Origin of the sequence: Pseudomonas sp. Irchel 3F6 (genome assembly GCF_900187595.1) — a bacterium.
Lineage (GTDB): Bacteria > Pseudomonadota > Gammaproteobacteria > Pseudomonadales > Pseudomonadaceae > Aquipseudomonas > Aquipseudomonas siliginis.
Genome location: NZ_FYDP01000001.1, coordinates 1,296,980 through 1,399,751 on the forward strand (window position 1 = coordinate 1,296,980; position 102,772 = coordinate 1,399,751).

Annotated in this window: 93 protein-coding genes and 2 pseudogenes; 49 read left to right on the forward strand and 46 right to left on the reverse strand. The window is 60.3% G+C overall.

The genetic code is table 11. The annotated features are described in order from the left end of the window. Positions 1-6,160, reverse strand: a pseudogene (locus CKW30_RS05585) (filamentous hemagglutinin N-terminal domain-containing protein); the annotation flags it as partial. Positions 6,161-6,185: 25 nt separating this feature from the next. Further along, positions 6,186-7,892, reverse strand: coding sequence for a ShlB/FhaC/HecB family hemolysin secretion/activation protein (locus tag CKW30_RS05590; protein ID WP_095180221.1), 1,707 nt, complete (start codon positions 7,890-7,892; stop codon positions 6,186-6,188). Between the two features lie 223 nt (positions 7,893-8,115). Here CKW30_RS05590 and CKW30_RS05595 point away from each other — a divergent pair, with 223 nt between their 5' ends. Then, entirely contained in the window at positions 8,116-8,934 is an 819-nt protein-coding gene (locus tag CKW30_RS05595; protein ID WP_095180222.1) for an alpha/beta fold hydrolase, read from the forward strand. 115 nt (positions 8,935-9,049) lie between these two features. After that, a complete protein-coding gene (locus CKW30_RS05600) occupies positions 9,050-9,673 on the forward strand; it encodes a glutathione S-transferase family protein (RefSeq protein ID WP_095180223.1) in 624 nt (207 codons plus the stop codon). 12 nt (positions 9,674-9,685) lie between these two features. Here CKW30_RS05600 and CKW30_RS05605 read toward each other — a convergent pair whose 3' ends face one another. Next, positions 9,686-10,564, reverse strand: coding sequence for a LysR family transcriptional regulator (locus tag CKW30_RS05605; protein WP_095180313.1), 879 nt, complete (start codon positions 10,562-10,564; stop codon positions 9,686-9,688). 103 nt (positions 10,565-10,667) lie between these two features. On the opposite strand from CKW30_RS05605, the gene CKW30_RS05610 reads away from it, so the two are divergent. Further along, the gene (locus CKW30_RS05610) at positions 10,668-12,059 is read left to right on the forward strand and encodes an aldehyde dehydrogenase family protein (RefSeq protein WP_095180224.1); all 1,392 of its coding nucleotides are present in this window, start codon (positions 10,668-10,670) and stop codon (positions 12,057-12,059) included. A 252-nt stretch (positions 12,060-12,311) separates the two neighbouring features. Here CKW30_RS05610 and CKW30_RS05615 read toward each other — a convergent pair whose 3' ends face one another. Further along, positions 12,312-13,481: a DUF1624 domain-containing protein gene (locus CKW30_RS05615; RefSeq protein ID WP_095180225.1), complete on the reverse strand. Its 1,170-nt coding sequence runs from the start codon at positions 13,479-13,481 to the stop codon at positions 12,312-12,314. Positions 13,482-13,663: 182 nt separating this feature from the next. Between CKW30_RS05615 and CKW30_RS05620 the strand changes: the two genes are divergently transcribed. Both CKW30_RS05620 and CKW30_RS05625 read left to right on the forward strand, forming a co-directional pair. After that, positions 13,664-14,260, forward strand: coding sequence for a paraquat-inducible protein A (locus CKW30_RS05620; RefSeq protein WP_016775060.1), 597 nt, complete (start codon positions 13,664-13,666; stop codon positions 14,258-14,260). Further along, positions 14,257-14,943: a paraquat-inducible protein A gene (locus CKW30_RS05625; RefSeq protein WP_095180226.1), complete on the forward strand. Its 687-nt coding sequence runs from the start codon at positions 14,257-14,259 to the stop codon at positions 14,941-14,943. The genes CKW30_RS05620 and CKW30_RS05625 overlap by 4 nt, the downstream gene beginning before the upstream one ends. Here the strand turns inward: CKW30_RS05625 and CKW30_RS05630 are convergent. Further along, entirely contained in the window at positions 14,876-17,902 is a 3,027-nt protein-coding gene (locus CKW30_RS05630) for an FAD-binding and (Fe-S)-binding domain-containing protein (RefSeq protein ID WP_095180314.1), read from the reverse strand. The two genes, CKW30_RS05625 and CKW30_RS05630, sit on opposite strands and share 68 nt — an antisense overlap. Positions 17,903-18,059: 157 nt before the next feature. On the opposite strand from CKW30_RS05630, the gene CKW30_RS05635 reads away from it, so the two are divergent. Continuing rightward, a complete protein-coding gene (locus tag CKW30_RS05635; protein WP_095180227.1) occupies positions 18,060-18,944 on the forward strand; it encodes a LysR substrate-binding domain-containing protein in 885 nt (294 codons plus the stop codon). Between the two features lie 102 nt (positions 18,945-19,046). Here CKW30_RS05635 and CKW30_RS05640 read toward each other — a convergent pair whose 3' ends face one another. Then, entirely contained in the window at positions 19,047-20,321 is a 1,275-nt protein-coding gene (locus CKW30_RS05640; protein ID WP_095180228.1) for a glucarate dehydratase family protein, read from the reverse strand. 30 nt (positions 20,322-20,351) lie between these two features. Beyond that, on the reverse strand, positions 20,352-21,719 hold the full coding sequence (locus CKW30_RS05645; protein ID WP_095180229.1) for an MFS transporter: 1,368 nt from the start codon (positions 21,717-21,719) through the stop codon (positions 20,352-20,354). A 119-nt stretch (positions 21,720-21,838) separates the two neighbouring features. Between CKW30_RS05645 and CKW30_RS05650 the strand changes: the two genes are divergently transcribed. Next, positions 21,839-22,738 carry a LysR family transcriptional regulator gene (locus CKW30_RS05650; protein WP_095180230.1) on the forward strand — a complete coding sequence of 300 codons (900 nt, stop codon included), beginning with the start codon at positions 21,839-21,841 and terminating at the stop codon, positions 22,736-22,738. Between the two features lie 140 nt (positions 22,739-22,878). Here the strand turns inward: CKW30_RS05650 and CKW30_RS05655 are convergent, their stop codons facing one another. After that, entirely contained in the window at positions 22,879-23,484 is a 606-nt protein-coding gene (locus tag CKW30_RS05655; RefSeq protein WP_016775068.1) for a DUF6338 family protein, read from the reverse strand. Positions 23,485-23,673: 189 nt separating this feature from the next. Beyond that, positions 23,674-24,009 (reverse strand): hypothetical protein, encoded by a 336-nt coding sequence (locus CKW30_RS05660; RefSeq protein WP_041480781.1) that lies wholly within the window; start codon positions 24,007-24,009, stop codon positions 23,674-23,676. A gap of 184 nt (positions 24,010-24,193) precedes the next feature. On the opposite strand from CKW30_RS05660, the gene CKW30_RS05665 reads away from it, so the two are divergent. Then, complete coding sequence (locus tag CKW30_RS05665) at positions 24,194-24,433, forward strand: hypothetical protein (RefSeq protein ID WP_041480783.1); 240 nt, start codon at positions 24,194-24,196, stop codon at positions 24,431-24,433. A gap of 64 nt (positions 24,434-24,497) precedes the next feature. On the opposite strand, the gene CKW30_RS05670 is transcribed toward CKW30_RS05665, so the two are convergent. Beyond that, positions 24,498-24,695, reverse strand: a complete 198-nt coding sequence (locus tag CKW30_RS05670) for a DUF2188 domain-containing protein (protein WP_095180231.1) — start codon at positions 24,693-24,695, stop codon at positions 24,498-24,500. A gap of 218 nt (positions 24,696-24,913) precedes the next feature. On the opposite strand from CKW30_RS05670, the gene CKW30_RS05675 reads away from it, so the two are divergent. After that, positions 24,914-25,276, forward strand: coding sequence for an NUDIX hydrolase (locus CKW30_RS05675; protein ID WP_095180315.1), 363 nt, complete (start codon positions 24,914-24,916; stop codon positions 25,274-25,276). 3 nt (positions 25,277-25,279) lie between these two features. Here the strand turns inward: CKW30_RS05675 and CKW30_RS05680 are convergent, their stop codons facing one another. Then, complete coding sequence (locus CKW30_RS05680; protein ID WP_016775073.1) at positions 25,280-25,522, reverse strand: DUF1652 domain-containing protein; 243 nt, start codon at positions 25,520-25,522, stop codon at positions 25,280-25,282. A gap of 105 nt (positions 25,523-25,627) precedes the next feature. After that, on the reverse strand, positions 25,628-26,527 hold the full coding sequence (locus CKW30_RS05685) for a polysaccharide deacetylase family protein (protein WP_095180316.1): 900 nt from the start codon (positions 26,525-26,527) through the stop codon (positions 25,628-25,630). 198 nt (positions 26,528-26,725) lie between these two features. Between CKW30_RS05685 and CKW30_RS05690 the strand changes: the two genes are divergently transcribed. Beyond that, entirely contained in the window at positions 26,726-27,406 is a 681-nt protein-coding gene (locus CKW30_RS05690) for an SOS response-associated peptidase (protein WP_041480789.1), read from the forward strand. A gap of 263 nt (positions 27,407-27,669) precedes the next feature. Continuing rightward, complete coding sequence (locus CKW30_RS05695; RefSeq protein ID WP_041480791.1) at positions 27,670-27,942, forward strand: hypothetical protein; 273 nt, start codon at positions 27,670-27,672, stop codon at positions 27,940-27,942. 44 nt (positions 27,943-27,986) lie between these two features. On the opposite strand, the gene CKW30_RS27275 is transcribed toward CKW30_RS05695, so the two are convergent. Next, positions 27,987-28,130 (reverse strand): hypothetical protein, encoded by a 144-nt coding sequence (locus tag CKW30_RS27275; RefSeq protein ID WP_164488351.1) that lies wholly within the window; start codon positions 28,128-28,130, stop codon positions 27,987-27,989. 129 nt (positions 28,131-28,259) lie between these two features. On the opposite strand from CKW30_RS27275, the gene CKW30_RS05700 reads away from it, so the two are divergent. After that, positions 28,260-28,646, forward strand: coding sequence for a DUF2784 domain-containing protein (locus CKW30_RS05700; protein ID WP_041480792.1), 387 nt, complete (start codon positions 28,260-28,262; stop codon positions 28,644-28,646). Here the strand turns inward: CKW30_RS05700 and CKW30_RS05705 are convergent. Next, positions 28,643-29,170, reverse strand: a complete 528-nt coding sequence (locus CKW30_RS05705) for a DUF3087 domain-containing protein (protein ID WP_095180232.1) — start codon at positions 29,168-29,170, stop codon at positions 28,643-28,645. The two genes, CKW30_RS05700 and CKW30_RS05705, sit on opposite strands and share 4 nt — an antisense overlap. 223 nt (positions 29,171-29,393) lie before the next feature. On the opposite strand from CKW30_RS05705, the gene ppnN reads away from it, so the two are divergent. Further along, complete coding sequence (gene ppnN, locus CKW30_RS05710) at positions 29,394-30,767, forward strand: nucleotide 5'-monophosphate nucleosidase PpnN (RefSeq protein ID WP_056789275.1); 1,374 nt, start codon at positions 29,394-29,396, stop codon at positions 30,765-30,767. 202 nt (positions 30,768-30,969) lie between these two features. Here ppnN and CKW30_RS05715 read toward each other — a convergent pair whose 3' ends face one another. Next, positions 30,970-32,373: an FAD/NAD(P)-binding protein gene (locus CKW30_RS05715; protein WP_095180233.1), complete on the reverse strand. Its 1,404-nt coding sequence runs from the start codon at positions 32,371-32,373 to the stop codon at positions 30,970-30,972. Next, on the reverse strand, positions 32,374-32,937 hold the full coding sequence (locus CKW30_RS05720) for a helix-turn-helix domain-containing protein (protein WP_056789270.1): 564 nt from the start codon (positions 32,935-32,937) through the stop codon (positions 32,374-32,376). Positions 32,938-33,022: 85 nt separating this feature from the next. On the opposite strand from CKW30_RS05720, the gene CKW30_RS05725 reads away from it, so the two are divergent. The 7 genes from CKW30_RS05725 (at position 33,023) to CKW30_RS05755 (ending at position 40,186) form a co-directional block, all read left to right on the forward strand. After that, positions 33,023-33,958, forward strand: coding sequence for a DMT family transporter (locus tag CKW30_RS05725; protein ID WP_095180234.1), 936 nt, complete (start codon positions 33,023-33,025; stop codon positions 33,956-33,958). 170 nt (positions 33,959-34,128) lie between these two features. Further along, positions 34,129-37,047 (forward strand): monovalent cation/H+ antiporter subunit A, encoded by a 2,919-nt coding sequence (locus tag CKW30_RS05730; RefSeq protein ID WP_095180235.1) that lies wholly within the window; start codon positions 34,129-34,131, stop codon positions 37,045-37,047. Next, positions 37,047-37,391: a Na+/H+ antiporter subunit C gene (locus CKW30_RS05735; RefSeq protein WP_016775082.1), complete on the forward strand. Its 345-nt coding sequence runs from the start codon at positions 37,047-37,049 to the stop codon at positions 37,389-37,391. The genes CKW30_RS05730 and CKW30_RS05735 overlap by 1 nt, the downstream gene beginning before the upstream one ends. After that, the gene (locus CKW30_RS05740; RefSeq protein ID WP_095180236.1) at positions 37,388-39,067 is read left to right on the forward strand and encodes a monovalent cation/H+ antiporter subunit D; all 1,680 of its coding nucleotides are present in this window, start codon (positions 37,388-37,390) and stop codon (positions 39,065-39,067) included. Before CKW30_RS05735 ends, CKW30_RS05740 begins: the two co-directional genes overlap by 4 nt. Next, positions 39,064-39,552 carry a Na+/H+ antiporter subunit E gene (locus tag CKW30_RS05745; protein WP_041480806.1) on the forward strand — a complete coding sequence of 163 codons (489 nt, stop codon included), beginning with the start codon at positions 39,064-39,066 and terminating at the stop codon, positions 39,550-39,552. Before CKW30_RS05740 ends, CKW30_RS05745 begins: the two co-directional genes overlap by 4 nt. Continuing rightward, a complete protein-coding gene (locus CKW30_RS05750) occupies positions 39,549-39,827 on the forward strand; it encodes a K+/H+ antiporter subunit F (RefSeq protein ID WP_041480807.1) in 279 nt (92 codons plus the stop codon). Before CKW30_RS05745 ends, CKW30_RS05750 begins: the two co-directional genes overlap by 4 nt. Beyond that, on the forward strand, positions 39,824-40,186 hold the full coding sequence (locus CKW30_RS05755) for a Na+/H+ antiporter subunit G (protein WP_095180237.1): 363 nt from the start codon (positions 39,824-39,826) through the stop codon (positions 40,184-40,186). The genes CKW30_RS05750 and CKW30_RS05755 overlap by 4 nt, the downstream gene beginning before the upstream one ends. Before the next feature lie 116 nt (positions 40,187-40,302). On the opposite strand, the gene CKW30_RS05760 is transcribed toward CKW30_RS05755, so the two are convergent. The 4 genes from CKW30_RS05760 to CKW30_RS05775 form a co-directional block, all read right to left on the reverse strand. Next, positions 40,303-40,743, reverse strand: a complete 441-nt coding sequence (locus CKW30_RS05760; protein ID WP_041480810.1) for a DUF3995 domain-containing protein — start codon at positions 40,741-40,743, stop codon at positions 40,303-40,305. Between the two features lie 92 nt (positions 40,744-40,835). Continuing rightward, positions 40,836-41,852 carry an ABC transporter substrate-binding protein gene (locus CKW30_RS05765; RefSeq protein WP_095180238.1) on the reverse strand — a complete coding sequence of 339 codons (1,017 nt, stop codon included), beginning with the start codon at positions 41,850-41,852 and terminating at the stop codon, positions 40,836-40,838. Between the two features lie 125 nt (positions 41,853-41,977). Next, positions 41,978-42,175, reverse strand: a complete 198-nt coding sequence (locus CKW30_RS05770) for a hypothetical protein (protein ID WP_076562405.1) — start codon at positions 42,173-42,175, stop codon at positions 41,978-41,980. Beyond that, on the reverse strand, positions 42,172-42,642 hold the full coding sequence (locus CKW30_RS05775; protein WP_039763128.1) for a hypothetical protein: 471 nt from the start codon (positions 42,640-42,642) through the stop codon (positions 42,172-42,174). Before CKW30_RS05775 ends, CKW30_RS05770 begins: the two co-directional genes overlap by 4 nt. Positions 42,643-43,101: 459 nt before the next feature. Between CKW30_RS05775 and CKW30_RS05780 the strand changes: the two genes are divergently transcribed. Further along, entirely contained in the window at positions 43,102-43,314 is a 213-nt protein-coding gene (locus CKW30_RS05780; RefSeq protein WP_236168680.1) for a hypothetical protein, read from the forward strand. A gap of 49 nt (positions 43,315-43,363) precedes the next feature. After that, a complete protein-coding gene (locus CKW30_RS05785; protein ID WP_056789253.1) occupies positions 43,364-43,603 on the forward strand; it encodes a DUF2789 family protein in 240 nt (79 codons plus the stop codon). 6 nt (positions 43,604-43,609) lie between these two features. Here CKW30_RS05785 and CKW30_RS05790 read toward each other — a convergent pair whose 3' ends face one another. The 3 genes from CKW30_RS05790 to CKW30_RS05800 form a co-directional block, all read right to left on the reverse strand. Beyond that, a complete protein-coding gene (locus CKW30_RS05790) occupies positions 43,610-43,813 on the reverse strand; it encodes a hypothetical protein (protein ID WP_016775093.1) in 204 nt (67 codons plus the stop codon). Positions 43,814-43,922: 109 nt separating this feature from the next. Then, positions 43,923-45,527: a methyl-accepting chemotaxis protein gene (locus tag CKW30_RS05795; RefSeq protein WP_095180317.1), complete on the reverse strand. Its 1,605-nt coding sequence runs from the start codon at positions 45,525-45,527 to the stop codon at positions 43,923-43,925. A 227-nt stretch (positions 45,528-45,754) separates the two neighbouring features. Continuing rightward, the gene (locus tag CKW30_RS05800; protein WP_016775095.1) at positions 45,755-46,159 is read right to left on the reverse strand and encodes a TraR/DksA family transcriptional regulator; all 405 of its coding nucleotides are present in this window, start codon (positions 46,157-46,159) and stop codon (positions 45,755-45,757) included. A 403-nt stretch (positions 46,160-46,562) separates the two neighbouring features. On the opposite strand from CKW30_RS05800, the gene CKW30_RS05805 reads away from it, so the two are divergent. From CKW30_RS05805 to CKW30_RS05815, 3 genes and pseudogenes are all read left to right on the forward strand, one after another. After that, a complete protein-coding gene (locus CKW30_RS05805; RefSeq protein ID WP_095180239.1) occupies positions 46,563-47,471 on the forward strand; it encodes a MurR/RpiR family transcriptional regulator in 909 nt (302 codons plus the stop codon). Between the two features lie 61 nt (positions 47,472-47,532). Further along, positions 47,533-48,138: pseudogene (locus CKW30_RS05810) on the forward strand (glutathione S-transferase). Positions 48,139-48,140: 2 nt separating this feature from the next. After that, entirely contained in the window at positions 48,141-49,244 is a 1,104-nt protein-coding gene (locus CKW30_RS05815) for a DNA alkylation repair protein (protein WP_095180240.1), read from the forward strand. Positions 49,245-49,345: 101 nt separating this feature from the next. Here CKW30_RS05815 and CKW30_RS05820 read toward each other — a convergent pair whose 3' ends face one another. After that, positions 49,346-49,825, reverse strand: coding sequence for a GNAT family N-acetyltransferase (locus tag CKW30_RS05820; RefSeq protein ID WP_056789243.1), 480 nt, complete (start codon positions 49,823-49,825; stop codon positions 49,346-49,348). Positions 49,826-49,859: 34 nt separating this feature from the next. After that, entirely contained in the window at positions 49,860-50,771 is a 912-nt protein-coding gene (locus tag CKW30_RS05825; RefSeq protein ID WP_095180241.1) for a LysR family transcriptional regulator, read from the reverse strand. Positions 50,772-50,904: 133 nt separating this feature from the next. Here CKW30_RS05825 and CKW30_RS05830 point away from each other — a divergent pair, with 133 nt between their 5' ends. Together CKW30_RS05830 and CKW30_RS05835 are read left to right on the forward strand one after the other, a co-directional pair. Then, positions 50,905-52,566 carry a GMC family oxidoreductase gene (locus CKW30_RS05830; protein ID WP_095180242.1) on the forward strand — a complete coding sequence of 554 codons (1,662 nt, stop codon included), beginning with the start codon at positions 50,905-50,907 and terminating at the stop codon, positions 52,564-52,566. 132 nt (positions 52,567-52,698) lie between these two features. Next, entirely contained in the window at positions 52,699-54,321 is a 1,623-nt protein-coding gene (locus tag CKW30_RS05835; RefSeq protein WP_024013261.1) for an MFS transporter, read from the forward strand. 53 nt (positions 54,322-54,374) lie between these two features. On the opposite strand, the gene CKW30_RS05840 is transcribed toward CKW30_RS05835, so the two are convergent. Further along, positions 54,375-54,737 carry a DUF427 domain-containing protein gene (locus tag CKW30_RS05840; protein ID WP_056789235.1) on the reverse strand — a complete coding sequence of 121 codons (363 nt, stop codon included), beginning with the start codon at positions 54,735-54,737 and terminating at the stop codon, positions 54,375-54,377. A gap of 192 nt (positions 54,738-54,929) precedes the next feature. On the opposite strand from CKW30_RS05840, the gene CKW30_RS05845 reads away from it, so the two are divergent. Both CKW30_RS05845 and CKW30_RS05850 read left to right on the forward strand, forming a co-directional pair. Further along, complete coding sequence (locus CKW30_RS05845) at positions 54,930-56,873, forward strand: DNA topoisomerase III (RefSeq protein ID WP_095180243.1); 1,944 nt, start codon at positions 54,930-54,932, stop codon at positions 56,871-56,873. A 542-nt stretch (positions 56,874-57,415) separates the two neighbouring features. After that, positions 57,416-57,745, forward strand: a complete 330-nt coding sequence (locus CKW30_RS05850; protein WP_056789230.1) for a hypothetical protein — start codon at positions 57,416-57,418, stop codon at positions 57,743-57,745. Between the two features lie 253 nt (positions 57,746-57,998). Here the strand turns inward: CKW30_RS05850 and cynR are convergent, their stop codons facing one another. Further along, positions 57,999-58,886: a transcriptional regulator CynR gene (gene cynR, locus CKW30_RS05855; RefSeq protein WP_095180244.1), complete on the reverse strand. Its 888-nt coding sequence runs from the start codon at positions 58,884-58,886 to the stop codon at positions 57,999-58,001. Between the two features lie 122 nt (positions 58,887-59,008). Between cynR and cynS the strand changes: the two genes are divergently transcribed. Both cynS and CKW30_RS05865 read left to right on the forward strand, forming a co-directional pair. After that, positions 59,009-59,476 carry a cyanase gene (gene cynS / locus CKW30_RS05860; RefSeq protein WP_041480833.1) on the forward strand — a complete coding sequence of 156 codons (468 nt, stop codon included), beginning with the start codon at positions 59,009-59,011 and terminating at the stop codon, positions 59,474-59,476. Positions 59,477-59,534: 58 nt separating this feature from the next. Then, a complete protein-coding gene (locus CKW30_RS05865; RefSeq protein WP_095180245.1) occupies positions 59,535-60,194 on the forward strand; it encodes a carbonic anhydrase in 660 nt (219 codons plus the stop codon). 119 nt (positions 60,195-60,313) lie between these two features. Here the strand turns inward: CKW30_RS05865 and CKW30_RS05870 are convergent, their stop codons facing one another. Next, positions 60,314-61,816 (reverse strand): aldehyde dehydrogenase family protein, encoded by a 1,503-nt coding sequence (locus CKW30_RS05870; protein WP_095180246.1) that lies wholly within the window; start codon positions 61,814-61,816, stop codon positions 60,314-60,316. 196 nt (positions 61,817-62,012) lie between these two features. Beyond that, positions 62,013-62,921: a glutaminase B gene (gene glsB, locus CKW30_RS05880; RefSeq protein WP_024013269.1), complete on the reverse strand. Its 909-nt coding sequence runs from the start codon at positions 62,919-62,921 to the stop codon at positions 62,013-62,015. 139 nt (positions 62,922-63,060) lie between these two features. Between glsB and CKW30_RS05885 the strand changes: the two genes are divergently transcribed. After that, on the forward strand, positions 63,061-63,549 hold the full coding sequence (locus tag CKW30_RS05885) for a GFA family protein (RefSeq protein WP_095180247.1): 489 nt from the start codon (positions 63,061-63,063) through the stop codon (positions 63,547-63,549). A 99-nt stretch (positions 63,550-63,648) separates the two neighbouring features. Here the strand turns inward: CKW30_RS05885 and CKW30_RS05890 are convergent, their stop codons facing one another. From CKW30_RS05890 to CKW30_RS05900, 3 genes are all read right to left on the reverse strand, one after another. After that, positions 63,649-64,935, reverse strand: a complete 1,287-nt coding sequence (locus tag CKW30_RS05890; RefSeq protein ID WP_095180248.1) for an ATP-binding protein — start codon at positions 64,933-64,935, stop codon at positions 63,649-63,651. Further along, the gene (locus tag CKW30_RS05895) at positions 64,936-65,643 is read right to left on the reverse strand and encodes a response regulator (protein WP_095180249.1); all 708 of its coding nucleotides are present in this window, start codon (positions 65,641-65,643) and stop codon (positions 64,936-64,938) included. 262 nt (positions 65,644-65,905) lie between these two features. Continuing rightward, complete coding sequence (locus CKW30_RS05900) at positions 65,906-66,514, reverse strand: tRNA-(ms[2]io[6]A)-hydroxylase (RefSeq protein WP_056789213.1); 609 nt, start codon at positions 66,512-66,514, stop codon at positions 65,906-65,908. A 159-nt stretch (positions 66,515-66,673) separates the two neighbouring features. Here CKW30_RS05900 and CKW30_RS05905 point away from each other — a divergent pair, with 159 nt between their 5' ends. Then, entirely contained in the window at positions 66,674-67,537 is an 864-nt protein-coding gene (locus CKW30_RS05905) for a universal stress protein (protein ID WP_095180250.1), read from the forward strand. An 86-nt stretch (positions 67,538-67,623) separates the two neighbouring features. Here CKW30_RS05905 and CKW30_RS05910 read toward each other — a convergent pair whose 3' ends face one another. Then, complete coding sequence (locus tag CKW30_RS05910; RefSeq protein ID WP_024013275.1) at positions 67,624-68,094, reverse strand: DUF1289 domain-containing protein; 471 nt, start codon at positions 68,092-68,094, stop codon at positions 67,624-67,626. 467 nt (positions 68,095-68,561) lie between these two features. Between CKW30_RS05910 and acnB the strand changes: the two genes are divergently transcribed. Continuing rightward, the gene (acnB, locus tag CKW30_RS05915) at positions 68,562-71,171 is read left to right on the forward strand and encodes a bifunctional aconitate hydratase 2/2-methylisocitrate dehydratase (RefSeq protein ID WP_039763151.1); all 2,610 of its coding nucleotides are present in this window, start codon (positions 68,562-68,564) and stop codon (positions 71,169-71,171) included. 192 nt (positions 71,172-71,363) lie between these two features. Here acnB and CKW30_RS05920 read toward each other — a convergent pair whose 3' ends face one another. The 3 genes from CKW30_RS05920 to CKW30_RS05925 all read right to left on the reverse strand — a co-directional run bounded on the left by CKW30_RS05920 (position 71,364) and on the right by CKW30_RS05925 (position 73,313). Next, positions 71,364-72,644: an HAAAP family serine/threonine permease gene (locus CKW30_RS05920; protein WP_095180251.1), complete on the reverse strand. Its 1,281-nt coding sequence runs from the start codon at positions 72,642-72,644 to the stop codon at positions 71,364-71,366. Between the two features lie 254 nt (positions 72,645-72,898). Then, positions 72,899-73,069, reverse strand: a complete 171-nt coding sequence (locus tag CKW30_RS27280) for a hypothetical protein (protein WP_177434191.1) — start codon at positions 73,067-73,069, stop codon at positions 72,899-72,901. 49 nt (positions 73,070-73,118) lie between these two features. Beyond that, positions 73,119-73,313 (reverse strand): hypothetical protein, encoded by a 195-nt coding sequence (locus CKW30_RS05925; protein ID WP_095180252.1) that lies wholly within the window; start codon positions 73,311-73,313, stop codon positions 73,119-73,121. Between the two features lie 248 nt (positions 73,314-73,561). Here CKW30_RS05925 and CKW30_RS05930 point away from each other — a divergent pair, with 248 nt between their 5' ends. From CKW30_RS05930 to CKW30_RS05945, 4 genes are all read left to right on the forward strand, one after another. Next, positions 73,562-73,945, forward strand: a complete 384-nt coding sequence (locus CKW30_RS05930; RefSeq protein WP_095180253.1) for a tautomerase family protein — start codon at positions 73,562-73,564, stop codon at positions 73,943-73,945. 155 nt (positions 73,946-74,100) lie between these two features. Further along, positions 74,101-75,069 (forward strand): 2-hydroxyacid dehydrogenase, encoded by a 969-nt coding sequence (locus CKW30_RS05935; protein ID WP_095180254.1) that lies wholly within the window; start codon positions 74,101-74,103, stop codon positions 75,067-75,069. Between the two features lie 163 nt (positions 75,070-75,232). Further along, entirely contained in the window at positions 75,233-76,300 is a 1,068-nt protein-coding gene (locus CKW30_RS05940; protein ID WP_095180255.1) for a phosphotransferase family protein, read from the forward strand. Between the two features lie 37 nt (positions 76,301-76,337). Next, on the forward strand, positions 76,338-77,105 hold the full coding sequence (locus CKW30_RS05945) for an SDR family oxidoreductase (RefSeq protein WP_041480848.1): 768 nt from the start codon (positions 76,338-76,340) through the stop codon (positions 77,103-77,105). Positions 77,106-78,180: 1,075 nt separating this feature from the next. Here the strand turns inward: CKW30_RS05945 and CKW30_RS05955 are convergent. The 4 genes from CKW30_RS05955 to CKW30_RS05970 all read right to left on the reverse strand — a co-directional run bounded on the left by CKW30_RS05955 (position 78,181) and on the right by CKW30_RS05970 (position 83,180). Beyond that, a complete protein-coding gene (locus CKW30_RS05955; protein ID WP_024013284.1) occupies positions 78,181-78,438 on the reverse strand; it encodes a DUF1652 domain-containing protein in 258 nt (85 codons plus the stop codon). A gap of 139 nt (positions 78,439-78,577) precedes the next feature. Next, positions 78,578-80,074 (reverse strand): helix-turn-helix transcriptional regulator, encoded by a 1,497-nt coding sequence (locus CKW30_RS05960; RefSeq protein WP_095180256.1) that lies wholly within the window; start codon positions 80,072-80,074, stop codon positions 78,578-78,580. Between the two features lie 201 nt (positions 80,075-80,275). Then, positions 80,276-81,559: a Zn-dependent hydrolase gene (locus tag CKW30_RS05965; RefSeq protein WP_095180318.1), complete on the reverse strand. Its 1,284-nt coding sequence runs from the start codon at positions 81,557-81,559 to the stop codon at positions 80,276-80,278. A gap of 136 nt (positions 81,560-81,695) precedes the next feature. Next, on the reverse strand, positions 81,696-83,180 hold the full coding sequence (locus tag CKW30_RS05970; RefSeq protein WP_095180257.1) for an NCS1 family nucleobase:cation symporter-1: 1,485 nt from the start codon (positions 83,178-83,180) through the stop codon (positions 81,696-81,698). 624 nt (positions 83,181-83,804) lie between these two features. Between CKW30_RS05970 and hydA the strand changes: the two genes are divergently transcribed. From hydA to preA, 3 genes are all read left to right on the forward strand, one after another. Beyond that, a complete protein-coding gene (gene hydA, locus CKW30_RS05975; protein ID WP_095180258.1) occupies positions 83,805-85,244 on the forward strand; it encodes a dihydropyrimidinase in 1,440 nt (479 codons plus the stop codon). Between the two features lie 164 nt (positions 85,245-85,408). Further along, positions 85,409-86,776, forward strand: a complete 1,368-nt coding sequence (locus CKW30_RS05980; protein WP_095180259.1) for an NAD(P)-dependent oxidoreductase — start codon at positions 85,409-85,411, stop codon at positions 86,774-86,776. Continuing rightward, positions 86,777-88,051, forward strand: coding sequence for an NAD-dependent dihydropyrimidine dehydrogenase subunit PreA (preA, locus tag CKW30_RS05985; RefSeq protein ID WP_095180260.1), 1,275 nt, complete (start codon positions 86,777-86,779; stop codon positions 88,049-88,051). Positions 88,052-88,252: 201 nt separating this feature from the next. Here preA and CKW30_RS05990 read toward each other — a convergent pair whose 3' ends face one another. Both CKW30_RS05990 and CKW30_RS05995 read right to left on the reverse strand, forming a co-directional pair. Continuing rightward, on the reverse strand, positions 88,253-88,873 hold the full coding sequence (locus CKW30_RS05990) for a TetR/AcrR family transcriptional regulator (RefSeq protein ID WP_024013291.1): 621 nt from the start codon (positions 88,871-88,873) through the stop codon (positions 88,253-88,255). A gap of 90 nt (positions 88,874-88,963) precedes the next feature. Next, a complete protein-coding gene (locus CKW30_RS05995) occupies positions 88,964-89,986 on the reverse strand; it encodes a hypothetical protein (RefSeq protein ID WP_095180261.1) in 1,023 nt (340 codons plus the stop codon). Positions 89,987-90,266: 280 nt separating this feature from the next. Here CKW30_RS05995 and CKW30_RS06000 point away from each other — a divergent pair, with 280 nt between their 5' ends. Beyond that, positions 90,267-90,548: a hypothetical protein gene (locus CKW30_RS06000; RefSeq protein WP_095180262.1), complete on the forward strand. Its 282-nt coding sequence runs from the start codon at positions 90,267-90,269 to the stop codon at positions 90,546-90,548. Between the two features lie 51 nt (positions 90,549-90,599). On the opposite strand, the gene CKW30_RS06005 is transcribed toward CKW30_RS06000, so the two are convergent. After that, positions 90,600-90,806, reverse strand: a complete 207-nt coding sequence (locus CKW30_RS06005; protein ID WP_016775135.1) for a hypothetical protein — start codon at positions 90,804-90,806, stop codon at positions 90,600-90,602. 244 nt (positions 90,807-91,050) lie between these two features. Here CKW30_RS06005 and CKW30_RS06010 point away from each other — a divergent pair, with 244 nt between their 5' ends. The 4 genes from CKW30_RS06010 to paoC all read left to right on the forward strand — a co-directional run bounded on the left by CKW30_RS06010 (position 91,051) and on the right by paoC (position 96,847). Further along, positions 91,051-92,805: an L-lactate permease gene (locus CKW30_RS06010; protein WP_095180263.1), complete on the forward strand. Its 1,755-nt coding sequence runs from the start codon at positions 91,051-91,053 to the stop codon at positions 92,803-92,805. Positions 92,806-93,075: 270 nt separating this feature from the next. After that, positions 93,076-93,699 carry an aldehyde dehydrogenase iron-sulfur subunit PaoA gene (gene paoA / locus CKW30_RS06015; protein WP_095180264.1) on the forward strand — a complete coding sequence of 208 codons (624 nt, stop codon included), beginning with the start codon at positions 93,076-93,078 and terminating at the stop codon, positions 93,697-93,699. Next, positions 93,696-94,652 carry a xanthine dehydrogenase family protein subunit M gene (locus CKW30_RS06020; protein ID WP_095180265.1) on the forward strand — a complete coding sequence of 319 codons (957 nt, stop codon included), beginning with the start codon at positions 93,696-93,698 and terminating at the stop codon, positions 94,650-94,652. The genes paoA and CKW30_RS06020 overlap by 4 nt, the downstream gene beginning before the upstream one ends. Beyond that, positions 94,649-96,847 (forward strand): aldehyde oxidoreductase molybdenum-binding subunit PaoC, encoded by a 2,199-nt coding sequence (gene paoC, locus CKW30_RS06025; protein ID WP_095180266.1) that lies wholly within the window; start codon positions 94,649-94,651, stop codon positions 96,845-96,847. Before CKW30_RS06020 ends, paoC begins: the two co-directional genes overlap by 4 nt. 324 nt (positions 96,848-97,171) lie before the next feature. On the opposite strand, the gene CKW30_RS06030 is transcribed toward paoC, so the two are convergent. Further along, positions 97,172-97,648 (reverse strand): cupin domain-containing protein, encoded by a 477-nt coding sequence (locus CKW30_RS06030; protein ID WP_095180267.1) that lies wholly within the window; start codon positions 97,646-97,648, stop codon positions 97,172-97,174. A gap of 96 nt (positions 97,649-97,744) precedes the next feature. Between CKW30_RS06030 and CKW30_RS06035 the strand changes: the two genes are divergently transcribed. Continuing rightward, entirely contained in the window at positions 97,745-98,638 is an 894-nt protein-coding gene (locus tag CKW30_RS06035; RefSeq protein ID WP_095180268.1) for a LysR family transcriptional regulator, read from the forward strand. 333 nt (positions 98,639-98,971) lie between these two features. Here CKW30_RS06035 and CKW30_RS06045 read toward each other — a convergent pair whose 3' ends face one another. Further along, on the reverse strand, positions 98,972-99,931 hold the full coding sequence (locus CKW30_RS06045; RefSeq protein WP_177434192.1) for an aldo/keto reductase: 960 nt from the start codon (positions 99,929-99,931) through the stop codon (positions 98,972-98,974). Between the two features lie 111 nt (positions 99,932-100,042). On the opposite strand from CKW30_RS06045, the gene CKW30_RS06050 reads away from it, so the two are divergent. Further along, positions 100,043-100,813 (forward strand): alpha/beta hydrolase, encoded by a 771-nt coding sequence (locus CKW30_RS06050; RefSeq protein ID WP_056789165.1) that lies wholly within the window; start codon positions 100,043-100,045, stop codon positions 100,811-100,813. Positions 100,814-100,946: 133 nt separating this feature from the next. Here the strand turns inward: CKW30_RS06050 and CKW30_RS06055 are convergent, their stop codons facing one another. Beyond that, positions 100,947-101,756, reverse strand: coding sequence for an OBAP family protein (locus tag CKW30_RS06055; RefSeq protein ID WP_056789164.1), 810 nt, complete (start codon positions 101,754-101,756; stop codon positions 100,947-100,949). A 439-nt stretch (positions 101,757-102,195) separates the two neighbouring features. Here CKW30_RS06055 and CKW30_RS06065 point away from each other — a divergent pair, with 439 nt between their 5' ends. Next, on the forward strand, positions 102,196-102,624 hold the full coding sequence (locus tag CKW30_RS06065; protein WP_095180270.1) for a nuclear transport factor 2 family protein: 429 nt from the start codon (positions 102,196-102,198) through the stop codon (positions 102,622-102,624). The last annotated feature ends 148 nt before the right edge of the window (positions 102,625-102,772 follow it).

Sequence of the window (102,772 nt, forward strand, 5' to 3'; positions counted from 1 at the left end):
GAGGCTTCATTGCCTGCGCTGATTTTGCTCGCGACCAGTGTGGTGTCACGGCCGGAACTGGTTTTTACGTCGCCGCCGGCGATGAACTCAGCTGCTTTCTGAACAGTGTGGTCATCCTGTTCATGGACACGTTTCTTGCCGTCCTTGCTATGGGTTTCGACGTTGTGTTCATCACCGGCCGAGGACAGGTAGATGTCGCGCTTGGCCTCGGCGGTGAGGTTGCCGGTGGCTTCGGCTGTGCTGGCGATGACGTTGATGTCGCGACCGGCATCGAGCTTCAGGTCGCCGCCGGTTTTCACTGTCGACGCGAGGTTTTCCACGGTGGTGGTAATGACTGAGCGATGGCCGCCATCGAACGATTCGTGGAGTTCGTCTTCGTCGCGTGTCGCCAACAGGTTGATGTCGCGCGCTGCACTCAGGCTGGCGTCACCGCCGCTGCTGATGGCAGACGCGTTGGTCAGATCCTGTCCGGACTTGATGGTCAGGCTGTCGCGGGCGCTGATGATGCCGCCGTCGTCGACGAGGGTGCGCATGCCGTTGCCATCACGCACCGCGATGGCGGTGCGATCGTTGACGATATCGCCCTTGAGTGTCGTCAGTTCGACCTGATTGCCACGGATTTCGCCGGCTAGGGCGTTGCGGATGCTGTCGGTGGCCATGAGTTTGATGCGCTCATCGGCTTCGACCAGACCGCCCTGATAGAGGCTGCCCTTGACGTCGACGGACACGTCGTTGCTGGCCTTCAATGTGCCGACGTTGACCAGATCGCTACCGGCCAGCATTTCCAGATCTCGGCCCTGAATCAGGCTGCCACCGCGCACGTTGCGCGACTCGGCCTGCGCCAGATACAACACCGGCACCAGCACTTTCTGGCCGTCGACGATGCGCTCTTCCATCCAGACAATGTCGTGGGTCAGCGCAGCGACCTGCGCCGAGGTCAGGCTGACGCCGACTGAGAGGTTCAGTTGATTTTTGCTGGCGAGCGCGTTATCCATCAGATAACGAAATTGCTCGTAGTCGTTCTCCAGTCCACCGGCGAGAAAACGCTGGCCGGTCTGGGCCATGACGGCGTCGCTGATCAGCCGCGATTCATAGCGACCGTCACCGAGGCGACGCGCCGCTTCATCGGCGCTGAAGTCGAGCTTGCCGAGCAGGTAGTCGGAGCTCATGAAGGCCGTCGTCTGGGTCAGCTCCGGATTGGTTTCGATCAGATAACGGCTCTGCGGATTGGTGCTTTGCACGAACATGCCGTACGGGCCTTTCGGCAACCGGAAGGTCGAGGAAGCGGTCGGGTCGACTGCGGCGAACGGCACACCTTTGAAGTCCACCGGTGTGAAGCTGATCTGCTTCACGCCATCGGCGTCGACATGCTCGATACGGGTAACGGATCTGGAGGTTTGGGCGACAGCGTCGGTGCTATGTTTGCCCAGGTTGATGTTGATGCCGCCGACCGCGTCAGTCTGGTCGCTGGCCAGGGAACCTGTCAGTTGATCATAAGTGTTGTCGTATAGCGTGCCGTTCTGGATGCTGTTGGTGACGTCGAGCTTGACCTTGCCGCCGGCCTGCATCACCGCAGCGTAAACGGCGTTACCGTTTGCATTCCAGGTGGTGACGTCACTCATCAAAGAGAATCGCGAATCACTGGAGCGACTGATCAGTTCATCGAACCGCGCCTGATCGAAGTTGCCGGCCGCGGCAGCCGCGTTGAACGCCGGAACATCGACGAACTCCATCTTGTCCCAGAGGCTGTTGTCGATACGCCCAGGGGTGCCCCTTTTCACCACTCGCGTCCCCGAACGCGACTCCGCGCCCTGGTTCAGCAGGCTGTCAGCCGTCACGGTCAGGTCGCCGTTGGCGGCCAGCAGGCTGTAACGGTTTTCAACCTGGTTGGCGTGGATGGTGAAGTTCTTGCCTGCCACGAATCGCGCCGCGCGCGAGTCCTTGAGCACCTCGTCGTTGAATTGGGTAGTGATGGTGATGGTGCCGCGCTTCCAGCCATCACCACCATCGCAGTGCTGACCGCACACCCAGCTCAAACTGCCGGACGACTGACCGGAAGTCAGCTCGAACTCGGCTTTGGCGTTTTCGAAGGAGACCGCGTTGATGTCGACGTCACCCTCGCCTTCGATGGTGCCCGACAAGTTGCTGAACAACGCCGCGCGCCCGCCATCGACAGCGTCGAAGCTCATGTTGCCGCGGCTGTAAATATCGCCGTAATAGTTATTCAGGCTGTTGCCGTGCAGCTTCATCGTGCCGCCGCTGAACAGCAGCGTGTCGGCATCGTTGTAGAGACCGTTGGCGGCGGTGAATTCGAGATCGCCTTCGGCGCCGAGGGTACCTTTGTTATTGATCCGTGCCGCCGTCACCGTGAGGTTCTGATTGGCGATCAGGCGACCGAGATTGTCCAGTGTGCCGCGCAAGGTCATCACGGTGTCGCCGCCGCTGACCAGTCGCCCGTCCTGCTGGATCACGTCGTTGGCGCTGATCGTGAGTTTCTGCTGCGCGGAGACTTTGCCGCTGTTGAGCAGATTGCCGCCGAGGGTCAGCGCCAGATCGCCGCCGCTGAGCAATTGTCCGGCATTGTTCAGGTTGGCCACGTTGAGGCTGAGCGCCGAAGCACTGGCGATCCGTTCGCCAGCATTGAGCGTCAGGTTCTGCGCACTGGTGTAGGTCAGCCCGCCGTTCAGTTGCCAGGTACCAACACCGTTGACCGAGCCGACATCCCATACACCATTGCCCACCCCGGTGAGACTGCCCTGGTTGTTGGCCAGTTGGCTCACATCCAGGTCGAAAAGGCCCTGCGCCGCGTGGCGCACATTGCCGCTGAAGTTATTGATTTCGGCACCCGACAGCAGCAGGTCCTGACTGCCGATTTCGATCACGCCGCTCTGGTTGTTCAGATTGCCGGTCAGCTTGATCTGACTCGCAGCGCCACCGAGGGCGCGGAGCTGACCACCGGCGCTGTTATCCAAGCCGTGGGCAGTCAGCTTGAGGCTGTTTGCCGATTCGATCAGGCCGCCCTGATTGAGGACCTGCCCGACGGCTTCGAGCCCCAGCTGATTACCGCTGATCTCGCCGCTGGTGTTGTCCAGGCTGGTACCAGTGAAGATCACCTGATCCTTGCCGAACATTTTGCCGGCGCGGTTGGTCAGGCGCGTTACCGTCAACGTCAGGTCATCGATCAGGCTGGAAATCAGCCCGGCCTTGCCGCTGGCTGCACTGTTGTCGAGGTCGGCACTGGTGATGCTCACCGAGTCGGCTTGCAGCGTGCCGCCCTGGTTTTGCAAATTGCCGTTGTTCAGCGCCAGTTCGGCATGGCTGCCGTTGGCCAGAATCACACCTTGCTGATTGAGCAGTGTTTTGCCAGTAATCTTCAGGCCGTCGCTGCCAGCGATGATCTGCCCGGCAGCGTTGTTGTTGATCCAGACGCTATTGATGTCCAGGCGCTTGCCCTGCAGGGTGCCGCCCCGGTTATCCAGCGAGGTCAGTTGATCAAGGAGCAAGCGCTGTGCGCCAGCATCGACCAGACCGGTGACGTTGCTGAAAACTCCGGCAATGTTGAGGACGACATCGCCGCCATTACCGACGATGCCGCCCTTGTCGTTGTTGCCAAGTTGTTTGGCATTGATGTCGATAGCGTTGCCGAGCAGGACACCGGCGCTGTTTTCGATCTCGTCACCGTCGATGTGCAACTGACCTTCGCTCTGAATCCGGCCCTGTTGATTCAGCAGTTGCGACTGGCTTGGTGCAGTTTGCTTGAGGATCAACCGCGCGCCATCGGCACCTGCGGCCAACAACCCGTTGGCACGGTTATCAAGGCTGGCCGCGTGCAACTCCAGGCCGTCGGCGATCATCCGCCCGCCACGGTTGTCGACGTATCCGTCCTTGGCCACCACCAGCAATTGCCGGGCGGCGACTACACCGCCACGGTTATCGATAGAGCTGGCACGCAGTTCCACATCGCCTTTGATGGATTGCAGACGGCCCAATGCGTTGTTCAAGTGCTGCTGGACGAGGAGCGTCAGTTGCCCGGTTTCGGCGCTGAGCGTGCCGTCGTTGTTGCCGATCAGATTGCGCAGGTTTGCGTCGACGATGCCGCCCAAAAGTTGGCCGCTGGCGTTTTGCAGATCTTGCGCGGTCAGGCTCAGGCGATCGGTCCCCTGGATCAGGCCAAGGCTGTTATCCAGGTCTGCACTGGAACCACGCTGTCATCGGACGAAATCGCGCCTTGCGTATTATCCAGCGTGCCGCGACTGGCCACCTCGAGGGTTTTGCCCGTCAGACTTGCGTTGCGGTTGTTGATGCTCTGCGCAGTGACGGTCAAGCGATCCGAAGTCTGCACCTTGCCGTCGTGGTTATCGAAATCCTGCATCAGCGTCAGATCAGCAGCACCTTTTTCCGCGCTGATCACACCCTTGGCGCTGTTATCGAGGCGAGTGGCCGTGACGAGAATGTCGTCGGCTGCCAGCGTCCCCCCCTGATTGAGCAACTCCCCTCCCGACAGTGCCAGTGTGGTTTTCGCCTGGATCTTGCCCGCGCCGTTATTCAGACGTTCGCGGGCGACAACCTTGGCCTCACCGTCGCTGGCGCCGATCAGGCCGCCGCTGTTGTCCAGTTGACGGGCGTCCACGTCGAGGCGACCGGCGATCACTTTGCCGCCGGTGTTTTTTACCTCCTGAGCATTGAGCTTGAGGCTGCCGCCGGCGATTTCGATACGACCCTGACGGTTGTCGATGCTGTCGACCACCAGTGTTGCCGCTTGCCCATCGGCGAAGCGAATCAGGCCGCTGAGGTTGACGATGGCCGGCGCGCTCACGACTAGACGGGTTTCACCATAAACACGCGCATTCACACCTTGGTTGACCAGGCGCGCCGCGTTCAGAGTGATGTCTTGAGCCTGCACGGTACCGTTCTGGTTCTCGAACGTTGCGGCTGCGCTGGCGGTCAGGGTTCGGCTGGCCAACACGCTGCCACTGTTGCTCACCGAAGCACTGTTGATCGACAGATCACCCTTGACGTTGCGGCTGTTGTCTGCGTTCACCCCGGCTTCAATCACACCAGCGTTGGTCAGCCTGCCGCCGCTGCTCAGGCTGACGCTGTCACGGGCAGCGAGGCTTTGGCGATTGATCAGGTCTTCGGCGGTTTGTACGGTGACCTGCGTACCGGCATAAACCGCGCCCTGGGCATCGAGACTTTTGGCCTTTACATCGACGGCATTACCCGCCGAGACTTTAGCCAGGGTCAGCTGGCCATTGGCGTCGATCCGGATGTCACCGGCGCTGGCGGCAAGATCCCCCGCCAGCTTCACACCAACGCCCTGCTCGGTACCGACCAGTTTGATTGCACCGGCATACATGCCGCCGAGCGCCGAGGAGTCGATGGCCAGTTGTGGTCTGGTGCTGCCGTCATCGGCACGGGTGGTGGCACTGAGCGTGTCGGCGTTGACGTCGTTGCGGCCGGTGGTGATGTTCAGGTTTTTTGCGTGGATCTGTGCATTGATCTGCGCACTGCGAGTAATGATTTCGAAACTGTCGACGTTGCTCGCATCAAGACCGACGCCGTCAATCGACACGCTTCCCTGATCAACCTGAAAGCGCTCCAGGCGACCATTGTCGAGCACCGGCTTACCGGTGGTCAGCGTGACACGTGGCGTGTTGATGAAACCGCAACCGTTGCAACTGATGCCGTAAGGATTGGAAACGATCACCCGTGCCGATTGCCCTGCGACTTCGGTGTAGCCGCGCAACTGGCTCGGGCTGCCGCCATTGACTTCGTTGAGGATGGTTTGTGCCGCTGCGCCACGCAGGTTCGGGTTGCCGAGAATGATCCCGCCCAGTTGCGTCTGTTGCATGCGGTCGGTGGCGTTGTTGAGGATGACGCCTTGCGCACCGACGTTGTAATCGTGGAACTGGTTATGCGACAGGCCACTGCCATTGGGCGCTGCGATGTTGACGATTGGCACGCCATTGCCGGCGCGATCCAGACTGGTGCCGGGGGCACTGACAACGATGCCGTCCGCCTGCGCCCACACCGGTTGCCAGAACATGACGTTCGCCAGCAAAAAGGCCAGACCACGCTTGGGCATGCCGCAGAATTGCTCGCGCTTTTTTACGGCCGCAGAAGGTTGGCTAGCCAGGAAGGCCAGGTGGCGAATGTCCATATCAGAATCTCGAAGCGGGCAAAAATTAAATGAAGAAATCCAGGCGGAAATAGATCGGCGCTTCACGCTCGGTCAGCGCGTCCGGTCGTTCCAGGGAATGCGCGAAAGTCACGCTGGCGGCCACATGCTGACCACGTGCGAACAGCTCCAGCGAGTTGCTCGACATGCGTCCGTGCTGATCGCCGTTGTAGCGATCGCCGCGAATTACGCCTTGGTCGTAACCGAGGCTGGTGCCGTACTCGGCGAACACCGGTTGCAGCCATTCGGCAGTCACCGGGCGGCTCCAGCGCAGGTCGTTGCGCCAGTAACCACCGCTGTCGCCAGACAGCGATTGATCCTTGTAGCCACGGATCGACGCCGAGCCGCCGAGGCTCGTGCGTTGTGGGCTGAACAGCACATCTTCGCTGCGCTGGCCGGTCATCAGGCTGCTGAAGCTGAAGGATTCACCGAGCAATTTGAACGGCTGCAAATAGCTCAGCGTTGCGGTGTATTTGCGGTAGCGTGCGTCCGGCTCGCCAGGACCGGGATCGTGACTGCCCTGCGCATCGAAAGCACCGATGCCCTCCTGCATGCCAGCATCGAAGTTGACGAACGCGCTGCCGACACGACGGCCATGGTTGAAGCCGAATTGCGCTTCGCTGATGCGATTGCTGCTCAGTTTGAGCTTGCTGTCTTCGATGAAGTTGTTGGTGCGCAGGTACGAAAGTCCCGCACTGAGGGAGGTCTTGCTGACCGCGTCGCGATGGATCACGCGCTCGGCGCGCAACTGATGGTTTTCGCTGTCGCCGGTCTGCTTGAAGTTGTAGCCGTTGGCGGCGATCTGCGAGCGGTACTCGCTCTGGCTGTAGGTGTAACTGAACGTCCACCAGCCCCACGGCAGACTGTAATTGAGCATGGCGTTGTTGGAGGTGTGCTGGTGATCGGTCATCGCATCGTGACCGCCGCGCAGGCTCAGTTGGTCGGCCAGACCCAGCGGGCTGTCCCAGTCGAACGACGTGCCCCACTGCTGCTCGCCGGTGCTGCGTTGGCCATCGTTGCTGCGCGACAGGCCGGCGCGCCAAGGTTTCTGCGGCGTGTTGGTGACGCGCACTTCACTGCCGCCGACATTCTGCCCCGGCGCCAGCTCCATTTTGGCCTGGTTGGACGGCAGGCGATTGAGCTGGTCGACCATTTGCTCGATCTCGCGCAGGTTGACCAGTTCACCGCTTTTGCCGGGAAAGGCCATGGCCAGTTCGCGATCCGAGAGCCGGCTGTTTTCTGCGCCTTTCATGCCTTCGAGTTTGCCTTCGACCACCAATACTTTCAGGTGCCCGGCGGACAGATCCTGTTGCGGCAGATACGCACGACTGGTGACCAGACCTTTTTCGATGTAGTGATCGGTGATGACTTTGAGCAGCTCGTTGAGCTGCGGCACGCCGAGGCATTCGCCGATATAAGGCTTGAGCAGCCGCGTCTTCTCACGCTCCGAGAGGCTGTCGGCGCCCTTGAGCTCGATGTCCTTGATGGTGAAGCAGCGCGTATCGACGGGGGTTGTCGGTTGCGCCGGTTTGGCGTCTTTGCCGGGCAGATCCTTGAGTTCTTCGAGGCGCCGCTGCTGCTCTTCGAGCAAGCGGCTCTGACGTTCGCGGATCAGGTCGGTTTCACCAGGAGTGGGCGCGGCCCAGGCAGATTCAAGCGGAGAAAGGCAAAGCAGCGCCAGGCACAACCGCGCCGTGAAGGCGGGTGAAAACATGTTCGATCCCTCGACATAAAAAGTGACATCAAAATAGTGGCGCGATATTAGAGGGCCATCATTTTGACGTCAAACTTAAGTTTGTTCCGCTCATCGGGATTTGCCGCGCTTTCATATGGGTGAAACCAGCACCTGCGTACAAGTGGCGGGCGCGTTTTGCGCGGATAGTGGCCGTTGCCCATTCGGCATCTATTCTTGCCACACACGATCACAAGGAGTTTGCATGAGCACCTTCAAGACCCAAGACGGCACCGAGATCTATTACAAGGACTGGGGCAGCGGCAAGCCCGTGCTGTTCAGCCACGGCTGGCCGCTGGATGCCGACATGTGGGAATACCAGATGGAGTACCTGAGCAGTCGCGGCTACCGCACCATCGCCTTCGACCGCCGTGGTTTCGGTCGCTCGGAGCAGCCGTGGACCGGCTACGACTACGACACCTTCGCCGATGACATCGCCGGTTTGATCAACCATCTGGACTTGCGCGACGTAACCCTGGTCGGCTTCTCCATGGGTGGCGGCGACGTCAGCCGTTACATCGCCCGCCACGGCAGCGAGCGCGTTGCCGGCCTGGTATTGCTCGGTGCGGTCACGCCGCTGTTCGGCAAGAAAGCCGACTTCGCCGACGGCGTCGACAAATCGGTGTTCGACGGCATCAAGGCCGGCCTGCTGAAGGATCGTGCGCAATTCATCGCTGATTTCAACGCGCCGTTCTACGGCACCAATCAGGGCCAGAAAGTCTCTGACGGCGTGCTCACGCAAACCCTGAACATCGCGCTGATGGCCTCGCTCAAGGGCACCGTCGATTGCGTGACCGCGTTCTCGGAAACCGACTTCCGCCCGGACATGGCCAAGATCGACGTGCCGACCCTTGTGATCCATGGTGACGGCGACCAGATCGTGCCGTTCGAAACCACCGGCAAGCAGGCCGCCGCACAAATCAAGGGCGCCGAGTTGAAGGTTTACGCTGGCGCGCCGCACGGTTTCGCCGTGACCCATGCGCAGGCGTTGAATGAGGATCTGCTGGCGTTCCTCAATCGGTAATCCCGCCCGGCAAAAGCCGTAGTCAGATGCTGATGAACCAAGGCCCGCGCAATGCGGGCCTTGTGTTTTGCGCTATGGTATTTTTCTGCGTCCACTACCCGGAGAAGGAAATCCCATGCTGCGACTACTCGGCAAAGCCTCATCGATCAACGTGCGCAAAGTGCTGTGGACCTGTGCTGAACTGGACATCCAATTCGAGCGCGAAGACTGGGGTTCGGGTTTCAAGTCGCCAAACACGCCGGAGTTTCTCGCGCTGAATCCCTGCGCCATGGTGCCGGTGATCCAGGACGGCGATTTCACCTTGTGGGAATCAAACACGATCATTCGTTATCTGGCGACGCGTTACGGCGGCGCGCATTTGTATCCCGCTGAGCCTGTTGCCCGGGCGCGGGTCGATCAGTGGACCGACTGGCAGGCCTCGGAGCTGAATCGCTCGTGGTCGTATCCGCTGATGGCGCTGGTGCGCAAGTCGCCGGACTATCAGGATCGCGATGCCCTGGCCGCCGGCTGCCGGGACTGGACGCGCAACATGCAAATCCTCGATCGCCAACTGGAGAAGACCGGCGCTTACGTCAGTGGCGAGCAGTTTTCCCTGGCGGACATCCCGATCGGGCTGTCGGTCAATCGCTGGTTCGAAACGCCGCTCGATCACGGGGATCTTGCTGCGGTGCGCGCCTATTACGATCGCTTGAATCAGCGCGACGGTTATCGTTTGTACGGGCGCAACGGCACGCCATAAAGACATGCTCGATCAGGCTTGCTCACGCACCACGCCCCGCTCTTCAAGCAAGCGCACGAACATGCTCAAACTGCGCGACACCGTGCCCCGGCGCCACACCAGCCAAGTGGTCAGATAGCGGAAGTCCGCCGCCAGCGGCCAGACGCTGACCGTCGCGCTGCCGGGCATGCTCTGCAGCATCTTGCGCGGCATCAGCGCCAGGCCGGCACCGGCGCTGACGCAGGCGAGCATGCCGTGGTAGGACTCCATTTCGAAGATCTTGCCCGGTACGGCAGCGTCAGTGCTGAACCATTTTTCGAAATGATGCCGGTAAGAACAATTGGAACGGAAGGCGTAGATGTTTTCGCCATTCACGTCCGCCGCACGTTCGACCGGTGAATGATTGAGCGGCGCGATGATGACCATTTCCTCCTCGAACGCCGGCACACCTTCCAGGGCCGGATGCAGTACCGGGCCGTCGACGAATGCAGCGGCGAGACGCCCGGACAGCACACCGTCGATCATCGTCCCCGATGGCCCGGTTGAAAGATCAAGGTCGACCTTCGGGTGCTGCTGGTTGTACGCCGCCAGCAGTTCGGGAATACGCACCGCTGCGGTACTTTCCAGCGAACCCAGAGGGAACGCGCCCTGGGGTTCTTCGCCTGCCACCGTCGCCCGCGCTTCCTGCACCAGATCGAGAATGCGCCGCGTGTATTCGAGAAAACTCCACCCGGCCGGTGACAGGCGCAGACGGCTTTTCTCGCGGATAAACAGATCGACGCCGAGATCCTGCTCAAGCTGCTTGATCCGCGTAGTCAGGTTCGACGGCACGCGGTGGATCTGCGTGGCGGCGGCGCTGATGCTGCCGTGCTCGGCCACGGCCTTGAAGATTTCCAGTTGCACCAAATCCAAAGTCATTCTCCAATCGTGAAGGAAACGCTCTTTATTATTCAGTTTCCAGAAAACTAACGCCACCCTACTCTAGGCCCATCCGACGAACCTACAGGACAACGTCATGAGCCAGATTTCCAGCCAGACCCACGCCATCTCGATCAACCCCGCCACCGGTGAGCAGATCGGGCAATACGCGTTTGAATCCGCCGCTGCCCTTGATGCGGCACTGACTCGCGCTGCCTTCGCTTTCGGCAAGTGGAAGCGCAAGCCGCTGCAGGATCGTTCGCGCCTTTTGACCGCCCTCGCCGGCGCGCTGCGTGAAACCTCAGAAGCGATGGCAACCATGATCACCCAGGAAATGGGCAAGCCGATCGCCCAGGCCCGTGGCGAAATCGAGAAATGCGCCAAGCTCTGCGAGTGGTACGCCGAACACGGTCCGGCCATGCTCGACGCCGAAGCCACCCAGGTTGAAGGCGGCAAGGCGCGTATCGAATACCGTCCGCTGGGGCCGATTCTGGCGGTGATGCCGTGGAATTTCCCGATCTGGCAAGTGCTGCGCGGCGCGGTGCCGACGCTGATCGCTGGCAACACTTACGTGCTCAAGCATGCGCCGAACGTGATGGGCAGCGCTTACCTGTTGCGCGATGCGTTTGTTCGCGCCGGTTTCCCGGATGGCGTGTTTGAAGTGATCAACGTCACCCCGGAAGGCGTTTCCACCGCCATCGCCGATTCACGCATCGCCGCTGTGACGCTGACCGGCAGCGTCCGCGCCGGCATGGCCATCGGCGCTCAGGCCGGTGCGGCATTGAAGAAATGCGTGCTGGAACTCGGCGGCTCCGATCCGTTCATCGTGCTTAATGACGCCGATCTGGATGAGGCGGTGCACGCGGCGGTGGTCGGTCGTTATCAGAACTCCGGCCAGGTCTGCGCTGCTGCGAAACGCTTGATCATCGAACAAGGTGTGGTCGAGGAATTCACCCGCAAGTTCGTTGAAGCGACACGCCAGTTGAAAATGGGCGATCCGCTGAACGCTGACACTTACATCGGGCCGATGGCGCGGTTCGATCTGCGTGATGAACTGGATCAGCAAGTGCGCGACACGTTGGAGGAAGGCGCGACGCTGTTGCTGGGGGGCGGCAAGGTTGAGGGTTCGGGCAACTACTATGAGCCGACGGTACTGGCGGATGTCACCGACCGCATGACTTCGTTCAAGCAAGAGCTGTTCGGCCCGGTCGCTTCGATCATCACCGCCCGCGATTGCGCACACGCCGTGGCCTTGGCCAACGACAGCGATTTCGGCCTGACCGCGACTATCTACACCGCGAACGTGGCGCTGGCTGAGCAACTGACCAGTGAACTGGAAACCGGCGGCGTGTTCATCAACGGCTACTCCGCCAGCGATCCGCGTGTGACCTTCGGCGGCGTGAAAAAAAGCGGCTTCGGTCGTGAGCTGTCGCACTTTGGCGTACGGGAATTCTGCAACGCGCAGACCGTGTGGCTGGATCGTAAATAAGCCGGATGCTGTAAAACCTGTGGGAGCGAGCCTGCTCGCGAAAGCGGTGTATCAAGCGATGAAGATGCCGAATCCACCGGCGCCATCGCTGGCAAGCCAGCTCCCACAAATACTGCGGTGGAAACTGATACAGCAAACACCATAGAACCCTGTGGGAGCTGGCTTGCCAGCGATGGCGGTGCATCAGCCAGCATTTATACCGGCTGATTCACCGCTTTCGTGAGCAAGCTCACTCCCACAAGTCCACGCAATTTACAGATATTTCAGCCAGCTGATGTCCCGCCGCCGCGCTTTCAATGCAGAGAACCAGCGCACTGCCGGGAACAGCACCACGGCAAGAACCACCGCCGCCAGCCACACCGCCGTCACCGTCGAAAAGCCGAAATAGCTGCCCTGATTCAGGCCGAACAGCGCCACGCCAATCAGGTACAACACCTTCAACACATACAAGTGCAGCAGATAGAAAAACATCGGCGCCGAACCGAACACGGTCAGCCAGCCAATCCAGCGGCGACTTTGCACGCGCTCAAAGACGAGCAACAGCAACAGCCCCACGCTCACAGTCAGCGCGATGAACAGCAGCGACGGCGGATATTTGGTGATGTTGAAAAAACTCATCAGTGTCTGCACCAGCGAATCGCTGATCGCCCACGGTTTTTCGCCGTAGCCGTTAATCAAGCGCAGCACCACAAATCCCAGCAATCCACCGCCCCCGGCAATCAGCAAACGACGCTGACGCACCGCCGCATCCATGCCCCGGGCAAACCACGGTCCCAGTGCATAGCCCAGGCCGATTACACCAATCCACGGCAGCAGCGGGTACGAGGTGCGCAGGCGCAGGGTGTCGCTGATCTCGATCCAGCCTCGATCATGCAGAATCGCCCAAGGCACATGCAGCGCCGACTCGACCGGGAAATGCAGCGTATCAAGCAAGTTGTGCCCGGCGATGATCGCCAGGCTCAGCGTCAGCAGCACCGCACGTGGCAACCAGACCAGCAGCGCCAGCGCGATCATGCTCAGGCCGATCGCCCAGATCACTTGCAGGTAGATCACGCTGGGCGGCAACTGGAACGTCCAGGCGAAGTTGACCAAAGTGAATTCCAGCGCCACGAGGAACAATCCGCGCTTGAACAGAAACGCGCTGACATCGGCTTTGCCAGCGTATTTTTCGCCGTAGAGCCATGCCGACAAACCGGTCAGCAAGACAAATACCGGCGCACACAAATGCGCCAATGTGCGGCTGAAAAACAGCGCCGGCTCGGTGCTGGCGATGTCCATCGGATCGGAGACCTGTCGGTGCAAGAGAAAGGTTTCGCGCACGTGATCGAGCAGCATGAACAGGATCACCAGGCCTCGGAGCGCATCAATAGACAGCAGCCGGCCAGTCGTCAATGGGGCAGAACGGGGAAGCACAGGGGTCATGGATCTTTCGCAATCGAGAGGAATAACACCGGACGGCCGCAACGCCGCCCGCAAATTCGCGTTACCTTATAACATCTAAAAAGCAAAACCCAAACAAGTCAGGATCAAGGTTGCCCATCGGCCCCGGCCTTCTATAGTGAACAGGTCCGCCCCGCCGTCGCGGCCCTCCTCGAGCGTTGTCCATGGTCAACACCGAACACCTGATCATTTGCGAGCACTGTGATTGTGTGTACGAGAAAGTCGTGCTCGCCAAACACCAGAAAACCCTGTGCGTGCGCTGCGGTGGCGTGCTGCAGCGCTTCAACGGCCTGACCATCGAGCAGCGTCTGGCGCTGACGTTCACGGCGGCGATGCTGTGGCTGTTCGCCAATTTCTACCCGGTGATGAGCATCAGCCTCAAAGGCATGAAAAACAGCGCGACCCTATGGGATTCGGTGCTCGCGCTGAGCCAGGGGCCGATCACCTTTATCGCCATGGTCGCGGCGATCGCGATCATCATCGCCCCGGCATTTCAGCTGGTGTTGCTGGTCTGGGTGTTGAGTTTTGCCCTCGGCCTGCGTCGGGCACCGGGATTCAACCTGTGCATGCGCTGGCTGGAAACCCTGCGCCCGTGGAGCATGCTCGAAGTGTGTCTGCTGGGGGCGATGGTCGCGGTGTTCAAACTCGCCGGCTTGCTCGATGTACTGCCCGGGATCGGCCTGTTCGCCCTGGCGGTGCTGAGCCTGATGATGATCCGCATTGCCGGCCGGGACATTCGTGAACTGTGGGACATTTTATGAAGCGTCCACCTACCGCCAGCGAACTCAACCTGTGCCTGTGCCACAGCTGTGGCCTGGCCTGTGACATGACCGACGAGCCACACCAGTGCCCGCGCTGTGACTCGCCGTTGCACCGGCGCAAGACCAATTCGCTGGCGCGCACCTGGGCGTACATGCTCGCCGCGCTGGCGTTTTATGTTCCCGCCAATCTGCTGCCGGTGATGAATACGGTGATGCTCGGCAACGGCGCCGACAGCACAATCATGAGCGGCGTGCTGGAGTTCTGGGAAGCCGGGGCGTGGGATATTGCGCTGATCATTTTCATCGCCAGCATCGCGGTGCCGGGGGTCAAATTCGTCGCCCTGACCTTGCTGCTCGTCACCGTGCAGCGCAACAGCGACTGGGCGCGCAAGGAGCGTTCCAAGCTGTATCGCTTCGTCGAGCTGATCGGTTACTGGTCGATGCTCGATGTGCTGGTGGTCGCGCTGGTCGCAGCGCTGGTGAAATTCCAGGCGCTGGGCGATATCGAGCCACGACCGGGCATCCTGTTCTTCGGCCTGGTCGTGGTCTTCACCATGCTCGCGGCGATGAGTTTCGACCCGCGCCTGATTTGGGACAAGGACACCAGCGACACGGTCAGCGACGCAGCGTCTGGAGCAGCACCTGCAACGGATGGCGCAGCGCCTGATCCGACTGGCGCTTGACCTGGCTGCGGCAGGAATAGCCGGTCGCCAACGCCTCGCCCTGCTCCGCCGAAGCCTGCACCTGACGCGCCCACGATTGCTCATAAATGACTGCCGAGGTCTGGCGATTACGTGCTTCGTGGCCGTAAGTACCGGACATGCCGCAGCAACCGATGGCTTGTGTGGCCAGCTTCAGTCCGGCACGTTCGAAGACCTGTTCCCACTGGCGGGTCGCGGCCGGCGCGTTGGTTTTCTCCGTGCAATGGGCGAGCAGACGGAACGCTTTCGGCTGAGCATCAGGCGTCCGTTCTGGCATGACCTTGAGCAACCATTCCTGCACCAGCGCCACTTCAGGACATTCATTCAGGCCCGGTACTTTCAGGTATTCCTGGCGATAGACCAGAGTCATCGCCGGATCCAGCCCCAGCAAAAGCACCCCGGTCTGCGCCAGCGCCTGCAACTGCTCAGCATTACGCAAAGCCGCGCGATTGAACGCCGAGAGAAAGCCCTGCACATGCAGCGGTTTGCCATTGGCGCTGAACGGCGCCAGATACACCTGATAACCCAACCGCGAAATCAGCTCGACCAGATCAGCCAGCAGCGGCGCTTCGAAGTAGCGGGTGAAGGCGTCCTGCACGATAACCACGCTGCGTTCGCGTTGCTCTGGGGTCAGCGCCGACAGCGTTGCAACCGTTGCTGGCTGCACCTGCCAACGGCGCATCGCTGCGTGGAAATCGAAACGGCTGAGCAACGGCACATCGACCATGCCACCGATCCGCGCCAGTGCGCCACGCACCCAGCCAGCGCCCATCAGACCGTTGTACAGCGCCGGAATCCGCGCCATATAGGGAATGGTGTATTCCAGCGAGGCAATCAGGTAATCCCGTGCCGGCCGCAGATAACGACTGTGATACAGCTCGAGAAAACGCGAGCGGAATTCCGGCACGTTGACCTTGACCGGGCACTGCCCCGCGCAGGATTTGCAGGCCAGGCAACCGGCCATGGCGTCATACACTTCATGGGAGAAGTCCGCCGACGGATCGCGGCTGTTGCGCCAGCGCTGCCACAGCGAGCGGAAAAAAGCCGGTTTGCGAATCGCATCCGAGAGCACGTCGACGCCCGCCTCGCCCTGCAACCGCAGCCATTCACGAATCAGCGAAGCGCGGCCCTTGGGCGACTGCGCGCGTTCGCGGGTGGCTTTCCACGACGGGCACATGGCGTCATCGGGATCGAAGTTGTAGCAGGCGCCGTTGCCATTGCAGTGCATGGCCGCGCCGTAGCTTTGCCAGACTTTCTCGTCGATCTGCCGATCCAGCTCGCCGCGCAGGGTCACTTCGTCGATCTTCAGCAATGCCGCGCCGCCGTTGGCCGGCGTGGCGATTTTGCCAGGGTTGAACTGATTGAGCGGGTCGAACGCGGCTTTCAAGGCTTGCAGCGCCGGGTACAACTCGCCGAAGAATGCCGGCGCGTACTCCGAACGCAGGCCCTTTCCATGCTCGCCCCAGAGCAGGCCGCCGTAGCGCTGGGTCAACGCGGCGACGCCATCAGACACCGGGCGTACCAGCGCCGCTTGCTGCGGGTCTTTCATGTCGAGAATCGGCCGCACGTGCAGTACGCCGGCGTCAACATGGCCGAACATACCGTACTGCAAACCGTGGCTGTCGAGCAGCTCGCGCAGCTCGGCGATGTATTCGGCCAAATGCTGCGGCGGCACTGCGGTGTCTTCGACGAAAGGCTGCGGGCGGGCTTCGCCGGCGACGTTGCCGAGCAGGCCCACCGCCCGTTTGCGCATGCCATAGACCTTGTTCACCGCTGCCTGACCGATCGCCAGTGTATGTCCGAGGCGCTCCACGGTGCGGTCGCTTTGCAGATGTTCGAGGAACGCTTCGACGCGGCGCTGCAGGTCTTCGGGATCGTCACCGCAGAACTCGACCAGGTTGATGCCCAGAGTCGGTCGCTCAGGGTTTTCGGGAAAATATTCGGCAACGCCGTGCCAGACGATGTCCTGCATCGCCAGCAGCAAGACTTTCGAATCGACGGTTTCAATCGACAACGGCTTGAGCGCCATCAACGCCCGCGCATCGCGCAAGGCATCCATGAACCCGGCGTAGCGGATGTTGACCAGCATGGTGTGCTTGGGAATCGGCAGCACGTTGAGTCGCGCTTCGACAACGAAGCCCAGCGAGCCTTCAGCGCCACAGAGCACGCTGTTGAGGTTGAAGCGCTGATCGGCCTCGCGCAGATGCGCCAGGTCATAACCGGTCAGGCAGCGGTTGAGATCGGGAAAGCGTGCTTTGATCAGCTCGCCCTGTTCATCAATGATCTGCCGCGCACAACGATAGACTTCGCCGACGCGATCGTCGCGTGCGCACTGCGCTGCAAGCTCATCCTCCGCCAGCGGCAGACCGCGCAAACGCTCGCCGCCGCGCAGGATCATCTCCAGTTCCAGCACATGGTCGCGGGTTTTGCCGTAGGTGCAACTGCCCTGGCCACTGGCGTCGGTGTTGATCATGCCGCCGACCGTGGCGCGGTTCGAGGTCGACAGTTCCGGGGCGAAGAACAGCCCGGCGGATTTCAACGCGGCGTTGAGCTGATCCTTGACCACCCCGGCCTGCACCCGCACCCAGCGCTGTTCGACGTTGATCTCCAGAATGCGGTTCATGTGCCGCGACAGATCGACGACGATGCCATCCGTCAGCGATTGGCCGTTGGTGCCGGTGCCACCGCCACGCGGGGTGATCACCACTTTCTCGTACGCCGGTTCGGCAATCAGCCGTGCGACACGTGCCACATCGTCCGCATCCAGCGGAAACACAGCGGCTTGCGGCAGGCGCTGATAGATCGAGTTGTCGGTCGCGAGCACCACACGGCTGGCGTAATCGGCGCTGATTTCCCCGCGAAAACCGCTGATTTTCAGGGCGGCGAGGAATTGTTGGTAATCGCCGGTCAAGGCTTTGGCGGGCGACAGCTGGGCAATCATCGGTCGGGTTATCTCGGTCAAATCGGGCTGTGTGGCGGTGGACAGTTGTGCGCAACGAATGATTGCGTCAGGCTCCGCCATCTGATTGCGCCCATGTTCATTGCTGGCGAACCCAGGAACAAGCGTAATTTCGACCCGCTATCGATGAGTTTTACGAATGAATCCGCGTACCCTCACGCCGTCCATGTCGCTGCTGCTGGCTTTCGAGGCCGCCGCTCGACACGAGAGCTACACCCGCGCCGCCCATGAACTGTCACTGACGCAGAGCGCGGTCAGCCGCCAGGTACAGATTCTCGAGAAGATGCTCGGCATGCGTCTGTTCAGCCGCGAAGGCCGGCAGGTGGTGCTGACCGATGTCGGGCGCATGTATCAGCGTGAACTCAGCGAAGCCCTCGGGCAGATCCGCAGCGCAACGCTGCAGGCGATGGCGTTTGGTTCGGGCATCCACAGCCTGCGCCTGGCGACGCTGCCGACCTTCGGCTCGAAATGGCTGCTTCCACGGCTTAAGGATTTCTACACGGCGCACCCGGGCATGACCGTGCACCTGCACTCTCGGATCGAAACCATCGACTTCGACACCAGCGAAATCGACGCGGCGATCTGCGTCGGCGGGGGTGAATGGCCAGGCCTGACCGCCCTGCCCCTGCACACCGAAGAACTGGTGGCCATTGCCAGCGCGCAGTTGTCGGCACCTGAACGCGACGAAGCTCAGCAGCACATTGCCGGGCAGTTATTGCTCAACGTCAGCAGCAATGCCCAGGCGTGGGCGGAATGGTTCAGCCATCACCAACTTGCGCATCGCAGCATGCGGATCGGGCCGAGCTTTGAAATGACCTCGCACTTGATCCAGGCGGTACGCGCCAATATCGGTGTTGGCCTGGTGCCGCGAATTCTGGTCGAAGACGAATTGCTCAAGGGCGAATTGCTGCAACTGGGCGAGCCGATTACCAGCCGACGCAGCTATTACCTGGTGTATCCGCCGCGTAATGAGAATCTGCCTTCGTTGAAGGCGTTCAGGGATTGGCTGATTGATACCCTCTGAAGGATCGAGTCGCGGCCATTCGCGAGCAGGCTCGCTCCCACAGGGAAACGTATGTCAAGTGTGGGAGCGAGCCTGCTCGCGAAGAAGCCAGTCGCAACGAACTTAAAACCTCGGCTTGACCGCCCGCCAATCCGCCTTGTACCGCTGCATCTGCCGCACATCATCGCGCTGGCGAATCCCGCACGTCAGGTACTGGTCATGCAGCTTGGCCAGTTGCTCATGGTCCAGTTCCAGCCCCAACCCCGGCGCACGGCTGATCTTCACACAGCCATCGACAATCGGCAGCTTGCCGCCCTTGATCACTTCCTCGTCCGGCTCCTGCCACGGGTAGTGGGTGTCGCAGGCGTAATCCAGATTCGGCACCGCCGCCGCGACGTGCGCCATGGCCATCAGGCTGATGCCCAGGTGCGAGTTGGAATGCATCGACACGCCGAGGCCAAACACATCGCACATTTTCGCCAGCGTCTGCGTATCCCGCAGGCCACCCCAATAATGGTGGTCGGCGAGGACGATTTGCACGCTGTTCTGCGCAACGCTGCGGCGGAACTCGTCGAAATCGGTGACGACCATATTGGTCGCCAAGGGCAGACCGGTGCGCTTGTGCAGTTCGGCCATGCCATCAAGGCCCGGGGTCGGGTCTTCGTAATACTGCAGATCATCGCCGAGCAGTTCGGCCATGCGAATCGCCGTCTCCAGCGACCAGTTGCCGTTCGGATCGATGCGAAGCGGAAATCCCGGAAAGGCTTTCTTCAGTGCCTTGATGCATGCCACCTCATGCTCCGGCGGCAAGGTGCCGGCCTTGAGCTTGATGCTCTTGAAACCGTACGCCTCGATCATCCGCGCTGCCTGCGCGACGATCTGTTGCTCGCTCAGCGCCTCGCCCCAGTTGTCCGGCTTGTAGGGGGAGTCGATATGTTCGGCGTATTTGAAAAACAGGTAGGCGCTGAACGGCACTTCATCGCGGATCGCCCCGCCGAGCAGGTCCACCAGCGGCACGTTCAGGTAGTGCGCCTGCAAATCGAGAAACGCCACTTCGAATGCCGAGTAGGCATTGCTCACCGCTTTGCTGGCGTGGGAACCGGGGGCCAGTTCGGCACCAGCGACGCCGGCGGGTTTATTCGCCGCCACGGTGGCCTGCACGATCGCGCGCAATTGATTGAGGTTGAACGGATCGAGGCCGATCAACTGGCTCTGCAATTGTTGCTGGATGGCCAGCGCCGGGGCATCGCCGTAGCTTTCGCCGAGGCCGATGTAGCCGTTGTCACTTTCAATCTCGATGATCGAGCGCAGGGCAAAGGGTTCGTGGATGCCGCTGGCGTTTAGCAGTGGCGGATCGCGAAAGGCAATCGGGGTGACGCTGACACGGGTGATTTTCAAGATAACGCTCCTGACAGATCAACAATCGATTCAGTGGCTCGCAGCCGGACGAGCCGGCGCCACAACGGCGGCTTCGTCACTTGGCTTTGCCGGGGTTTTATCTTTGGCGCCAGGCGCCGTGCGGGCGAAGAAGATCACCACGGCAGCGATCAGCGATGTCGCCGCCAGGCCATACAGGCCGCCCTCGATGGAGCCGGTGGTTTGTTCAAGGATGCCGAACGCGGTCGGCGCGACGAAGCCGCCAAGGTTGCCGATGGAGTTGATCAGCGCGATCACCGCCGCAGCAATGCGCGCATCCAGATAGCTCTGCGGAATCGGCCAGAACAGCGCCGACGCCGCTTTGAAACCGATGGCGGCGAAGCAGATCGCGACAAAGGCAAACACCGGCCCGCCGGTGGTCGACATGAACATACCGATGGCGGCGATCACCAGGGTCAGCGCGACCCAGGCCTGCTGGAATTTCCACTTGCCGGCCAGCGCCGCGAAGCCGTACATGGCGACAATCGAAATGATCCACGGAATGGAGTTGAGCAGCCCGACCTGGAAATCACCGAGGTTGCCCATCTTCTTGATCATGCTCGGTAGCCAGAAGGTTGCGCCGTAGATGGTCAGGGCAATGGAAAAGTAGATGAAGCAGAACAGCGCGATCTGCCGGTCGGCCAACAGCTTGAACATCGACGGCTTGGCGACTTGTACCGCTTCGCGAGCGCGCTGCTCCTCGGCAATCGCCGCGACCAGCGCTTCACGCTCCTCCTCGCTCAGCCACTTGGCTTGGCGCGGGTGCGATTGCAGCCAGAACCAGACGAAAGCACACAGCACCACCGACGCAGCGCCTTCGATCAGAAACATCCACTGCCAGCCGTGCATGCCCAATCCGCTGATATGCAACAGCGCACCGGACACCGGGCCGGAAATGACCGAGGCAATCGCCGAGCCGCTAAGGAACACCGCCATGGTTTTGCCGCGCTCGGACGCTGGCAGCCATTGGGTGAAGTAGTAAATGATTCCCGGGAAGAACCAGGCCTCAGCCGCGCCAAGAATAAAGCGCAGTACGTAGAAACTGGTTTCGCCCTGAACAAAAGCCATGGCCATGGCCGCAGCGCCCCAGGTAAACATGATCCGCGTCAGCCAGACACGCGCGCCGTAGCGCTGCAACAGCATGTTCGACGGCACTTCGAACAGCGCATAACCGATGAAAAACAGTCCGGCGCCAAGTCCATAAGCCGCTGCGCCAATGCCCAGATCGGTCTCCAGATGACTGCGCACGAAACCGATATTGACCCGGTCGATGTAGTTGACGATGAACATCACCACGAACAGCGGCAGTACGTGGCGTTTGACCTTGGCGGCGGCGCGGGCGAGCACCGTGATGTCCGGCGGACTCTGGAGGGTTTTCAAGGGGCGACTCCCGATCTTGTTTTTTTAGGGATGACTTGAAGCAATGAGCCGATCATGGACGTCGTGCATTGATCCCGTCTAATCTAAACAGGCATTCGATTGATACCTGGATTAGATCAATGTTCGAACTCACCCAACTGCGCTGCTTTACCACGGTCGCCACCGAACTCAACTTCCGCCGCGCCGCCGAGCGTCTGAACATGACGCAGCCGCCGCTGAGCCGGCAGATCCAGTTGCTGGAGCATCACCTTGGCGTCGAGCTGTTCACCCGCAGCACACGCAGCGTTGCGCTGACGTCGGCAGGCCGGGCATTTTTCGTTGAAGCGCAGAATCTGCTGGAGCGCGCCCAGCAAGCAGCGATCACCGCACGCCGGTTTGCCGAGGGCGATATTGGTTCGGTAAACATCGCGTTTGTCGGCAGCGCGGTGTATGAGTTTCTGCCCAAGGTGATCGCCGAAGCGCGACTTAAACAGCCCCAGGTGAAAATCGATCTGGCAGAGATGAACACCTATCAACAGCACGAGGCGTTGCGAGCTCGCCGTATCGACCTGGGCATCGCACGGGCGCCATTGCAGGAACCGGGCTATGCCACCGAATGCCTGGTGCGCGAACCATTTGTGCTGGCAGTGCCGAGCGGGCATCGGTTGGCCAATGCAGCTGAGGTGTCAGTGGTTGATCTGGATAAACAACCGTTCCTGATGTACTCCCATGAAGCCTATCCGCCGTTCAACGAACTGTTGACCGGCACGCTACGCTCAGCGCGGGTGGCGCCGGATTACGTGCAGTGGCTGGGCTCGTCGCTGACGATTCTGGCGCTGGTCAACGCTGGCATGGGTCTGGCGCTGGTACCGCGTTGCGCTACCAGCGTGGTGTTCAGGAATGTGGTGTTTCGCGAGATCGATCTGGGCGAAGGGGTGCAAAGCGAACTGCATCTGATCTGGCGGGAGAACAATGACAACCCGGCGTTCGCGATGTTGCTGGAGGCGATTCGCCGGGCGGTGGTGCAGGGTTGGGGCTGAAAATTATTGTGGCAACCTGTATTTGAGCGGAGGCGGAGCGCTCGGGGCTTTGATCAACGGCTCCTCCAGCGGCTTGCCGTCAGGCCCTGTGAACAGGCGTTCGTATTGCTTTGGCATTGGTCGCGGTGCTCTTGCAGTCGTCATGATGAACCCTCTGATACCGGGCTGAATTCAACCCACTTAACTTGCGCGGAATCTATCAGCAAAATTTCGGCACCAAAAGGAGTCGACTTGCCATCGTCATTGACCCAACGTGGATTCTGCATCACGAACTGGCCGCAACTGGATTCGGACGGCCACTCGACAGGCCAGCCAAACACGCGCCTCTCGTCATGTAAATGCAGGGTTATGAACCGGTCGAATTGGGCAAAGGCGCAGAACCATTCACTGGGGAAAGAAGATTGTTTCGTGACGTTTCGCTTACGTAACCAGCCGTGCAATTTGTCACTCGTAGCCAGGTAACAGGCAAACAATCCCAGCATCAGCGAAAACACAAATGCCCAGAGCGTTTGCGCCCGATCATCCCAGTTTCCTAATGAAAAACCCTTCGAGCCAATCCACAAACAGAGGTTGCCCACCGCCAACACCGCGCCCTGAATCACAAATGTGAATATCAGCGCCTGCACGATCTGGCCGAACGTATCCGGTCGCTTGAATGCCGTAAGTGAATAGAAGATCCAGGTCGATAGAAACCCGGGGATGAGGTACTGCAACAGCGGAATGATGTCCTTGACCAGATCATCCATGATCCGAGGCTCCTTTCAGTCATGCCGAACCCGTCACGGGCCGACATTCAAAGCCTAGTCAAGGATCCTGCTGCGCCTCGCGGGCAACTGTCACAGCTCATTGCGAGCGTTTGACTGGAGTCTCCATCCGATGAAAAAAGGCAGACACCGAACTTCGGTGTCTGCCTTTTTTGAGATCCGGACGCCCGGTTACAGGCAATCACGCACCGATTGGCGCAGCGACCCGGACTTGGCCCACGGCGGCCCCTGATAGAGGGACACTTTGCTGCCGTCCTTGTATTTGACGATATCGAGAATCTCATCCGCCGTGATAATGCTCGGCGCGGTAATCCGGTAGCCGTTGGAAATCGACGTCTGCGAAGTCTTGGCCACGTCTTTCTGCCACAACGGTAACAAACACGCAGCATATTCCTTGGGTGGCTTGTCACTGGTCTTGCTGAGGTTTGGCTCGCCCGGCACCAGCGACGCCGGTAACGAGCACCCCGTCAACAGAGCAAGTGCCAGACTGCCGATCCATACGCGCATGTTGTTTACCTGTGCGGAAAAAAGCTGAATGTACCGTTTAACCGCTTGCACATCCATCGTGGCAACCCGCCGTTACCGGCGTTTGGACAATTTTTCACATCGGTTCAGCCGGGCGTCAGATGACTTGGCCGCATCCGGGGAAATGCGACTACTCTTTTCTTCCGAGAACGTTCAGGAGGTGATCATGCGGCTCAATGAATACGAACACGAACTTCAACGGGATTTGCAAAGCGTGGCGTCGGACCTGAGATGGTCGGCGGTCGATCTCAAGCGCATCGCTGAACAACTGCGTAAATCCGGCAACGAGGCAGACGCCCAGACCGTGTTGCGGTCGTGCGAAATCCTGCAAAGCGACGAAGAGAGATTGCAGATCTATGCCAAGGAGGTAAAAGCCCGGACCATCAGCCGAATCAAGGTGCACTGACAAGCGTTCCAAAGCCACAAATAAGAAGCCCCGGTCAAGACCGGGGCTCTTTCGTTACACAGCCTCAACCGCCATTGTGGCTTTGACCCTGCCGGGAGCGCTTTTTGTAACCGGGAAGCGCCGCCGCATAGGCCATCGCTTCCTCCCTGCTGGTGAATGACGCCAACCGGTCGCCCAGGGTGCAGACCCGCCATGGGCCGTTGTTCACGCTTAGCACGTCATAACCGTTCATGCGCAGCTTGTTCAGCATTGGAATGCTCATAAGCACCTCCATTTCGTCAACGGTGTTTTCGGTGTACGGGCTTACCTTACACCCGCTCCCCGCTGCGGTGTGAACCGGATTCACCGTGGCACATGTCAATTCACTGGCACTTTTTGCTATGCAAATGGCTCCGAATCAAGAAGGAAACTTTAAAACCGCCTGCGGCTCGAATATTGCAGTTTGATTACAGATTTATGACGCACATCAACAGGGCATTCATGAAAGTACGCGCTACCGTCATTTGCGAACAGGATCGGCATATCCTCCTGGTGCGCAAATCCCGCCATCACTGGTCGCTGCCCGGAGGCAAGATCGAGCCCGGGGAAACCCGCGCGGCGGCTGCCGTTCGCGAGCTGGAAGAAGAAACCGGGCTGAATGCCGAGGACGTCCTGTATCTGATGGATCTGCAGGCGGGTAGTACGCGACATCACGTTTATGAGGCGTCGGTGGTCAACCTCGACGATGTGCGCCCGCAGAATGAAATCGTCGATTGCATCTGGTATCCGCTCGATGACCTGCACAATCTTGAAACCAACGACGCGACACGGCGCATCGTGCAGGCCTTTCAACGGCGTTTATAACGATCAGCCGGCGAACGCCCGGCGACCGGCGCTGATTTCCGTGCGCAACTCACCGATGAAATTGGAAATATCGCGAATCGTCACCAGATGTTCGGGAGAAACGCCGTCAAGCAACAACTCGACACGCCCACTGCCCGGCTCATACACCTTGATCCGCAACAGACCTTGTCCGGTCGGTGTGCAATCACACTTGAACGTGGGGAAGCCTGACTCGACGATCCGGCAAATATCGGCAATGGCAAGCATGGGCGGGCGCCTCGCAGGCGGAGAATCGATCCATCGATCATAGACCCACGGTCTGTTAATTGCCCGCTCGGGAATGCCAAGCCGATCACAACTCACTCACGTCATTCAATGCGCATCATGATCCCAGATCCAGTTCCACATACCGGGCAGATTCACCGGCTCAGCGCTTTGCTGAACCGTACGCACCAACGCGGCTTTTTCCAGTGCGGCCTGATCGTCGTAGAACGGCTTGTCGGCGAGTCTGACCCCGCTCGCCGCCGCGCTATCGAGCAGAATCTGCAGATATTCGCGAGTGTGGCGCGCGGTGTAGCGATTGAGATCATGGAACGTCACCACGACCGGAATCACGCCATCCACGGTCGGCAATTGACCCACCGCGATGCGCTCGCGCACTTCCGATAACTGCCGCAGCATGTTCGCCCGACGCCGAGGGCTGGCGTTGAAGCCCCAGATCTTGCCGTCGTTGGCACTCAGGTCCGTGAGCAAGACGTGCAAGCCGTGTTTTTGATAGGCCGCAAATGTGCGCTTGTCGTAGTTCCAGAACGGTGGGCGCAACAGCTTGGGCGGCGCCCCGGTGATAGCGGCAATGTCAGCACTGCCATCGGTCAGCGACTGCTCCAGTTCTTGTGGATCAAGCGAGCGGTGGTTGGTGTGCCAGTGAGTCGCTGTGTGAAACGCGAGGATATGTCCCTCGGCGTGCTCACGACGCATCAGGCTGCGACCGATCTCGCTGTCGCCTGCCCTGGGTGCTCGGGTCTGCACGAAAAACACTGCTTTGATGTCTGCCTGCAGCGGATTGCTTTTGAGGCTGTCGAGCACCGTCGCCGTGGGATTCCACCATCCTGAAGCGCTGGGGCCATCGTCAAACGTCAGCAGAAAACGTACGGGGGCCTGTGCCTTCAGGCGCGTTTCGGTTTGCGTGGTCATTTCAATCGGCGCGGCGATGCAACCGGCCTGACCGAGCGCGATGAGCGCAACACAAAGAAGTTTGCATCCGGATGTCATGTCTTGCCCCGAGGCCGCGGCCGTGGTGTTGTCGAATGGCAAACCTCCCTCGCCTTTGTCCATCCCTGCGCGGCTATCCGCGAGCGCAGGTTGGATAAGGTACACAGGGTTTGGTTCCGGTGCTGGTTCCAGTGCGTCATCGGCCAGGCACGTCGGCATGTCCGACTAGACTCAAATTTCCTCAAGGAGATTTCAGCCATGTGCGGAAGACTCACGCAGTACCGTGGGATTCACGATTTCGTCGCGGTGCTCAGCATCCCCGATGCGTTGATCAATCACGTTGGCGATGCGCCGCTCAATCGCTACAACGCAGCGCCCACCACTGCGCTGGCGGTTCTGCATCAGCACGAACAGGCTATTCATGCCGACAATCTGCGCTGGGGCTGGCGGCCGCATTGGGCCAAGGATCGTGCCGCGCCCATCAACGCACGGGTGGAAAAAGTCGCCCATGGCGCGTTCTTCCGGGCGATCTGGCGGCAGCGGCTAATTGTGCCGGTCGACAACTGGTTTGAATGGGTTGATACCGGGGAAAAATCCCGACAGCCCTGGTTGATTCGTCGGGCGGATCAGGCTCCGGTTTTCTGTGCTGGTATCGGCCAGTTTCCGGCACCGGGGGTTGCGCCGAGGGAGGACGACGGGTTCGTCATCATCACCGCTGACAGCCTGGGCGGCCTGCTCGATATTCACGACCGCCGCCCAGTGGTCTTCGATTCGACGCGGGCTCGGGAATGGCTTGATCCGGCTACGCCGCTGGAACGCGCCGAGCAGATGCTGCTGTTTGAAGGCGAGCCCAGTGATGCCTTCGAATGGTACAAAGTCGGCAAAGCGGTCGGTAATACGCGTAATCAAGGTGCGCAATTGATAGAACGAGTCGACTAAATAATTACTTCACTGCTGCGTTAATCAAGCGAGCCCGTCACTGAATCCCGCGCGTTACAAAAAGTGTTTCAACCGCGATACAACCCCCATAAAACAGCCGTTTGAGCGAATCAACCGCCTGTCAGACATTTCGACAGTCATACATACATTTCCCCGCGCTGCGGATAGCATGCGCGCCGCCTTTCCGATTGGTATACCAGTTGACCAAAGAGTCAAAGAAATCAGGAATCCATCAACAACTTTCAAGCCTTGCAGAGAAATAAGTGAGCGACGATTTTGCAATCAAACAGGTCAGCGGCCTGAAGTGTGTCCATCTGTCCAAGACAGAACGCCTGGAACTCGACTGTTTTATCGGCCATTACATCAAGACCCGAAACCTGCACAGCGTGCCCGATATCGAACGCACCCTGCGCAGCACCCTCGAGGGTTATCCCGGCCATCCGCCGGTGATGGTCAATGAGCTCAATGCGTGGATCGATCGAACGTTGGGGTATCGAGCGACCTACCCGGATTTCACGCAGCTGGAAGACTTCTGAAACGCGAAGAGCCCCGCTGATGCGGGGCTCTTCGTATGCGCTGTTCAAGGTTTCAGAGGACGCTCCTGATCGCGGTCCGACAGCTCGCGGCTGTCATCATGCTTCCAGGTTTTTTCCTGCCTCTTCTGCTGCTCGATTTCTTCTTCCGTTGGCTCATCATCTTCCGCGCGCGTTTGCTCAGTTGCCATGTGCACCTCACCTCAGAACAGTTGATGATCGTTAAAGGGTAGAACACTTTTGCGCGCCCAGATTCACCAACGCATTTTGTCCCGCGCGGCGTACCATAGCGCCATCTCCCCTTACGTCAGGAAGACGCCATGCTGTACCGAATCGCCGCCGACGGGCTGGTGCTGTTTCACTTGTGTTTCATCTTGTTCGTACTGTTCGGCGGGCTGCTGGTGCTGCGCTGGCCACGGTTGATGTGGCTGCACCTGCCGGCGGCTGCCTGGGGCGTAGCGGTCGAGGTGTTGCACCTGACTTGTCCGTTGACCTACTGGGAAAACCTCATGCGCCACGCGGCCGGGCAGACCGAATACGCCGGCGGTTTCATTGAGCATTACATCTGGCCGATCATCTACCCGGCCGGTCTGACGCCGCAGATTCAACTGGCACTTGGCAGCGTGGTACTGGCGGTCAACCTGTTGGTGTACGCACGACTGCTGCGCTCGTGGAAACTGCGCCGGGCCCGGCGCATTCCGTTTTAACGCGAGGCCGGTTTCAACGTTTCCAGCCACTGCGGATCGAAGCGTGGCTGGTCAGGATCAAGGCCCAGCGCCTGCATCCGCGCCTTGTGCTGTGCGACTTCGTCACGCAGTTGTCCATGATCGCTGGAGTTGCCGTCCAGCTCATGCATCTGCAGCAATCCCAAGTGGTAGAAACGCAACACCTTCATCGCCGTCGGATCGTTGTTCTGCGCCGCCGCTGTTACCTGATGCATCACATTGGTGATGCTCATCAGATTGCGCTTGAGGCGCCAGCTGTACACCGCCGGGGCCATCCAGGTCTGATGCCAGAAACGTCCGCGCAACAGCGCCGCCGTCAGCAGAAACGCCACAAATACCCCGCCCACGTTGAATCGCAGATTATCCCCATCGGGCTCGCCAAATACCGCCACCGCGACAGACGAAAACAGCATGGCCAGCAGCAGAAACAGCACGGCGATGATGATCGTGCTGCGGCGGGTCTGCTGACGAAAGGTAGCGGGGTCCATCGGCTGAATCTCGAACATCGAAAATGACTTCCTTGAGTGACAAAACGCGCAACGGAAAAAACTCGCCGGCGCATTATCGCATCGCACCGGGTTTTAGCTATGCTGGGGCTCCTTTTCATCTTTTCAGCGTCCAACGGGGACATGGCGGTATAGCGCAGATCGTGCCATCTTCATTCATGGATACACACTATTCGGATGCCATCCGCTGCGTTGTGGATGACATCGTTTTAAGGATCACTGCATGACCCAACGACACGTAATCAATGCCTCGGTCAGCCCGAAAGGCAGTCTGGAAACCCTTTCTCAACGTGAAGTCCAGCAACTGAGCGAAGCCGGATCCGGCAGCACTTATACCCTCTTCCGCCAGTGCGCCCTGGCCATCCTCAACACCGGCGCGCATGTCGACAATGCCAAGACCATCCTCGAAGCCTACAAGGACTTCGAAATCCGTATTCACCAACAGGATCGCGGCGTACGCCTGGAGCTGCTGAACGCTCCGGCGGACGCGTTCGTCGACGGCGAGATGATCGCCAGCACCCGCGAAATGCTCTTCAGCGCCCTGCGCGACATCGTCTACACCGAGAACGAACTCGACAGCCAACGCATCGACCTGAGCAATTCCCAAGGCATCAGCGACTACGTGTTCCATCTGCTGCGCAACGCGCGCACCCTGCGCCCGGGCGTCGAGCCGAAGATCGTGGTGTGCTGGGGCGGCCACTCGATCAATACCGAAGAATACAAATACACCAAGAAAGTCGGCCACGAACTGGGCCTGCGCAGCCTCGACATCTGCACTGGTTGCGGCCCTGGCGTGATGAAAGGTCCGATGAAGGGCGCGACCATTGCCCATGCCAAACAACGCATTCACGGCGGTCGCTACCTCGGCCTGACCGAGCCAGGCATCATCGCCGCCGAAGCGCCGAACCCGATCGTCAATGAGCTGGTGATCCTGCCGGACATCGAAAAACGTCTGGAAGCCTTCGTCCGTGTTGGCCACGGCATCATCATTTTCCCGGGCGGCGCCGGTACGGCCGAAGAGTTCCTGTACCTGCTCGGCATCCTGATGCACCCGGACAATGAAGGTCTGCCGTTCCCGGTGATCCTCACCGGGCCGAAGCATGCCGCGCCGTATCTGGAACAGCTGGATGCGTTTGTCATCGCGACCCTCGGCGAAGAAGCCAAACAGCATTACGAGATCATCATCGATGATCCGGCCGAAGTGGCGCGGCAGATGACTCAAGGCTTGAAAGCGGTGAAGCAGTTCCGCCGCGAGCGTAACGATGCGTTCCATTTCAACTGGCTGTTGAAGATCGATGAGGGCTTCCAGCGTCCGTTCGATCCGACCCACGAAAACATGGCCAACCTGAAACTGCACCGCGACCAGCCACCGCATGAACTGGCCGCCAATCTGCGTCGGGCGTTTTCCGGGATCGTCGCCGGTAACGTCAAGGACAAGGGCATTCGCCTGATCGAAGAGCACGGGCCGTATCAGATCCGTGGCGATGCGGCGATCATGCAGCCGCTTGATGCACTGCTCAAAGCCTTCGTCGCCCAGCACCGGATGAAACTTCCGGGTGGCGCGGCGTATGTGCCTTGCTACCGGGTAGTCGCATAATCTCAAGCCGTCACAAAAGCCCAATGTGGGAGCTGGCTTGCCAGCGATAGCGGTCTTTCATTCAACAGAGACGTTGAATCAGATGACGCTTTCGCGAGCAAGCTCGCTCCCACAGGATTTATGGTGTGCCGCAAATTGTAGTCACAACCTCAATCCCCTTGTGGGAGCGAGCCTGCTCGCGAAGAGGCCCAAGAAAAACACATCAGTCTCTCAGGCTATCCACCAACCGCCAAGCCAACGCTTTAGCCTGCGCAGCGACGTCCGTCACCGCCGTACTCTCCCACCACATCCCGCGCAACGGCGGGCCCATGGCGAACAACCGAGCACTTACCTGCCCTTCGGCATCTACCACTGCGCCGTCATTTGCTGTGATCCCCAGCGCCAGCGGCCCCGGTTGCACCAATCCCCGCGCCAGCAATTGCTGCGGCAACGGTCGTGCGACTCGCCGCCAGTCGTATTCAATACCGCTGGAGTTGATCAGCGCCGCACCACTCACATTAGATGTTTCAGCCTCACCCCGAGGACGGATGCGAATGGTCACAGCATCGCCAGCGCCGGGCTCAATGCCCTTGAATGACGCGGCGTGAATGCGCAAGCGTCCTTCCTTGTGCAGCCGTTCGATCAACTCGGCACTCAGTGGCGGCGAACGATGGTGGTGACTCTCCCACCATGGCCGTACATGCCGTACGAATTGTCGACGCTGCACGTCAGTCGCCTGACTCCACAACCGTGCGATATGCGCGCGAACCGTATCCAGCGGCGCCTGCCAGTCGATGCCTTGGGCGATTGCGTCGCGACAATGTCGGCGCAATTCGCGCACCAACTGGCGTGGCGTGCGGATGCTGTGATCTGCTGCCAAAAAATCCACCCAGGCCGGCGGTTGACGGCGCACGTGCGGCAGCAGGCCATGCCGGGAGAATACCTCGATCGGCCCGCGATGCCCGGCCTGCTCCAGCGACACCACGGCATCGACCATGGTCAGACCGGAGCCGATGATCAGCACGGTGGACTGCGGGTCGAGTTCGCGCATGGCCGCCACATCCCAGGGATCAAGCGCGGCGGCATTAAGGCCACTGGAGTGCGTCTGCGGCGTGCGGGCGGCGGGAAACATGCCAGTGGCCAGCACTGCCAGCGATCCACGCAAAATCCGGCCATCGCTCAAGGTGAGCTGCATTGAGCCGGTCCCGCTTTGCAAGTCGACGGCTTCAGCACAAATATGTTCAACGGTCGAACCTTGCAGCGCGCCCACCGCCCGGGCCTCAGCCAGACGCTGTTGCACATAGACCCCGAAAAGGCCGCGCGGCGGAAACAGCTCACTGACCGGCACGTCCTGCTCGGCAGATTCCGGCCAGCCGCCGCCGGCAATATGCGCGGTCAGCCACTGCGTCAGATCATCAGGATTATCCGGATCGACGCTCATCCGCGCCGCGTTGCCGTTCAGCGTATGTCCCAACTCGACTGCGCTGTAAGCCTCGCCCCGGCCCAGTTCAGGACGAGGCTCGATGATCACAGTTCTCCGTTGTCCAGGCAGACGTAGCAACTGCACCGCCAGCATCGTGCCGCTGAGGCCGCCGCCGATGATCAGAATTTCCGCAGGCTGCTCCATTCAGATCACCACATTACGCACGAACCGCGCAGCCACATCGCCATCGTTGCGGTAGGCATGCGGTTGATTGCTGGCGAACATGAAAAACTCTCCTTTGTTGATGTACTGCGGCTGATCGCCGAGCATCAGCGTCAGGCAACCCTCAAATACGTAGATCTGCTCGCTCCAGCCATCGGCGTCCGGTTGCGACGGATAAACCTCGCCCGGTTGCAGGCACCACTCCCATTGCTCGACTTCGCGGCTCGCGGTGGCTTTGGACAGTAGCACGGCTCTGCTGCCGGGAATCGTGCCCGCCCAGGCAACCTCATTGATCCGGCTCGGGTCGCGCGCATCGTGCGCCTGGATCAGATCACTGAACGCAACGTCGAGCGCTTCGGCGACGCGATCAAGCGTGGTCAGGCTGACATTCTTTTCGCCTGCCTCGATCGCCACCAGCATCCGTCGGCTGACCCCGGACTTTTCCGCCAACGCGGTCTGGCTCATATCCGCCGCATGGCGCAGGCGTCGAACGTTCTGGCTGACGTGTTGCAGGACGGAGGCTCGCTGGGTCGAATCTTTGTGCACTATATTGCTCACTCGGTGGGGTTGGGCAGTATACTGCGCAACGTTGGCGGCATTGTGCGGCCTCCCTTTTAATGTGCGCAAGGTCATGATGTCGCCAAACAATTCTGCGTCCCGAATCCGCTTTTCCCGCTTCAGCAAAGCCGAGTGCGTGCTGGTGCTGATCACCATGATCTGGGGCGGCACGTTTCTGATTGCGCAACATGCCATGACGGTCAGCGGCCCGATGTTTTTTGTCGGCCTGCGCTTTGCCGCCGCGGCGGCGATCGTGGCGATGTTCTCCTGGCGTCATCTGCGCGAACTGACCCTGTTCGAAGTGAAGGCCGGGTCGTTCATCGGCGTGGCGATCATGCTCGGTTACGGCCTTCAGACAGTCGGGCTGCAAAGTATTCCGAGCAGTCAGTCGGCGTTCATTACCGCGCTGTATGTGCCGTTTGTGCCGCTGCTGCAATGGCTGGTTCTGGGACGGCGTCCGGGGTTGATGCCAAGTATCGGGATCATGATGGCGTTTGCCGGACTGATGTTGTTGTCCGGCCCCTCGGGGGAGGCGTTGAATTTCAGTCCCGGAGAAATCGCGACCTTGATCAGCGCCGTTGCGATTGCGGCCGAGATCATCTTGATCAGCACATTCGCCGGACAGGTTGATGTGCGGCGGGTGACGGTGGTGCAACTGGCGGTGACGGCGGTGTTGTCGTTCTTGCTGGTGGTCCCGACCGGTGAAGTGATTCCGGAATTTTCCTGGTTGTTGCTGGTGACCGCTTTGGGTCTGGGCGCAGCAAGTGCGGCGATTCAGGTGGCGATGAACTGGGCGCAGAAGAGTGTTTCGCCGACTCGGGCGACGTTGATCTATGCCGGTGAACCGGTGTGGGCCGGGATTGTCGGACGGATTGCCGGAGAGCGCTTGCCGGCGATTGCACTGGTGGGCGCCGGGCTGATTGTGGCGGCGGTGATTGTCAGTGAGTTGAAGACCAAGGGAAGGACCACCGAGGCAGAAGCTGAGCTGGAGCGGGAAACGCAGGCGTGACCCGCAATCTTTTCTGGCTGCTCGCGAAAGCGCCGCACCATTGTTGCCTCTGAAACAACGCCAAACACAAAATTCCAGACTACTTTGTAGGATTCTGAGACATCCTCGCGTTTGGTGATCAGGGAGCTGGCACGTATGATGCTTCACAAACTTCCGCAGATTAGAAGCCTATGTCCCTGATAGTTCTACTGCTTCTGCCGTTCATCGGCAGCTGTCTGGCAGCGGTGCTGCCGCACAATGCGCGCAATGCCGAATCGCTGCTGGCGGGTCTGGTCGCTTTGATCGGCACCGTTCAGGTCGCAATGCTGTACCCGCAAATCGCCCACGGTGGCGTGATCCGCGAAGAATTCATGTGGTTGCCCAGCCTCGGGCTGAACTTCATTTTGCGCATGGACGGCTTCGCCTGGCTGTTCTCGATGCTGGTGCTCGGCATCGGCACACTTGTCTCCTTATATGCCCGTTATTACATGTCGCCGGACGATCCGGTGCCGCGTTTTTTCGCGTTTTTTCTCGCGTTCATGGGCGCCATGCTTGGCCTGGTGATCTCCGGCAACCTGATTCAGATCGTGTTCTTCTGGGAGCTGACCAGCCTCTTTTCGTTTCTGCTGATCGGCTACTGGCACCACCGCGCCGATGCGCGGCGCGGGGCTTATATGGCGCTGATGGTCACCGGTGCCGGCGGGTTATGTCTGCTGGCGGGGGTCATGATTCTCGGCCATGTCGTCGGCAGCTATGACCTGGACAAGGTCCTGGCCGCCGGCGATCTGATTCGTGCACATGCCCTCTACCCTGTTCTTTTGCCACTCATCCTGATCGGCGCGCTGAGCAAAAGCGCGCAATTCCCGTTTCACTTCTGGCTGCCCCACGCGATGGCGGCACCGACGCCCGTCTCGGCCTATCTGCACTCGGCGACCATGGTCAAGGCCGGGGTTTTCCTTTTGGCACGTCTGTGGCCGTCGCTGTCCGGCAGTGAGGAATGGTTCTACATCGTCAGCGGAGCGGGCGCCTGTACACTGTTGCTTGGCGCGTACTGCGCGATGTTCCAGAACGATCTCAAAGGTTTGCTGGCCTATTCGACCATCAGCCATCTCGGTCTGATCACTTTGCTCCTGGGCCTCAATAGTTCACTGGCCGCAGTGGCAGCAGTTTTTCACATTCTCAACCACGCGACGTTCAAAGCTTCGCTGTTCATGGCCGCCGGCATCATCGACCACGAAAGCGGCACCCGTGATATCCGCAAGCTCAGCGGTCTGATCAAACTGATTCCCTATACGGCGACGCTGGCCATGGTCGCCAGTGCCTCAATGGCCGGCGTGCCGCTGCTCAACGGTTTCCTGTCGAAAGAAATGTTCTTCGCCGAAACCGTGTTCATCAACGCCACCGCGTGGGTCGAGACCAGTCTGCCAATCGTCGCGACCATCGCCGGCATGTTCAGCGTCGCCTACTCCCTGCGATTCACCGTCGACGTGTTCTTCGGCCCCACCGCCACTGACCTGCCACACACGCCGCACGAGCCGCCGCGCTGGATGCGCGCCCCGGTCGAGTTGCTGGTCTTCACCTGTCTGCTGGTGGGGATTTTCCCGGCGCAGATCGTCGGGCCATTACTCGCCGCTGCGGCACTGCCGGTGGTCGGTGGTGAGTTGCCGGAATACAGCCTGGCCATTTGGCACGGTTTGAACGCACCGATGATCATGAGCCTGATCGCCATGTCCGGCGGCATCATCCTCTATCTGCTGCTGCGCAAGCAGTTCAAGCTCGGCCATTTCAAGTATCCGCCGCTGGTCGGCCGCTTCAACGGCAAGCGTTTGTTCGAGCGCAGTCTGGTCGTGATGATGCGCATCGCCCGGCGCGTCGAGCGGCGCCTGGGTACCAAGCGCTTGCAGATGCAGCTGTTCCTGATGGTTTCGGCCGCCGTGCTCGCCGGTCTGATCCCGATGCTGCACAGCACGCTGACCTGGGGCGACCGGCCGAAAATACCTGGTTCCATCGTCTTCGTGACCCTGTGGCTGTTGGCGATCGCCTGTGCGCTCGGCGCCGCATGGCAGGCGAAATATCACCGTCTCGCTGCACTGACCATGGTCAGCGTCTGTGGCCTGATGACCTGCGTGACCTTCGTCTGGTTCTCCGCGCCTGATCTGGCGCTGACGCAACTGGCGGTCGAAGTGGTGACCACGGTGTTGATCCTGCTTGGTCTGCGCTGGTTGCCGAGACGCATCGAAGAAGTCTCACCACTGCCAGGCAGCCTGCGCAAGGCGCGTATCCGTCGTCTGCGCGACTTGCTGCTGTCGATTGCGGTCGGTGCGGGGATGGCGCTGTTGTCCTACGCCATGCTCACCCGGCAGACGCCGAACCATATTTCCTCTTTCTACCTCAGTCGCGCCCTGCCCGAGGGCGGCGGCAGCAACGTCGTCAACGTGATGCTGGTGGACTTCCGTGGCTTCGACACCCTCGGTGAAATCACCGTGCTGGTCGCCGTGGCGCTCAGCGTGTTCGCCCTGCTGCGCCGCTTCCGCCCGCCGAAGGAAAGCCTGCAGTTGCCGGCGCAGCAACGCCTGCTCGCGCCCGACGTGGTCACCGATCTGGTCAACCCGCGTTCGGCCAGCGACACCGCGCTCGGCTTCATGATGGTGCCGGCGGTGCTAGTGCGCCTGCTGCTGCCTGTCGCGCTGGTGGTGTCGTTTTACCTGTTCATGCGCGGGCACAATCAGCCGGGCGGCGGTTTTGTCGCCGGGCTGGTGATGTCGGTGGCTTTTATCCTGCAATACATGGTTGCCGGCACGCAGTGGGTCGAGGCGCAAATGAGCCTGCGCCCATTGCGCTGGATGGGCACCGGTCTGCTGTTCGCCACCGCCACCGGTCTCGGTGCGATGCTGGTCGGCTATCCGTTCCTCACCACTCACACCTGGCACATCAGCGTGCCGGTGCTGGGCGACATCCATATCGCCAGTGCGCTGTTCTTCGACATCGGCGTGTACGCCGTGGTGGTCGGGTCGACGCTGCTGATTCTCACCGCCCTCGCCCACCAATCGGTGCGCGGCCACAAGACGGCCTCGCTGCCCAAGTCAGTCGCCAGCAAAGGAGCCGTCTGATGGAAGAAGTCATCGCAATCGCCATCGGCATTCTCGCCGCGTCCGGGGTCTGGCTGATCCTGCGCCCGCGTACCTTTCAGGTGGTCATGGGCCTGTGTCTGTTGTCGTATGCGGTCAACCTGTTCATTTTCAGCATGGGCAGCCTGTTCATCGGCAAGGAGCCGGTGATCAAGGACGGCGTGACCCAGGACTTGCTGCATTACACCGACCCGCTGCCCCAGGCGCTGGTGCTGACGGCGATCGTCATCAGCTTCGCCATGACCGCACTGTTCCTCGTCGTATTGCTCGCCTCGCGCGGCTTGACCGGCACCGACCATGTCGACGGCCGGGAGCCTAAAGAATGATGGCGATGACTCACCTGATCGCTGCACCGATCCTGCTGCCGCTGCTGACCGCCGCAATCATGCTGATGCTCGGCGAGAAACACCGGCCGCTGAAGGCGAAAATCAACCTGTTCTCCAGCCTCCTCGGCCTGTTTATTTCAGTGATGCTACTGCAATGGACGCAGACCACCGGGGTGCCCGGCTCCATCGGCGTGTACCTGCCGGGCAACTGGCAGGCACCGTTCGGCATCGTCCTGGTAGTCGATCGCCTGTCGGCACTGATGCTGGTGCTGACCGGCGTCATCGGCGTCAGTGCGTTGCTGTTTGCCATGGCCCGCTGGGACGGCGCCGGCTCAAGCTTTCACGCTCTGTTCCAGATCCAGCTGATGGGCCTGTATGGCGCGTTCCTGACCGCGGATCTGTTCAACCTGTTCGTATTCTTCGAAGTGTTGCTCGCGGCATCCTACGGTTTGTTGCTGCACGGCTCGGGCCGGGCGCGGGTGTCGTCGGGGTTGCATTACATTTCGATCAACCTGTTGGCATCGTCACTGTTTTTGATCGGCGCTGCATTGATCTACGGGGTGACCGGCACGCTGAACATGGCCGATCTGGCGATGAAAATCCCGCTGGTGCCGGAAGCCGATCGTGGTCTGCTGCACGCTGGCGCGGGGATTCTAGCGGTAGCGTTTCTGGCCAAGGCTGGGATGTGGCCGCTGAATTTCTGGCTGGTGCCGGCTTATTCATCCGCCAGCGCGCCGGTGGCGGCAATGTTCGCGATCATGACCAAGGTCGGCGTCTACACCCTGCTGCGCTTGTGGACCCTGTTGTTTTCCGGTCAGGCCGGCGCCTCGGCATTCTTCGGCGGCGACTGGCTCATCTACGGCGGCATGGCGACCATGGCTTGCGCAGGGCTGGCGATTATCGCCGCGCAACGCCTGGAGCGTATGGCCAGCCTGAGCATTCTGGTGTCGGCAGGCATCCTGCTCTCGGCGATCGGCTTCGCCCAGCCGAACCTGATCGGCGCTGCGCTGTTCTATCTGGTCAGCTCGACCCTGGCGCTGAGCGCGCTGTTCCTCTTGGCCGAACTGATCGAGCGCTCGCGCTCGGCCAACGAAATTCCGCTGGAGGACGAAAGCGAACTGCTTCCGCGCCCGCAAGAATCGCTGCAACCGCCCAAGGGCATCAACCTCGACGACGAACAGAAAGCCGTGGTCGGTCAGGTCATCCCGTGGACCATGGCCTTTCTCGGTTTGAGCTTTATCGCCTGCGCGCTGTTGATCATCGGCATGCCACCGCTCTCCGGATTTATCGGCAAGCTCAGCCTGATCGGGGCATTGCTCAACCCGTCGGGACTTGGCACTGCGGCGCCGCTGCCTCCCGGTGCATGGGGATTGCTGGCCCTGTTGATCCTGACCGGTCTGGCCTCCCTCATGGCCTTCTCTCGCCTGGGTATCCAGCGCTTCTGGACGCCGGAGGAGCGCCCGTCACCACTGCTGCGCAAACTCGAATGCGCGCCGATTTTTCTGCTGCTCGGGCTGAGCATTGTTCTGACGTTCAAGGCTGAACCGCTGTTGCGCTACACCCAGGCTACGGCCGATGCGCTGAACAATCCGCAGCAATATGTGCTCGCAGTTCTCGGTACACGTGCGGTGCCGAGCCCGCAAGCCAGAGCCGACATGCTCGAGGTGCAGCCATGAATCGACTGTTTCCGGCTCCGTGGTTATCACTGGCGCTGTGGGTCTTGTGGCTGACCCTGAACCTGTCCGTCAGCCCGGGCAACCTGCTGCTCGGCGCCGCGCTGGGTTTCGCCGCGCCGCTGATGATGCGCAAATTGCGGCCGAAACGTGCGCGCATTCGCAATCCGATGGCCGTGCTGCGCCTGTTTCTCCTGGTCGGTCGTGACGTGATCATGTCCAACCTGATCGTCGCCTGGGGCGTACTCAACGCCGGACGGCGCCCGCCCAACTCATGCTTTATCAAGGTGCCGCTCGATCTGCGCGATGCTCATGGTCTGGCGGCACTGGCGATGATCTGCACCGTGGTGCCCGGCACCGTATGGTCGGAGCTGGCGCTGGACCGCAGCGTTCTGTTGCTGCACGTCTGGGACCTGCACGACGAGGCGCAGTTTATCGAGCACTTCAAAAGCACCTACGAGCGACCGTTGATGGAGATTTTCGAATGAGCCCATTGCTGTCGAATGCGATTCTGCTGACGTTGTTTCTGTACTGCGTGGCGATGACGCTGACCCTGGTGCGCCTGTTCAAAGGCCCGTCAGCACAGGATCGGGTACTGGCGCTGGATTACCTGTATATCGTCGCCATGCTGATGATGCTGACCCTGGGCATTCGTTACGCCAGTGATACCTACTTTGAGGCGGCGCTGTTGATTGCGCTGTTCGGCTTCGTCGGCTCGTTTGCCCTGGCGAAATTCCTGCTGCGTGGCGAGGTGATCGAATGAACGCCGAATTGTCTTTGTGGGTCGAGATTCCGGTGGTGGTCCTGCTGGTGCTCAGCGGCGTGTTTACCCTGCTGGGCGCAACCGGATTGCTGCGCATGAAGGATTACTTCCAGCGTATGCACCCGCCAGCGCTGGCCTCGACAATCGGTGCCTGGTGTGTGGCACTGGCGTCGATCATCTGCTTTTCAGCGCTGAAGTCCGGGCCAGTGGTGCATGCCTGGCTGATTCCGGTTCTGTTGGCGATCACCGTGCCAGTGACCACCCTGCTGCTGGCGCGGGCGGCGTTGTTCCGCAAGCGGATGGCCGGGGATGATGTGCCGGCAGAGGTGAGCAGTCGTCAGACTGAAAGTGGTAACTGATGATCATGTGGCGCCTGTGATGGCGCCATCGCTACACCAGAAATCCGCTCTCCCATGTGTGGGAGCGAGCCTGCTCGCGAAGCGGCCAGTCGGGGCGTCGCAAATTCCGGATCAGCTCAAACCCAAGCCACCGCCAACAACCCCGCCCCCAGCAGCGCACACAACGGCGAATACACCCAGGTATCCAGCCGCGCAAATCGCGAACCTTTCACTTCCTTGAAAAATCCGACCAGATTCGAGTCACCGATCGCTCGGGCGAACATCAGCAACGCAATCGCGCTGATTACCCATTGTAGTGCCTTGTGCTGCACCGCCGGCATGCCCCAGCCGACCCGCATACAAACCAGCGCCGCAATGACCAGCAACGCAGCGGCGACTGCCAGCGTCAGCCAGCCTGAGGGCTTGAAGGCCGGGCGTACCGAGGCCACGAAGCCCGACACCGGCACCTGCGGCACCACCACCGCAGCCGCCCATTGCCCACCCAACGCCCAATACACGTGCATCAGGCCGATTGCCGCGAACACAGTCACCAGCCATTGAGCCAACACAAAGGTCATGGTTGAAATCCTTCAAAGGGATTTGAACAAACCATCCTAGTCGGATTTTTTGCCCCTGCACGACCGGTCGGCGGTGCGCTGCGTTGACCGCGTTATTTCAGATCAGCCGTCACCTTGTCAGCCACATCCTTGGGTAACCAGGCCTGCCACACGTCCGGATGCGCTTTCATGAACGCGACCGCCGCCTCACGAGGTGCGGTGTGCTTGTCACTCATCTCCGCCAATGCCTTGTTCAGTGGCTCGATGGGAAAATCGACCTTGCTGAAGAATTCGGCAATTTGCGGGTTCTGCTTTTGAAACGGCGTAGACACGCCAATCGACAGCTTCGATGCCAGCGAGCGGGTTGGTTTCGGATTGGGATTATCGGCATCTGTCAGCGTCTTCCACGCCTCGGCATCGAACGGCGGCTCTTCCAGCTGCACCAGTTTGAATTTGCCAAGCAGCGGCGTCGGCGACCAGTAATAGAACAACACCGGTTTGCCGCGACGAATCGAAGAGCTGATCTCGGCATCCAGCGCAGCGCCGGAGCCGCTGCGGAAGTTGGTGTAGTCGTCCTGCAAGCCATACGCCGTGAGCTTCTGCTTGTTGACCACTTCCGAAGTCCAGCCGATCGGGCTGTTGAGGAAACGCCCTTTGCCCGGGCTTTCCGGGTCTTTGAACACGTCCTTGTATTTCTTCAGATCAGTGACACTGCGCAGATCCGGCGCCAGCGGCTTGATGCCTTTGGCCGGATCGCCCTTGATCACGTACTCCGGCACCCACCAGCCTTCAGTGGCGCCTTTTACCGTATCGCCCAGGCCGACCACTTTGCCCTCGGCTTCGGCCTTGACCCAGACCGGACTGCGTCCGGCCCACTCCTCGCCAATCACCTGGATGTCATTGTTGGCCAGCGCGGTCTCAAGCGTGATGGTGGTCCCGGGCAAAGTGTCGGTCGGCAGGCCATAGCCTTTCTCGACGATAACCCGCAGCACCTCGGTAATCAGGCTGCCGCTTTCCCAGTTCAGGTCGGCAAAGTGCACCGGCGCCTGTGCCGCCTGCAGCGATTGCGCTGACGTCAGCAAACCAAAGGTGGCCACGCTGGCGGCCAGTAACCGTCGAAATCCGTTCATGCATCGCACCTCGTGCTGTTCACAGCAATGGCAGTTGGCCTGACAGAAACGCAAGCCTCTGAATGACTCAGTCAACTGACTTTAGCCGAGGTTCCTGCTTTTTCCGGGGTCCGCTGCGTGCGAGGTTACGTTTCAGACTTTTCCTGCAGGCTTTGCAGCTCACGTCTGACCATGCTGGCGTATGCCGCCGGTTGCAATGCATAGAGCTGCGACGCTACCCAACTCAGCCAGGCACCTTGCAGTTCGGCCTTGCGGGCGAACAAGCGCTGAGCTTCTTCGCGTGCGCTGTCGAGATTTTGCGCATGGAAATCCGCGCGCTTCACTCGCTGGCCTTGAAGGTCACCAGCTCGCCCTTGCGCCATTTGGCGGCTTTGGCAGTGACGGCTTTGAGGGTTTTGGTCAAACCTTCCTGCAGCTGCTCATTGGCGGCGAACACGGTGACGACGCTATGGCCTTCCTTGAACAGGATCGCGTGACCGTCGGCCGTGCTGACAAAGGCGTAATCGCCCAGGCCGTAGACCGTCAGTTTGATGTCGCGAAAACGAATGTCCATCTTGCCGCCTTCACGGCTGGGCAAAACTGACGCGATGAAATGGTCGCCAACCTTGAGTTTGAGTCCCGGTTTGTCATCGACTACCAATGCACTTTCGGTGTCGATTTCGGCGATGTAAATGCCTTCGGCGTTTTGCTCGGTGATGTAAACAAAACGTGATTGGAATTGCTTGACCAGCTTTGCACGCAAATCACCCAGCACGAACAAAGCATGCATATCGAGGTTACTGACTGCCAAAGAAACATCCCCACATTTGAAAAACCGCGCAGCGAAAAACGCCCACGGCAAAGAAACGGCCAGGCCGATGAAAACTGCAAAAACATTCAAACACCCGAAGCGAGCAAAGCACTCTTGAATCGCGAGGTTCGTAGACTACTGGATTGTCATTAGTGAAACCTGCTCTGAAATCGCCAAAGCTTGAAGGAAAACGCCTCAAGTGCGACTAGAGCAATTCTGACTACGAACTTCAGGGAAATTTCTCACGAAAAAAAGCACTTTTCCGACATATCGCTGGCGAAAAATTGCTTTAGATAAGCCCGGTCGTCAACAGGTACTGGCGATTCTAGAGCAGCGATGCTCATTACGACTACCCGCAACGGCCGTTAAATCCCGGCCGACTGATGAAAAGGACTTCATATGTGCACTTTGACTCATTTTGCCACGTCGGCTGACGCGCGAATCACCCCATCTCTGACGATGAAGGTTGCCGACCTCGACAACCTTCCGACATCTTCTAACAATCATCGAACCCCGCACTTTCAAGTGGTGCCGGCAGGTATTGCGTTCTTTCACATCAAGGAGATATCCACGGGACGTGTCAGAGGTTTCCGCGGCAATCACAACGAAGCCTGCGCCCTTGCCCGCTCGCTTGAATCAAAAATCGAACTCCGCGCCAGCGCCTGCCTCTGATAAGGGAGTGAACGAACAAGCCGTACCGGCACCAACCCAGGAGTAGATGATGGAACTGCCAACCGAGCTTAACCTGACCACCCTTTTCGAACAGCTGGGCCTACCAGCCGATGAAGCGTCGATCAATAATTTTGTCGAAGCCCACCCTTTGAAATCTGATATCAAATTGATCGATGCCGATTTCTGGACGCCCCAACAGGCGCAACTACTAAAAGAGTGGCTGCGTGAGGACGGCGAAGAAGCGATAACTGTCGATGAGCTGAACGTGCGCCTGCATCGCGGCAAATAAGGGCGATCAGTGCAGGCTGTCGCCGGGCTCGATGTTCAGTTGTTCGAGCCAGGCAGCCTTGCACTCCTCCGCTTCATCGCGACTGGCGAAGGCTGTGCCGCGTCGCTCCCCGTTGAGCAAAACCACCCAGCACACACTGCGCCCCATCGCGCGTAAACCGGCCGGAACGCCGCTGCCGATCATCACTGCCACATCCACCCTGCACTGCATGTGCCCTCCGAAATAATTAGCTACCTAACTAAGTCGCCAGATTAAAGCTTTCCTTCGAGAGGAAACAGCAACCGCCGTGCACAGACTCATTGCGTCAACGGTAATAATCTCAGTGTGGGTTCTCAGGTTTATAGCCCAGACGCAACCCGCCCCAGTGTCGGCCCTTGATCATGATCGGCACCGAAAGATCATGCATCAGCTCACCCGTATCGCGCGTGTAAGTCTGCAGCAAAACTGGTTGTTGATGGCTGCCGCAACGGATGCCCGTGCGGTCAGCGAATTTGCGTTTGGTGCGGTTATTTACCGTGTCGACCTGCACATCACCGGTCAACGGCTGGCTGAATGCCTGGTTATGCGTCGGCACATAACCCTGCTGCGTGCAGGCGATCGCGAAAACCAAACCTTCATGACGCGCTAACAGAGGCTCTTGAATCGCCGGCAAGACCTGATCTGTGTATCGATCAAAGCGGGTTTGAAATTTGGCTGGTTCGGTGCCCGGAATCGGCTGGTAGCTGCGATCGAACAGGTCATCCAGACTAATCCGCCCCTGCTCGACATCTGCCCCGAAGCGCGCGGCGATCTGGCTCGCACCTTCGCGGGCCAGGTCATAAATGCGCTGGTGATAGTCGTCCAGACCGACTTCGGCCAAGCGTTCGCTGATGGTTTCCGCCTGCCCTTCCATCTGCACCGCGGCGTCGGCGAGGCGGCGGGTCTGCTGATCGCTGATCGCCAGATCGCTACGCATTTGCTCAATCGCGCTGAACAGCGCATCAAGCTGCTCGCGATTGGTTTGCGCGCCACGGGCGATTTCGCTGACCTGGGTTTCCACTCCGGCGGCAAGTCGCGCGATGTTCTCCAGATGCTGACCGGTGTGCTCGACCTGTTCGACGCCAGTATGCAGATCACTCGACAACTCGCGAATCTGCGCCACCACTTGCGCGGTGCGCTGCTGAATGTCTGCAACCATCTCACCGACTTCGCCCGTGGCCGCCGCCGTCCGTGCCGCCAATCCGCGTACTTCATCGGCGACCACGGCGAAACCGCGACCATGTTCGCCCGCCCTGGCCGCTTCAATAGCTGCGTTCAAGGCCAGCAGATTGGTCTGGCTGGCGATCGACTGAATCACCAGCGTCACCCGCTGAATGTCGTCGCTGCGCACACTCAGGGCCTCGATCAGCTCGCGACTGGCGTTGGCGCGCTGACTGAGTTGCTGCATGCGCGAAATCGAGTCGAGCAGTTCGCTGCGCTCCGCCGCGCTGCTTTGATGCGCTTCGCTGGCGGCGTCCAGCGCGTCGCGACTGAGCTGTGAAGTCGCCTGCTCGGTGGCGATCATCACTTCGGCGTTGCTGACGATCTGCGCCGCCGCGTCGAGTTGCGATTCAAGTTTGCTGGCGAGCGCTTTGACCGAAAACGCCACGCCGGCGGCAGACAGTGCGTTGTGACTGGTGGTGTAGGAGAGATCGCGAGTCAGTGCGGACAATGCGCTCGCACTATCGACCGGGACAGCAGCTGGAACGTTGCGCGAACGCAGGCGCGGCAGCCAGACAATCAGCACCGCCAGCGGCATGCCGAGGTAAAGCGACCATTCGGCCAGAGCCATGCCGGCCAGCAACAGCATCAGAGCGATGCTTTGCAGGGTCGGCGCGATCCAGCGATTTTTCGGCAGAAGCACTGGTGCAGGCAGCGCCGCAACCAGAGATCCATCTCTCGTCATCTTGATCACCCCACGTTTGTTCTCATTGTTGTGACTGCATTAAACGCCACTACAACGCCATTATCCATGGTCCGTTAGTCGTGGGGTCTGTGGCAGGTCAAGGGAACGACGGGAAAATATCGCAGACGAGCAAAAACAAAGATCGCAGCCTCGCGCAACTCCGTGTAGAAGCTGCCGAAGGCTGCGATCTTTTGCAGGCGCCCCCTATTCAAGGGGCCGCCATGGAATCAGGCCTGACGCTGGTGCTTGTCGATCTGCTCGTGACGCTCTTGAGCTTCGATGCAGTACTTGGTGGTCGGGCTGATCAGCAGACGCTTCAGGCCAATGGCCTCGCCGCTGTCGTCGCACCAGCCAAAGCTGTCGTCCTTGATGCGCTCAAGAGCTTGTTCCAACTGCGGCAGCATGCGCTGGTCGCGATCGATCGCGTTGACCAGCCAGGTGCGCTCTTCTTCAACCGAAGCCGCGTCCGCCGGGTCAGCCGGGGTGTCCAGGCTTTCGATGGCGATACGGTTTTGCTCAATGCGCTCGTGGGTTTCGACTTTCATGTTCTGCAACAGCTCAGTGAAGAAAGCGTGTTGCTCTGCATTCATGTAGTCATCTGCCGGCATAGCCAGCAACTTGTCCTTTGTCATTGATATCTCTATAAAAAAACGTGCATTAAGGCGAATAAGGGAGCGTTTCGGCGAACCGTGTCGGCCGTCGAAAAGGCATCGTTTTATTGCAAACGCCACCCGGCACTCAATTTACGAGGGGCGGCAGTCTAAGGCCCGATCAAGGCCTCAGCAACTGTAAATACAGGGAATTTGTCCGACAGGACCAGGAAACTGCTCTGACACAGGCTTCACACGGCCATCGGAGTGCGTTTATAGCAAGAAATTCACTCCAGCGGCTGTATATAGAAGACAAACGGCTAACCATGCCGCCATCGACAGCGGAAATTATTCTCGCAAGGTGCATCGTTTCAGCCCGGCAGAGCCCGCGCAGCCCTTCTATGATCAGGCTTACCGCGTGATCAACCCGCCCGAAGGATGTCCTATGCCCCGCCCCGATCTGCCGGCCGCCGACGAACTTTCGCTCGCCAGCCCCCCGATCACTGCCGAGCGTCTGCTGCAAACGATTAGCGACGAATATGACGCCCTTCCGCGTCAGCTTAAACGTATCGCCAGTTACATTAGCCAGCAGAGCGAGCGAATCATGGTCGACCGCATCAGCGACATCGCTCGTGAATGCGAGGTGCATCCGTCCGCCATCGTGCGTTTTTCGCAGCGCTTCGGGTTCAGCGGCTTCAGCGAAATGCAGGCGCTGTTCCGCCAGGCCTGGACGCACAAGGCCACGCCGGCGCAGAACTATCAACAACGCATCCGCAGCCTGATCGCCAGCAAATCGCAGACCGCCAACAGCGGTGAGCTTGTCCGCGAGTGCATCGACGCAACGCTATCGGGCATCGAACGTTTGGGCCGCGAACTGGATGGGGCTGCGTTCGACAAAGCTGTCGACCTCATCGTCAATGCCGACGACATCTATGTGGTCGGGGTCCGCCGCTCGTTCGCCGTTGCCGACTATCTGGTTTACAACCTGCAGCACACGCAGAAGCGCATTCATCTCGTCTCCGGCATCGGCGGCAGCTATCGCGAGCAAATGCGCAGCGTGCGCGCCAACGACCTGGTCATCGCCATCAGTTTTGTGCCCTACGCCAAGGAAACCCAGCACTGCCTGCGATTCGCAAAGCGTCAGGACGCCAATGCCCTGATCATCACCGACAGCCCTCTGTCGCCACTGGCAAAACTTGCCAATAGCGTGTTGCTGGTCAATGAAGGCAGTGCGCTGGCCTTTCGTTCGCTAAGCGCGACACTGTGTTTATGTCAGGCGCTGTTTGTGGCGGTGGCCTATCGGCTGGAACTGAATGTCGATGAGATTCACGAACAACCCGGATTCGACGACTGACAATTGTCTCAGGCTCGGCTAGGTTATGCGTTCCCACCGGTTCGACTTGAAGGAACGCGTCATGAAACTGATCGGCATGCTCGACTCCCCCTACGTGCGCCGCGTAGCAATCTCCGCCAAATGCCTGGGGATTGACCTCGAACACGAGTCGGTCTCGGTGTTCCGCCACTTCGAGTAATTCCAGCAGATCAACCCGGTGGTCAAGGCGCCCACGCTGATCCTCGACGACGGCGTGGTCCTGATGGACTCGACCCTCATCCTCGACTACCTCGAAGCCAGTTCCGGCAAGAGCCTGCTGCCCAGCGATCTCACACAACGCGCCCACGCCCTGCGTCTGATCGGCCTCAGCCTCGCCGCTTGCGAAAAAGCCGTGCAGCTGTATTACGAACGCAACTTGCGCCCGGCCGACATTCAGTATCAACCTTGGGTTGAACGCGTTGAAGGCCAACTCGCCGCCGCGTTTACCGCCCTGGAAAAAGAACTTGAGCACAGTGACTTGCCGGTCGACGGCTCCCTCTCCCAGACCGGCATAAGCCTGGCGGTTGCCTGGAGCTTCACCAACCTCGTCGTGCCCGATCAGGTCGACTCCGCGCGCTATGCGCGCATCGCCGAATACACCGCCTACGCAGAAGGCACCGATGCGTTCATCAGCACACCGATGACCTGACCATGAGCACGACCGACACCGCCGCCCCGGCGTTAAAGGAAATCTTCAACGCCGAGCGCTTGCAGCACATCGCTGACGAAATGAGCGCGGTGTACCCGGCATTCAAGGCCAAGGCGTTTCTCAAACACGCCCAGGACGGACTCGCTGAATTATCAGTGATGCAACGCATGGCCCGCGTCGCCGAAAGCCTGTATGCCGTGTTGCCGCTGGACTACGAGGATTCCCTCGAAGTGCTGTTCGAACTCGCGCCACGGCTGAACAGCGGCTTCGTCAGCATGTGCCTGCCGCATTACGTCGCGAGCTATGGCGGGCACACCTTCGATACCTCCATGGACGCCCTGAAGTACTTCACCACCTTCGGCTCCTCCGAGTTCGCCATCCGCCATTTTCTGCGCGCCGACCTTGAACGCTCGCTGGAACGGATGCACGAGTGGACCCGCGACGAAAACCACCACGTCCGCCGCCTCGCCAGCGAAGGCAGCCGCCCTCGCCTGCCGTGGTCCTTTCGGTTGGAAGCGGTACAAGCGGATCCGCTGCTGGCCGCCGTGATACTCGATCGGTTGAAGGCGGATGAGAGCTTGTACGTGCGCAAGTCCGTGGCGAATCATTTGAATGATGTGACGAAAGTGCATCCGGAGTGGGCGTTGGACACGATTGAAGGTTGGTCGCTGAACAACAAGCATACGGCCTGGATTGCCAAACATGCGCTGCGCAGCTTGATCAAACAGGGCAACGTGCGCGCGCTGACGGTGATTGGCGCAGGGGCGAAGGCTGAGGTTGAGTTGTTGGATGTGCGGGTTGAGCCGGCGGTGGTGAGGTTGGGGGACGCGATTACGTTGTCGTTTACGGTGAAGTCGACGGTGGCGCATGAACAGCGGCTGGTGATCGACTATGCGATTGAGTATGTGAAGGCGAATGGCGGGGTTTCGAGGAAGGTATTCAAGTTGAAGACGGTGGAATTGCCGGGGTTTGGGGTGGCGCTTGTGCAGCGCAGACAGGTCATCAAGGATTTCACGACACGCAAGCATTTTGCCGGCCGGCATGGAGTGCAGGTGATGATTAACGGAAAGGTGGTGGGTAGTGCAGGGTTTGAGGTTTTGATTTGAGAAATGAGTCATTGATTGGTCTTGAAGACCGGTCGCGAATCAGTGCACTGGCAGCCGTGCATCGATAATGAGCGCGGCAGCACAATGGACAAACTCCCGCCTCAGTAGTTACCAACTTCCGTATGGGACGCCGAATTAAGCCCTGAGGGAGCACCTGTTGTCACAAGCACTTTCAACAGCGTATGGCGACTCCACGGGCCGCAGTACTCAGGCACGTGCGCGATCAATCGGTATCCGCAGCGGGTGTACCAACGGGCGACGTCGTCATCCAGTGTTTCGATCAACGCATCTACGCATGCTCTTTCAACCGCTAATGCCTCAAGCTTGTGCAACACCTGAGTACCCAGCCTGGTTCCACGCCATTGCGCGTTGATCCACAGGTAATTGACAAACAGACGCCTGAATTCGGTTCTACCGGAAGCGCCGCCGATTAGTGCCCCGTTCTCCATCAGCGAACAGGCGATGGCCTCAGCTTGTCCGCCGCGAGCCTCGGACAAGGCTCGGCCATGCTGTAAGACGCCGTCACTGATGGCCTTCATGGTGTCCGGATTGATGTCGCGAACGGTAAGCCATTCCCTCATTGCTGCTCTCCATTGCTAAAAGTCCTTGGCGCTTTCAAGCAAAAGAGGAGCCAACCTGAGATCTTCCCAGCAACAACTCCTGCTCCGCCTCACACAACCCCACCACATAATCCCAGACCACCCGCAGCCGCACCGATTTGTGCAATTCCCGCCGCGTGCTGATCCAGTAGCTGCGTTCGATGCTTTCATCCGGCAGCAGCGCCACCAGATCCGGCTCGGACGCGGCCATGTAACACGGCAGCACGGCGATGCCCAACCCCGAGCGCGCCGCTTCCTGCTGGGCGATGACGCTGGTGCTGTGAAAGACCACGCGCGGGCTGCGGCAGAAGCTGTTGAGGAACATCAGTTCCTGACTGAACAGCAGGTCGTCAACGTAACCGATCCACGCATGTCGGCCCAGGTCTTCGCGGCTATGCAGCGGTGGCGCTTTGTCGAGGTAGGTCTGGCTGGCGTAAAGCGCGAGCCGATAGTCAGTGAGCTTGCGCGTGACCAGCATGTCGGCGGATGGCCGTTCGAGGTGGATGCTGATCTCCGCTTCACGGTTGAGGATGCTGACAAAGCGCGGCACTGCAACCAGTTCCACCTCCAATCCCGGATAACGCTCAAACAAGCCAATCATGCGACTGGCGAGAAACTTGATGCCGAGGCCTTCGGTGACGCCGACGCGGATCTTGCCCAGCGGCGCGGTGGACTGGGTGATTTCTTCCTGCGCCAGCAGCGCGACGTTTTCCATCGCTTCGGCGTGCTTGAGCAGCGCCTCCCCCGCCGGGGTCATTTCATAGCCCTGGGCGTGCTGGACGAACAGCGCAGTGCCGAGGCTTTTCTCGATCGATTCAATATGCCGCGCCACTGTCGCGTGGGTGGTGTTGAGACGGCGCGCGGCAGTGAGCAGGCGGCCGCTGCGTTGCAGCTCGAGAAAAAAGCGCAGGTCGTTCCAGTCGAACATGGCGGGTCCTTGTCGGCTATCGTCGTTGCACGCTGTTTGAAAACGCACAGCGGCTGCGCAAAAACTAACATTCTTTTAACGAAAGCTAACAACTAGAGTGTCCGACAATAAAAACAAAAAGCGAGGTCAGGGCATGCAGACGTCCCTGGATGAATTCGACTACATCGTGGTCGGCGCCGGCCCCGCCGGTTGCTTGCTGGCCAACCGGCTCTCAGCGGATCCACAGCAACGGGTGTTGCTACTCGAAGCCGGCGGACGCGACAACTACGCCTGGATTCATATTCCTGTGGGTTACCTGTTCTGCATCGGTAATCCGCGCACCGACTGGTGCTTCAAAACCGAACAACAACCGGGCCTCAATGGCCGCGCGCTGAGTTATCCGCGCGGCAAGGTGCTGGGCGGCTGTTCGTCGATCAACGGCATGATCTACATGCGCGGCCAGGCCGGCGACTATGACGGCTGGGCGGCCGCAGGCAATCCGGGCTGGGCCTGGAAGGATGTGCTGCCGCTGTTCAAACAGAGCGAAAACCACTTTGCCGGCGGCGCTGAATTTCATGGCGATCAGGGTGAATGGCGGGTCGAACAGCAGCGCCTGTCGTGGCCGATTCTGGATGCCTTTCGCAGCGCTGCCGAGCAAAGCGGCATCGCCAGCATCAATGACTTCAACCAGGGCGACAACGAGGGCTGCGGTTACTTTCAGGTCAACCAGAAAGCCGGGGTACGCTGGAACGCGGCCAAGGCCTTTTTGAAACCACTGCGCAGCCGGGCGAACCTGACCGTGCTGACCGGCGTCGAGGTTGATCGCGTCTTGCTGGAGAACGGCCGCGCGGCGAAAGTCAGCGCGCAGCATGAAGGTCAGATCAAACAGTTCAAGGCGCGCAAGGAGATTGTTTTGTGCGCCGGTTCAGTCGGCTCGCCGAGCATTCTGCAGCGCTCCGGCATCGGTCCGCGGCCGCTGCTCGAACGCGTAGGGATAGGCGTGATTCATGAGCTGCCCGGCGTCGGCGGTAACCTGCAGGATCACCTGCAACTGCGGCTGATCTACAAGCTGGAAAACGCCCGCACCCTGAACCAGATCGCCGGCAGCGTGTGGGGCAAGATGGGCATGGGCCTGCGTTATCTGTATGACCGTAGCGGGCCGTTGTCGATGGCGCCGAGTCAGTTGGGCGCATTCGCCCGCTCCGGTCCCGAGCAAACCTCGGCGAACCTGCAATATCACGTGCAACCGCTGTCGCTGGAGCGCTTTGGTGAGCCGCTGCACAGCTTCCCGGCGTTCACCGCCTCGGTGTGCGACCTGCGCCCACAGAGCCGTGGACGCATCGAGATTCGCTCGGCCGATCCGCAAGCAGCGCCGCTGATCCAGCCCAATTACCTCAGCCATCCAGAAGATCTGCGCGTCGCCGCCGATGCCATTCGCCTGACCCGGCGCATCGTCAGCGCCCCTGCCCTGCAAGCGTTCAAACCGGTCGAATACCTGCCCGGCGACAGCTTGCAAAGCGAAGAACAATTGCATGAAGCGGCGGCGAAGATCGGCACGACGATTTTCCATCCGGTCGGCACCTGCCGCATGGGCAATGACGGTGACGCGGTGGTCGATGCGCAATTGCGCGTGCATGGTGTGCCGGGTCTGCGCGTTGCCGATGCGTCGATCATGCCGAGAATTACCTCGGGCAACACCTGTTCGCCTACGCTGATGATTGCCGAGAAGGCGGCACAACTGATTTTGTCCAGATCTGCAGATATCTCCCCTGTGGGAGCGAGCCTGCTCGCGAATGCGGTAGCTCACTCAGCCTAGGAGTTAACTGACAAAAAGCTTTCGCGAGCAGGCTCGCTCCCACAGCAATCATCACCAGACTCAGGCATCGCGCATTACCGGACACGCAACACCAGTGGAACAACAAAAACAATCACTGTGAGGGATACCGATATGTCAGAACACGTTCAGCCGCTGGACGCTGCGGGCAGCGCCGAGACCAGCAACGCCACGCAGAAAGTCATCTTCGCTTCATCACTCGGGACGGTGTTCGAGTGGTATGACTTCTTCCTCTACGGCGCCCTCGCGGCAGTGATCAGCAAGCAGTTTTTTGCCGGGGTCAATGACACCACGGCGTTCATCTTCGCGCTCATGGCGTTCGCCGCCGGCTTCATCGTACGGCCGTTCGGTGCGTTGGTATTCGGCCGTCTGGGTGACATGATCGGGCGCAAATACACCTTTCTGGCGACGATCATTCTGATGGGCGTGGCGACGTTCTGCGTCGGCCTGCTGCCGACCTACGCCAGCATCGGCATCGCCGCGCCGATCATTCTGGTGGTGCTGCGCATGCTTCAGGGCCTGGCGCTCGGTGGCGAATACGGCGGTGCGGCGACCTACGTGGCCGAGCACGCGCCCATCGGCAAACGCGGCTTCCACACCAGCTGGATTCAATCCACCGCGACCCTCGGCCTGCTGTTGTCGCTGCTGGTAGTGCTCGGTTGCCGCTACTTCACCGGCGACCAGTTTGAAGTCTGGGGCTGGCGCATTCCGTTCCTGCTGTCGATCGTCCTGCTGGGTATTTCCACCTGGATTCGCCTGAGCCTGCACGAGTCGCCGGCCTACCTGAAAATGAAGGAAGAAGGCAAAACCTCGAAGGCGCCGATCCGCGAATCCTTCGGCAAATGGGAAAACCTCAAAGTCGTGCTGATCGCCCTGTTCAGCATCAATGCCGGGCAAGCAGTGACCTTCTACGCCGCGCAGTTCTATGTGCTGTTCTTCCTCACCCAGTTCCTGAAAATGGACCCGGCGGTGGCCAACAGCCTGTTGATCATCAGCGTGGTGATCGGCGCGCCATTCTTCATCTTTTTCGGCTGGCTCTCGGACAAGGTCGGGCGCAAACCGGTGCTGATGCTCGGTCTGCTGCTGGCGACCGCGCTGTACTTCCCGATCTTCAAATCCCTGGCCCACTACGCCAACCCGGCGATCGATCAGGCCAGCCGTCAGGCACCGATCACCGTCCTCGCCGATCCCGCCACTTGCACGTTCCAGTTCGATCCGGTGGGCAAGGCCAAATTCGACAGCCCGTGCGACAAGGTCAAGACCTTCCTGGTCAAGCAAGGCCTGCCCTACTCCAGCGTCGCTGCACCTGCGGGCAGCGCCGTGCAAGTGAGTGTCGGCGACGTGAAGCTGGATGGTTTCGATGAGGCGGCACTGCGCGGCGCGATCACCCTCGCCGGCTACCCGCAACAAGCCGATATGCAGCAGATCAACAAACCGATGATCGTCGCCTTGATCGTCGCGCTGATCATCATCTCGGCCATGTGCTACGGCCCGCTGGCCGCGTTGATGGTCGAACTGTTCCCGACCCGCATTCGCTACACCTCGATGTCGCTGCCCTATCACATCGGCAACGGCTGGTTCGGCGGATTCCTGCCCACCGTGTCGTTTGCGCTGGTGGTGTACACCGGGGATATCTTCTACGGGCTTTGGTATCCGGTATTGATTACCGGGGTGAGCCTGGTGGTGGGGATGATCTGTCTGCGTGAGACGAAGAATATCGATCTCGATAAAAACTGAAAAACCCGCTGACAACAATGGCGAGGGAAGCGATTCTCTCGCCATTTTTTGCTTCAGGCGTCCGCTTTGATCACTTCGAATTTCACCTGGTCCGGATAAAACGCCACATAGTTGCGGATCGGTTCAACCGAGATCTTGGGTTTTTCGTAAGTCCACACCGCATTGGCGCCCTCATGCCCCGGCACTTGCAGGCTGAAGTAATTGGCGTCGCCCTTGTACGGGCAATAGCTGGTGTGGTCGGTGCGGGCGAAGTATTTTTCGTCGATGTCTTCGCGCGGGATGTAGTACACCGGCGGATAGTTGGCTTCGTTGAGGATCATCGCGTGCGAGGACGCGGCGACCTGGATGCCGTGGAACTTCACCAGCAGGCAGCCGGCAAGTTGTTCCAGGCTGATCACGGGACTGGGGCTTTTCATGAGGTTCTCCTGAGCACAGCGAAGAGACCGGTTCAGGTATAGCTGATGGTTGCGCAGCTCGACTGGATTACGGCCGAACGGCTAAACCTCCTGCAACGCTTTTATCTGTATATCCATACAGATAAAAGTTGCTCCCGCCGCGAACTCCCGCCATCCTGTGCCCTCTCCACACACCAACCAGCGATGGTAGCTATGCGGCTGTACCTCTGTGAAAAACCTTCCCAGGCCAAAGATATTGCGGCCGTGCTCGGCGCCAAGCGTCGCGGCGACGGCTGCTGGTTGGGGACGGACGTCACAGTGACCTGGTGCATCGGCCATTTGCTCGAAACCGCGCCGCCGGACGCCTACGACGCGCGCTACAAACGCTGGGTGCTGGCCGATCTGCCGATCATTCCTGACAAATGGAAAATGACCGTCAAGCCGCGCACCGCCAGCCAGTACAAAGCGGTGAAGCGTCTGCTTGGCGAGGCCAGCGAACTGATCATCGCCACCGACGCCGACCGTGAGGGCGAGATGATCGCCCGGGAACTGGTCGAGCACTGCCGCTATCGCGGGCCGATCCGCCGCTTGTGGCTGTCGGCACTCGACGAAGCGTCGATTCGCAAGGCACTGGGCGCGCTGAAGCCCGGAGCGGAAACGTTCAGCCTGTATCACTCGGCGCTGGGCCGTTCGCGGGCGGACTGGTTGATCGGCATGAACATGAGCCGACTGTTCACCTTGCTGGGCCGTCAATCGGGTTATCAGGGCGTGTTGCCGGTAGGACGGGTACAGACGCCGACCCTGCGATTGGTGGTCGACCGCGACCGCAGCATCGCCGATTTCGTCCCCGTACCGTTCTGGGCAATCGACGTGGATTTGCTGCACAACGGAACGGCGTTTACCGCGCAATGGCGCGCGCCGTCGGACATTTGTGATGATCAGGATCGCTGCCTTAATCAGCCGTTGGCGCAACAAGCGGCGGCGGCGATCAGCAGTGCTGACAGCGCACGGGTGATCAAGCTGAAGACCGAGCGCATGCGCGAAGTGGCGCCGCTGCCCTTCGATCTTGGCACCTTGCAGGAAGTCTGCTCGAAAAAGCTTGGCCTTGGCGCGCAGGAAACCCTCGACATCGCCCAGGCCCTTTACGAAACCTACAAAGTCATCACCTATCCGCGCAGTGATTGCGGCTTTCTGCCGTTGAGCCAACACAGTGAGGCGCCATCGATCCTCACAGCGTTGCGCCAGGCCGATCCGAGCCTTGAAGCCTTGCAGGGTTATCTCGAACCGCAAAGGCGCTCGCGGGCGTGGAATGACGCCAAGGTCAGCGCTCACCACGGCATCATTCCCACCATCGCCGCGAAGAACCTTGAAAGCCTGAGCGGCAAGCATCGTGCGGTGTACACGCTGATTCGCGCGCGCTACCTGGCGCAGTTCCTGCCCAATCACGAATACGATCGCACACAGGCCGATTTCGATTGCAACGGGCAGGCCCTGCGCGCGGTGGGCAAGCAGATCATCGAAGCGGGCTGGAAGCGCGCATTGCCCGAAGCACTGGCACCGGCCAAGGGCCGCGAAGCACCAGCACCGCAAACCTTGCCGACCCTCAGCCAAGGCGTCGAATGCGCTGTGTCGAAAGTGAATCTCAAGGATCTGTGGACGCAGCCACCAAAACCCTACACCGAAGGCGATCTGATCAAGGCGATGAAGAACGTCGCCAAACTGGTCGAGGATCCGCTGCTCAAACAGAAACTCAAGGACACCACCGGCATCGGCACCGAAGCTACCCGTGCATCGATCATTCAGGGTTTGCTTGATCGCGGTTATCTGGTCAAGAACGGCAAGGCACTGGCGGCGACACCTGCCGCGTTCAGCCTGATCGACGCAGTGCCTCGCGCGATCGCCGACCCTGGCACCACGGCGATCTGGGAACAGGCCCTGGACATGGTGCAGAGCGGCGAGATGAGTCTGGAAGAATTCGTGACCAAACAGGCCGCGTGGATGAGCAAGCAGGTCACCCGCTGCTCCGCCCTCAGCCTGACCATCAGCGGCCCGCCGCCCGCCGGCAAAGCCGCAGCGCCGTGGAAGAAAAAGCGTAAGTCGACGCCCAGCAAAACCGCCGGTACGCGCAAACGCACGGCGCGTCCGACGACTCGCTGAATGCATCGCGGTTCCCTTCTCGACGTTGTTGAAACGGATCTTTTCTCATTCCAAAACAGCTTTGTCCGACAATATGTAGTGCTTGAAAATAATCACTACAAAACCGTTGACGGCGTCGTTTTGCTTTTGCATGATGAAGACGTTCCCCGATCGGGAACACTGGTAACACGCTTGAGCAAACTCGTCTGACCGCCGAGTTGTTTTTTCCGGATACACGCTGCCCACAAGGCAGATTGAAGAAGCTGACCTGGCCTGAACGTCCAGTACAAGGACGAGAAGCGCTGGCGAAAATTCTCAAGACGCTTGTGGCCGACACTGGATTGTCGTCAAGGAGCCTCCCGGTTTTCGCTGCTTCTCCTCGTTGTGACGCTATTGCGTAGCAGTTATTCAACACGACTACATGCAACAGATGCACGACCCCGTACTTCACACGGGCGAACGCTGACGTCCTGGTTTCGGTGCCAGGGATCAACTAACCGATGGGCTACCTGTATTAGCGAATCAACTTTGAAAGATCACCAGACTGGTCAAGGGGCATAACAATGAATCTGAACAATCAACCCACCATCGAAGAACTGGCTCGTATGTTCGCGGCGCAAAAAGACAGCCACGACAGCCATATTCTCTGGATCAGCAAGTCGGGGCAGGTACACATTGACTGCCTTTCGCCTCACGCTGGCGAAGAAGAATTCGACCGCAACCACCAGAACCTGCTGGCCCGCCTGAAGATGTACCGCCGCGGCCACGGTTATGTCGGCAAGAAGGCTGCGGCCGACAAGGACTTCATTGGCAATGTGCTGCAAACGCTGAAACAGGCGTGGGATTCGATGCAGAACAAAAATGAAGTTCGGGTGATTGATCGGTTTTATTGAGTTGTAGATTATTTGACTAAGGGCCTGCTTCCGATTGGGAGCAGGCCCTTTGTTGTTCTTTTGAGTTATGCGGCGTGAGTGCCCCCGTCGCCCCTCACCCCAGCCCTCTCCCGAGGGAGAGGGAGCCGACCGAGTTGCCTCAGCTCAACCGTAGACCTGAATGACCGTGGCGATTATGAGTCAACGAAGCTCGTTCAGGTCGGCGTAACTTGACCAAACACCTCGGTCAGTCCCCTCTCCCGCTGGGAGAGGGTTAGGGTGAGGGGCTTTTCATGCCGAGCACCAGTTCCACAAACGCCAACGCCGCCGCGCTGTGATAATTATTCCTGCGCCGCAACAACGCCGCCCCCCGCTGCGGCGCCTCACCTTCGACCCGCAAGCGGCGCAACGCGCGGTCTTCGCTGGCAATCGCCTCGGGCAGCATGGTCGCCAGCGGCGCATGCCGCACCACTTCCAGCAGCGTACTCACCGAATTCACCTCGATCCGTACCTGCGGCGTAATCCCCTGCTCACGGAAATACTCATCCACCGACAACCGCGTAATGAAGCCCGGCGCCAGCAAGGCGAAATCCAGTGATGCCAATTCCGCCGGCGTCAACACCGAAGGGCTGCCATAGAGCGGATGCCCAGGCCCGACCATAATCCCCAGCGTCTCGGTAAACGCTGGTATGCATTCGATATCGGCATTGCGCACCGGGGTAAACGCGATCGCGACATCCAGCGAATCATCCGCCAGCCCGGCCTCGATGTCGTCCATCGACAACTCGAAGATTTCCAGATGAATCCCGGGAAACCGTGCCCTGTAATCACGCACCAACGGCCCGACCAGATACGCCATGAACGTCGGCGTCATCGCCAGGCGCAGGGTGCCGCGCGACAAATCCTTCACATCGTGCAAGGCGCGCTGTCCGGCCTCCAGCTCCACCAGTACGCGCCGTGCGCATTCAATGTAAGCCGCGCCTGCATCCGTCGGCTTCACCGTGCGTGAGGTGCGATCGAACAGGCTGACGCCGAGGGTTTCTTCCAGCTGCCGGATCTGCTGCGACAACGTCGGCTGCGATACATGCAGCGCTTCGGCGGCGCGGGTGAAGCCGCCGTGATCGGCAACGGCGAGCAGATAACGCAAATGTCGCAAAAGCATGGAGACACCATCTATAGGCAAGGCTTATGCGCAGCATTGTATATCGGTCTTGGACGCTATGAATCGACCGGCGCAACATTGCTTCCACACACAGCAAGCCAACCCCTGAAAGGAGTGACACCATGCAACAGTCCCACGCCTACAACGACAACAGCCTGGCCCTGACTACCCGCGTTCTCGACGCCAAGGCGAAAAAAGATCTGTCGTGGCAGGATCTCGCTGACGGCACCGGCCTCAGCCTGGCTTATGTCACCGCCGCCCTGCTCGGCCAGCATCCGTTGCCGGAAAACGCTGCTCAAGTGGTCGGCGACAAGCTTGACCTCAGCGCAGATGACGTCGCCGCTCTGCAGATCATTCCTTTGCGCGGCAGCCTCAGCGGCGTGCCGACCGATCCGACCATCTACCGCTTTTATGAAATGATCCAGATCTACGGCACCACGCTGAAAGCTCTGGTTCACGAACAGTTCGGTGACGGCATCATCAGTGCGATCAACTTCAAACTGGACATCAAGAAAGTCGAAGACCCGGAAGGCGGCTCCCGCGCCGTGGTGACCCTCGACGGCAAGTTCCTGCCGCTGCGCCCGTTCTGATACGCCCGGCCTGCACCTTGGGTGCGGGCCTTCTCACTCCTGTCACGAGGACACGTCCATGAAAGCCCTGATCGACGGCTTCCTGAAATTCCAGAACGAAGCCTTCCCGCAACGCAGCGAACTGTTCAAACATCTGGCCACGACTCAGCAACCCGGCACGCTGTTCATCACCTGTTCCGACAGCCGTGTGGTGCCTGAGCTGCTGACCCAGCAAGAGCCCGGCGAACTGTTCGTGATCCGTAACGCCGGCAATATCGTGCCCTCCTACAGCCCACATCCGGGCGGGGTGTCGGCGACGGTGGAATATGCGGTGGCAGTGCTGGGGGTGACCGATATCGTGATTTGCGGCCACTCCGATTGTGGTGCGATGACCGCAATTGCCCAGTGCAAATGCATGGATCACCTGCCCGCTGTCAGTGGCTGGCTGCAGCATGCCGAATCGGCGAAGGTAGTCAACGAAGCGCGCGTGCATGGCAGCGACGCGGCGAAATTGAGTTCGATGGTGCGCGAGAACGTGATCGCGCAACTGGCGAATATTCAGACCCACCCGAGTGTGCGCCTGGCCCAGGAGCAAGGCCGGTTGAATCTGCATGGCTGGGTTTACGACATCGAGACCGGTTCGATCGACGCACTCTCTTCCGATCGTCGCACCTTTGTGCCGCTGGCCGAGCGGCCTGAGACTTGCGCGATCAGCGCGCAAGCCAGCCACGCTGCCTGACTCCCCACCGTGATCGTTCCCACGCTCTGCGTGGGAATGCCTCTAGGGACGCTCTGCGTCCAGTGACGCGGAGCGTCACGGGCTGCATTCCCACGCAGAGCGTGGGAACGATCAACAGATCAGCGTTTTACCGTGAGATCTACCTGAGTCATTCGGCTGCGCACGGTGAACACGCCGTCACCGGAAAGAATCGCACTGCGCGCAAACAGGCGCCCGCTCTCCCAGTTCGAAAGGCCCAGTTCCGGCTTGTTCAACGCGTACTGGCCATCGACCCAACGGGTGATGCCGTTGCCTACGAACGGCGCATTCACCGCGTTGTAGAAGCGTTCCTGAACCGCCGCCGCCTGGCTGATCAACGACACGGTGAATTGCGGGCTGTACCGGTTGAACAGCGCAATCGCCTGATCCAGATCGTCGACAATCATCAGGCTGACTTCCGGGGTTTCTTCCCATTCCCACTCGCGGCCCAGGTCCGACTCGGGCAAGGATTCGGCCAGCGCTTCGTTCCGGTAACCCTCGGCGCGATAAACCTCGACCGTTGCGTTCTGCCATTCACTTGGCAGGTAACGTTCACTGCCCGCGACGATGTGCAATTTGCAGCCTTGGCCGCGCGCAGTACCGGCGTCTTTCAAAGCTTCGAGGAACAGCGGCACCAGCTCATCGGCGCGTTCGCGCTGAATCAGGCAGACGTTCAGGGTATTGCAGACCTTGCGGTCCAGAGAGTTGCGCACCACCGCCGCGAAGCGTGTGGCATCGGCATCACGGTCGGCGATCAGCCACGCACCGCCGGTACCGTGCAGGCTGACGGCAGTGCCGGCCTGCTGGGCAATGCTGCCCAACTGGCTGACCGCACGGCCCGAGCCGCGCGCCACCGCCAGCGACAGACGCCGATCGGCAAACATCGCCCAACCGGCGGCGTGATTGACACTTTCGACCAACGACACCGCCCCCACCGGCAAACCGGCTTCGGCCAGCGCCGGGTTCAAGGCGTGAGTGACGATAGCTTGCGCAGTGCCCAACGCATCGCTGCCGATGCGCAGCACAGCCGTATTGCCGGTGCGCAACACGCCGGCGGCGTCGGCAAATACGTTGGGACGGCCTTCGAAGACAAACGCGACGATGCCCAGCGGCGAGACGACTTGCTCAACCTTCCAGCCGTCGTGCTCGACACTGCTGATCACTTTGCCACGCGTGGGCGGCGCATCACGCCAGGCGCGCAGCCCGGCGATCATGTCGCGGCGCATGCGTTCATCGGCGAGCAAGCGTGTGGTCGAGCGACCGCGCGCCTTGGCCCGCTCGATGTCGGCGCGGTTGGCGGCTTCGATCTGCGTCCAGCACTGAGGATTTTCCAGGCGCTGGGCAAACAGGTCGAAGAATTGGCTGATGGCTTCATCGGACACCGCCGACAACGCGGTGAATGCCGCAGCCGCACGCTCGATTGCCACCGAGGCGGCCTGTTGATCGGCCACGGGGATCAGCAACAACTCGCCACTGACCTGCTCGACCAGCAAATGGTCACCGGGCTGAAACCGCGCGGCCAGTTCGGGGCTGACCACGGTGACGCGGTTACCAGCGAAAGGGATTGGCGTGCCAGCGACTAGACGTTCGAGCGCAAGAGACATGAAGCGGATTCACCATGCAGAGGGCGGTCGGAAAATGTAGCGGATTACTGGCTGAAATACACCTCCTCAAACACTAAAGAAACCTGTGGGAGCTGGCTTGCCAGCGATAGCGGTGGTTCAGGCAAATTTATAGTGACTGACAGGGCCTCATCGCTGGCAAGCCAGCTCCCACAGGGTCATGTGGTGTTCAGGTGGGTCAGAACACCGACCAGCCAATCCGCGAGCTCAGCAGTTCCAGCGCTGCCATCCCCGCCAGCGAGTTGCCGGCCGCATTCAACTCCGGCGACCACACGCACACACTGAACTGCCCCGGCACCACCGCAACGATGCCGCCGCCGACCCCGCTCTTGCCTGGCAAGCCGACACGATAGGCGAAATTGCCCGCCTCGTCGTACAAACCGCTGGTGGCCATGATCGAATTGACCTGCTGGGTCTGGCGGCGCGTCAGGATCTGCTCGCCGCTGTGCTTGCAGAACCCGTCATTGGCCAGAAAGCAGAACGCCCGGGCCAGATCGATGCAGTTCATGCGCAGTGCGCAGTGGCTGAAATAGCTGCGCAACACCGCCTCGACATCGTTGTGAAAGTTGCCGAACGACTGCATCAGATAGGCCATCGCCGCATTGCGCGCGCGATGCTGGTATTCGGAGTCGGCGACCTTGCCGTCGATCATGATTTGCGGGTTGCCCGACAGACGCCGGACGAAGTCGCGCATCGACAGTGTCGGCGCGGCGAAGCGCGACTGGTTGATGTCGCAGATCACCAGCGCACCGGCATTGATGAACGGATTGCGCGGGCGGCCGCGCTCGAATTCCAGTTGCACCAGCGAGTTGAACGGCTGGCCGGACGGCTCGTGGCCAAGCCGCTCCCAGATCGCTTCGCCGGAATGATCGATGGCCTGCACCAGGCTGAATACCTTGGAAATACTCTGCACCGAGAACGGCGTTTCAGCGTCGCCGGCGCAATACATTTCGCCATCGTTACTGTACACGGCGATGCCCAGCTGGTTGGCCGGTACCGTGCCGAGGGCGGGAATATAGTCAGCAACTTTGCCCTGCCCGATCAGGGGCCGGACGGCGTCAAGGATCTCGTTCAACAGCGCTTGCATGCCGGGTTCCGAAAGTCTCGCCCCATGGGATCGCGGGGACACTGGGGCTAGACGCTGCGCCCGCCGGTCGCATCACACCGGCAAGCATCCAGCAGAATGTTCTAGGCTGAAGCGGACCATTCAGACACAGGAGAGCACCATGCACCTCGAAGGCTCCTGCCATTGCGGCGAAGTCACGTTCAGCCTCGACAGCGCCCATCCTTATCCCTATCAACGCTGCTACTGCTCAATCTGCCGCAAGACCCAGGGCGGCGGCGGTTATGCGATCAACCTTGGCGGCGACGCGACTACTCTCAAGGTTCGCGGGCGCAAAAACATCAGCGTCTACCACGCCAAAATGAAAGCCGACGGCGATAAACGCGCCCATCGCAGCAGCGCCGAGCGTCACTTCTGCTCGCTGTGCGGCAGCGGCCTGTGGCTGTTCAGCCCGGAGTGGCCGGAGCTGATTCATCCATTCGCCTCGGCGATCGACACGCCACTTCCGGTGCCGCCGGAACACACGCACCTGATGCTTGGCTCGAAAGCGCCGTGGGTTGAGGTGGAGGCCAAGCCGAAGGATCAGCAGTTTGATGAATATCCTGAAGAGTCTATTGCTCAGTGGCATGAGCGACTGGGTGTGACCCGCTGAACACCGCGCCCTTCGCGAGCAGGCTCGCTCCCACATTCGGATTGCGATCACCTGTGGGAGCGAGCCTGCTCGCGAAGGGGCCGGGTCAGGCAATATCAATCAGTCCAGATGCGCCCAGGTCATCCTGAACAACGCCCCGCCCCACACCGAGTCGCCAACCTCAACCTGCCCGCCATGGGACTGCGACACCCGCCGCACCAGCGCCAGGCCCAGTCCGAAACCACCGGTGCGCCGATCACGGCTGGCATCCAGTCGGGAAAACGGTTCGAAGATTTTTTCCCGTCCCTCCAGCGGCACACCCGGCCCGTCATCGCTGACCCGCACTTCATAGTCATCGCCATTGCGCAGCAGCGACACCTCGACGCGCTGCTCGGCGTAGCGAATGGCATTGCGTAAAAGGTTGATCACCGCCCGCGCCATGAAGCGCGGTTCGATGCTCACGGTGTCGACCTGGCAACCCGCGATCGTCAACTGCACGCCCACTGCTTCAGCCTCAAGCGCTACACTGCCGACAACGCTGTCGAGCCAGTCGGCCGCATGAATATTCTCCCGTTTGATCACCGTCGCACCGTGCTCAAGGCTGGCGTACGTCAGCAGCTCCGAGACCATTTCCTCGAGCTCACCGAGGTCGGCGTACATGTCGGCGATCAGCTCGCGATTCTGGCTCGCGTCGGGTTGCTGTTTAAGCTGATCGAGCTCGAACGACAGCCGCGCGATCGGTGTGCGCAATTCGTGCGACACCGCATTGGTCAGCTCGCGCTGATTGGCAATCAGGCCCTCGATGCGCGCCGCCATCAGATTGAAGTGCTCGGCCAGATCGCGGATGTTCGAGCGCCGCGACAACTGGATGCGCACCGACAGATCGTTGTCGCCGAAACGCTCGGCCGCCAGCCGCAGCTTTTCCAGGTCGCGCCAGTGCGGGCGCACCCAGAAAAACAGAACGATGCCGATCAGCACTGCGAGCATCATGTACGCCGCGGTGATGTAGAACGGCATCAGGCTCGGCTCCGGCGGCAGCTTGATGCTGAGCAATTGCGAGCCGCCATCGATGTTGCTGATGAACTGCGTGTAATCGTCGCGGATCACCAACAGGTTCCGCGCGAGCTCGGCTTTTTCCTGCGGTGTGAGCGCCAGTTGATCGGCCTCGACCAGACTCAGCGACAGACCGTAATGCGCGCGCAATGAATCGAGTTTCTGTTCACGCTCGGCCCCTTGGCGGCCTTGCAGATGATCGACCAGCGACCACGCCTGACCGCGCACGGCTTCACGGTTGTAATCCTGCGTCTGGCTGTCGAGCAACGCGTTGAAGGTGTGCTCGACCGTCTGCAACGCCAGCACCAGCCCTACCGTCATGACCAGAAACAGCCCGAGGAACAAACGCAGCATCTACAGCTCCCACGCGAACGGATTGAACAGATAGCCCTTGCCCCACACGGTCTTGATGCACACCGGCTCGCGAGGGTTGTCCTTGAGCTTGTTGCGCAACTTGCTGATGTAGACGTCGACGCTGCGATTGAGGCCGTCGAAAGCGATGCCGCGCATGCGATTGAGAATGTCATCGCGGGAAAGAATCTTGCCCGCCGCGCTGGCGAGCAACCAGAGCAATTCGAACTCCATGGTGGTCAGCTCGATCAGCTCACCGGTCAGGCGCACTTCCCGGCAACTGCGGTCGATGCTCAATTGCCCGAACTCAAGAAAACTCACCACGCTGCTGTCCGGCGTCTGCCGCCGTTGCAGCGCACGCAGCCGCGCGAGCAGTACCGGCGGCTTGATCGGCTTGATCACATAATCGTCAGCGCCGGACTCCAGACCGAGGATGTGATCGAGATCGTCTTCCTTGGCGGTGAGGATCACGATCGGCGTGTCCGAGACACTGCGAATTTCCCGACAGACCTGCAAACCGCTCTGCCCCGGCAACATCAGGTCGAGCACCACTACTTTCGGCTTGAATTCCAGGAATGCAGCCATGGCGAGATCGCCGCGATGCACCGTGCGCACCTCGTAGCCGTGTTGTTCAAGAAAGTGTGCGATCAGTGCGGCGAGACGCTCATCGTCTTCGACCAGCAGGACTTTGCCAAAACCCAGGTTATCCATAACAACCGTTGCCAAGCCAAACGTGGAAGGGCCGATATTATGCTGGCATTCATCGCACAGGCGATCACGGCAGACAGCAAAAACCGGCCACTTGGGCCGGTTTTCGGTGATGTTTCATACTTTTAAGATTTTTTTACAATCCGACAATGATGTCCGATTGAATTGCGGACCTCTGTAGGAGCTGCCGAAGGCTGCGATATTTTGATTTTCGATTTGTAACAACAAGATCAAAAGATCGCAGCCTGCGGCAGCTCCTACCCGATCATGCGGCGACCGGCACGCCGCTGTGGAAGCGGAACTCCTCGTCCGGCGACTCGATCAGTTCCTGCTCGGCCACACGGACGCGCTCGATCACCTGCGCGACATCCTTGGCATCACCATACTGATAGGCCAGTTTCAGATAACCCTGAAAGTGCCGCGCCTCGCTTTTCAGCAGGCCGAAATAGAACTTGCCCAGCTCTTCATCCAGATGCGGCACCAGTGCTTCGAAGCGTTCGCAACTGCGTGCTTCGATGAACGCGCCAACCACCAGTGTGTCGACCAGTTTCACCGGTTCGTGGCTGCGCACCACTTTGCGCAGGCCCGAGGCGTAACGGCCGGCGTGCAGCTGACGCAGCTCGATCTTGCGCCGTTTCATGATGCGCATGACCTGCTCGTGGTGCACCAGTTCTTCCCGGGCCAGGCGCGACATCATGTTGATCAGGTCGACGTGGGCGTGGTACTTGGCAATCAGGCTCAGCGCCGTGCTGGCAGCCTTGAACTCGCAGTTCTTGTGGTCGATCAGCAGGGTTTCCTGGTCGGCCAATGCCGCCTGGACCCAGGCGTCGGGGGTGCGGCAGCCAAGGAATTCGTGGATTTCGGGAAGGATCATGGGGCTCACGGTAAAAGGTGTTCGAGCGAAGGGCGCCGATTATACCGGCCTGCCCGCAGACCACCAGCGGGGGCTGTTGATATGCATCAAGTCGCAGACGTTCGGGTAGCAACTATAGTTGTGCAACGCCGTGCCTTTTCTTTGCTGGAGACTCCGCTCATGCAAGCCATTCGCAGCATTCTGGTGGTCATCGAACCTGAACATGCAGAAAGCCTGGCGCTCAAACGCGCCAAGCTGATCGCCGGTGTCACCCAGGCCCATCTGCATCTGCTGGTGTGTGACAAGAAGCATGACCACGCCGGCCTGCTCAGCGTGCTCAAGGCGGCGTTGCTTGCCGAAGGGTACAGCGTGACCACCGAACAGGCATGGAACGAGAGCCTGCACGAAACCATCATCGATGTGCAGCAGGCCGAGGGTTGCGGCCTGGTGATCAAACAGCATTTCCCCGACAGCTCGCTGAAAAAAACCCTGCTGACCCCGGCCGACTGGAAGCTGCTGCGCCACTGCCCTACCCCGGTGCTGCTGGTAAAAACCGCCGGTTCGTGGAAGGACAAAGTGATCCTGGCTGCGGTCGATGTCGGCAATGCCGACGGTGAGCATCGGCATCTGCACAGCACCATCATTGATCACGGCTACGACATCGCCAGTCTGGCCAAGGCGCATCTGCATGTGATCACCGCGCATCCGTCGCCGATGCTCTCGGCGGCAGACCCGACGTTTCAGCTCAAATCGACCATAGAAGCCAAGTACCGCGAGCAGTGCCGGGCGTTTCAGGCGGAGTTCGATGTCGATGACGAGCACCTGCACATCGAGGAAGGCCCGGCAGATGTGCTGATCCCGTTCATGGCGCACAAGCTCCAGGCGGCGGTAACGGTAATTGGCACGGTAGCGCGCAGTGGTTTGTCAGGCGCGTTGATCGGCAATACGGCGGAAGCGGTGCTGGATACCCTGGAAAGCGATGTGCTGGTGCTCAAGCCGCAGGAGGTTGAGGATCATCTGGTGGAACTGGCCGTGAAACATTAAGAGCAAAAGATCGCAGCCTTCGGCAGCTCCTACAGGTAGAACGCATTCCCATGTAGGAGCTGCCGAAGGCTGCGATCTTTTGCTGTTCAGGCGCCAAAGGCGTCTTTGAGAAAGCCGGGGGCGATGTAGCGCTGATAATGCGCTTCCGACAGCAGGAAGAATTCCCGATCAATGGCATCGCGCAGTTCCGGCAGGTTCCAGTCGCGGAATTCCGGCAGCAACACCATCCCGTACGCCTCGAGATTAATGATCACCCGCGCCCCCCGGGCGATCAGCTGATAGGCCCAGCAATATTCCGACTGATGCGGTACGAAGCGGATCTTGCGCTGTTCGAGCTGCTCGCGCAGGCGCGCCGGATCGAAGATCTCGACTTTGCTCGCCATCACTTGTGACAGCAATTGCTCCAGACGCAGCCACACCGCGCGCTTTTCCTCCTCGTTGTATCCGTTCCAATGGATCACTTCGTGATGGAAACGCTTGCAGCCACGGCACACCAGGTCACCGTAAACGGTGGAGCAGAGGCCGACGCAGGGGGTCTTGATGGTCTGATTGGGCATAAATGGGCAGAACACTGAAACGCGGAACAGGCCGGCATGTTAGCCCTTTGTCGGGCATTGATCACCCCTCAAACAGCAAGGTCTCGCCGGCGTCGCAGGTTTGCTCCGGCCGCGCTGATTGCCACGAAAGTCCAATAGAGCGCGACTTACCTTTAAATTTTTTTTGCCGTAGAATCAGCCAGCCTTTTAAGGCGCCAATGTCCGTTAGAAGCTGTTTTCAAAGCGTCACGAGCACAGTCGTTCCTTCAGAGCGGTGTTGGCGAGGGGTTTTTCCAGCGGGGAAAAGCCCAACGCCAACCCTCATCAGCTCCCCGTTCTGCAGGCGTAAAACTTTGAAAGCAGCTTCTGTAAGGAATTGCCGGTAATTCTGGCCGAACGACCCACAACGTCGTGAGGCGCATGAGTACGGCAATTTCGGGATGAGCGTCCCGGACACCCATTTGGGACCACTGATGAGGGTAATAACTGTGCTTGAAGCCTACCGCAAACATATCGAAGAGCGTGCAGCCCTGGGTATCGTTCCCCAGCCGCTTAACGCCGAACAAACAGCAGGCCTGATCGAGCTGCTGAAGAACCCTCCGGCTGGCGAAGAAGCTTTCCTCGTTGACCTGATCACCAATCGCGTACCGCCTGGAGTGGACGAAGCCGCCTACGTCAAGGCCGGTTTCCTGTCTGCCCTGGCCAAGGGCGAAGCCACCTCCCCTCTGCTGGACAAGAAACGCGCTGTAGAACTGCTCGGCACCATGCAGGGCGGCTACAACATCGTTACCCTCGTTGAACTGCTGGACGACGCCGAGCTGGCGCCAGTCGCCGCCGAAGAACTCAAGCACACCCTGCTGATGTTCGACGCCTTCCACGACGTCGCCGAAAAAGCCAAGAACGGCAACGTTCACGCCAAGGCCGTGCTGCAATCCTGGGCTGACGGCGAGTGGTTCAAGAAGCGCCCGGTGCTGGCCGACAAGATCAGCCTGCGCGTATTCAAGGTCACCGGCGAAACCAACACCGACGACCTCTCCCCTGCGCCAGACGCCTGGTCGCGTCCTGATATCCCGCTGCACGCCCTGGCCATGCTGAAAATGGCCCGTGACGGCATCGTTCCGGACGAGCAAGGCAAGACCGGCCCGATGAAGCAGATCGAAGAAATGCGCGGCCAGGGCTTCCCGATCGCCTACGTCGGTGACGTGGTCGGTACCGGTTCCTCGCGTAAATCGGCCACCAACTCGGTGCTGTGGTTCTTCGGCGACGACATCCCGTACGTGCCGAACAAGCGCGCTGGCGGTTTCTGCTTCGGCAGCAAGATCGCTCCGATCTTCTACAACACCATGGAAGATGCCGGCGCCCTGCCGATCGAGTTCGACGTGTCGAACATGAACATGGGCGACGTGATCGATCTGTACCCGCACGCTGGCAAAGTCTGCAAGCACGGTACCGACGAAGTCATCACCACTTTCGAAATGAAAACCCCGGTGCTGCTGGACGAAGTCCGTGCCGGCGGTCGTATCCCGCTGATCATCGGCCGTGGCCTGACCGAGAAGGCTCGCGCCGAATTGGGTCTGCCGCCGTTCGACCTGTTCAAGAAGCCGGAAGCTCCGGCTGAAAGCACCAAGGGTTTCACCCTGGCGCAGAAAATGGTCGGCAAGGCTTGCGGTCTGGCAGAAGGCCAGGGCGTGCGTCCTGGCACCTACTGCGAACCGAAGATGACCACCGTGGGTTCTCAGGACACCACCGGTCCAATGACCCGTGACGAACTGAAAGACCTGGCGTGCCTGGGCTTCTCCGCTGATCTGGTGATGCAGTCGTTCTGCCACACCGCGGCTTATCCAAAGCCGATCGACGTGACCACCCACCACACCCTGCCTGACTTCATCATGACCCGCGGCGGCGTTTCCCTGCGTCCGGGCGACGGGATCATCCACTCGTGGCTGAACCGCATGCTGCTGCCGGACACCGTCGGTACCGGTGGTGACTCGCACACCCGTTTCCCGATGGGCATCTCGTTCCCGGCCGGTTCCGGTCTGGTCGCGTTCGCCGCTGCCACTGGCGTCATGCCGCTGGACATGCCGGAATCGATCCTGGTGCGCTTCAAGGGCAAGATGAAACCTGGCATCACCCTGCGTGACCTGGTTCATGCCATTCCGTACTTCGCTATCCAGAACGGTCTGCTGACCGTCGAGAAGAAAGGCAAGAAAAACGCCTTCTCCGGCCGCATCCTGGAAATCGAAGGTCTGGAAGGTCTGACCCTGGAGCAGGCGTTCGAACTGTCCGACGCCTCGGCCGAACGTTCGGCTGCCGGTTGCACCATCAAGCTGTCGAAAGAGTCGATCACCGAGTACCTGCAGTCCAACATCACCCTGCTGCGCTGGATGATCGGCGAAGGCTACGGCGATGCGCGTACCCTGGAACGTCGTGCTCAAGCGATGGAAGCCTGGATCGCCAATCCTGAGCTGATGGAAGCCGATGCCGACGCCGAATACGCCGAAGTCATCGAAATCGATCTGGCCGAAATCAACGAGCCTGTGCTGTGTGCGCCGAACGATCCGGACGACGCCCGTCTGCTGTCCAGCGTTGCTGGCGAGAAAATCGACGAAGTGTTCATCGGTTCGTGCATGACCAACATCGGTCACTTCCGCGCTGCCGGTAAACTGCTGGATCAGGTCAAGGGTCAGCTGCCAACCCGTCTGTGGCTGTCGCCGCCGACCAAGATGGACGCTCACCAACTGACCGAAGAAGGCTACTACGGCATCTACGGCAAGGCCGGCGCACGCATGGAAATGCCAGGCTGCTCGCTGTGCATGGGTAACCAGGCACGCGTTGAGCCGAACAGCACCGTGGTCTCGACGTCGACCCGTAACTTCCCGAACCGTCTGGGCGACGGCGCGAACGTCTACCTGGCCTCGGCCGAGCTGGCGTCCGTTGCTTCGATCCTGGGTCGCCTGCCGACCGTCGAGGAGTACATGGAATACGCTGGCAAGATCGACAGCATGGCGGCCGATGTCTACCGCTACCTGTCCTTCGACCAGATCGCCGAGTTCCGTGAAGCTGCTGCGAACGCCAAGATCCCGGTCGTTCAAGCCTAACGCTGCAAGGCCATAAAAAACGCCGCCCATCGTGAGATGAGCGGCGTTTTTTTTATGCCTGCCGGGCAAGCATTCTGATCGTTCCCACGCTCTGCGTTGGAACGCAGCCCCGGACGCTCTGCGTCCCCAAGCGTGACGCAGAGCGTCACAAGAGGCATTCCCACGCAGAGCGTGGGAACGATCAGTGACAGGTCAGACAGCCAGCTTGTAAACCAGCGCCGAAATCGCCACCAGTCCCACCGCGGTAACAAACACGTTCGACGCCTGACCGCGATAGCGCGCCATCGCTGGCACCTTGCGAATCGCGTACATCGGCATCAGGAACAGAATCGCCGCAATCACCGGCCCACCGACCGTTTCGATCATGCCCAGGATGCTCGGATCAAGCGTTGCGACGATCCAGCAGATCACCAGCATGAACGCCGCCACGATGCGATCCAGCGCCTTGGCGCCCGGACGTTTGCCGCTCTTGACGATCAGGCCCTTGAGGCCTTCGCTGGCCCCGATGTAATGACCGAGGAACGACTTGGAGATCGCCACAAACGCAATCAACGGCGCCGCAAACTCGATGGTCGGGTTGCTGAAGTGGTTGGCCAGGTACGACAGGATCGACAGATTCTGCTCTTTTGCCTCAGCCAGTTGCTCTGGCGACAGGGTCAGCACGCAACTGAATACGAAGAACAGCACCAAAATGACCATCAATGCATGAGCGCGCGCGAGGATCTGCGAGCTGCGCTCGTCAGCATGCACACCGTAACGACGCTTCTGATCCATCGCGAACGCCGAGATAATCGGCGAATGGTTGAACGAGAACACCATCACCGTAATCGCCAGCCACAGCGTGTGCAGCAGCGCTGACGGCGCCGGCACTTGCGCGGCGGTGGCGAGGATGCCGCCGTTCCAGTGCGGAATCAGGTACACGGCGAGGAACAGCAGCGCAACGATGAACGGATAGACCATCAGGCTCATGGCCTTGACGATCGCCTGCTCGCCGCAACGCACGACGGCCAGCAGGCCGAGAATCAGCACGAACGAGAGCAGCGCGCGCGGTGGCGGCGTGATGTGCAGTTGGTGTTCGAGGAAACTGGCGACCGTGTTGGTCAGGCCGACGCTGTAGATCAGCAGGATCGGGAAGATGGCAAAGAAGTACAGCAGCGTGATCAAGGCACCGGCCTTGATACCGAAATGCTGCTCGACCACTTCGGTGATATCGGCGCCTTCGCGACCGGACAGCACAAAACGGGTCAGGCCACGGTGCGCGTAAAACGTCATCGGGAAGGCCAGCAGCGCGAGGATCACCAGCGGCCAGAAGCCACCCAATCCTGCGTTGATCGGCAAAAACAGGGTGCCGGCGCCAATGGCCGTCCCAAACAGTCCCAGCATCCAGGTGGTGTCCTGGCGATTCCAGCTCGAAAGTTCAGCGGGTGCTGCTGCGTCGAAGCGCTTTTCGAGGCTATTGGCCTGATCATTCATCCGGTCGGATCTCCGCATTCCGGTCACTTGCCACTCGGTCAGGACGCGTCGGAAAAAACCGACAGACATGCTCCGGCCGAAACAGGGGCGCGATTCTCCGTGATAAATCAATGCAAGCAAAGACTTAGCTGAGGAATGGTTGTGCGGAGCAGATCCAAGGATGGTCGTTTATGGAAAAAACAAGGTCGTTTATGGATACGTCGGATGCCGCAAACGGATACGTTTTGCACCCACCCATGCGTCATCGAATGCGCCTAGAGCGATATGCCGAGCATGAAACCCAATAAAACGCAGTACAGCCCGAAGCCGAAAAGCAACCAGAGCTTGCCATTTTCGCGCTTGTCTCTATTGCGCAACGCTTCGTCATATTCTGCGAACTCTCGCTCAATTTGCTCCAGTCGTGCCTTACGGTCATATGTGCTCATACTGATTAACCTTTGAATAATGCGCCTGACGGTCGTGAAGCATGAAGACTCACAACTTGAAGAAAAACCCTGCCACTGCGGTGATTGCAGTCAAGACTCCACCAAACACTGCAATTGGATAGAGCTTCGTCTCCCTTGATAACTTTTTGTCTTCAGCCTGAAGCTTTTTCCATTCAGCCACGAGTTTCCTTGATTCGTTTTCCAGCCTGTCTAGCTCCAGATTTTCGCGATCGTTATGGAACATTTGCCCTCCTTGGCTGCTGGCGGATCGGTGTCAGCATTTGCATGCACATCGACGGCTATCGTCATGCCCTTATCATCAAACTGTTCCATTCACGCTGACCAGCAGACGCATCTGCCATCCCCGTAGGCAAAATCCGCGATTCACGTAAGCCTCCTCATACGAGTGGTCCGCAATATTCCAGACCAACTACCTGCCAGAACTCCGCCATTGATCTAGCGTGAGAGAAGCCATAACCCAAGGAGCCTCCCATGCCACTGGTCCGCGTCGACATCCAGCAAAACCCAGACCCCACTTTCGCCAGGCGCATCGGCGAACAGATCTACGCCGCCCTGCGCAGCTGTATCGATGTGCCCGAGCACGACAACTTCCAGATTCTCAACGAGCACGACGGCCAGCACTTCGTGTACGACCCGCAATACCTCGGCATCGAGCGCAGCGACGGCGTGGTGTTCATCCAGATCACCATCAGCGAAGGGCGCAGCGTGGAAAAGAAGCAGTTGCTGTTCAAGACCATTGCCGAGAGCCTGCATGCGCAACTGGGTATTCGCCTGGAGGATGTGTTCATCAATCTGCTGGAGGTAAAGAAAGAGAACTGGTCGTTTGGCAACGGCATTGCGCAATACGTCAGCTGATTCGCAGCGCCCATGCCTGCGTGCTTGCTTGTTCCACGAACCCGTCCAGAATCAAAGCACCACTGCGCGAATGCAACGATTGCCAAGCCGCTGCGGATTCAGCACTCTGAGTCGACTTTCGCGACCCACCCGCCGCCAATCACAGGAGCCGCGCAATGCCCGCAACCGTTCTGGTACTGGTTGAAACGATCAATGACTATCTGCCGATTCTTGAGCATCAGGGATTCCACCTGATCCTCGCACCAACGCCAGCCGAACGTGCGCAAGCCATCGCCACCCATGGCAGCCGCATTGATGCCGTGCTCACTCGCGGCCCGCTGGGTCTGACCGCGCAAGAGATCAGCGCCCTGCCCGCCTTGAAAATCATCACGGTGATCGGCGCCGGTTATGAACAGGTCGACCTGCAAGCGGCCAGCGATCGTGGGATTACCGTAACCAATGGTGCCGGCGTCAACGCCTCGTCAGTGGCCGATCATGCGATGGCCCTGCTGCTGGCATTGGTGCGCGACATCCCGCGCTGCGATGCCGCCGTGCGCCGCGGTGAATGGCCGAAAATCATGCGCCCGTCGCTGGCCGGCAAGCGTCTGGGCATCCTCGGGCTGGGCGCCGTGGGCATGGCGATTGCCAAACGTGCGGAGCTGGGTTTCGACATGCAGATCAGCTACCACAGCCGCCAGGTGCGCAGCGAAGTCGCTTATGCGTTCTGCTCGACACCCACCGATCTGGCGCGAGCCTCGGACTTTCTGGTCGTTGCCACGCCCGGTGGCATTGCTACTCAACATCTGGTGACGCGAGCTGTGCTCGATGCGCTCGGCCCCAAGGGTTTTATCGTCAACATCGCCCGCGCCAGCGTTATCGCAACGGCAGACCTGATCACCGCACTTGAGCAACGTCGTATCGCCGGCGCTGCACTGGACGTGTTCGATCACGAACCGGAAGTGCCTGATGCCCTGAAACACCTCAGCAACGTTGTGCTGACTCCCCACGTCGCCGGGTTGTCCCCTGAAGCCACGCAAGGCACCGTTGAACTGGTGGGGAAAAACCTGATGGCGTTTTTCTCCGGGCAACCGGTGCTGACTCCCGTCGCCCTGCCGCCCAAGTTGAACAACCAGCGCGTGCATTAACGTTCGTGGCATCGTCGAACCGCGCCGATCTTTGCCCCATTCTCAAAGTTGATTATCCAGCAACACGCTAACCTATAAGACCGACCCGCGCTTGTGAGCACCCGAGCGCGCCATTAGATTAGCCAATGATGTCTGGCCTCCAAAATAAGCAGAAGGGATAAGCATGGCGCTTACTGACCAGTCCACCCGGATCCGTGCAGGCGAAGAACTTGATGCCAGCCTGATCGATCCGTACCTCAAGGCGCACATTCCCGGCCTGACCGGCACGCCGCAGATCAGCCAGTTTCCCGGCGGCGCGTCGAACCTGACCTACCTGCTGGAATACCCCGAGCAAGAGTTCGTTCTGCGCCGTCCGCCGTTTGGCCACAAAGCCAAATCCGCCCACGACATGGGCCGTGAATTCCGCATTCTCAACCAACTGCGCGACGGCTTTCCGTATTGCCCGAAGGCCTACGTGCATTGCACCGACGAAGCCGTTATCGGCGCCGAGTTCTATGTGATGGAACGGGTCAAGGGCATCATCCTGCGCGCTGAACTGCCGCCGGAGCTGGGCCTCGATTCGGCGAAAACCGAAGCGCTGTGCAAAAGCTTCATCGACCGTTTCGTCGAACTGCATCGGGTCGATTACAACGCCTGCGGCCTCGGCGATCTGGGCAAGCCTGAAGGCTACGTCGCCCGGCAGATCAAGGGCTGGAGCGAGCGTTACGAAAAAGCCCTGACCCCGGACGCGCCGCACTGGGAAGCGGTCAAAGCCTGGCTCAACGACAAAATGCCGGCCGACCACCCGACGTCGAGCATCGTCCACAACGACTACCGCTTCGACAACGTCATTCTCGACCCGGCCAATCCGATGCAAATTATCGGCGTGCTCGACTGGGAACTGACCACCCTCGGCGACCCGCTGATGGATCTGGGCAACACCCTCGCCTACTGGATCGAAGCCGGTGACCCGGCACCGGTGCAACTGATGCGCCGCCAGCCAAGCCACGCGCCGGGCATGCTGACCCGCCGCGAATTCGTCGACTACTACGCCGAGCGCTCGGGCATCCGCATCGACAATTTCGACTTCTACTACACCTACGGCCTGTTCCGCCTGGCCGGCATCGTGCAGCAGATCTACTACCGCTTCTACCATGGCCAGACACAGGACAAACGCTTCGCGCAGTTCATTCACATGAACAAACTGCTGGAGCAGATGAGCCTGCAGGTCATTCAGAAATCCAGCCTCTGATCCGGGCCAATAACAAGACTTTCAACAAGGGAAACCCATGTCCAAGACTCAGTTGTTCGACCTCGACGGCAAAATCGCTTTCGTCTCCGGCGCCAGCCGTGGCATCGGTGAAGCCATCGCCAAACTGCTGGCCCAGCAAGGCGCCCACGTGATCGTCTCGAGCCGCAAGCTCGAAGGCTGCCAACACGTCGCCGACGCCATCATCGCCGCCGGCGGCAAGGCGACAGCCGTGGCCTGCCACATCGGTGAGATGGAGCAGATCAGCCAGGTCTTCGCCGGGATCAAGGAACAATTCGGCCGCCTCGACATCCTGGTCAACAACGCCGCGACCAACCCGCAATTCTGCAACGTGCTGGACACCGATCTGGGGGCGTTCCAGAAGACCGTCGATGTGAACATTCGCGGCTACTTCTTCATGTCGGTCGAAGCCGGCAAGCTCATGCGCGAAAACGGTGGCGGCAGCATCATCAACGTCGCGTCGATCAACGGCATCTCGCCGGGCATCTTCCAAGGCATCTATTCGGTAACCAAAGCGGCGGTCATCAACATGACCAAAGTCTTCGCCAAGGAATGCGCGCAATTCGGCATCCGCTGCAACGCCCTGCTCCCCGGCCTGACCGACACCAAATTCGCCTCGGCGCTGGTCAAGAACGACGCGATTCTGAAACAGGCACTGACCCAGATCCCGCTCAAACGCGTAGCCGATCCAAGCGAAATGGCCGGCGCGGTGCTGTACCTGGCCAGCGATGCGTCGAGCTACACCACTGGCGTGGCGCTGAATGTGGATGGCGGATTCCTGTCCTGATATCCAAGGCAAATTGCTAACCCGTGTGGGAGCGAGCCTGCTCGCGAAAGCGTGGTGTCAGTCAGCTATGTTTTGACTGATACCACGCATTCGCGAGCAGGCTCGCTCCCACAGGGGCGGTGCCGAAATCCAGAACTCCTGCATCCGCGGGATTGCCCGGCTTATTGGGTTATGCAACGCGTAGTGGTGATGTGACGCGTCACCTGCCCATCCACATACACATCCCCGGCAACCTCAGTATTTTCCAGCACCTCACACCGACGTTCCGGCGGTGGCGGCGGCGCGACAGGCGCAGGGGGTGGAGGACTGGCACAACCGGCCAACAGCACAGCAAGAAAAGCCAACGGCAATACGCGTTTCCCAGGATTATTCATAGGACGACCCGCGGTAAAGAGAGACAAACTCCCGCAACCCAACCGGCCGCGGAAGACCTGACCACTCATTCTTTATAGCTGAGCGCCTTGTTAGCGCCAGTGGATTGGGGAGATTGGCTAGTTCGGGCTGTCGGTTTTGCGCAGATTTTCCAGCAGAAGCCTGGATTGGGATTATGGTCGTCGGCGAGGGCCTCATCGCGAGCAGGCTCACTCCTACAGTTTTGATCGAGTGAGTTCAGTAACAACCAGGTCGGCTGTCAGGCCGCCTTCGCGAGCAGGCTCGCTCCCACAGAAAATCAAAATCAAAATCAAAAGATCGCAGCCTTCGGCAGCTCCTACACACGATGAGCGTTAGCTCGAGTACCGCTTTTGATCTTGGAGCCCGTCGGCAGGCTGAGTGGAGGGATTGATCCTGGCGTGGGAGCGCAGCGACCGTACGACGCAGTCGTACACAGCGGAAGGAGGTGCAGCGAAGCAAACCGGAGCCGCTGCGCCAGGATCGATTCCGCAGCGAAGGAACCCCGAGCCTAAGCGAGCGGGCCGAACGTCAGGGCGAAGACCTTTTGGTTCCTTTTGGGGCGTTTGCCAAAAGGGACTCGCCGTAAGGGCGAAACCGCCAGCCGCAACACCCAAAAAAACGGATATACACCCAAAATCCCCAGAGCATGGCCGGCCCAAAGGCCGCCAAGACCAAAGCGCGCTTAAGCCAAATCCGGATCCCGCGAAGAACGCAAGGAATTGCTCTCAAGCTCATACCTCAACTCATCCACCAACGCCTCAACCGCCCCGGGCGTACGCAGCGAAGCCAGATCCAGCCCACTGATCACCAGATCCACCTGCCCCGAATCCCGGTGATACAACTTGACCGTCAGCGAATGATCACCATCCACCGAACACTCACAAGCCAGCGGCGCAAAACTGTGCTCGAGCCGAGCGCGCAACTGCGCAAGATTCATCATTGACGTTGTTCCTATGACTGTTTCAAAAGGGGCACGATCGCAGGCCCGAAATGGCCCACACCGCACCCCACCAGCCTAAGAACACAACGTCTTGGCCAATACATGAATTTGCACCCTTGTAACTAGTGCATTTGCACCCTCAGCGCTGCCCCTTGGTGCCCCACTCTCCCGAAAACAAACCACGCTCGCGAGCCCAGACGATCGCCTCGCTGCGGCTATGCACATCGATTTTCGAGTACACGGTGGCCACATGATTGCGCACGGTATTGGGCGCCAGTTTCAACCGCGCGGCGATCTCCTTGTCCGCCAGACCTTCACAGATCAAACCCAGCACATCACGCTCACGGGCCGTCAGGTCGGTGAACGAGGCGCTGGGCAGCTGCGGCGAGTTGATTTTCTTCACGTTGGCCAGCTTCTCGATCAGCGTTCGGCTGAACCACGACGCATCCTTCATCACCTCTTCGATCGCCGCGACCAGTTCCAGCTCAGTGCGCTTGCGCTCGGTCATGTCCATCAACACCAGCAGATAGCAGGACGTGTCGTGAATGTTCACGGTGTCAGCCGAGACCGCACACTCCAGCAACTCCTCGTCCTTCTTGCGCACGGGCACGTCGACCCGATCCACACGACCGTTCTTCGCCAGCGCCGACAGCAGGCGCGTGCGCGCGCTGTCATCGTGGATGAAGCTCAGCTGCGTCACGGTTTTGCCGAGTACGTCATCGCTGTCATAGGCCAGGGTATCGAGGAACGCCTGATTGACGTCGATGACCTCCTGCTTGTCAGCGGTGCAGATCAAAATCGGTACCGGCGTCAGACGAAAAGCCTTGGCAAAGCGCTCCTCGCTCTGACGCAAGGCCACTTCGACCCGGCGCCGAGGCTCCATGTCGACGAAGGAGAACAGCATGCAATTCTCGTCATTGAGCAGCAGCGGCTGACCGGCAACGATCACCTGTTTACTGCCACCGTCGGGAAGGCGCAACTCCGCCTGCATTTGCGGAATGGTCGCGACATCGCGCAAGCGCTGGACAGCCAGATCGCGCTGATCCGCCTGCTCGAAGATATCGATTTCGTAAGCCGAAGTGCCGATCACCTGATCGCGGGTATAGCCGGTCATTTCCAGAAAGCCCGGGTTGACCTTGATGTAGCGCAAATCGCTGAGTCGGCAGATCACTGCCGGTGCAGGGTTGGCATTGAAGGTTTTTTCGAAACGCAGCTCAGCATTGGCCCAATCGGTGACGTCGCTCATGATCAGCACCAGCGACTCGGGCTGGCCGACGCGGTCGGTCAGGACCATGCTGCGCACACTGTGCACCCAGACCCGCTCCGGGTCGTCCACGGACGAAACTTCGATCAGCACATCATTGAACGCCTCGCAGCGGGCGACGCGGCTGATCGGGTAGTTGTCCGGCGGCAAGACATGATTATTGCGATAGCGCAGCGTGAAGCGTCTGGCGTACTCGTCGGCGTTACTGCCCAGATCACCGATGGTGCTGACACCGTGCATGGTCAGCGCCGCTTCGTTGGCCCAGAGAATGCTTTTGTCGAGTTCCAGCAGAATCACCCCGTCCGACAGCCCGGCAATGATCTGCTGCAACTGGCGACGGTTGGTTTCGGTGGTCAGGACTTCCTGGCTCATTGGATCTCCACACTGTGATGCGGCTAGGTGAAGAGTACGACCGCGGCGGCTCGGGATCGTGCCACAACCCCAAAATCGCCAAAAAACCCCTGTGGGAGCGAGCCTGCTCGCGAAAGCGCTGGGTCAGACAGACCATTCGGTGACTGACCCGGCGCATTCGCGAGCACGCTCGCTCCCACAGGTTTACTGGGTGTGTTTACCTTAGGCGGCACGCTCGCTGGCCGCCACCATCGCCGACGCCGCGAGCATCGCCCGCAACAACACCGCGCACCCCGCTGCCAGATCATCCGGCGCGGCATTCTCGATTTCGTTGTGGCTGATCCCGCCCTCGCATGGCACAAAAATCATTCCCGCCGGGCCGAGCTCGGCGAGGAAAATCGCGTCATGCCCGGCACCACTGACGATGTCCATGTGCGACAGACCCAGCCCTTTCGCAGCACCGCGCACCGCTTCCACGCAGCCTTTTTCGAAGTACAGCGGCGGGAAGTCGGCGGTCGGGGTCAGTTCGTAGGTAAGGCCGTGCTCTTCGCAGGTCGCCTCGATCACTTGTTTCACTTCGGCAATCATCGAATCCAGCCGCGCCGGCTCCAGGTGGCGAAAATCCAGAGTCATGCGCACTTCGCCGGGAATCACGTTGCGCGAGCCGGGATAGGCTTGCAGGCAGCCGACCGTGCCACAGGCGTGGGGCTGATGGCCGAGGGCGGCGCGGTTGACGGCGCCGACGATCACCGAGGCACCGACCAAGGCGTCCTTGCGCAGGTGCATCGGCGTCGGGCCGGCGTGGGCTTCGACGCCGCGCAATTTCAGGTCGAACCACTTCTGCCCGAGCGCGCCGAGTACCACGCCGATGGTTTTCTCTTCGTCCTCGAGAATCGGGCCTTGTTCGATGTGCGCTTCGAAATACGCGCCAACCGCGTGCCCGCTAACCTTGCGCGGACCGGCATAGCCGATCGCATTCAGTGCTTCGCCGACCGTGACGCCGTCGGCATCGACCTTGGCGAGGGTTTCTTCGAGGGTGAATTTCTCGGCGAAGACCCCTGAGCCCATCATGCACGGGGCGAAGCGTGAGCCCTCTTCGTTGGTCCAGACCACCACTTCCAGCGGCGCTTCGGTTTCCACGCCGAGGTCGTTGAGGGTGCGCAGCACTTCGACGCCGGCGAGCACGCCGAAGCAGCCGTCGAACTTGCCGCCGGTGGGCTGGGTGTCGATGTGGCTGCCGGTCATCACTGGCGGCAGGCTCGGGTTGCGCCCGGCGCGCCGGGCGAAAATGTTGCCGACGGCATCGACCGTGACGCTGCAACCGGCGTCCTTGCACCACTGCACGAACAGGTCGCGCGCCTGGCGGTCGAGGTCGGTCAGGGCCAGGCGACAGACGCCGCCCTTGACCGTGGCACCGAGTTTCGCCAGTTCCATGAGCGAGGCCCAGAGGCGATCGCGGTTGATGTGCTGATGGGTGGACTGCAGAACGTCTACGGCTGCGTTCATGGGGATCTCCTCAATGCTGATGCCGATAGTGCCCATGCTCTGCGTGGGCATTCATCCATGGACGCTCTGCGTCCGCTGTTGGGACGCGGAGCGTCCCGGGCTGCATTCCCACGCAGAGCGTGGGAACGATCATGTGCTACACCGCTGTTTTCACGACCGAAGGCTGCGCCCGCATCACACACAACCCGTAATAAATCGCTCCGCCCAACGCCGAGCCGGTGAACCAGCCATAGCTGTAGAACCAGCTGAACGCATCGCTGCCCAGCGACAGCAAGGTCAGCGCCACCGGCACGCCAAAGGCGAGAAAACCGGCCCAGTTCCACGCCGGATACACGTCATCGCGGTACAGCCCGGCGAGGTCCAGTCGCTGTTTCTTGATCAGGAAATAATCCACCACCATGATCCCGGCGATCGGCCCGAGCAGGCTCGAGTAGCCCAGCAGCCAGTTTGAGTACACGGTTTCCAGGCTGATGTCGGAAACGATCAGGCCAAGCTTTTTCAGCAGTTCATGGCCCATCAGCACCAGCCCGACCAGACCGGTGAGCAACACCGCTTTGGTGCGGTTGATCACCTTCGGCGCGATGTTCTGAAAGTCATTGGTCGGCGAGACGATATTGGCGGCGGTGTTGGTCGACAGTGTGGCAACGATGATCAGCGCCATGGCCACAGCGACCCACACCGGGCTCTGGATATGCCCGATCAGCGTGACCGGGTCGGACACGGTGACGCCGACCAGTTTCACCGATGCGGCGGTCATCACCACGCCCAGCGCAGCGAAGAGGAACATGGTCAGCGGCAGACCGAAAATCTGCCCGAGGATCTGATCCTTCTGGCTCTTGGCGTAGCGACTGAAGTCGGGAATGTTCAGCGACAGCGTGGCCCAGAAGCCGACCATCGCGGTCAGCCCTGCCGCGAAATAACTGACCACGCTGGCGCCTTCCGGGCGCTTGGGCGGGATCGCCAGCAGCTCAGTCATCGACACATTGGGCATCGCCCACACCAGCAGGCCGATGCCCACTGCAACCAGCAGCGGCGCGGACAGGGTCTCCAGCCATTTGATCGACTCGGCGCCGCGAATCACCACCCACAGATTCAGCGCCCAGAACACCATGAAACCGATCACCTCGCCGGTGCCGCCGAGGGATTTCCAGCCCTCGAACACCGAGCCGAGGAACAGGTGGATCGCCAGTCCGCCGAACATGGTCTGGATGCCGAACCAGCCACACGCCACCAACGCGCGAATCAGGCACGGCACGTTGGAACCGAGAATGCCGAACGACGAGCGCAGCAGCACCGGAAACGGAATGCCGTACTTGGTGCCCGGGAAGGCGTTGAGGGTCAGTGGAATCAACACAATGACGTTGGCAAACAGAATCGCCAGCAGCGCTTCGCCGACGCTCAAGCCGAAATACGCGGTGAGCACGCCGCCGAGGGTGTAGGTCGGCACGCAAATCGACATCCCGACCCACAGCGCGGTGATGTGCCATTTGTTCCAGGTGCGTTCGCGCACCTTGGTCGGTGCCATGTCGTGGTTGTAACGGGGGCTGTCGAGGACGTCGTTGCCGGCTTCGAGCTCGAACAAGCCGTCGCGCTCGGTCACTTGTGATCTGGTCTGTTGCATGGCCGCTCCACTGTTCTTCTGATTATTTTTTGCTCATCAGGCGGCGAGCGCATACGGCGCCAGCCGGACGATGGCCGGAGGAACTGACAACTTTCACGCACCGGCCATGGTGTCAGCGGCGGCATCAATAAACGTGCCGGGTCTGGCGCTGAACGCTTGGGCGGTGCACTGCACGCTTTGCAACTTTCTGATATTCATCAGTTTTAATTGAATATTCGCTGAGTCCGGGAAAACTTGTCTGAACGCTCAGGCTAAACATCGGGCAAGTTGTCCGAAGTGTCAGGACTCAAACTGGTGCACTGCATTTATTTTTGTCGGTGAACCCGCAACCGCAGCACAACTTCAAGCGGCTGATTTCACATAGGAAATCTTGCTCATATTTCCATCCTGTCAAGTGCGTCAAAATGGTGAGCGCCCTACCCATTTTGGTGATTTCTCGTTTTTACCTTTATTTATCAATAGCTTGAAACAGCTATAAGCTTATAAAAAATATTCTTGATCATTCTTGAAATCGCGACTAGTTTCTATTCCTGACAGCGATGACAGGAATACGAACTGCGCCGCTGTACTTCAATAAAACATTTAGAACCGGCACAAGTCGGTCATGCCTGCGAGGAATCCGGAATGTCTCTGTTGATCCGTGGCGCCACCGTTGTTACCCATGATGAAAGTTACCGCGCCGACGTCTATTGCGCTGACGGCGTGATCAAAGCCATTGGTGAAAACCTCGACATTCCCGCCGGCGCAGAAGTGCTCGACGGCAGTGGCCAGTACCTGATGCCCGGCGGCATCGATCCGCATACGCACATGCAGTTGCCGTTCATGGGCACCGTTGCCAGCGAAGATTTCTACAGCGGCACCGCTGCCGGTCTGGCCGGCGGCACTACCTCGATCATTGACTTCGTCATTCCCAATCCGCAGCAATCGCTGATGGAAGCGTTTCATCAGTGGCGCGGCTGGGCACAAAAGTCCGCGTCGGACTATGGCTTCCACGTCGCAATCACCTGGTGGAGCGAGCAGGTGCGCGAGGAAATGGCCGAGTTGGTCAGCCACCACGGCATCAACAGCTTCAAGCATTTCATGGCCTACAAGAACGCGATCATGGCCGCCGACGACACTCTGGTGGCGAGTTTCGAGCGCTGCCTGGAACTCGGTGCGGTGCCGACCGTGCACGCGGAAAATGGCGAGCTGGTCTATCACCTGCAACGCAAGCTGATGGCTCAGGGCATTACCGGGCCGGAAGCGCATCCGCTGTCGCGACCTTCGCAGGTCGAAGGTGAAGCCGCGAGCCGGGCGATCCGTATCGCCGAAACCATCGGCACGCCGTTGTACCTGGTGCACGTTTCCACCAAGGAAGCCCTCGACGAAATCACCTACGCACGCAGCAAGGGCCAGCCGGTTTACGGCGAGGTGCTGGCCGGGCACTTGCTGCTCGACGACAGCGTCTATCAACACCCGGACTGGCAGACCGCTGCCGGCTACGTGATGAGCCCGCCGTTTCGTCCGCGCGGCCATCAGGAGGCGCTGTGGCACGGGCTGCAGAACGGCAATCTGCACACCACCGCCACCGACCACTGCTGCTTTTGCGCCGAGCAGAAAGCCGCCGGGCGCGACGACTTCAGCAAGATTCCCAACGGCACCGCCGGCATCGAAGACCGCATGGCAGTGTTGTGGGATGAAGGCGTCAACTCCGGACGATTGTCGATGCAGGATTTCGTCGCGCTGACCTCCACCAACACCGCGAAGATTTTCAATCTCTATCCACGCAAAGGTGCGATCCGCGTGGGCGCCGATGCCGATCTGGTGCTGTGGGATCCGCAAGGCACACGGACCATTTCCGCCAAGACCCACCATCAGCAGGTGGACTTCAACATCTTCGAAGGCAAGACCGTGCGCGGCGTGCCGAGCCACACCGTCAGCCAGGGCCGCGTGGTCTGGGCCAACGGCGACCTGCGCGCCGAACGCGGCGCCGGACGCTACATCGAACGGCCGGCCTATCCGGCGGTGTTTGATTTGTTGAGCAAGCGGGCGGAGTTGCATAAACCGACTGCCGTTAAACGCTGACCCCTAGTGATCGTTCCCATGCTCTGCGTGGGAATGCAGCCCGGGACGCTCTGCGTCCCATTGGAACGCAAAGCGTCCCTTGAGGCATTCCCACGCAGAGCATGGGAACGATCAACCACTGCCCACCAGAGGCAGCACCTCAATTAGCCATGAGGCCATGAACCGTGATCGAGACCCTGAACCACCTTCCCCACCCGCACGAAAGCGCGGCCGCCCTCGCCGGCCATTTCACTGATCTGGCGCCGCCGCTCAATACCCGGCAGGCGCATCTGGAAGCCTCGCGCTGCCTGTATTGCTACGACGCGCCTTGCGTCAATGCGTGCCCCAGCGAAATCGATATCCCGTCGTTCATCCGCAACATCCATCAGGACAACGTACAGGGCGCGGCGCAGAAGATCCTTTCGGCAAACATCCTCGGCGGCAGTTGCGCGCGGGTCTGTCCAACGGAAATCCTCTGCCAGCAGGCCTGCGTGCGCAACAACGCGCAGGAATGCGCACCGGTGCTGATTGGTCTGCTGCAACGTTATGCCGTGGACAACGCGCATTTCGCTGAACACCCGTTCCAGCGCGCCCCGGCCACGGGCAAACGTATCGCCGTGGTCGGCGCCGGGCCGGCCGGGTTGTCCTGCGCCCATCGCAGCGCGATGCACGGGCATGATGTGGTGATTTTCGAAGCACGGGAAAAGGCCGGCGGGCTCAACGAGTACGGCATCGCCAAGTACAAACTGGTCGACGATTACGCGCAGAAGGAGCTGGACTTTCTCCTGCAGATTGGCGGGATAGAAATCCGCCACGGCCAGAAACTCGGTGCAAACCTGACCCTGAGCGAACTGCATCAGCAGTTTGACGCGGTATTCCTCGGCCTCGGCCTGAATGCCAGCAAGCAACTCGGTCTGGCCCACGAAGACGCGCCGGGCCTGCTCGCCGCCACCGATTACATCCGCGAACTGCGCCAGGCCGATGACCTCACGCAGTTGCCCTTGGCCGAACGCTGCATCGTTCTCGGCGCTGGCAACACGGCGATCGACATGGCCGTGCAAATGGCCCGCCTCGGCGCGCGCGACGTCAATCTGGTGTATCGCCGTGGTGCGGCAGACATGGGCGCCACCCACCATGAGCAGGACATCGCCAAAGCCAATCAGGTGCGGTTGCTGACCTGGGCGCAGCCGGAGCAAGTGTTGCTCGATGATCAGGGCCGCGTGCGCGGCATGCGTTTCGCCCGCACTGATCTGGTTGAAGGCCGTCTGCAAACCACCGGAGAAACCTTTGAGCTGGCTGCCGACGCGATCTTCAAAGCGATCGGCCAGAGCTTCGATGACAGCACCCTCAGCGATCCGTTGGCGCGCGAGCTCAAACGTCAGGGCGAACGCATCGAGGTCGATGAACACCTGCGCACCAGCGTCCCCGGCGTGTATGCCGGCGGCGACTGCACCAGCCTCGATCAGGACCTTACCGTGCAAGCGGTGCAGCATGGCAAACGCGCCGCCGAGGCGATCAACGCTCAACTGATGCTCAACGTGGAGGCTGCGTAAATGGCCGATCTCTCGATAGTCTTCGCCGGTATCAAAGCGCCCAACCCGTTCTGGCTGGCCTCCGCGCCGCCCACCGACAAGGCCTACAACGTGGTCCGCGCCTTCGAAGCGGGCTGGGGTGGCGTGGTCTGGAAAACCCTGGGTGAGGATCCGGCGGCGGTCAACGTTTCCTCGCGTTATTCGGCGCATTACGGTGCCAATCGCGAAGTGCTGGGCATCAACAACATTGAACTGATCACCGACCGCTCGCTGGAAATCAACCTGCGCGAAATCACCCAGGTGAAGAAGGACTGGCCGGATCGCGCGCTGATCGTGTCGCTGATGGTGCCGTGTGTCGAGGAGTCGTGGAAACACATCTTGCCGCTGGTCGAAGCCACCGGCGCCGACGGCATCGAACTGAACTTCGGCTGCCCCCACGGCATGCCCGAACGCGGCATGGGCGCGGCGGTCGGCCAGGTGCCGGAGTACGTCGAGCAGGTGACACGCTGGTGCAAGACGTACTGCTCGCTGCCGGTGATCGTCAAACTCACCCCGAACATCACCGACATCCGCGTCGCTGCCCGGGCGGCGCATCGTGGAGGCGCGGATGCGGTGTCGCTGATCAACACGATCAACTCGATCACCAGCGTCGACCTGGACCACATGGTCGCCCTGCCCACCGTCGGCAGCAAAAGCACCCACGGCGGTTATTGCGGTTCGGCGGTCAAGCCGATTGCGCTGAACATGGTCGCGGAAATCGCCCGTGATCCGCAGACCCCGGGCTTGCCGATCTGCGGCATCGGCGGCATCGGCAGCTGGCGCGACGCGGCGGAGTTCATGGCGCTGGGCAGCGGCGCGGTGCAGGTGTGCACGGCGGCGATGCTGCATGGTTTCCGCATTGTCGAAGAGATGAAGGACGGCTTGTCGCGGTGGATGGACAGCCAGGGTTACGCCAATATCGCCGAGTTTTCCGGGCGCGCCGTGGGCAACACCACGGATTGGAAGTACCTCGATATCAACTACCAGGTGATCGCGAAGATCGACCAAGAGGCGTGCATCGGTTGCGGGCGTTGCCACATTGCTTGCGAAGACACGTCACACCAGGCGATCGACAGTTTGAAACAGGCCGACGGTACGCATAAATATGAAGTGATCGATGAGGAATGTGTGGGCTGCAATCTGTGCCAGATCACCTGCCCCGTGGCCGACTGCATCGAGATGGTACCGATGGACACGGGCAAGCCGTTTCTGGACTGGAATCATGATCCGCGCAACCCCTATCACGTTGCAGTCTGAAAAAACCCCTCACCCTAGCCCTCTCCCAAAGGGAGAGGGGACTGATTGGGGATGCTGACAAACTTCGCCGACCTGAAAGAGTTGTTGTGAATCCATAATCGACACGGTCTTTCAGGTCGATGTACCTCTCAATACACCTCGGTCGGCCCCCTCTCCCTCTGGGAGAGGGCTGGGGTGAGGGTAAGCCCTTGATGGTGCTCTTCAAGGCTCCAGCCCGATCCCGCGCAAAATCACACCTGTCACGGTCTGCACCGCACGCTCGAACTGCATATCCGACAACGGCTGGTGATCATTGAGAATATTCACCTGATGATCAAAGTCGGCGTAATGCTGCGTCGACGCCCAGATCATGTACAGCAAACCCGACGGCTCCACCGGCAGAATCCGCTTGTCCTCGACCCACTGGCGAATCTTCGCCTCCTTCATCTTCGCCCAGTCATACAGGCTCGCATCCAGCGCTTCGCCCAGGGTCGGCGCGCCGTGGATGATCTCGTTGGCCCAGACTTTCGAGCCATAGGGCCGGCTGCGCGAATGATTCATCTTGGCGCGGATGTAACTGCTCAGCACCACGCGCGGGTCGTCGAACATCTCGAAGCACAGCGCGTCCTGCTTCCACACTTCCAGCAGATCGAACAGCACTGCGCTGTACAGCTCGCTCTTGGTGCTGAAGTAGTAATGCAGATTGGAACGCGGCAACTGCACTTCGGCAGCGATGTCCGCCATGGCGGTGCTGCCGAAGCCTTTTTCGGCGAAAACCTTTTCCGCCGCCAGCAGGATTTTCTCGACGTTACTGCGGCGAATCTCGATCTTGTGATTGCCCATGTGGGCTCCCTGACAACAGCGTTGCGCAAGACTAGCATCCGCTCTGATCCGGGCGCGACCGCCACCAACAAAACTTCACAGGTGCAGGCGCTATGGCACAGCGCTCACACCGATAGGCGTTTGCTCACTCACGCCCAAATTGCCTTCGACCTGCCCGGCCATGTGCAACGTGCCGGCCATCACCCCAGTGGTCGGGTTCTGCAGCAGCTTCTGCCAGGCCTTGTCGAAGGTGTTGCCGAGGCTGCTGCGGATCAGCGCTTCGCTGTCGGGGCGGTCGTTGGCCTGGATGATTGCGCGTATGCCGGCCACGCCGACCGAAATCATCGCCCCGGCCAGTTTCCCGGCTGCTGCCGCCACCGCACTGGCGGCGCCGCGCGGGGCCATTTCGGCTTCGATGCGCTGGCTGGCGCGCTTGGCCACCGGGGCCATGGCTGCTTCGGTGGAAGAGATGCCCTTGGCGCCGCCGTCGGTGTGGATCTTATCGATCAGCGCGGCGTACGCCGGGAGGGTGTTCAGCGGCTCGGTGCTGATGACTTTGAACAGCGAAGCATCCCGCGCCGGCGGCGGGCCGAGGGCGATGGCCGGGATCTTCTGCAAGCGTCCGTTGAGCTGCGCAATCGGCACACCGTGACGCTGGGCGATGAGCGGCATCTGCTGCGCCATCAACTGCGCGTAGAACGCCGTGGCCTGCGCCAGGATCGCATCCGGGTCGATCTCCACTGCGACCGGCGCGAGGACTTTTTCCTGATATTGCTCAAGCAGATACGCCGCCAGCCGTTTCGTCGAAGCATCCTGCTCACCGCCGGCGCTGATCGTGTACCAACTGACCTTCATCGACAGCCATTCCTGGGTCCAGTAGCTGCTGAACCAGGGGATGAAATTTTCTTCAGTTTGCTGATAGACCCGAGTGCGCCAATGTTCCATCGAGCCACGGGCGAACAGCTTGACCTGCTCGGTGGCCTGCTGCGATGCGCTGAGGATCTCGCGGTCGATCTGCTGCCAGGTTTGCGCCGACACCACCACCGCCTGCGGCGCACTCACTGGCGCCCGGGCCGAAGTGGCGCAGCCGGCCAGCAGAAACAGTGCGGCAACGACCAGCGTGCGCGGGTTCACGGTGGCGGTGTCCTTTGGCTTGGGGAGGTGCAGGTTTGAGTATAGGTGGGTCAGTCGATTTCGATGCTGAAGGTTCCGGCCTCTTCGCGAGCAGGCTCGCTCCCACATTTGAAATGTGTTGCACCTGTGGGAGCGAGCCTGCTCGCGAAGGCGCCATCAGCAGCACCGCAAACCTCAACCATCACCACCATCGATATCCACCATCGCCACGATTGCCTTCCGCCCTCCCATGATGAAAGGCACGATTGACTCATCCGAAACACAACGAGGCGTTCACATCATGATCCACACCCAAGTCACCCTCTCCGTGAGTTTCCCGGTGTTCGGCAGCAACTACCACCAACAGCACGTCGTGCCGCGCAAGGCGCAGACGCTGGTGTTCAACGAAGATTTCGACGATCTGCTGATGCCCGCCGCCAGCAATCATTTCAGCAATGAAGTGGTCGGCCTCAACGATCAGTTCCGTTTTCTGAGCGACATACTCGCCACCCATCTGCTCGATCACGAGGCCCCGGTGCCTGCGCGATCCCGCGTCCAGGCGAACGCTCGTTTTTTCAACTGAAGGCTGATGCACAGAGGGCGTTCCCTTAACGGGAACGCCCTCTGCTTTCAATCAGTCATCATCGCGATCACGGTGATAACGACGGCCATCGCGGCGGTCGTCATCGCGGTCGTCCCAACGCCGATCATGGTCGTAATAGCGGCCGTGGTCGCGGTCGTAGTGCCGGCCATGGCGGTGGTCATCATCAAAATCCGCAATACAGCCGCTCAGCAATACGGCGGCGGTCACAGTGAGCAGCATCGTTGTCGCTTGCTTCATTCAACACTTCCCTAAAACCCAAGGTCTTGACGACGGAAATCGCCACGCTGCCCGCGTCTTCGGGACGCAGTGCGCGCAGCCGCAGATACGACCGGGCAAAAGCACGTTGATTCAGTGGCCACTATCGACCGTTGGTCGGCCCGTTCGCCATGCCCGAACGGCGGCGGAATGCCACCTATACTGCTTGCAACCTACCCCCATGCAATGGATCTGCGCCCTCAATAACAATAAGCAGAGGTGGACCATGGTCTGGCAGCAAATCTACGACCCGTTCGGCAACCCGGTGCTCTCCACGCTGATGGCCGCAGTGCCGGTGGTGGTGATGCTCGCGGCGCTGGCGTTCTTTCACGTCAAGGCGCATCTGGCGGCGCTGTTGGCGCTGGCGTCGGCCCTGCTGATCTCGATTTTCGCCTTCGACATGCCAGCGGGCATGGCCGGTTCGGCGGCGCTGTTCGGCGCGGCGAATGGCTTGCTGCCGATCGGCTGGATTGTGCTCAACATCATCTTTCTGCATCGCCTGACCACGGAGAATGGTTCGTTCAAAGTGCTGCAGGATTCCCTCGCGCGCATCACCGATGATCGACGTCTGCAATTGCTGCTGATCGCCTTCTGTTTCGGTGCGTTCTTCGAAGGCGCGGCAGGCTTTGGCACGCCGGTGGCGGTGACCGGTGCGATTCTGATCGGCCTGGGTTTTTCGCCATTGGCCGCATCGGGCCTGGCGCTGATCGCCAACACTGCGCCAGTGGCTTTCGGTGCGCTGGGCACGCCGATCATCACCCTGGCCAAGGTCACCGGGCTGGACGAGATGGAGCTGTCGATGATGGTCGGGCGGCAGTTGCCGTTCTTCTCGGTGCTGGTGCCGTTCTGGTTGATCTGGGCGTTTGCCGGGTGGCGCAAGATGCTCGAGGTGTGGCCGGCGATTCTGGTGGCCGGGGTAAGTTTCGCCATCCCGCAATTTCTCGTCTCGAACTACCACGGGCCGATGCTGGTGGACGTGATCGCTGCGCTGATTTCCATGGCCTGTCTGACGCTGTTCCTCAAGGTGTGGAAACCAGCGACCATCCACACCTCGGCAACGCTGTCCGGGCGCGTCGACAACTCCAAGGTCGACGAAGAAACAGTCACCGCCAGCGCCGCGTTCAGCGATCAGGCGCGCCCGGCAGTGATGCGTGCGTGGATGCCGTGGATCATTCTCACGGTGTTCGTGTTTGCCTGGGGCACCCAGGGCTTCAAGAACATGTTCGATACGCGCCCGGTGATCGACCCGGTCACGCAATCGGCCAAGCTCGACCCGCAAGGCAAACCGGTGCGCGAGGCCAATCCGATCTTCGCCCCGGCGGTGACCTTCACCGGTCTGCATCTGCAAATAGAAAAAGTGCCGCCCGTGGTCGCGGCGCCGAAAGCCGAGGAAGCGATTTACAAGTTCACTTGGCTGACCGCGACCGGCAGCGGGATCTTGCTGGCGGCGATCGTTGGCGGCTTGCTGATGGGTTATTCGATCCCGCAATTGATCAAGCAGTACCTGCGCACATTGTGGGTGGTGCGGTTTTCACTGATCACGATTGCGGCGATGCTCGCGCTGGGCTTCCTCACCCGCTATTCGGGACTGGATGCGACCATGGGCCTGGCGTTTGCGGCGACGGGGATTTTCTACCCGATGTTCGGCACGCTGCTCGGCTGGCTGGGGGTGGCGCTGACCGGCTCCGACACCGCTTCGAACGTACTGTTTGGCGGCTTGCAACGGGTAACGTCGGAACAGCTGGGTATCAGCCCGGTGCTGATGGCGGCAGCTAACAGTTCCGGCGGGGTGATGGGCAAAATGGTCGACGCGCAGTCGATCGTCGTCGCCTCCACCGCGACCCGTTGGTACGGGCATGAGGGCGAGATCCTGCGTTACGTGTTCTTCCACTCGATCGTGCTGGCGATCCTGGTCGGCGGGCTGGTGACGTTGCAGGCGTATGTCGCACCGTTTACCTCGATGGTGGTGGGTGGGCCATAACTGCAAAACACAACTCCACTGTGGGAGCGAGCCTGCTCGCGAAGAGGTCGGCACATCCAGCAGCGGCTGGGTCTGACCCGACGCTTTCGCGAGCAGGCTCGCTCCCACAGGCCAATTGATGAGTTCAGCACATAACTCTTTAGCGCAAATCCGACAAAACCTTTTCCCTCCCGCTGCGGTCACTCCTTTTACGAGACTGGCATGCATGCCGGCGCGCCCGTTTGGGCCTTTTGCAATCCTGCCGCCCGATGAGAGACAAGGAATCGAACCATGCCGATTTCCCGACGCAACTTCATGATCCTCGGCGCCGTAACCGCGACGGCGTTCGCTATGCCCCCCTTTATCAGCCTCAAGGCCTACGCGGCCAGTCTGGAGCAACCGGCCATGAGTCAAGTTACCCTGCAAGTCAACGGTAAACCGCAAACCCTCGAAGTCGACACCCGTACCACCCTGCTCGACGCCCTGCGCGAACACCTGCACCTGACCGGCACCAAGAAAGGCTGCGACCACGGCCAGTGCGGCGCCTGCACGGTGATCGCCGACGGTCGGCGGATCAACTCCTGTCTGACCCTGGCGGTGATGCACGACGGCAGTGAGGTGACCACCATCGAAGGCCTCGGCATGCCGGACAAGCTGCACCCGATGCAGGCCGCGTTCATCAAGCACGACGGTTACCAGTGCGGCTATTGCACGCCGGGGCAGATCTGCTCGGCGGTCGCGGTGCTCAAAGAGATCCGCGACGGCATTCCCAGCCACGTCAGCCCGAGCCTGACCGAGCCGCCGAAACTGATCCCCGCCGAGCTGCAAGAACGCATGAGCGGCAATATCTGCCGCTGCGGCGCTTACTCGAACATCATCGAAGCCATCACTGAAGTCGCGGAGGTGCCGGCATGAGAGCCTTCAATTACAGCCGCGCCGACTCACCTGCCGCAGCCGCTTCCCAGGCTGCGCACGTCGAAGGCGCCAAGTTCATCGCCGGCGGCACCAACCTGCTTGACCTGATGAAACTCGACATCGAAACCCCAGTCCACCTGATCGATATCAACCACCTCGGCCTGGACCAGATCGAAGCAACACCCGAAGGCGGACTGCGCATCGGCGCGCTGGTGCGCAACACCGATCTGGCCGCCGACGCGCGCGTGCGCAAGGACTACGCTCTGCTCTCCCGCGCCCTGCTCGCCGGGGCTTCCGGGCAGCTGCGCAATATGGCGACCACCGCCGGCAACCTGCTGCAACGCACCCGCTGCCCGTACTTCTACGACACCCACCAGGCGTGCAACAAACGCAATCCAGGCAGCGGTTGCGCGGCGATCGGCGGGGTCACCCGGCAGTTGGGGATCATCGGCGTCAGCGACGCTTGCATCGCCACCCACCCGAGCGACATGGCCATCGCCATGCGCGCGCTGGATGCGCAGATCGAAACGGTCAAGCCTGACGGCAGCACGCGCAGCATTGCCATGGCCGATTTCCATCAATTGCCGGGCAACACGCCGCACATCGAAACCAGCCTCACTCCCGGCGAATTCATTACCGCCGTGACCCTGCCGGCGCCGGTTGGCGGCACGCACATTTATCACAAGGTGCGGGATCGCTCGTCTTACGCGTTTGCCCTGGTCTCGGTCGGTCTGATCCTGCAAAAGGACGGCACCGGCCGCGTCGCCGTCGGCGGCATTGCACCGAAACCGTGGCGGGTCGAAGCCGCTGAAGCGTTGCTGCCCAAGGGTGCCAAAGCAGTCAGCGAACGCCTGCTTGAAGGCGCGACGCCCACCGATGACAACCAATTCAAACTGACACTGGTCGAGCGCACGCTGGCCTCGGTGTTGGCGCAAGCGAGGGAAACCGCATGAAATTCGACACGCCCGCCACCACCAATCCCATCGACCGCCTGAAGGTCGTCGGCCAGCCCACCGAGCGCGTTGAAGGCCCGCTGAAAACCAGCGGCCAGGCCACTTACGCCTATGAACAACATGAAGCGGCAGCCAATCAGGCCTACGGTTTCATGGTCGATTCGGCGATCGCCAAAGGCCGGATCAAAGCCATACATCTGGGCGAGGCCAAAGCGGCGCCCGGCGTGCTGGCGATCGTTACTGCCGAGAACGCCGGCAAGCTCGACAAGGGTGATTACAACGCTGCGCATCTGCTCGCTGGTCCCGAAGTGCAGCATTACCAGCAAGCCGTTGCATTGGTGGTTGCCGAGACCTTCGAACAGGCCCGCGCCGCCGCGCAATTGGTCAGGGTCGATTACGAGACCAGCGAAGGCAAGTTCGATCTGGCCAGCGTCAAAGACCTCGGCGTCGAGCCGAAAGACGAGTTGCCCGACGTCAATCACGGCGACTTCGACAAGGCCTTCACCGCCGCGCCGGTGCAGTTCGATCAGACCTACACCACGCCAGACCAGTCCCACGCGATGATGGAACCGCACGCCACACTGGCCGCGTGGAAAGGCGATCAGCTGACCGTGTGGACCTCGAACCAGATGGTCGCCTGGAGTGTCGGCGACATTGCGAAAACCCTCGGCCTGCCGAAGGAAAAAGTGCGTTTGGTCTCGCCGTACATCGGCGGTGGTTTCGGCGGCAAGCTGTTTATTCGCGCCGACGTGATCCTCGCCGCTCTCGGCGCGCGCATGGCGGGGCGGCCGGTGAAAGTCGCCCTCGCCCGCCCGCAGATGGCCAACAACACCACCCATCGCCCGGCTACGATTCAGCGCATCCGCATGGCCGCCACGGCGGACGGCAAGCTGACCGCCATCGCCCATGAAGGCTGGTCAGGCAACCTTGCTGACGGCAAGGTCGAACTGGCCGCGCAACCGAGCCAGTTGCTCTATGCCGCAGAAAACCGCCGCGTCAGCATGCGCCTCGCGCCGCTCGACCTGCCTGAAGGCAACGCCATGCGCGCGCCGGGTGAAGCGCCGGGGCTGATGGTGCTGGAAATTGCCATGGACGAAATGGCCGAACAGCTGAAGATGGACCCGGTGCTGTTCCGCATCGCTAACGACACTCAAGTCGACCCGGTGAAAACCGAGCGGCCGTTCTCCCAGCGTCAACTGGTCAAATGCCTGCAGATCGGCGCGGAGAAATTCGGCTGGGATCAGCGCAAGGCGCAACCGGGCAGCCGTCGTGAAGGCCGTTGGCTGATCGGCATGGGCGTGGCGGCGGCGTTTCGCAACAACCTGCTGGTCAAGTCCGGAGCCCGTGTGCGCCTGGAGCGTGACGGCAAAGTCGTTGTCGAAACCGACATGACCGATATCGGCACCGGCAGCTACACGATCATCGCGCAGACCGCTGCGGAGATGATGGGCGTTGGTCTCGATGATGTGGTGGTGCGTCTGGGCGATTCGGACTTCCCGGTTTCGGCTGGTTCTGGCGGTCAGTTTGGTGGGAACTGCTCGACCTCCGGCGTCTATGCCGCTTGTGTGAAACTGCGTGAAGCGGTGGCGCAGAAGCTCGGACTCGCGGCGGATCAGGCGGAGTTCGCCGATGGTCAGGTGCGCGCCGGCAGCAAAAGCCTGCCGCTGCGCAACGCGGCTGAAGGCGGCGCACTGGTCGGCGAGGACAGCATCGAGTTCGGTGATCTGGCCGAGAAGTATCAGCAATCGACCTTCGGCGCGCATTTCGTCGAAGTCGCCGTCGATGCTGCCACTGGCGAAGTTCGCGTACGGCGCATGTTGGCGGTGTGCGCTGCGGGGCGGATCCTCAACCCGACGTCGGCGCGCAGTCAGGTCATCGGCGCGATGACCATGGGCGTCGGCGCGGCATTGATGGAAGAGCTGGCGGTGGACAAGCGTCTGGGCTTTTTCGTCAACCATGACCTCGCCGGGTATGAGGTGCCGGTGCACGCCGACATACCGCATCAGGAAGTGATTTTCCTCGAAGAAACCGACCCGATTTCATCGCCGATGAAAGCCAAGGGCGTGGGGGAATTGGGGATTTGCGGCGTGAGTGCGGCGGTGGCGAATGCGATCTACAACGCCACCGGCGCGAGGGTGCGGGAGTATCCGATTACGCTGGACAAGATTCTTGATTCGTTGCCGGAGATGATCTGAAGCGAAAAGCCCCTCACCCTAGCCCTCTCCCAAAGGGAGAGGGGACCGATCCGGGTATATTCAGGATGTGCAGCGACGTGAAAGTCTTTCTGTGTATCCATAATCGCAACGGCAAGTTCAGGTCGATGCACATCGCAAGACACCTCGGTCGGCTCCCACTCCCCCGGGAGACGCCTGGGGTGAGTCGCATGCTGTTAGCGCACCTGCATGGGGTGCTAGGGGTCGAGTGGATTCACCACCACGTTTGCAGAATGCCGAACGTCTCGAGCATCCCCCAATCGGCTCCCTCTCCCTCGGGAGAGGGCTGGGGTGAGGGGCGCGGTTTCACTCGGTCTTCGGATATTGCTCATCACCGACCTGCTCCATCCAGTCCACCACCTTGCCATCCAGCACTTCGGCAATCGCGATATGACTCATCGCCGTCGTCGGCGTTGCCCCGTGCCAATGCTTGGCGCCCGGAGCAATCCACACGGTATCGCCCGGCCGGATTTCCCGCACTGGCTGCCCCCACTCCTGCACGAACCCTGCCCCCGAGGTGACGATCAATGTCTGCCCCAGCGGATGGGTATGCCACGCCGTTCGCGCGCCAGGCTCAAACGTTACGGTCGCGCCACTGACCCGCGCCTCGTCGGTACCTTTGAACGGCGCATCCACCCGCACCGTGCCGGTAAACCAGTCAGCCGGGCCTTTGGCCGACGGTTGCGAGCCATTCGGTGTGACCGTGACACGCGGATTTTCAGTGGCATACACCTCGCCAGCCAGCAGCGAAAGCGTCAGTGCAGAAGCAGCAATCGGGTTCATGGCTTTTCCTCCAATAAATGATGCAAGCACTGTAGCGATCCGCACTCTTTGGATAATCGACTAGAATCCGAAAAAACTTATGCAGGACGATCATCAATGCTCCGGGAAAACGCCACCGACCTGCTCGCCTTTCTCGCCGTCGCCCGTGAACGCAGTTTCACCAAGGCCGCAGCCAAACTCGGCGTGTCGCAATCGGCGCTCAGCCACACCATTCGCAGTCTCGAGGCGCGACTCGGCCTGCGCCTGCTGACCCGCACCACACGCAGCGTGTCGCCGACCGAGGCCGGCGAATACTTGCTGCAAACCATCGGCCCGCGCTTCGACGAAATCGAAGTGGAACTGGCCGCCCTGAGCAACCTGCGCGAAACCCCGGCGGGAAAGATCCGCATCAGCGCCACCGACCATTCGCTGAACTGGATCCTGCGTCCGGTGTTGCAGGATTTCCTGCCGCAGTACCCGGATGTGTCCGTCGAGGTTTGCTGTGACTATGGCTTCGTCGACATCGCCGGCCAAGGCTTCGATGCCGGTGTGCGCCTGGGCGAAGACGTCGCCCAAGGCATGATCGCCACCCGTATCGGTCCGGACATGCGCATGGCGGTGGTCGGCTCACCCGCCTACTTCGCCCGGCGCCCTGCACCGCAAACCCCGCGCGACCTGACCGACCACGCCTGTAACAACCTGCGCCTGCCAACCAATGGCGGACTGTATTCGTGGGAGTTCGAAAAGGATGGTGAAAGCCTGAAAGTGCGCGTCTCCGGCCAGGTCACCCTGAATGGCGTGTACCCATTGCTCGACGCCGCGCTGGACGGTTTCGGTTTGAGCTACATCCCGGAAAACGTCGTTGCGCCGTTTCTGGCGGACGGTCGCCTGGTCCAGGTGCTGGGAGACTGGTGCCCGGCATTTTCCGGTTATCACCTGTACTACCCGAGCCGACGCCAGGCGGCGCCGGCGTTTGCGTTGTTGCTGGAGGCGTTGCGCTATCGCAGTTGAGTCACTTTTTATAGCAGCCGGCAGCCCCCCACGCTGCCTTGGCTATCTGGTTCGCCTCCAATAAAGAATTTGCCCGCACGATTGCGATTTGGCCTCGCTGGCTGCCCATGCACACGTACTCTGCGGTTTCGCCGATTACCTCAAGGGACGTCAATATCAGGCAGACGCCTGCCAAACCAAGAAATCTCTGGTGTTTCAAATTCATGACTGATCTGCCGTTTGGCTGGAACTGCATGATTGGCATCGGGCACAGCTCAGCCAACTGTCAGGTTTGACAGTTTTTCAGAACAACTTGCAATTAACCGGGAGGGCTTTGCGAAGTTTAAGGGCTGATCAGCCCAGCAACGCAATCAACTGATGCCGCTGCGCATCGGTCAACATCGGCCCAAAACCGGCTCCGGCGTTGTCAACCATGTAGCGCGGATTGCTGGTCCCGGGAATCACACAGGTCACCGCCGGGTGCGCCAGGAGAAATTTCAGTGCCAGTTGCGGCCAACTGTTGACCTGTACATCCGAGACCCACGCCGGCAGCGGCTTGCCCTTGAGCCGGGCGAGCAGATCGCCGCCGCCAAACGGCCGATTACAAATCACCGCCACCCCACGCTCACGGCACAGCGGCAGGATGCGTTTCTCGACCGCGCGATCATCGAGGGCGTAGTTGATCTGCAGAAAATCCAGCTTTTCGGCTTTCAGCACGGCCTCGACCTCGTCGTAGGCCGACGAGGTGTAATGGGTGATGCCGATGTAGCGAATCCGCCCCTGCTCCTGCCATTCGCGCAGGGTCGGCAAGTGGGTTTGCCAATCGAGCAGATTGTGAATCTGCATCAGGTCGATGCGCTCGGTTTGCAGCAGACTGAAGGACTGCTCCATCTGCGCGATGCCCTCCTGGCGCCCGCGCGTCCAGACCTTGGTGGCGAGAAAAGCCGGCGAACGTGGTTCGTGGATCGAAAGCAGTTCACCGGTGGTCTGCTCGGCGCGTCCGTACATGGGCGAGCTGTCGATCAGCGTGCCGCCCTTTCTGAACAGCGCTTCGAGGACGGCGGGCAACTGCCGGTAAACCGGATCGCCCGGGGCGACGTCGAAACCGCGATACGTGCCCAACCCGACCATGGGCAGTGCCTCGGAGCTGGAAGGGATGGCGCGGGTCTGCATGGTCTGGTCTCCTGCCGTGTGCGGCGCAGTGGCGGTCGGCGCTACGCTGCTGGCCAACGCCCGATCAATGGTGAACAGCGCCGCAGCCTGGGCAGCCAGGGTGAGCAAGCGGCGACGGGAGTAACCCTCAGTGTGGCGCATGCGTGTCCTCCTGCTGCGCGGATCTGTTGCATGGTGTGTGCGCAGGCTGTCAGGCGCAGGCGCTGAACTACACTGCCACAGCCAACCTCTCTCCCCGTTAAAAGTAGCCGAATGTCCCGAACCCTGATGTCACTCGTCGTTTTCATCGTTGCCGTTTACCTGGTGCTGTGCGCCGCGCTGTTCGTGTTTCAGCGCTCGCTGATCTGGTTTCCCCAGCCCGCCGCCGTGGTTGCAGCGGATTCGCGCTTGAAACTGTCGATGCCGGATGCCGAGGTCTGGGTGACTGACCGAGAGCGCAGCGGAACGCGGGCTCTGATCTATTTCGGGGGCAATGCCGAGGACGTCTCGCGAAATCTGCCGGAATTCGCCGAGGCGTTTCCCGACTACGCGCTGTATTTCCTGCACTATCGGGGTTTTGGTGGCAGCACCGGCTCGCCATCGGAAGCCGCGATTGCCGAAGATGCGCTGGCGCTGTTCGATCAGGTCTATGCCAGCCACCCGCAGATTGCAGTCATCGGACGCAGCCTCGGTTCGGGGGTGGCGGTGCGCCTGGCCAGTCAGCGGCCGGTGCAGAATCTGATTCTGGTGACGCCGTTCAACAGCCTCGAGGAAATCGCCGAACGGCAATACCCGTGGGTGCCGGTGAAGTGGTTGCTCAAGGATCGTTTCGAATCGGGCAAATACGCGGCGCATATTCGCGCACCGACGTTGCTGTTGGCGGCCAGTGATGACGAAGTGATTGGACGCAGCAGTACGCAGCGGCTGTTCGAGCGTTTTCCTGCGGGCGTGGCGACGCTGAAGGTGGTGCCGGACTCGGGGCATAACTCGATTTCCGAGCGCGAGCAATATTTGCAGTGGATTGTGGATGTGTTGAATCGCTGAAGGATGTAGCGATCAGACGGACGCCATCGCGAGCAGGCTCACTCCTACAGGGGGAACGCATTTCAAATGTAGGAGTGAGCCTGCTCGCGATGACGCCGGTACCGACAACACCATTTCCAGCTACTGTCCAAAGCTAAGGCTGACTGCCGCTCCGGGCATTTTCATCGCCAGAGGTGGCCGAGCGCGGCGTGACGTGCTGATGCCCGGTCGGGTCGTTGAGCTGCACGGCGTTGCCCTTCTGCCACGCATCAGCCCCCGTTGCGACAGGCGCCGGTTTGATCCCGGCACGAGCCTTTTTCTTTTCGGCACTGTCGATGCCCAGACGCTGATCGCGCTGGCGGACCATTTGTGCATCGGCCTGACCGTCAGCGGTAAAGCCCATCATCAACTGCGGCACGCCCAGCGGCAGTTGCTTGTCCTGATCGGTGTGCCAGGTGTGCCAAGTCTTGCCGTAAGTATTGGCGAGTTTTTCCATCAGGCGCTTTTCCGCCACTTGCGGGATGCCCGGCGCGACCAACTGGCCAGAAGTCACCTCGTGAGCATGGCTGTGCCACAAGGCTTTTTCTTTTGCCGGCAATTGCGTAAACAGGCGCTGACTGATGATGTATTCCACGCCCATCAACTTCGCTTCAGCCGTGTTGCCGTCGTAGATCACGCACTGGAACACTTCCTCATTGAGCGCCGAGCAGTAATGGTGCGCTTCCATCTGCGCGCCGGGATGACCGTTGTAAAAATGAAAGCCATCAAGGTACATGTTCAACGCGCGGATCGGCGGTTTGTCCTGCAACCACTGCGCGCCGACTTCGAGCATTTCAGTATCGGAGGCCTTGGCCTGACCCGGTGTCTGCACCGGTGACTCGGTGTTGCTCATCGCGCAACCAGTCAGCGCGGCGACCATCAAACCAATGGGAACCCAACGTCCCTGCGAGGTTGTCGTACGCATGTTTCACTCCTCGAACTTCTGTAACGGGCGCATGCTGGCCCTGTTCTGCAACTGAAAGCAGGAGAACGGCGGAGTTCGAAAAAATGCGCGCGGATCAGACTGGAGAGATCGTCGCCAGCACGCCGATCAGAATGGTCAAGGTCAGAAAGCCGCCGAGAAAAATTGCCATCTTGTACATGTCGCGCTCCTTGATGCGGGGTGTGCGGTGCACCGGACGCTTCGGGATGAGGTCGGAGGGTGATTGGCCGCACTGCCGGGGCATTCTGAGCCTGTGGCTGTACTGAATACAGAGGCAGATGAAACAGAAAAATACGGATCAGATGCGCATCTGATCCGCTTCGGGCATGAAGCGGTATTCAGGCTGAGACTTGGGGATTCACTTTCGGTCCGGTTGATCTACAGTCATTGCCGACCGACAACAATAAAAACCGGAGTGACCATGCCCGACCTTGCCTTGCAGCCCAACGTCGCCGCATCCCTCGCGCGCTGGCACGAGATGATCCGCAGCGGCAATCTCAAAGCCCTGCCTGAACTGCTTGATCCGCAAGCTGTGTTCCGCTCGCCCATGGCCCACACGCCCTACCCCGGCGCGCCGGTGGTGGCGATGATCCTCAACACCGTGTTTGAAGTCTTCGAAGATTTCGCCTATCACCGCGAGTTGGCGACGGCGGATGGCCTGAACGTGATTCTCGAATTCAGCGCCAGGGTCGGCAGCAAGGAACTCAAAGGCATCGACATGATTCGCTTCGATGAACACGGCAAAATTGTCGAGTTTGAAGTGATGGTGCGGCCGCTGAGCGGGTTGCAGGCACTGGGCGAAGAAATGGGTCGGCGCCTGGGGGCCTACCTGGCGAACGCGAAAGCCTGACCCTACCGAATGCACTCGTCAGCTCCTTGTATGTTCCCCACACACCAGCATGAATGAGATCTAAGCTCGCTGGTGCGACATACGAAGATGTGTTTCTGGGGGAGACCGATCGCTCCTTAAGGCAGGACTTGCTCCTGACCTTGTATGT

Coding starts and splice junctions, on each gene's coding strand:
- preA (WP_095180260.1), top strand. CDS start 86,777: ATGGCCGATCTCTCGATAGTCTTCGCCGGTATCAAAGCGCCCAACCCG.
- CKW30_RS05970 (WP_095180257.1), bottom strand. CDS start 83,180: ATGCAACAGACCAGATCACAAGTGACCGAGCGCGACGGCTTGTTCGAG.
- CKW30_RS05670 (WP_095180231.1), bottom strand. CDS start 24,695: ATGAGCATTCCAATGCTGAACAAGCTGCGCATGAACGGTTATGACGTG.
- CKW30_RS05740 (WP_095180236.1), top strand. CDS start 37,388: ATGATGGCGATGACTCACCTGATCGCTGCACCGATCCTGCTGCCGCTG.
- CKW30_RS05955 (WP_024013284.1), bottom strand. CDS start 78,438: ATGATGAATCTTGCGCAGTTGCGCGCTCGGCTCGAGCACAGTTTTGCG.
- CKW30_RS05590 (WP_095180221.1), bottom strand. CDS start 7,892: ATGTTTTCACCCGCCTTCACGGCGCGGTTGTGCCTGGCGCTGCTTTGC.
- CKW30_RS06050 (WP_056789165.1), top strand. CDS start 100,043: ATGTCCCGAACCCTGATGTCACTCGTCGTTTTCATCGTTGCCGTTTAC.
- CKW30_RS05660 (WP_041480781.1), bottom strand. CDS start 24,009: ATGCGCGTATGGATCGGCAGTCTGGCACTTGCTCTGTTGACGGGGTGC.
- CKW30_RS05760 (WP_041480810.1), bottom strand. CDS start 40,743: ATGACCTTTGTGTTGGCTCAATGGCTGGTGACTGTGTTCGCGGCAATC.
- CKW30_RS05870 (WP_095180246.1), bottom strand. CDS start 61,816: ATGTCTCTTGCGCTCGAACGTCTAGTCGCTGGCACGCCAATCCCTTTC.
- hydA (WP_095180258.1), top strand. CDS start 83,805: ATGTCTCTGTTGATCCGTGGCGCCACCGTTGTTACCCATGATGAAAGT.
- CKW30_RS05820 (WP_056789243.1), bottom strand. CDS start 49,825: ATGAGGGAATGGCTTACCGTTCGCGACATCAATCCGGACACCATGAAG.
- glsB (WP_024013269.1), bottom strand. CDS start 62,921: ATGCAAGCGCTGTTGAACGAGATCCTTGACGCCGTCCGGCCCCTGATC.
- CKW30_RS05990 (WP_024013291.1), bottom strand. CDS start 88,873: ATGGGCAATCACAAGATCGAGATTCGCCGCAGTAACGTCGAGAAAATC.
- CKW30_RS05945 (WP_041480848.1), top strand. CDS start 76,338: ATGTCCAAGACTCAGTTGTTCGACCTCGACGGCAAAATCGCTTTCGTC.
- CKW30_RS05825 (WP_095180241.1), bottom strand. CDS start 50,771: ATGTTCGACTGGAACGACCTGCGCTTTTTTCTCGAGCTGCAACGCAGC.
- CKW30_RS05745 (WP_041480806.1), top strand. CDS start 39,064: ATGAATCGACTGTTTCCGGCTCCGTGGTTATCACTGGCGCTGTGGGTC.
- CKW30_RS05625 (WP_095180226.1), top strand. CDS start 14,257: ATGAAGCGTCCACCTACCGCCAGCGAACTCAACCTGTGCCTGTGCCAC.
- CKW30_RS06055 (WP_056789164.1), bottom strand. CDS start 101,756: ATGCGTACGACAACCTCGCAGGGACGTTGGGTTCCCATTGGTTTGATG.
- CKW30_RS05840 (WP_056789235.1), bottom strand. CDS start 54,737: ATGAAAAGCCCCAGTCCCGTGATCAGCCTGGAACAACTTGCCGGCTGC.
- CKW30_RS27275 (WP_164488351.1), bottom strand. CDS start 28,130: ATGGCAACTGAGCAAACGCGCGCGGAAGATGATGAGCCAACGGAAGAA.
- CKW30_RS05805 (WP_095180239.1), top strand. CDS start 46,563: ATGCCCCGCCCCGATCTGCCGGCCGCCGACGAACTTTCGCTCGCCAGC.
- CKW30_RS06030 (WP_095180267.1), bottom strand. CDS start 97,648: ATGAACCCGATTGCTGCTTCTGCACTGACGCTTTCGCTGCTGGCTGGC.
- ppnN (WP_056789275.1), top strand. CDS start 29,394: ATGACCCAACGACACGTAATCAATGCCTCGGTCAGCCCGAAAGGCAGT.
- CKW30_RS06005 (WP_016775135.1), bottom strand. CDS start 90,806: ATGAAGCAAGCGACAACGATGCTGCTCACTGTGACCGCCGCCGTATTG.
- CKW30_RS05785 (WP_056789253.1), top strand. CDS start 43,364: ATGGAACTGCCAACCGAGCTTAACCTGACCACCCTTTTCGAACAGCTG.
- CKW30_RS05685 (WP_095180316.1), bottom strand. CDS start 26,527: ATGACATCCGGATGCAAACTTCTTTGTGTTGCGCTCATCGCGCTCGGT.
- CKW30_RS05845 (WP_095180243.1), top strand. CDS start 54,930: ATGCGGCTGTACCTCTGTGAAAAACCTTCCCAGGCCAAAGATATTGCG.
- CKW30_RS05730 (WP_095180235.1), top strand. CDS start 34,129: ATGTCCCTGATAGTTCTACTGCTTCTGCCGTTCATCGGCAGCTGTCTG.
- CKW30_RS05725 (WP_095180234.1), top strand. CDS start 33,023: ATGATGTCGCCAAACAATTCTGCGTCCCGAATCCGCTTTTCCCGCTTC.
- CKW30_RS05620 (WP_016775060.1), top strand. CDS start 13,664: ATGGTCAACACCGAACACCTGATCATTTGCGAGCACTGTGATTGTGTG.
- CKW30_RS05635 (WP_095180227.1), top strand. CDS start 18,060: ATGAATCCGCGTACCCTCACGCCGTCCATGTCGCTGCTGCTGGCTTTC.
- CKW30_RS05920 (WP_095180251.1), bottom strand. CDS start 72,644: ATGAATGATCAGGCCAATAGCCTCGAAAAGCGCTTCGACGCAGCAGCA.
- CKW30_RS05895 (WP_095180249.1), bottom strand. CDS start 65,643: ATGGATAACCTGGGTTTTGGCAAAGTCCTGCTGGTCGAAGACGATGAG.
- paoA (WP_095180264.1), top strand. CDS start 93,076: ATGCCGATTTCCCGACGCAACTTCATGATCCTCGGCGCCGTAACCGCG.
- CKW30_RS05675 (WP_095180315.1), top strand. CDS start 24,914: ATGAAAGTACGCGCTACCGTCATTTGCGAACAGGATCGGCATATCCTC.
- CKW30_RS05930 (WP_095180253.1), top strand. CDS start 73,562: ATGCCACTGGTCCGCGTCGACATCCAGCAAAACCCAGACCCCACTTTC.
- CKW30_RS05755 (WP_095180237.1), top strand. CDS start 39,824: ATGAACGCCGAATTGTCTTTGTGGGTCGAGATTCCGGTGGTGGTCCTG.
- CKW30_RS27280 (WP_177434191.1), bottom strand. CDS start 73,069: ATGAGCACATATGACCGTAAGGCACGACTGGAGCAAATTGAGCGAGAG.
- CKW30_RS05615 (WP_095180225.1), bottom strand. CDS start 13,481: ATGACCCCTGTGCTTCCCCGTTCTGCCCCATTGACGACTGGCCGGCTG.
- CKW30_RS05925 (WP_095180252.1), bottom strand. CDS start 73,313: ATGTTCCATAACGATCGCGAAAATCTGGAGCTAGACAGGCTGGAAAAC.
- CKW30_RS05665 (WP_041480783.1), top strand. CDS start 24,194: ATGCGGCTCAATGAATACGAACACGAACTTCAACGGGATTTGCAAAGC.
- CKW30_RS05795 (WP_095180317.1), bottom strand. CDS start 45,527: ATGACGAGAGATGGATCTCTGGTTGCGGCGCTGCCTGCACCAGTGCTT.
- CKW30_RS05680 (WP_016775073.1), bottom strand. CDS start 25,522: ATGCTTGCCATTGCCGATATTTGCCGGATCGTCGAGTCAGGCTTCCCC.
- CKW30_RS05765 (WP_095180238.1), bottom strand. CDS start 41,852: ATGAACGGATTTCGACGGTTACTGGCCGCCAGCGTGGCCACCTTTGGT.
- CKW30_RS05910 (WP_024013275.1), bottom strand. CDS start 68,094: ATGCCCAATCAGACCATCAAGACCCCCTGCGTCGGCCTCTGCTCCACC.
- CKW30_RS06045 (WP_177434192.1), bottom strand. CDS start 99,931: ATGCGCCACACTGAGGGTTACTCCCGTCGCCGCTTGCTCACCCTGGCT.
- CKW30_RS05715 (WP_095180233.1), bottom strand. CDS start 32,373: ATGGAGCAGCCTGCGGAAATTCTGATCATCGGCGGCGGCCTCAGCGGC.
- CKW30_RS05850 (WP_056789230.1), top strand. CDS start 57,416: ATGAATCTGAACAATCAACCCACCATCGAAGAACTGGCTCGTATGTTC.
- CKW30_RS06020 (WP_095180265.1), top strand. CDS start 93,696: ATGAGAGCCTTCAATTACAGCCGCGCCGACTCACCTGCCGCAGCCGCT.
- CKW30_RS06035 (WP_095180268.1), top strand. CDS start 97,745: ATGCTCCGGGAAAACGCCACCGACCTGCTCGCCTTTCTCGCCGTCGCC.
- cynS (WP_041480833.1), top strand. CDS start 59,009: ATGCAACAGTCCCACGCCTACAACGACAACAGCCTGGCCCTGACTACC.
- CKW30_RS05595 (WP_095180222.1), top strand. CDS start 8,116: ATGAGCACCTTCAAGACCCAAGACGGCACCGAGATCTATTACAAGGAC.
- CKW30_RS05650 (WP_095180230.1), top strand. CDS start 21,839: ATGTTCGAACTCACCCAACTGCGCTGCTTTACCACGGTCGCCACCGAA.
- CKW30_RS05885 (WP_095180247.1), top strand. CDS start 63,061: ATGCACCTCGAAGGCTCCTGCCATTGCGGCGAAGTCACGTTCAGCCTC.
- CKW30_RS05865 (WP_095180245.1), top strand. CDS start 59,535: ATGAAAGCCCTGATCGACGGCTTCCTGAAATTCCAGAACGAAGCCTTC.
- CKW30_RS05940 (WP_095180255.1), top strand. CDS start 75,233: ATGGCGCTTACTGACCAGTCCACCCGGATCCGTGCAGGCGAAGAACTT.
- CKW30_RS05690 (WP_041480789.1), top strand. CDS start 26,726: ATGTGCGGAAGACTCACGCAGTACCGTGGGATTCACGATTTCGTCGCG.
- CKW30_RS06000 (WP_095180262.1), top strand. CDS start 90,267: ATGATCCACACCCAAGTCACCCTCTCCGTGAGTTTCCCGGTGTTCGGC.
- CKW30_RS05790 (WP_016775093.1), bottom strand. CDS start 43,813: ATGCAGTGCAGGGTGGATGTGGCAGTGATGATCGGCAGCGGCGTTCCG.
- CKW30_RS05735 (WP_016775082.1), top strand. CDS start 37,047: ATGGAAGAAGTCATCGCAATCGCCATCGGCATTCTCGCCGCGTCCGGG.
- CKW30_RS05705 (WP_095180232.1), bottom strand. CDS start 29,170: ATGTTCGAGATTCAGCCGATGGACCCCGCTACCTTTCGTCAGCAGACC.
- CKW30_RS05780 (WP_236168680.1), top strand. CDS start 43,102: ATGAAGGTTGCCGACCTCGACAACCTTCCGACATCTTCTAACAATCAT.
- CKW30_RS05900 (WP_056789213.1), bottom strand. CDS start 66,514: ATGATCCTTCCCGAAATCCACGAATTCCTTGGCTGCCGCACCCCCGAC.
- CKW30_RS05800 (WP_016775095.1), bottom strand. CDS start 46,159: ATGACAAAGGACAAGTTGCTGGCTATGCCGGCAGATGACTACATGAAT.
- CKW30_RS06065 (WP_095180270.1), top strand. CDS start 102,196: ATGCCCGACCTTGCCTTGCAGCCCAACGTCGCCGCATCCCTCGCGCGC.
- paoC (WP_095180266.1), top strand. CDS start 94,649: ATGAAATTCGACACGCCCGCCACCACCAATCCCATCGACCGCCTGAAG.
- CKW30_RS05815 (WP_095180240.1), top strand. CDS start 48,141: ATGAGCACGACCGACACCGCCGCCCCGGCGTTAAAGGAAATCTTCAAC.
- CKW30_RS05630 (WP_095180314.1), bottom strand. CDS start 17,902: ATGATTGCCCAGCTGTCGCCCGCCAAAGCCTTGACCGGCGATTACCAA.
- CKW30_RS05905 (WP_095180250.1), top strand. CDS start 66,674: ATGCAAGCCATTCGCAGCATTCTGGTGGTCATCGAACCTGAACATGCA.
- CKW30_RS05835 (WP_024013261.1), top strand. CDS start 52,699: ATGTCAGAACACGTTCAGCCGCTGGACGCTGCGGGCAGCGCCGAGACC.
- CKW30_RS05965 (WP_095180318.1), bottom strand. CDS start 81,559: ATGAACGCAGCCGTAGACGTTCTGCAGTCCACCCATCAGCACATCAAC.
- CKW30_RS05935 (WP_095180254.1), top strand. CDS start 74,101: ATGCCCGCAACCGTTCTGGTACTGGTTGAAACGATCAATGACTATCTG.
- CKW30_RS05750 (WP_041480807.1), top strand. CDS start 39,549: ATGAGCCCATTGCTGTCGAATGCGATTCTGCTGACGTTGTTTCTGTAC.
- CKW30_RS06010 (WP_095180263.1), top strand. CDS start 91,051: ATGGTCTGGCAGCAAATCTACGACCCGTTCGGCAACCCGGTGCTCTCC.
- CKW30_RS05960 (WP_095180256.1), bottom strand. CDS start 80,074: ATGAGCCAGGAAGTCCTGACCACCGAAACCAACCGTCGCCAGTTGCAG.
- CKW30_RS05600 (WP_095180223.1), top strand. CDS start 9,050: ATGCTGCGACTACTCGGCAAAGCCTCATCGATCAACGTGCGCAAAGTG.
- cynR (WP_095180244.1), bottom strand. CDS start 58,886: ATGCTTTTGCGACATTTGCGTTATCTGCTCGCCGTTGCCGATCACGGC.
- CKW30_RS05890 (WP_095180248.1), bottom strand. CDS start 64,935: ATGCTGCGTTTGTTCCTCGGGCTGTTTCTGGTCATGACGGTAGGGCTG.
- CKW30_RS05655 (WP_016775068.1), bottom strand. CDS start 23,484: ATGGATGATCTGGTCAAGGACATCATTCCGCTGTTGCAGTACCTCATC.
- CKW30_RS05610 (WP_095180224.1), top strand. CDS start 10,668: ATGAGCCAGATTTCCAGCCAGACCCACGCCATCTCGATCAACCCCGCC.
- CKW30_RS05830 (WP_095180242.1), top strand. CDS start 50,905: ATGCAGACGTCCCTGGATGAATTCGACTACATCGTGGTCGGCGCCGGC.
- CKW30_RS05700 (WP_041480792.1), top strand. CDS start 28,260: ATGCTGTACCGAATCGCCGCCGACGGGCTGGTGCTGTTTCACTTGTGT.